Genomic DNA, 115343 nt, shown 5'->3' with positions numbered 1-115343 from the left:
ATAATTCCACTCGCTCAATAGCCTCTACAGGAATGCTATTTAAGTCAGTTCCACCATGATAAATATTGACATTATTGTTAATTGGTCTACCATTAATCAAAAATACAGACTGATTAACTGAGGCTCCCCGGTAATATGTACCTGTGTGAATATCTGCCCCATGCCCTACATCATTGATCGCAAAACCAGGCATTCTTTTCAAAATATCAGCTAAACTTGTAGCGCCCTGCTTTTGAATTTCTTCTTTATCAATTACGTAAGTTGGTGTAGATTGAGGTAGATTGTCTGGTTCTGCGATCGCTTCTATGGAAATGTCTGCATCATCTGTATAATCTGGCTCTGTTTCTGGGTCAATTTCCCTCGGTGCAGATTGTTGAGTTAATAAGTTGGCATTAATAGCGGGTAGCTCGATTTCACTCAAACTCGGAATATCTGAAATGACTTCGGTTAATTTATCAGTATTTCTCTGTTTAATTTCACTCTCAGCAGCAAAGCCAGGAAAGGCTATCAGTAAACTCGGTAAAGCAACTGTTAGCAACAAAAAATCCTTTTTCACGTTCTCTTTCACACCAAGTAAAAACAGTCACTACGTAGTATTGTTGCTGTAATAGTAAAATCGTGTCAAAAGACACGCTGTCATATTTCTACAATTCAGAGAGACTGTTGGTCAATTCACTATGGGTTAAACTCTAAAGTGTCTGCATTTGAAGAAGTCAGGAGGGAATGACCCTGGATGTTTGGAGCTACGTAAAAAGCTATAAGATAACGCAACAGTGAGGTTTTTGAACTCTTGCTTTTTAGCGTTGGCGCAGCCAGCACTTCTCTACAAGATGCTGCGCAAACGGCAGAGCTACTTTACCACCGTAGGCATCGCTTTACTGAAGCAAATCGCGTAGGTGTAGCAGACAGGGCGGTTTTTCTCTCGCCTCTTGCTCTCTGCCTCAATTATTCCTACTTAAGGAATAGAGATTTCTATTACTACTGATAGAACAAAGAATATTATTTACTAAGTTATACTTTAACGTTAGTGATTTTAAGGAATTATTAGTAACTTTAAATTTTAACTAAATTATTAATTATTCAAAAAAATCGAAGTTGATTATTTGCCGAAAAAGTAATTATTGAAAATTTACTTATGTATATAGCTTTATGGCCAGGGAATGTATATCCTTTAGGCGCAACTTGGGATGGTAAAGGGACAAACTTTGCTTTATTTTCAGAAAATGCAACAGGGGTAGAGCTTTGTTTATTTGATAACGATGACGAAGAAATCCGTTTGCCTTTGACAGAAAAAAACAATTTTGTTTGGCATGGTTACTTACCAGGAGTGGGCCCCGGTCAAAAATATGGATTTAGAGTGCATGGGATGTGGGCACCGGAAGTAGGTCATCGATTTAATCCAAACAAACTATTAATTGATCCCTACGCTAAGGCAATTGACGGTGAGTTTAGTAACGATCCATCTGTCTTTGGTTATTCTCTAGATGCTCCAGAAAAAGACTTAGTTTTTTCTGAACTAGATGATGCCAAAATAATGCCCAAGTGTGTTGTGGTCGATCAATCTTTTGATTGGGAAGGCGATAAACTGCTTGCTACACCCTGGCATACAACTGTTATTTATGAAACTCACGTAAAAGGTTTTACTAAACTACATCCAGCTATTCCAGAAGAGTTGCGTGGCACTTATGCCGGGTTGGCGCATCCTGCTGCAATTCAACACTTACAGCAACTAGGAATTACAGCAGTTGAGTTGATGCCAATACATCACTTTCTATCTCATCCAGGACATTTAGAAGAAAAAGGATTAACAAATTACTGGGGCTACGATTCCATCAACTATTTTGCCCCCTATTCTAGTTACAGTGCTAGTGGAACTGTGGGTCAACAAGTCACCGAATTCAAGCAAATGGTCAAGGCACTACATGTTGCCGGAATTGAAGTGATCTTAGATGTAGTCTACAACCACACTGGCGAAGGAAATCATTTCGGGCCAACGCTATCTTTGCGAGGTATTGATAATTCTGTATATTACCGTTTGGTAAAGGATGATCCTCGTTACTATATGGATTTTACAGGCTGCGGTAACTCTCTGAATGTGCGTCATGCTCAAGTTCTGAAGTTAATTATGGATAGCCTGCGCTATTGGGTAACAGAAATGCATGTAGATGGCTTCCGATTTGATTTGGCCTCGGCGCTGGCGCGGGAATTATATGAGGTAGATAACCTATCAGCTTTCTTTGATATTATTCATCAAGACCCAATCTTGGCAGATGTAAAGCTCATTGCTGAACCTTGGGACTTAGGAGAAGGCGGCTATCAAGTCGGGAATTTTCCACTGCGTTGGTCTGAGTGGAATGGAAGATATCGGGATACAGTACGAGATTTTTGGCGTGGTGCAGATGATAGTTTAGGACAGTTTGCTTACTGTTTTACCGGTAGCCCTGACTTGTATCAAACAAACGGGCGCAACCCAAATGCAAGTATTAATTTCATCACTGCTCATGATGGTTTTACGTTAAATGATTTAGTCAGCTACAACGAAAAGCATAATGAGGCAAACGGGGAAGACAATAGAGATGGAGAAAGCCATAATAGATCATGGAATTGTGGTGTAGAAGGCGAAACCGACGATGTAGAAGTACTGCGTTTGCGCGAACGACAACGACGAAACTTTTTAGCAACTCTAATGCTATCTCAAGGTGTCCCAATGCTATTAGAGGGAGATGAAATTGGCTGTAGCCAAAAGGGAAATAATAATGTCTACTGCCAAGACAATGAGATTTCCTGGCGGCATTGGGATTTGCAAAAAGCAAACGCGGATTTACTAGACTTTACCCGTGAACTAATTAATTTTCGCCATCAACATCCAGTATTCCGCCGACGTAAGTGGTTTCAAGGTCGCCCCATCCATGGTTTAGGCATTAATGATATTGCTTGGTTTAATTCTGATGGCAGTGAAATGACTGAAAAGCAGTGGCTAGTTAGTTATGCCAAAGTAATGGAGATTTTTTTGAATGGGCAAGGAATTTCCACTCCAGGAACTCGTGGTGAGCGGATTATTGATGAAAGTTTTCTGCTATTTTTTAACGCTCACTACGAGTTAATTGAGTTTGCTTTACCCAATGAATTTAAAGAAAAGGTATGGGAGATAGTAATTGACACTAATGAACCTCGCTTTTTAGATCGGGGGAAATTAGTTTCAGGCTCTCAAACTGTGCCAGTCACAGATCGCTCTCTGATGCTATTACGTCTTATGAGTTAAAAGTAATATCAGAAAAAGATGCTCAAATGTTTACCGCATCTCTGTAGGTGCGGTAAATTTTTAATATTGATCCTACATTTTCCGGGGAATAAGCCTCATATCAAAGTCATCTCTATTTTTTCCGTAAGCACAATCCCGGCTAAAGTACGCTCTATAATCGTTAGCATTGAGATAAATGGCAATAATTTATGATTCAAGCCTTACGCAAAGTAGTTACATTCGATGAATTTGTTGCTAAATATCCTGACAACACAGGAAAACATTATGAATTGCATGATGGAGTAATTGTAGAGATGCCGCAGCCTACTGGCGACCATGAAGAGATCATTGTATTTTTAGTCCAGCAATTTCTTCTAGAATATAGTCGCATCGGTCTACGCTACGGCATCCCGAAAACAGTATTAGTCAAACCGCCTGAAAGTGAATCGGCTTACTCGCCAGATGTACTGATATTAAATCTCCCTAATTTGGTAAATGAACCTGTGTGGAAAAAAGAATCTACTGTAAGCCAAGCGGAATCAATACCCTTAGTAGTTGAGGTAGTGAGTAGCAATTGGCGTGATGATTATTTAAAAAAAGCTGCTGACTATGAAGCTGTAGGCATTCCAGAATACTGGATTGTAGACTATGCGGCTTTAGGCGGTAGGCGGTTTATTGGCAACCCTAAACAACCAACTGTCTCGCTGTACACCTTAATTGAGGGAGAATACCAAGTTAGCCAGTTTCGAGGTAGCGATCGCATTATCTCACCTCTTTTCCCTGAATTAAACTTAACTCCCGAACAGATATTTCAAGCTGGTGGATACCCTGTATAGTCTTTGCAATATTACAAAAGAGCGATTTCCGTTACAGACGAAATTTGTTGTCGCAAACTCTTCAGCAAATCTAGAGTTTTTTCGTAAGCAACTCTCTTTCCTTGATTGTCAAAGTACTCAGATGCTTTTTGTAAATCAGACATTGCATCTAAATGATATCCTAAGCGATAGTGAGCTACTCCCCGATTAACGTAAGCCTGGGCATTACTGGGGTTAAGTCTAATAACTTGGAAAAAATCACGCACTGCACCAAAGTCATCTCCGTTTTGTCCGCAAGCACAAGCCCGGTTAAAGTAAGCTCTATAATCGTTAGCATTGAGACGAATTGCTAGATTAAAGTCGAGCATCGCAGCTTGGATATCTTGCAAGACAAAATGCGCCAAACCCCGGTTCAAAGTTATCAGGTGCAAAATTTATAGCTTGAGTACAATCTGTAACACCTTGATGGTAATCTTGTAATTGCAGATAAGCCAGACAGCGATCGCTATAAGCTACAGCAAAATCTTTTTCAAGTTCAATCGCCTGATTGAAATTCTCTATTCCTTCCTGGTAATTACCCCGCTGCATCTTAACTACACCCAATCCCAAGAAGTCACTCGCTGTAATTTTGGTAATTCAAATAGGTGAGGAAGATGGAGATAAAGTCCACAAACTCAGAGGTAAAGCAACAATTAAACTGAGAAATAATCGCCAGAAATTACTCATAGTACCAAATTAGGATAAGTAGTATTATTTGATGTTTTTGGAACAGTCTTTTTGTCAAGACTCTAAATCCAAAATTGGTATAAGCATTCTATTTGACAATTTCGGCAACCTTAAAATTAGCGGGAGAAAAAGTCCCGCTAATTGTTAATTATTGAAGTTATATTTTAGTTTACTTCCAGTCCTTATCTGCTTGTGAAAGCACATAAGCAGTTACATCTTCAATCTGGTTAGATTTTAAACGACTGCCAAAAGCAGGCATAGCATTTTTACCTTTTGTAACTTGGGCGATAATCGCCTCTGCTGAGTACATACCATACTTTTCTAAAGCGTCCTTTTTCAGGTTCTTCGGAGCTTGAACCAGATTTTTACCCCCTGCATGACAAGAGGCACAATTAGCACTAAATACTTTAGCTCCACTAACAGCATCTCCTGCCAAAGCTGGACTACTGAAGGCAAAGGTGAAGATTGCTATGCCTAACAGCATCACTGTAATAATTTTTTTCATTTCATGTTCTCTCTGCAATAACGGCTTATTCGCTGCAATATCCTCCATAATTGTCAGTTGAGCCGCTGCTATAGTCAAATGACAAGCTGTCAAACTTCGCTCTCAAGTTTGAGATTTTGAATATTCGAGGTTTTAAATTTAGGATTGTTAGCACAGAACGATGTCTGACGATAAACTGCTTTAAATCTACGCTCATAATGAAAATGTAAATTTATACAAAATTTAATATTTTGTATGCAATAAATAATGGGCGTTTAAGGATGAAATATTCAAGATGAAAATTGTCCTGCTTCATCCTTGATATTCATCCTTTGTTATTTAGTTAACAGCCCCTAAGCGAGTAAGCGCATCTTCTGTAACACGACAAATGCGCCAATCATCTAATATAGATGCTCCCATACTCCGGTAAAATTTTTGGGCTGATTCGTTCCAATCCAACACACTCCACTCTAACCGCCCACAATCACGTTCTACAGCTATCTGAGCTACTTTACTAAGGAGAGCCTTTCCAATACCTTGCCTGCGATATTCTGGTAAAACAAATAAGTCTTCCAGATAAATTCCTGGCTTAGTTAGAAATGTTGAATAATTATGAAAAAATAGGGCAAAACCAACAGCTTGACCCGCAGATTCTGCTAAAACCGCTTCTATATATCTCCGGGAACCAAATAAATGCTCCTTAAGTTCGAGAGCATTGCCGGTGACAGCGTGAGATAATTTTTCATATTCAGCCAGCCCCTGAATTAATTTAAACAGTACGCTGTAATCAGTTGGTTCAGCAAAACGCACAATCAAATTGCTACGCGAAGTCATTAGTATATAGTCTATAGTTCCTAGTCCATAGTCTATAGGCAACTGTGCAAGTTTTTTTGACTAATGACTAAAGAAAAGCCGAAAAAAGGTACAAAACGCCAGGTTTTTGCAATTTGCGATAGGTGAAGCTCAAGAAATATGCAGATACAAGCTCGCTTTCATTCGTTAGCAATGTGGATTTAATAAAGAGCAAGTTTTGTAGGGTGTATTATCGCCAAGAGTACGGCACCATTCCGAATTTTAGGTGCGTTATGACAAATGCCTGTAACACACCCTACAAGATTTAAAGTTTTGCACTTTATTTGAACCATGTTTGTGAATGGAGCTAATTAGGTCAGGTATTGCATCTCTATCTTCGTAAATGTAATTAAATCAACCAACCTTTTAAACGTTTAGCTATGTGGGGACGGCGCAATTTCCGCATGGCTTTGCTTTGAATTTGTCGCACTCGCTCACGAGAAAGATTGAACATGTTGCCAACTTCTTCTAAGGTACAAGGTTCGCTGGTTGTCAAACCATACCGCAGAGAAATCACATCTTTCTCCCTTGGAGTTAACACGTCACCCAAGACTTCCCATATCTCCTGACGCATCATGTTTTCATTCATTTTTGCTTCTGGAGACAAGTTATCTTCATCTTCTAGCAAATCCATCAATTCCGTGTCTTCTTCTTTACCGACGCGGTGGTTTAGAGAAAGTGCTTGACGCCGTAGTTGTTGTAGCTGGCGTAGTTGTTGCACACTAATTTCTAAAGCTTCTGCCATTTCACCTTCAGTAGGATTGCGGCAAAGTTTTTGCTTGAGTTCTCGTTGTGCTTTTTTCAGCTTGTTAAGCTTTTCAACAATATGAATAGGTAGCCGAATTGTCCGTGCATCGTTAGCTATAGCCCTGGTAATCGCTTGTCTAATCCACCAATAGGCGTAAGTAGAAAACTTATATCCTTTATCTGGATCAAACTTTTCTGTAGCGCGATTTAAACCCATTGCTCCTTCCTGAATTAAATCCAGGAAAGGCACTCCCCGGTTCAGGTATCGTTTAGCAATAGAAACTACCAATCTCAAGTTCGAGCGAATCATTTTGCGTTTCGCTACTCTACCTTGATACAAGCGACTTTCTAATTGCTTTTCCGTCATTTCTAGCTCGGAAGCCACTTCTACCTTGCTGGGTTCTTGTCCCAGTTTTAATTGTAAAGCTGCTTGTAATTCCCTAACTTCCTCTAGAAACCTAACTCGCCGCGCTAACTCTACCTCTTCATCAGCTTTTAGAAGCGGATAACGTGCCATCTCTTTAAAAAACGCGCCGACAGCATCATCATGCTCGGTTTTGTTGTATCCCGAAGGACGGGCCGCAGCCATATCATCCCCGTCGCGTTCATCTGATTCCAGATTTTCTACTACAATTGGAGTCTCTTCATCAGCCACTGCTTCTAAAATATCGAGTGATGGTTCTTCAATATCAGCAGTATTCTCCAGTATTTCCATTTTTCCCAATTCAACAATATTCATAGTTTCCTTTAGGGATTGTTGTTTTGTTTGGTACATAAATTAGTTACAGTTACTCGTTTGAGGCTTGGTAGTTTTCCCTAAGGGACGAATGCACCCGTTTATATAGCGAAATACAGGCTGATGCTAATTTTTCTTTAGAAATAAAAATCGGCATCTACCTAATCTACCTACCACCTATGGGTTACAGTTAGATACAACCTTTAACGAAACTGGCCTTCGCACCCAACAAAACTTTCTTCTGAGGCTCCCAACAGATTATATTCTTCATTTTTTTCTTAATTTCCAAATATGTCAAACCCCCTCAAACTTTCTCAACCTTAACAAACATATAAATCTCAGCTAACCATCCAATTTTCTTAAACTTTCATATATTTTTCTAAATATTTTTAATGTTTAGACCTTGGAAGTGACTGGATAAATTTAAAACCTTCACTGGATAAATTTAAAACCTAGTGTTGGGGTTATGCATTCCCGATTTCAACTTACCCACATGAGACAAATTACAATAATGGCAGCTTAATTTCGAGATGTTCTTATTTGTATAAAAGCATCTCATATGCCGAAAGGGTTGAATATCTATCGATAGGCGGAAAAAGGCTACTCCCTATTTAGTAGATAGAGCAACTGTTGCAGAAAGGGCCGACATGCTTTTATTTGTATAGTGGGTACCAAATATTTATTGCATGTATAGTTGATACGAATTTGTCTAGTAGATTACATAAGAGGAAACTTATCAAGTATTATGAAGGATAACAGTATTGAGAATCACCATTTAAGTCTAAGAAAATAAAAAATTAGACTTTAGTTAGCTAGGTTATTTTTGACAAGCTATCTGAGGGAAATATCTAACTATAAAGTCAGCAAGTATGTATATTAATGACGTAAATTTATCTCCTTTATTAGTGGCCCAAGCTAGTGCATCGTACCAGTCAAGTGCAACTCTTAATAGGTGGGTTGAAGTACTGGTAGACTGTCCAGGAAGTACAGGACTATTTACTTATCGATTGCCAGCCCAGTTAGAAATAAAACCAGGGGATATTTTGAGCGTGCCATTTGGGGCACAACAATTAGGAGCGATCGCCATTCGGTTACTGGCACAACCAAATGTCGATTTAGCACCAGAAAAAATCCGGGAAGTAGAAGATATAGTGAGCGTTGGATTTTTCCCAAGTGCTTATTGGGAATTACTCAATCGAGTCGCTGCATATTACTATACGCCTCTAATTCAAGTAATCCGGGTTGCTCTGCCACCAGGGTTGCTGGGGCGATCGCAGCGTCGTATCCGCATCATTAAAGGCAGGAGGGCAGAGGGAAATAATTATTTACTTGCATCTCCCAATTCTGCCGCTTTTCTGACTCCAACTGCGCGACAAGTTTGGGAACTTTTGCAAGCACAGCCGGCGGGGGACTATAGTTTTGTCTACCTCCAGCAAAAAGTCAAATCTGCTTATCGGGGAATTCGGGAGTTGTTGCGATTCGGTTTAGTAGAAAGCTACTTAGAACCGCCACGACTAACTCGACCAAAGCTGCAAAAAGCAGTCACGCTCACAGGTACAATCGACCACGACTTAACTACTCGCCAACGAGAAATTTTGGAAGTGCTGCGGCGGCATAATGGAGAGTTGTGGCAAAATGAATTACTGCAAATTTGCAATGCTAGTTCCTCTATTCTCAAAACGTTGGCACAAAAAGGTTACATCGTCATCGAAGAACGGGAAGTATTGCGAACCGAACAGGGGCCAGCATTAGCAGGTGATGGGGCTAAATCCTTAACTGTTGCCCAAGCTAGCGCCTTAGCGACAATCCAGACACTAGATGGCTTTGCTGAAGTTTTGTTGCATGGGGTGACAGGTTCGGGAAAAACAGAAGTATATTTGCAAGCGATCGCACCTCTCCTCAATCAAGGCAAATCCGCCCTTGTTTTAGTCCCCGAAATTGGACTTACACCCCAGCTAACCGATCGTTTTCGCGCCCGTTTTGGTAATAAAGTCAGCGTCTATCACAGCGCCCTCTCCGATGGTGAACGTTACGACACTTGGCGACAAATGCTCGCAGGAGAACCCCAAGTTGTCATTGGTACGCGCAGTGCTGTTTTCGCCCCTTTGCCCAACTTGGGTTTAATTATTTTAGATGAAGAACACGACAGCAGCTTTAAGCAAGACTCACCCATACCCACCTACCACGCCCGCACCGTCGCCCAGTGGCGAGCCGAATTAGAAAGTTGCCCCTTGGTGTTGGGTTCCGCTACCCCTTCCTTGGAGAGTTGGGTAAGTGTGAGGAGGGAAGATAGCGCAGTGGTAGCGAGTCCGCGAGCCTCGGCACAAGACAGGAGTTATTACTTAAGTTTGCCCGAACGCATCAACTCCCGCCCTTTACCGCCCGTAGAGATAGTGGATATGCGGCAAGAGTTGCAGCAGGGAAATCGTTCTATATTTAGTAGATCGCTGCAAGAAGCTTTGCAACAGTTGCAAGAAAGAAAACAACAGGGAATTTTATTTATCCATCGCCGGGGACACAGTACTTTTGTATCTTGCCGCAGTTGTGGATATGTATTGGAATGTCCACACTGTGACGTGTCGCTGGCGTATCACCACACCGAAGAAAAAGCGCCGGAATTATTGCGCTGCCATTATTGTAACTATGCGCGATCGCATCCCAAATTCTGCCCCGATTGCAGTTCCCCTTATCTGAAATTTTTCGGTAGCGGTACTCAACGAGTAACGCAGGAACTAGCGCGACAATTCCCAGAGTTGCGCTTGATTCGTTTTGATAGCGATACCACCCGCAACAAAGGCTCACACCGGACTCTACTTACCCAATTTGCCAACGGCGAAGCAGATTTATTAGTAGGTACGCAAATGCTTACCAAAGGTTTGGATTTACCGCAGGTGACACTTGTGGGCGTTGTCGCCGCCGATGGATTGCTCAATTTATCAGATTATCGCGCCAGTGAACGGGCATTTCAAACCTTGACTCAAGTTGCTGGACGTGCTGGTAGAGGCGATGATCCGGGGAGAGTGATTGTGCAGACTTATACTACAGAGCATCAGGTAATTGCAGCAGTGCGATCGCACGATTATCACTCTTTCTCCCAAGCGGAATTAGAACAACGCCAAGCCCTCAATTATCCCCCATATGGGCGGTTAATTTTGTTGCGCTTAAGTAGTCTCGATCCTATTCAAGTGCAAAATACCGCGCAAATAATCGCCACAGCCTTGAGTACAGAAGAAGAATTTGAGATATTAGGCCCAGCGCCAGCAAGTATTTTACGGGTAGCTAATCGTTATCGCTGGCAGATATTGATTAAATTTGCCCCCGATGCATTGCCACAATTGCCAGATTGGGAACAAGTGCGATCGCTTTGTCCCCAATCTGTTAGTTTGACAATAGATGTAGACCCATTAAATATTATGTGAATTTTGGTTGAGCAAAAATACTTGAAACTAATATTCAGAATTCATTCGTACAGAATAATTCTGAATTCTGACTCCTGTTTATAAATCAACTCAAAGTAATAAAATGACTAGCGTTTAAATTTGATGCCGCAATTCCAGTTAACAAACCAATACTTAGGTTACCAGAAATAACCTTAATTAAGGTATCATTGCCGCTCTGAGTAATAGACAAACCTGAGTAGCTTAAACCACTTGATAAAGCAATCAAATCTTCACTGATATTGAAGTCTTTGATTATATCTCTACCTTCATTTTTAGCAAGCACAAAGATATCACTACCTGCACCCCCTGTGAGATTATCAGTACCCAAACCGCCGTAAAGTTGATCGTTTCCTAGCCCACCAACAATCACATCATTACCAGCAAAACCAAAAATCAGATCGTCTGAGCTAGTTCCCTGCAACGGGTTATCATTATTGGCTGAACCAGTAATGATGCTATTAATTTGGTTGCCATTTTTAATGTTAACCACATCAATATCGTCAGCGTTGAGATTATATTTGGTATCAATACTAACTGCTTTGGCAGTAATGATTTGGTAAAGAATATTGTCATCTGCAACACCATCATCAACACCTGTCACCGTGATGATTTGAGGCGTATTCCAATTAGCTGCGGTAAATGTGACGCTAGAAACTGAAACAGTACCTTCACTAACCTTGGAACTGCTTAAACTTATGGTGACATCAGCAGTGGGTTGGGTATCAAGTTGAAGACTGAAGTTAGCGGTGCCACCAGCTTCGGTAGTTACGAGTCCAGTGATAGGAGAGATAGTAATACCCGGTGTGTCATCGTTAGTAATCGTACCAGTAGCTTGGTTATCAGCAATGGTGGCGTTGGTGGGATTGGTAAGATTGACAAAAAAGCTCTCACTGGATTCGGCAACAAAGTCGTCGAGAATTGGCACCGCGATTGTTTGAGAAATAATTCCAGGGTTGAAAGTTAGGGTTCCTGTGATTGGCGTGTAATCAACGTTGGCGATCGCAGTATTATTGGCAGTGTTGTAATCGACTGTAATCGGGTAAATGCTGGCATTAGAGAGTTTGACGGTAAAAACAAGATTGCCGCTATTTTCGGTGCCGCTATCATTTACGATGGAAATAGTGGGTGGGTTGTCATCGTTAACTATGGTAACTGTAGCTAGGTTGGTAATAGGATTTTGCTGGTTCGGGTGACTCAGCGTCAGATTAATGGTTTCATCAAGTTCAGTGACCTTTTCACCCAGAACGTTTAATGTAATAGTCTTTGTCGTTTCTCCAGCAGCAAAAATTAAAACTCCAGATACAGCACCTGTTACACCCGCAACCTTAATAGTGTTGTAATCACTGCTAAAAGTTGCTGTGCCATCCAAGGCATAATTTACGGTACTGGCAACAGCAGTATTACCACTGCGAGTCACAGTGAAAGTGACAGTTTGGCTACCACTATTACCTTCAGTCACAGTTGGGGTAGCAGTTGAAATGGCGTAATTGATATTAGCAGGAAGAGCAAAGTTAGTATCCCCTATGTGATTTAATGGTTGACTAGCAAAGTTTCCGGGTGAAGTGTTAGTAGCATTACCTAATAAAAAATTTGGAGATGTGCCAGCGATCAAACTTGCCACCCAATCCGAAGCTGTTGAACCTGTGGTATTCCCTGAACGCCCTACATATCCGGCAATAAATGAGGTGTCAACAATTGTGGCATTCGTTGGAACTGAACCGACAGAACCTTTTCTAAATACAATCGAGCCGTATGCTTTGTCTGTAGTTCCCCCATCTAAAGCCGAAACTGAATCCAGCACAGTCCAATTTGAGTAAGTAGCACCATCAGCAATACCATTGTTATCCGAGTCAATATCATTGGTTAGGTTTGGTGCAGTAGTAGTTTGAATCAGAAAGAAATTAACAGACCCATTTTCGATGTCAGTTGCATTCGCCTGACCAATGTGACCGAGTGAACTTGAGGCCCCGCTTCCCCATCCGGCTCCAGTTCCAGTATTAGTTACTACATTTGCATTGGGGTTAAATGCATAAGTATTGCCTTTTTGCAGAAGAACCAGCAACCCATTGCTACCAAACTGCTTACCAGACAAATCAAACATATCTTGAACATTGCCAGGGTTAGTAGCGGAATCACCCTCAACAGCAACTAAATAAGTTCCAGGTGCTAGAGTTGCACCCGGAGTACCACGCAGTTCGATATATTCTTTCGAGGTATCTGTACTGAGAGGATCAAACAGAATTTCGTTGATAAGTATCGGTTGAGGGGGAACAGGTTCATAAGTTTCATCCTCAGCAGATACCAGCGAAACGTTTTTAGATTCGCTGTTTGCCACTGCCAAGTCAGATTTACCATCCTTGTTGAAATCGCCTACGGTGAGAGAATAGGGTTTTGTCCCCACAACAAAGTTTGTGGCAATTTCAAACCCACCATTTCCATCTCCCAGCAGCATTGAAACCGTGTCTGAGCCTGCATTTGCCACTGCTAGGTCAGAGTTACCGTCATTATCGAAGTCAATCACTGTAACAGATACAGGATTTAACCCCACATCAAAGTTAGGAGCAATTCCAAAGCCGCCAGTGCCATTACCCAACAGTATTGAGACATTATTAGAGTCATAATTCGCCACTGCCAAGTCAGATTTTCCATCGTTGTTGAAGTCGCCTACAACAACAGAATGAGGATTTGTTCCGACATCAAATGAGATAGCTGAGTTAAAAGTGCCATCACCCTTTCCCAATAGTACTGAGACGTTATTGAAGTAAGAACTCGTCACCGCTAGATCGGATATTCCATTCCCGTCGAAGTCGCCCACTATGACGGAAGTGGGACGGCTAGGAACTCTAAAGTTTGTGGGAGTTGCAAAACCGCCAGTACCATTTCCCAACAGCACTGAAATATTTTGGGAAGCGTTGTTTACCGTTACTATGTCAGATTTTCCATCCTTGTTGAAGTCGCCCACTGCAATAGATATGGGTGCTGAGGCTGACTCCAAAGCAAAATTCACAGCAGTTTGAAAGCTGCCATCACCCTTGCCAAGCAGCACTGAAATGTTATTTGAGATACTATTTGCCGTTACCAAATCCAACTTTCCATCTTTGTTGAAGTCGGCTACAGCGACAGAAGAAGGACTTAAGCCATTGAACCCGACCGTACTAAAAGTGCTAGCAGGTTTAAAAGTGTTATCACCCTTTCCCAAAAGTACCGAAACGCTTTGAGAGGACTTGTTTGCCGTTACCAGATCGGTATTTCCATCTTTGTCAAAGTCGCCAACAACAATCGAATAGGGTCTTAATCCCACATCAAAAGTGTTAGGTATAACTGAAACACTAGCAGTCTCTGTAACGCTACTGTAAGCTGTTGTACCTCCACCAACGCCAGGAGCTACATTAGTAGTACCACTAATGTTGCCGTCTGAAGTATCCCAAGCGCGAAAAGTGAATTCTGATGTGCCTTTGTAGCCAGGGTTGGGGACAAAACGAATTTTTCCTGTATCTCTGAGCAATGTAGCAGAAGTATCGGATACAACGAAATTAATCCAGTTGCCACCGTCATTTATGGAGTATTGCCAAGTACCGTTGGTATTATCTACACCAATGACGGCAATTCCTTCTACTGCACCTGTGTCAGCATCGGTAATGGGGTTGCCACCTGCACCTGTAGCAAGGATGGCAGAAATTAGAGTGCCGGAGTTGTTGGCATTGTTCACGTCTTGGGCAATGGTGGCAAGTCTAGGATTACCCGTATTGTTGAGTGTTGGTGATGTATTGGTTGACATTTATAATTCCTCTGCAAAATTAGTTTAGCTTTTAGAACTTTTGTTTTCTCGTAGTTGCACCTTGATTATTGTTAGTAAATAAAATTTGGCAACTTGTAACTTTTGACTTGAATCTAAGACTTTAGGAACACAGCACTAAATAGGAAGTGAATACTTAAAGATACGCTTCAGTGTCTAAATTGAATGGTTAATTAGAACCTCTTTTTATTGAGGAAAAGCAGAAAAAATAAAATTATAATCAAGTACAAAATTATACTGTAACCATAAAAATCGCTACTGTATTATTACTGTAATAACTAAGTTTTGCTAAAAATTTAAATTTAAAGTTGATTTATCAAGTAAATTTGAAGTAGTTATATTAACGGAATTTAAACAAAACAAGAGAGGAAAAAGAGTATGATACTTAACTAGCGTTTACTGAAGCTTTAGAGGTCTTTATAACAGCTGTGTCTTATCAATTTCTCGATTGATTGAACTTAAATCATGACGTTTTGCTGCTTATAAAGCTAGTTTAGGTTACATTTGGCATTAATTTTGTCTAAGTCCCGCTAACTGCTTCGTGATAATTATTGTCCTTTCTTTGATAAAATTTTGTATTGACTAAATGGTATTAATTTATTAAGAGTAAAATGCTTGGCTGTCATCATTTCTGATTGTAGCCATCCCTCGACTATCAGCGATAGCCACATTCGTCGCACCATAGAGATTGACAAAAATGTCTCGTTCGCTTCAACTTTTTATCACCTCTGATGCCAAAGCTAATAGTTTTCAAGGTTTCGCCAGGATTGAAAATGATTGTTCTCAATCCAGAATTGTAATCAAAGTTAGAAACTTTGGCAGTACCATCACTAGTGTTGTAATAGACAATAACCTGCTGATAGCTTGGATTAGAGAAGGTAATTTGACCCCAGTTGCAAACTACCTTTACTACCGTGGGTGACAATGTGAACTTATTTAATCGATTTAGATTTACGTCTCGCTAGAAACTCGCTATTTTGCATTAAACCATCTTTATTAGAGTCAAGGATAACAACTTCACTGCCGAGTGTGATACCAGCTACCAAGCTTTGATAATTGAGAACTGCTGTATCTATAAAAACAATATTTGTGCTTGCTTATTGTAAGCTTACGGCAGAATGATTTTTGTTTTCAGGGTTATTATTTTCTAGCTGTTGTATCATAATCATTATTCTTTTATAAAACTCTGCATTGAATAAGATGCTTTTTAGTTCAAAGGGTTTACATTGATTGATAGCTTTGATTACACAGCACTAAATAGGAAGCGAATGGCTAGATATTCGCTTCCATCATCAAATTGGATAGGCAAGAAAACCTATTATTTATTGGGGTAAAACCGCAATATTTTTAATCGTTTATAACTAAATACAGGCTAGAAAAACTAAGCTATATTTTAGCGATCGCTTTTATTTATGAAAAGAAATTTATACCCTTCCAAGTAAAAACACCACTGTATTTACACTTAAATCAGTCGCCCGATGTGAATGAATCTAATGAATCAATAATTCTGGCGCTACCATTCCTTTTTGGATAGCTAAAACTGCGGCTTGAGTGCGATCGCGTACTTCTAGTTTCTGCAAAATCGCATGGACATGAACCCGCACTGTACCAGGGGCAATGTAGAGAATCTCAGCAATTTCTTGATTGCTTTTGCCCACTGCTACCAAGGCCAAAATTTCTTGCTCCCGCTTCGTTAGGGGATTTTCTAAGTTTTCCTTAGTTTTTGCTGGCTGCACTGCCGTAGAATTACCTTCAAAAGCGGCTCTAATTTCTGTTGTTGCCGTTTGATCCCACCAGGAAGCCCCCGCAGCAACCGATCGTACTGCCAATATCAGAGACTCAGCAGGAATACCTTTGAGGCAGTAACCTTGCGCCCCGGCGGCTATTAACCGCGAAATTATGGGTTTTTCAGAACGAGACGTTAAAACGAGAATTGGTAAATTTGGGTGCTTCTGCTTGATTTGGCGACAAGCTTCAATGCCGCCAATTCCCGGTAAACCTATATCCAGCAAGACCAAATCCAGCGGATAGCGATTTGCTAATTCTACAGCTTGTTCCCCGTCTTCTGCTTCTGCGACAATCTCCAAAGTAGTTTCTTGTTGCAACCGCATCCGCAGACCAAGCCGAAATAATTCATCATCTTCAACAAGTAAGATTTTTGTCATTTTTCATGGGGCATTGGTTATGGGTATTATCCTTGTCTCCCTTATCCTCCTTATCTCCCATGCTTCCCCTCTCATCTCCCCGGTGGTGGACAAGCTGGGAGTCGGAAACCAAACAGTGCGCCCCGTGGTGAGCGATTCTCTGCCCAAATTGTACCTCCATGAGCAGCAATAATTTGCCTGGTCAAATAAAGTCCAAGTCCAGATCCTGAGACGTGGCGATCGCTATGTCCTTGATAAAACCTCTCAAATAAGTGGGGTAACTCTTCTTCGGTAAAGCCGGAACCAGTATCGAGTATTTTTACTACTTGATCGCTAGAATAACCTTCAAGTACTACTTCTACCTTACCGCCACGAGGGCTATGGTTAATGCCATTACTTAGGAGATTAGTAAAAACTCGTCCAAGTTGCAAAGAATCGCCATTTACCCAAAGAAAGCTACGAAAATCTGATTCGCCGTAGTGCAGAGAAATATAAACCTGACGTGTTCTTGCTAGTTCAGTCAGGGTAGCTATAATCTCCTCTGCCACAGTTACCAAGTTAACTGGTGATATCTGTAGTTTCAGCCCTTCAGCATCATTGCGGTATACATCTAAAAGAGTTTGAACTAATTGCAGTGTACTCCGATGACTACGAGCCATTGTTTGTAAAACTTTTGCTTGCATTGGCGTGATTCCACCAAATTGCTCATTTTGAAAATATTTCAGCGTTTCAATTGCTCCTAATAAGGGAGTTTTCAAGTCATGAGTCAGGGTAGAAACAAAATCTTCACGCATGGTAGCTAGTTGTTCTTGGGAGCGTAATTGTGCTTGAGTATAAGCGATCGCTTCTTCATTGCGGTGGTTGCGGTCACTTAACCAACCCGTTACCATCAACGCCAACACTGCAATCAATCTATTTGCCAACGTTGGGGGATCAATTATTTCTCCTCCCGGAACAAACAAATTCAACAATGTTAATCCTGTAGCTACAAGAGTGATCCCCAACACTGCTCGCCGATTCAATCGAGAATCTGCTAAAAAAATCATTCCTGTGTAGAGGTAGCCAAATACGTACTCAGGTGGTGTCAAATATTCTAAGCTTATGACGAGAGCAAAGGCGATCGCTATTAGCCCATATGTCTTTCCATGCTTATTTATAGCTTCTTTCATAGTCAATAATCAACTTAACATTGTCATTTTTGATTTATTAAAAAATCGTTATCATACAATCTTTACAACTATTTAATTCAGCGATTATGATTTATCTGCAAACTATATCTGCAAATCTCAACTTGAGAACTAAACCGAAAATTATGATTGTCCAGATGCAATAAAGGGGACTGAGACCTGGGGATTGAGGATTAGAGACTGCGTAGTTGCCCATAAGGGGCGGGGTATTTACCACAATCTTCCCAATCCCTGATGCCTAATCCCTTTAATAAAATCCTCTTGAATATTTATATTCTTTGAAAGTAGCGAACTTCGAGAATGTATTGTATAAACAAGTAATACTAACTAGCGAGATAGAGAAATAAACGTAAAATTTAAAGATTCTTAACAGATACTTTAACAAGTATCTGAAAAATAGTAATAACTAAAAATAGTAAATCCAGATTAAAGAATTGTGGTGATATGAGATATCGCCAAATAGCTCTGAATCATATATACCAACAGTTATAATCTGTTATTTCTCAGAATTTGCTGGCTAGCACTTAAATTTAATTGATCGCGAAATATATGGGACAAGGTTTTTTGCAAATTGGCTTAACGCTATGTATTGTCATAGCAATTACTCCACTACTCGGTAGATATATAGCACGTGTCTTCTTGGGAGAAAGAACACTGCTTGATTTTTTAATGAACCCCATAGAGCGAAGTATGTACGTACTAGCGGGTGTTCGGAGGAAGGATGATATGACGGGTTCGCAGTATATCCGATCTGTACTGTACAGCAACCTCATCATGGGTATTTCAGTATATTTACTATTATATTTTCAGAGAGTCTTACCCTGGAATCCTAATGGCTTCGGTGCACCCAGTTGGGATGTATTACTGCACACAACCATTTCATTTGTGACAAATACCGACCAGCAACATTATGCTAGTGAGACAACCTTAAGCTATTTTAGTCAGGTAGCAGCTTTAGGCTTTTTGATGTTCACCTCCGCGGCCACCGGTTTAGCTGTGGGAATTGCCTTTATTCGCGGGTTGTCGGGTAGAAAGCTGGGAAACTTTTACGTCGATCTTGTCCGTGGAATTACGCGAATATTGCTGCCGATTTCTATTATTGGAGCGATCGCCTTGCTTGTAGCAGGTGTACCACAAACATTAGCTAACACTCTGGATGTGAGAACCTTAGAAGGCGGGATGCAATATCTTGCCAGAGGCCCAGTGGCATCCTTTGAAATGATCAAACTTTTGGGCGAGAACGGCGGTGGTTTCTTTAGCGTAAACTCAGCTCACCCCTTTGAAAATCCTAATGGCGCTTCTAATTTGATAGAAATGATCGCCATGATTTCTATACCAGCAGCCTTAATTTACACTTACGGTATATTTGTTAACAACATCAAACAAGCTTGGCTACTTTTTTGGATGGTGTTTGTGATTTTTGTAGTTCTGGTGGGAGTGACAGCCGTAGGAGAACTACAAGGTAATCCTCTGGTTAATAACGCCTTTGGATTAGAACAGCCCAATTTAGAGGGTAAAGAACTTCGATTTGGCTGGGCACAAACTGCATTTTGGGCAGTTATGACTACCGCTACTATGTCTGGTGCGGTGAATGGGATGCACGATTCTTTGATGCCGCAAGGAATATTTTCGACTCTCTTCAACTTATTTATCCAGGTTATCTGGGGCGGTCAAGGAACTGGAACAGCTTACTTATTTATTTACCTAATTCTCACAGTGTTTCTAACTGGACTAATGGCAGGACGCACCCCAGAGTTTTTAGGACGCAAAATTGAAAAGCGGGAAATCGTCCTCGCCAGCGTGGTGCTGCTGATTCACCCAATTCTAGTTTTGATTCCCAGTGCGATCGCCTTGGCTTATCCCATCTCCCTATCTGGAATTAGCAACTCTGGCTATCACGGTATTTCCCAAGTAGTTTATGAATACGCCTCAGCAGCAGCAAATAATGGCTCCGGCTTAGAGGGGTTGAGAGATAACACCCTGTGGTGGAACTTGAGTACAATAGTTAGCTTAATCGGAGGACGCTACATTCCGATAATTGCCATCCTGCTCTTAGCTGACGGGATGTCTCGCAAACAACCAGTCCCTGAAACCCCTGCTACGCTGAGAACTGATTCTCTAGTATTTATTGGGATCACTGCTGGAGTGACACTGGTTTTGGGAGTATTGACTTTCTTTCCCGTTCTAGCTTTAGGCCCCATAGCTGAGGGTTTGAAACTAGCATCTGGCAGTTAGAAAATTTATGAGTTATAAGTCTGGAATTAAGAGAATACCAAAAAATAAATAAATTATCTGGTTTCGTAGGGTGTATTAGCGATCGCGTAACGCACCGTCTGATGAAAATGCCTTATTAACCCACCTTACAGGTTGGATATTTTTTTATTGGAAGTTCCTAATAACTCCTAACTTCTAACTCCTAACTTCTAACTCCTAACTCCTAACTTTATTCATGAATCAAGTGGCAACTAACTTCAAAGCTAGACGGCCAAATTCTCGTCCTGGCGATCGCCGCCAAGCACGTAAAAAGGCCAGGACAAGTAATAAGTGGCTGTACTTAAGGGCAATAAGAGATGCTTTTGTCAAGCTCAACCCTAAGTATGCAATCAAAAATCCAGTAATGTTTGTGGTTTGGGTGGGGACAATCATCACCCTATTGCTAACAATTGATCCCAACCTATTTGGCCCAGCCCTTCAAAAGAACCCACAACTTTTCAACGGCTTGCTGTCGGGGATTTTATTCTTTACAGTTTGGTTTGCCAATTTTGCCGAAGCGGTAGCAGAAGGGCGAGGTAAAGCTCAAGCCGATGCCTTGCGATTAACGAAATCAGAGGCGATCGCTAAAAAACTTGCTGCTGACGGCACAATTAATGAAGTTTCATCCACCACCCTTAAACAGGGTGATACTATCTACGTCGTTGCTGGCGATATTATTCCTGCCGATGGCGAAGTAATCATGGGTATCGCCTCAGTAGATGAATCGGCAATTACTGGAGAATCGGCACCAGTATTAAAAGAATCAGGCTCCGACGTTTCTAGTTCTGTGACTGGTGGGACGCGGATTATCTCAGATGAATTAATTATCCGCATCACTACTGACCCAGGCAAAGGTTTTATTGACCGGATGATTGCCTTGCTGGAAGGGGCAGAACGTAGCAAAACACCCAGTGAAATTGCCCTGACAGTATTGCTGGCAGTTCTAAGCCTAGTGTTTTTGTTAGTTGTGGTAACCTTGCCCGCACTTGCCTACTATGTCAACAGTCCGGTCAGCGTGCCAATTTTAATTGCCCTATTAGTAGCATTAATTCCTACCACCATTGGCGGCTTACTAAGTACCATCGGCATTGCTGGTATGGATAGAGTTGCCCAATTTAATGTCATTGCCACCTCAGGACGAGCAGTCGAAGCCTGTGGTGATGTCAACACTTTAGTTCTCGACAAGACAGGTACAATTACCCTTGGCAACCGTTTGGCGGAAGAGTTTATTCCCATCAACGGTCATTCAATGTCAGAAATTGCTAATGTTGCGTGGGCGGCTAGTGTCTTTGACAATACACCAGAAGGTAAATCCATTGTCCGACTGGCAGAAAATTTAGGTGCACGGTTTGATTTTGACTCCAGTCAGGCAGAAGGAATTGATTTTTCTGCAAAAACATGCATGAGTGGTACTAACTTGCCTGGTGGGTATGAGGCCAGGAAGGGAGCAGTAGAAGCCATTAAAGGATTTGTCCGTTCCCGTAACGGACGCGATATGCCAGAATTGGATGCTGCCTACGAACGAGTTTCTCGCCTGGGAGGTACACCCCTAGCAGTCAGTCTAGATAACGAAATCTATGGGATTGTTTATCTCAAAGATATAGTTAAACCTGGCATCCGCGATCGCTTTGAGCAACTGCGACGAATGGGAGTGCGTACCATCATGCTAACTGGAGATAACCGGATTACAGCTTCTGTCATTGCCAAAGAAGCTGGGGTGGATGACTTCATTGCTGAAGCCACACCAGAAGACAAAATCAGCGTCATTAAAAAGGAACAAGCAGCAGGCAAACTAGTCGCCATGACGGGAGATGGAACTAACGATGCTCCAGCATTGGCCCAAGCTAACGTCGGCGTTGCGATGAATACAGGAACGCAAGCTGCAAAAGAAGCTGCCAACATGGTCGATTTAGACTCCGATCCTACAAAGCTGATCGATATTATTAGCATTGGCAAACAACTGCTAATTACTCGTGGGGCATTGATGACATTTTCAATTGCTAATGATATTGCTAAATACTTTGCAATTATCCCAGTGATATTTGTCGCTGCTAACCTGCAAAGCTTGAATATTATGAATTTGACTAGCCCTAATTCTGCTGTCTTATCAGCGCTGATTTATAATGCTTTGATTATTCCCGCTTTGATTCCCTTGGCATTGAAGGGTGTGCGGTTTAGACCGCTGACAGCTAATCAGTTACTCCAACGCAATATTTTAATTTTTGGCTTAGGTGGGCTAATTGCGCCGTTTATCGCTATTAAGTTGATAGATATGCTGATTACAGTTGTGGGCTTGGCTTAAGGACAGCAAAAATAGAGACACCGCCAAACGATCGCATCTTGATAAAAGTAAAATAATAAACATTTTTAGCTTTTTTAGCTTTACTTTTACCTGTTCATAAAGGGAACAAGAAAAATATGAATAAACAGGTTAATATTTGGGAAAAATTTCTGCCGATAAATTTGATGCAGTCGATATCCTTTGTTTGCCCACAATGGCGTAAACAACACCTAACACTCGCTATTTTTATCCTGCTGTGCTTGAATGTGATAATTACCCCAGTTGTTTATGCTGTTGCTGACAGCATCTTTGAATGATGTTCTACTTGGGTAAAATAATTAAAATTAAAACTTAAAAATTAAATTTGAATAGCAATTGGAAAACTTTTTATGACTATTATTCGAGAAACCATCAGAGCAATTTTCATAACTCTAATGCTTTGGTTGTTGACTGCAATCATTTATCCTCTGATAATCCTTGTAGTAGGTCAAGTATTTTTGCCCTATCAAGCTAATGGCAGCATTATGCTGAATCTAAATAATGAACCAATTGGTTCGGCTTTGATTGGTCAGGTGTTCACATCTGAGGGATATTTCCATCCTCGTCCCAGTACTGTTAGATATAGCCAAGGCAAAAAAGCCAAGCCAACTGGCATATCTGGAGCCAGCAATCTCGCTGCAAGCAATCCAGAACTACTGACGCGAATTCTAGAACAGGCAAATCAGTTGCGAGACGAAAATCTTCAACCAATCGCCGATATAATTTATACTTCAGCTTCAGGGTTAGACCCGCATATTTCCTTCAAAGCGGCACGGCAGCAATTGGCGCGAGTTGCTGGTGCGCGTGGAGTCAAAGAAGATGAGATCCTACGTTTAATTAATAAATATACTGATGGCAGATTTTTATGGATTTTTGGCGAGCCGGGAGTGAATGTTCTGCGATTGAATTATGCTCTTGACTTGCAAGATATTAATCGTCAGCAAAATCAATAAACTTGGCATTGGGCATTGCTAAAGAGCCGTTTTTCCATGAAATAGAATTGCTATACAGGTAAAAAGAATGAAATGTCAGATAATAGTAATGCTGGTTCAGTTGGCACTTCTTTAAACTCTGCAAGTTACTCACTTTATCCGGCACGACGGCGGGGGAAGCATAAGATATTTATTGGCATGGCTCCTGGGGTAGGCAAAACCTATCGGATGCTGGAAGAGGGACACGCGCTTAAACAGGAAGGAATTGATGTCGTCGTTGGGCTTTTGGAAACCCACGGACGCAAGGAGACAGCTGAAAAGGCAGAGGGACTGGAGATCATACCCCGCAAACAATATCATCGGGGTGAGTTGATGCTAGCGGATATGGATACAGATGCTATTTTAAAGCGATCGCCCCAATTAGTTTTAATCGATGAACTTGCCCATACTAATGTCCCTGGTTCCCCACGCGAAAAACGCTACGAAGATGTAGAAGTAGTTTTGGCAGCAGGTATTGATGTCTACTCCACAATGAATGTGCAACATTTGGAAAGTCTCAATGATCTAGTAGCCAGAATTACTGGGGTAGTAGTCCGTGAGCGAGTTCCTGACAGGGTTATGGATGAAGCAGATGAAATAGTGGTGGTAGATGTTACACCGGAAACCTTGCAAGAACGGTTATTAGAAGGCAAGATTTACGCACCGCAAAAAATCCAACAATCCCTCGATAATTTTTTCCAACGCCGTAACCTGATTGCTTTACGGGAATTGGCTTTGCGGGAAGTAGCAGACAACGTGGAAGAAAATGCGATTGCGCTTCGCGCACGCTTTGCGAACGCTACTACCCCCAACGGCCAATTTTGTAATATTCACGAGCGGGTTTTAGTGTGTGTATCCACTTATCCCAACTCAGTGCAACTTTTACGTCGGGGTGCGAGGCTAGCTAACTATATGAACGCCCCACTTTATACCTTGTTCGTTGCCGATCCAGAACGCTTCCTCACCAAAGAGGAAAGCTTACACATCCACACTTGTGAGAAACTCTGTAAGGAATTTGAAGGTACTTTTATTCGTGTTACCAACAGTAACATCGCCAATGCGATCGCTGAAGTCGCCGAGAAATATCGGATCACCCAAATTGTAATTGGAGAGAGTCAGCGATCACGCTGGCAAATGCTCCTCAAAGGATCTTTGACGCAAAAATTAGTGCGCTTGCTCAAAAATATTGATTTGCATATCATTGCCAGCGAAAAAATGGTTTCAGCTAAATAAGAGATCAAATTTCCATAAAAATCTCAGAAGTAAAGCTTCCATGCAGACCATAAGGGATATGATGCTTCAGATGTAGCCGCGCGTAGGCGCGAAGCGACTTGTCGTCAGACATCATTCCTTTAGAGAAATCATTGGCATCCAAAATTATCACATCTGACCGATGATGAGCAGCATCATAAATCAGAGCTAATACCCAACCATCATCTTCCTTTTTCGAACCTGGGCGCGGGACAAAAATCGGTTCACCGACAAAACCACGGGGTGCAGCACTCCAAAATTGTCTTTCTCCAGACTCTAAATCAATTTTCAGCAATGCTTGTAAGGGAGCATTACCAGTCTCTACATGAGCCGCACCTATATATAGATATCGATAAGGGCGTCCCACATTCGCCGGATGTATGCTGGGAAATTCACAACAGCGGCTATCAATTAATTCTCGCCGGACTGTCCCATCCTTTAGATTCAGACAAAATCGCCAGAGTTGCCCAGGTGAATTCGCCTCAAAATCAACTTGTCGAAAATCACTCTTGGGTTCTACTTCTGGTAAAGATTGATAGCAAATGGAGTCAATCAGAACTTTCTCTCCTACCTCAAAAGCATTGACGTGATGAAAGACGAAACCAGACTGAATTTCCAGAAATTTTATCTCTTCTTGCCCTTCTTTTGGGAAGCGGGGAATAATTAGAATTTGAGTTGGCTGATTTGGCTGAAATTTTATACATTCTCCCGCCGCACGGATTCCTAAGGCAAAAGGTATGGGATTGAAGGTGACAGGATTTTGAAAGAAGATGCAGTAATTGGGAGTAATGACAAAATCGTGAATAAAACAGAAACCTGGAACCTTATGAGCGTGCTGTCTGATAATTTCACCCGCTGGGTTTAGCTCAAAAATAGTAATTGTGGTAGATAATCCCGGCTTAATTGAGAAATTTACTAGGCAAGGTGCGCCCCCATCTTGTCCACAATTGTTTTCCACGCGGGGATGTGCAGCAAAAGCTTCACCTGCTGACAAGACACCGTTAAAATATTCATTTCCCAATGTTTCAAGAGTATAAGGATCGAGGCGATATGCTTCAGCCGCTTCCCACAGCGCAAGCAGTTTCCCACCCCAATAGATAACATTTGTATTGGCGATATTTTTCAGTTTGAAGTCAAAAATATTAGCTAGCCAACCGCCACGTTTTTGAGTACCAAAAGTACCGCGATAGAGGATTTTTTTCGCCTTTTGTTCTGCCAAATAGCCAGTTGTGCGGACAAAGCGGTTGCGAAAATGGGCACGACCATTGGTAAAGGTAATTCTGCTAATCATCCCATCTCCATCAAACGGGTGATGAAGAGGTTGCCCATTCACATCCAGCAAACCCGGGCCATTTCTAAACAGCGTACCTTGTAGCTCTCTGGGAATTTGTCCTTCTATATCATCAATCCAATAATCAAACTCTTGGGTGAGAGATTGATATCCTTTTTGCCAGTCTGCACGAGTGTAAGATTTTTCTGAAACTAGGCTTTCTTCAATTTTCAAATGCATATACTTTGTTTTTGTTATCTTGGACGAAAATATGTAGCCGCTAAAAATATTTTTGCAACTTTACTACCCTATTTACTACGCTGCCAAGGCAGCGCACTGCCTCGACTTAGCATAAGATTTATTACACTATTCCACTATTTCCGACTCTGGTTCTCTCAGTACCAACTCAGACATCAAATCTGGCAAAAATGCTTGTTCCCCATCTTTGGATGTATCAGTTTGTTCTTCAGCAGCAGGTAGCCAGTTGATAAATGGTAGGGGTAACAGCGTGCTGAGGTTAGTAATTACCACCAATAGCCAAAGTGACTCAAAGTTCGTTGCGGTGATACCTAGCCAATAGGTGATTAACGCCCCGAAAGCATGGGAAACTGTTGCTGCTGAATTAAACACCGACATTAACAAGGCAAATAATGTCGCTTCCACACCAGAGGGACAAAGCCTTGCAGCTAGAACCATCACTTGCATAAAAGCAATTTTCCCCATCACAGTGAGAATCAGGCTATCACCCAAACTAAACCAGTGGTCATCTATACCCAGTAGCCTGTTTGTGTGAGTCACTAACAACAGCATCGTCATCCCCAAAATTGACGAAAGGACGGTACTCCAAGCAAAAATCACGCGAAAAGGGATACTTTTGAGGAAACGTTGAAAAATCCAAACACCCGCTAAAGAAGCGAAACTTGTCACCAAGTGCACTCGCCCCAAAAATTCTGGTTCAAAGTGGAGTTCGTTGGTAGAGAAGTAGAAAAAGGCTGAGTCAGCATTTGGGGTAGCTTGCCAGATGAAGATAAACGCCGTTGGTAGCCAAATTCTTTTTTGGCTAATGGCTTGGCGTAGCTGCCCCAGTTGATGTTTGATTGGTAAAGAGTTGGACTGATTAATATCTTGAGCATCTTTGCTAACGGGGGACTCAGCAATTAACCAAGCTACCCCTGAGACGATGAGAGGAAATAAGGCAGTAATTCCAAAGACAGTACGGGTAGTAAAGTATTGCAGCAACAGACCGCTAAAGTATGCTGTTATTAAACCTCCGATCGCAGAAGCACTCCAACACAGCGATTGTAATGAACCGGCTTTTGCTTGCGATTCACCTCTAGCCCGTTCCACAACTAGCGAGTCAACTATCACATCACTCATGGCGACGGAGAGAGAACCAAGGGCGATCGCTAACGTAGCTGCCCAGCTAGTATGAACTATTGTGGCCAGACTTACCCAGGAAGCAGTTCCCAATATCCCAGATAAAATCAAGTAAGGACGCCGACGATAGCCAAATATAGGCAAGCCATCAGAGATAAAACCAAACACCGGCTTGATCATCCAAGGTAGGAAAACAATTCCCAATAGCGCCGATACCTCGACTGGACTCAGCAGTAGTTCATCTTTGAGGAAAAAGCTAACGGCTAGACGCGATAGCCCTAAAATTCCTTGGACAAAATAAACGGTGAGAATTGCAATTAACTCTGCATTGGGTTCATTACCCAAAAAGATTTTTTGTGTTAATGAATCTTTGACCTTGGACAAGCCAGATGATTGAAGCACCATTCGATAAATATTTTTTAAGTTTTATCTACTTTTCTATCATATCGATTCTGAGAAGGTGGGTTTTCTGTAAACTTTTTCCTTTTATTTCTTCTGTGAGTATTATTTAAGGCTTTTTTAACAACTTTTCTTTCTTCTAGCAAGACTGCCCTTAAGCTGCCTTGGATGTACTCTGACTTTGAAAGCTTGCTATGCGTTGTGTTGACTGTAGGAGAAGGGCGATCATAAATCGCAAAAAGATTAGGGAGAGCTTACCTAAGTAAGCTCTCCCTAATTTGTCTTTAATATTGAATTGTCATCGGAAGTTCTGAAATCCTTATACAGTCTGGGAGTATGTGTAGAGAAAATCAGGAAAATCTTACTGACCTAGGATTGATATATTTAATGAGTTTATCTAGACACTTTGCAACTTCTTGTTCTTGCGCTTGCGTAGAAACATACCACCTACAGCCAGCATACCTAAGGTAATACTAGGCTCAGGAACAGCTTTAGGGTCAAAACCTGTAAATCTGTCAGTTCCTAGATGGAAAGAATGGTTATCGCTTTCAAATCCACCACCACCAGCTTGGGTAATGACAATCTTGTTGAAAATATCATTGCTACTATCTGAGTAGAAGTGAAGGAAGCCATTTCCTTCACCACCATGCTGTGATGCATGAACTGGAGCAACTGGGTTCACATCCTCAGTTGTAAATGATTGGATCAGAGTATCGCCATTGTAGAATGAAAAAATGTTACTGGCACTGATAGCTCCCCAGTCAATACCAAAATAATTGAGGGAACTTTCAAGATTAATTGTGACTTTATCACCATTGAAAACTGCCAAATACTTACCATCATTGACCTCACCGTTTGCTCCGGCAGGTGCCCATACATCTGACCTTACACTGCTGTTTTGACCAGTTTCAAATGAGTACTTAGCGAAACCAGTGGTTGGTGCTTGACCATTATTGAAGTCAACAGTTGTCGTACCGGGAAGCTGAGTAAACTCAGAAAAAGCACCTTGGTTCGTTTCTCCATTGGGGCCTGCAATCCCTGTAGTCACCTGGAAGGAAATAGCCTGGGCAGAACCTGCATATATAAATGAGGAGATTGCAGATAAAGATAGAGCAGCGATGCAAGCAATTTTTTTAAGAGACATAATTTTGAGATTCTGTATTTTTATTTGTTGATAAATTCGTTGTGCGACTTGAATTCATTATGTAATGGCTTGCAGGAGAAACAACAGGATGAAATTACTGGATTTGTCTTTGCCGATAAATCCATATATTGGGTAAATATTTGGCTCTTTTCTCGATGCTAAATAAGTATTTTTACTTCTCGAAAAAGTGGATGGAGTATTTGTTCTTTATCTGAAGATAAAAAAGTTGCAAAGCTTGACCATATATCAAGAATTTGTATCTTTGGATATTGTCCTTACTAAGGATTAATAAAGTTAACAGATAACCCTGCCTGCCTGATAAATAGAAATAGATTCGTGGTGATTGTTATTGGTTTTGAGATTCTTCCCTTGCTCTACCTACATCATTTTTCTCCACTCAACTATGCCACCTGAGTTTTTTTGACATGGGTAGTAACATGAATTAAACTACCTCTTGCAATCAACAAAAGAATCTTTGTCAATGCATCCGACTGAAGAACCTGCCGTCCCTACTCGCGTTATCGGTTTAATTAGTGGCACATCCGTAGATGGCATAGACGCTGCGTTGGTAGAGATTTCCGGTACAGAATTGGATCTCAAAATTGAGTTGCTCACCGGGGCAACGTATCCCTATCCAGCCGGACTCAGAGAAAAAATATTGGCAATTGGTGCAGGCGTTGCCATATCAATGCCAGAATTGGCAGAAATAGATGATGCGATCGCTCAAGTCTTTGCCCAAGCAGCCCAAAATATTCAAATTGGTCATCAGCCAGCTACTATCATTGGCTCTCATGGTCAGACGGTTTATCATCGACCACCTGCGGATAGGGGAATAGGGAAAAAAACTACTCCTGACTCCCCACTTCCTAGTACAGACGCGATTAATCGCGTCTCTGCCCACTTCCCACTAGGTTACAGTCTGCAATTAGGGCGCGGTGAATTAATTGCCCATCTTACGGGCATTACAACTGTGAGCAACTTCCGCGTTGCTGATATCGCTATTGGTGGTCATGGTGCGCCTCTCGTGCCGAGAGTAGATGCCTATTTACTCAGTCACCCTCAAGAGGGCCGTTGTATTCAAAACATTGGTGGTATTGGTAATGTCGCTTATATTCCGCCTCGTTATGGCAACTGGCTCTCAAAAATTCGTGCTTGGGATACTGGCCCAGGAAATAGTCTATTGGATCTGGCGGTAGAGCATTTAAGCGCTGGTACTAAAACTTACGATGAAGATGGCAATTGGGCAGCGAGTGGTACTCCTTGTCATCCATTGGTAGAACAATGGCTTAACCAAAACTATTTTCATCTACCGCCACCCAAATCTACAGGTCGAGAGTTATTTGGTGTGACTTACATACATCAGTGTTTAAAAGATGCCCAAGCATACCAACTCAATGCTGCCGACATACTGGCAACTCTCACAGAACTTACAGCGGCTTCAATTGTTCATAGTTACCGCACTTTTTTGCCGGAAATGCCACAGCGGGTACTATTATGTGGCGGTGGTAGTCGCAATCTCTATTTGAAACAAAGATTACAGTTGTTGTTGGCATCAATACCAGTTTCGACTACAGATGAAGTCGGTTTGAGTGCAGATTTTAAAGAAGCGATCGCCTTTGCAGTTTTAGCCTACTGGCGACATTTGGGTATTCCTGGCAACCTACCTACTGCTACAGGAGCACCTCAAGAAGTGCTTTTGGGAGAAATTCACCAAGGTCAGGACTCAGTACTGAGTAGGGAGTGGGAGAGTAAGGGAAGAATTCCTAACTTCTAACTTCTAACTCCTAACTCAGCACTCACGACTCGGCACTGCTATAACTGTAGTCTTGGCGGCACTCGATCAAGACAGGGAATATAGAAGGTGGCTCATACTTTTTTATTGGAACCAGGACGCTGGGCAATGCAAGGAAATTGGCTAGAACGAAATGGTATGCCAATCAGCGTCAAGGGTATGACCTTGGTAGCTTGGAATCGAGATAACTGGTTCACTATGGCTACAAAGCTGATATTCCCAGGTAGCGATCGCTCAGAAATCTCTCTGCAATACAAGGGGCGGCTGCATGAAGGAGAGCGCCAGTATACTTTTTTACTGCAACATAATATTTTGGGGCAAGTTGAAGGTGAAGGCTGGATTGGTTTAGATACTATTGTGCAACGTTACTGGGTAATAGGCGATCGTCAGCGTCGTAGTGGCTTTGAAACCCTGCATCGGATTTCGGAAGATACATACTACCTCAGTAGTGGCATCTTGGCTGGTCATTTTTTAACTAACACAATGGAAGCTAGCCTAGAACGTCAGTCAACCTAAAGACAGCGCAGTCAACTGTGTTTCTGCCGATCAAACAACTCTGACAACGCACTGGTTTCCTGATGTCCAATGTCTTATGCCTGACCTTAATGAGTGATCATTTATTCTTACTTACCTACTGAGTTGTATACTAAAAAAGAAATTATCAAATTATTATCAGACTTTTAGTAACTTTTAGTATTTTTACCGAACCGTGTAGTCTGGAGTCCATTTTCATGAATCCTAAAGTATCTGTCATTATCCCTGCTTACAATACTGAAGCTTATATTGCGAAGGCAATAGAGTCAGCATTAGAACAAACGCTCACAGATATTGAAGTTATCATAGTCGATGATGGTTCAACTGATAAAACTGTAGAAGTAGCTAAAATTTTTACAGACCAACGTCTCAAAGTAATAGTTAATCAACAAAACCTTGGGGCTGCGGCTGCGCGTAATTGTGCTCTTAGAGCAGCACAAGGGGAATGGATTGCTGTACTTGATTCAGATGATTGGTATGCTCCCGAAAGATTGTCCAAGCTTGTGTCATTGGCAAATGAAATAAATGCAGACATGATTGCTGACGATCTTTATTTAATCAAGGATGGTGAAACATCTCCTTGGAGTACATTGATTCAAGAAAGTGAAGAACATATAGATAAAATTCTCCAAATAGATATCGTTTATTTTGTGGAAACTGATATCTATGGACAACCAGGGTTGCATCTTGGTTTAAGCAAGCCTCTATTCAAACGAGAATTTCTGGTTAAGCATGGCATCGAGTACGATGAAGCCATCAGGATGGGACAAGATTTTTGGCTTGATATGAAATGCTTAATCAAAGGAGCTCGCTTTTTCATTGAACCAAAACCCTATTATTTCTACCGTTCACGCCCTGGTTCTCTTGTATATCAAAGCCCATTACCACGTCTAGATCAATACTTGAGAGCTACTAATTCTTTCATGCAACAAGAGGATGTGCAAAAAAATCCAGCTTTAATGCGTGCCCTGTCTTATAATCTTGCAGTCTATAAAAAAAATCTAGCTTACTTTAAAGTTGTAGTCCCTATCAAACAAGGAAAATGGTTAACAGCATTAACAGAAATGACGAAAAACCCGTACTTTTTTTATGGTTTTACTTCTAGATTTAAGAATATTATCGAACGTCGAATTCAATACTATGTGATGGGTAATAAATCAGTTTTTGACATTTCTTATAACCTACAGAAAAAACGAAAAACTACCAATTAGTACTATCACAGTTTTATCAATAAATAATACATCCTTACGTAGTAAGAATCAGCCCGAAGCTTAAAAAGCTGTTCAAGCAATAAGTATCTGTCATGCTCCCTACTTACAAAACAAAGGTAGACAACAGTCTTACTGGGGACACGAGGAAACTACTAATCAAGCAAAACTTTAGTGGTGGGTCATTACCCACTAAGACTAAAAGTTATAAATACTAAGCTAAAGCATTATTTACGAAGTATGAGGGCTTGCACAGGGCAAACGCATCTAAATTACTCTTGATCACAAGGAAGGTTAAGAACCAACGAAAAAATCAGGATTTCGCCTTTGATTATTTTTTAAGCCCCAAAGCGATGCCTGCGGCAGGCGACGCCAACGCCTCAAATTTTCGCAACAAGCAAAAGTTAATGACATCATGTTTAAGTTTATTATCAATAGACTTTGTTTATTGACATGATGCGGCTGCCCTGAGGGCTTGCAGCTTATAGAATCATGTCCAGAACAGCTTTGTTTTGGCTCCTCAGGCTTTATTGATATTTAAAACTCCGCACTCATTACACAGTTCTTAGAACTCTGTTGTGAGTGTGATGCTACCTAATTAAGGTTTTTGGCAGATCCTAGAGTTATCTATTTAGTCAAAATTGGGCAAACTAAAATTACACCACAATGAAAGTAGCAAAATGGTACAAAGCGTCATTATAAATCTACCCGTTCTGCTTGTTTGATCTGACATGTTGCATCAGTTCTTTTCACCGTCTCGGTTGCAAACTGCCAGAGAATGGTTTCAATCTTCTAAAAGAGGACTGAAAAAAGCCAGTACAGCACTGCGTAAATATACCAACGATTGTAAATCGCCAAAAAGCCCAGCCTCTAAGCTTTTTAGCTTTTATCTTCTATTTGTGCCTTGCGGTACGAGCCTAGAAAGTCATTTCTGGGCGCAATAATTCAGATATCAGTTTGAATGCACCTTATCTCCCAAACATTTACAACCTGCTTTTGGATTCAAATTCTCTATGTCAGACCCCAATATTGGTCGCTTACTCAGCAAACGCTACCAACTCCAGGAGTTAATCGGTACTGGAGCAATGGGTCGAGTTTATCGTGCTAAAGATACTTTGTTGGGAGGTGTACCTGTTGCGGTTAAGTTTCTCGCTCTATCAATCCAAAATGAAAAGATGCGATTGCAAGACCGCTTTGAGCGAGAAGCAAAAACCTGTGCTTTACTAGGGCAAAAAAGCATCCACATTGTCCGAGTCATGGACTATGGCGTAGATGACAATAACACCCCGTTCTACGTCATGGAATACCTACAAGGACAAAGCCTGAACAATATTATTCGTAAGCAACGACTGCCTTTACCAAGATTCCTGAGTATGGCGCGTCAACTCAGCCTGGGGTTACAGTGTGCTCATGATGGCATCCCAGTTGAGGGTAATATTTGCCCAATTATCCATCGTGATGTCAAGCCAAGTAATATGCTGGTGATTCAAGACCCCAGTTTCGGAGAATTGGTCAAGGTTCTAGATTTTGGTATTGCTAAGTTATTACAGTCAGATGGCGACCATACAAAATTCTATTTGGGGACATTGGCTTATTCTTCTCCTGAACAGATGGAGGGTAAAGAATTAGACAACCGTGCTGATATTTATAGTTTGGGTGTCATGATGTTTGAGATGCTCACAGGCAAAATGCCACTGGTGGCACCAACTCACTCTTTTGGAGCATGGTATAAAACACATCACTATCAAAAACCACGTTCTTTTGCTGAGGTTGCGCCCGGATTAGAGCTACCAAAAGAAATCGAAAATTTGGTGATGAGTTGTCTAGCTAAAGTAGCACGCGATCGCCCCCAAAGTATCACTGAAATTCTCAGAGTTTTAGCATCTCTAGAAAAGCCTGAGCATTCACGCAAAACTAAGCAAGACAGCCATGCCCTAGTTCCTACTACTACAGCGAGTACTGAGCTTGAACAAAAGACAAAAGCCGATTTGCGGGCATCCTGGTCAAACGATGAAATCGCTCGTGCCATTTCCTGGCCCCAAAATAAACCAGTTGCCGATATTGTGTTTCCCCAGCCCATTAATAGTAATGGGGAGCTTTTCCCAGCTCTGTGGGTAATGCTACCGCAAGAGGAAATTCAAAAGCGCTTACTCTGTACCCGTTATAACCAATTTCTTTTTATCTCTATTCCCCATCCTATGCTGCTATGGATTACTGTCATCTACAACCGCAAACATGGCGCTAAATGGTTACCTTACTACCTTGATCTCAAAACCAGTCTTGGTCAAGAAATTGCCCGGTTACTACAGCACACAGGTTGCTACCGCCTTTTATTCTTTGCCCGAGAAACACCAAATTGCTGTACCCATATCTCACTTTCCAGCGTCGCTTCTGCCCAGCGCCAACGACTGCAAGAGTGGGTCGCAATGAGCAACACATTGATATCCTCTGCCGATCCGCAAATTAGTAAAAGCTTACTCAAAAGCGAGTACGAAAAGATTAAGCCTCAAATTCTCGCAAAACTGGAAAGTATTGATACAGATTCTCCATACGATCTTTCCAGCTAAGAATAATTTCTTAATATTACATGTTTTAGATGTAACTAAGGGGCGATCGCTTAAAGAATGTAAACTTTTATAAACAAAATATATATAAAGATGTAAGTTCTAGTTATATGTATAAAGAGTGAAAACACTAGCTGCCAAATCATGGCTATCTAAATTCTCTCCCAATCTTCCTATGTACATATTCTGGGAGATTGAAAATTTACGCAGGTTAATTCTCACACTAGACGAACGAAAAGCAAGTCTGGCTAAAGTAAACAGTAAATTTGTCCTACAGAATTCAAGTAAGTCTAGACTCTAGCAGATGTATCGTCAAAAATTTTAGTTGTTGGTTTTTTGAATTGAATTTTTGCCCAACCATTGTAAAATTGGTTATCGAAGTTGACGCCCCGACATCCCCAGCTCTTTTCCTCCTTGGAACCAAGCAAGAGAAGGAGGTCGCCCACTGCGACAGTAGAACGACTCTATGCCATAGTGGAACCGGAATCTAAGCCCCACTGGTGCTTAAGAAGCTCTTGATAAGTGGCCTCGCGCACGACCATTTGCTCATAGAGCTTTACCAAAAAGTCTTTAGCTTGATCATGGCTCATATTTTGCACTTGAGTAGCAAATGAGCAGATGCTGAATTGCTGTTCCAAGGATAGTTTCATTGGTTGGTTCATAATTAACTCCGAAAAAACAACGCGTAAAGGTGATATGGGTCACAGAAGTCCAAATGGGATAAGAATTGGACTTGTAACTGTCCAACATTTGTTCCTCCGTATTAAGAAAGATAACAAGTGTTTGACAGATTGCCCACATCCTAAGTGTGGACTTTTTCTGCTCTGACATCTTGCACCTAAGCCTACTGATATACCACCCAAGTCAGTTGAGCCATATTCAAGAAAATAGGCTGCCCTAGACCTCAGATAAGGTATAACTACCTCCCTGCCTCCTTCCTGATTTGCAGAACCTCCTTTGAGGAGAAGCTCAGGTGTTATCCTTAACTGTCGATAGTTTTTCCTAAACAGAAAAACTAAGATGTTTCATCCCCAAGTATGCAGGAAACTTTGGAGGGATAGGAATTTTGAGGAGGTTGGGGAATGAATGGTAATAAGCGTGAATTATAGTCGCTTTACCTTATTAAGTGCAAGATGTCAATTTACTAATTTATGCTAAATTCAGCCTCCTTAGGTCACTTTGGAGGCTAAAAATATTTGTATCAAATTGTAAAAAGGAAAAATGCTCACGCTGAACAAATTGCTGAGTATATCTACCGGATTTGACTAATCACCAATGAGCAATGAATTTTTAATCGAGTGAGACGATGACAACTGTGATGTTATCGTGTCCTCCGTGCTCCTTAGCAGCCTCAACTAGAGAGATGGCAGCTTTATCAAGCCAAGGAGTGTTTTGGAGGCAGCTAGCAATCTTCTGTTCGACAAGTTCTTCTGTGAGACCATCACTACATAACAGCAAACGATCGCCAGCTTTTACATCTAGTGGTTGCACATCAATTTGATGCAAATCTTCACGCCCCAAACAGCGCGATAATACATGACGAAAAGGATGTAATCGTGCTTCATCTAAGGTGATGTCACCGATTTTGATTGCTCGTGCTACCCAAGTGTGGTCTTCCGTTACCTGTTCTAATTGTGACGCTCGGAAGCGATATAGCCGCGAATCGCCAACATGAGCGCACCAGGGCGATTCTGGGGAGCGAAAAATTACCGCTACAACCGTTGTACCCATGTCAGCGCGTTCGGGATGATTTTGCTGATCGTGTAAAATCGCTTCATTCGCACCCCACAAAGCTTGCTCTAGCAATTCTTGGGAAGATTTTGAAGATTCCCAATTTGCCAGCAAATACGCCTGAATTTCTCCAGTGGCAATGCGACTTGCTTCCTCACCTCCCGCATGACCACCCATACCATCGGCAACAACGAAAAACCGCCCCTCTGGGTCGATATAGTAAGCATCCTGATTATTAGAACGAATAAGTCCCGGATCGCTAAAACCCGTGAAATTAAGTTTCATAAATTATTTCTGCAACAATTAATACATACGATCGTAACGGTCAAGGCGTAAAAGTAGTCTGATCAGGATCACTGAAAGCACTGCTGCAATTAAACCAGGCACTAGTGCCCACCATACAGACTTACTAACCACTAAGATCGTAGCTGAAAGTGTGAAACCACTGATTAACAGAGCATAACTTATTGAGAGCTGAATACTGCTCTGCCGCCGCAACAGGCGTTCAGTTTCGATAGACCGAACACGCAGGCGCATGTCTCCCCGTTCTAGCTTTTCTAGGGTATCCTCTAACCTACGTGGTAGACCAAACGCGGTACTACTTACCTGAGCTGCTTGACGACTTAATTCGTTAATAAAGCTATTCCCCTCAGAACCATTCATATCGGTCATAAGCTGCATTGCATATGGTTTGGCAACTTCCATAAAGTTAAACTCTGGATCTAAACCTTTGCCTACCCCCTCTAGGGTAGAAAAAGCTCGCATCACAAAAGTGAAGGTTGCTGGAAATCTAAATGGCTGATTATAAGCTATTTCATAAAGGTCGTCACTGATTGCTGCCACGGATTGGTTTTCAAAAGGCTTATCCATGAAATGATCCAGCATGTACTGGACGGAGCGCCGCACTGGGCCCATATCATCCGTTGGGGCGATCGCGCCTAAATCGATCAGAGACTGCACAACGCGATCGCCATCTTTTTGAGCAATGCCAAACAGTGTTTGCATCAGTCCTTCGCGGACGTTGGACTTAATCCGCCCCATCATACCGAAATCGTAGAATATCAAAGCACCACTTGCACTAATGGCAATATTGCCTGGGTGAGGATCGGCGTGGAAAAAGCCACTATTGAGCAACTGTAGTAAGTAAGCTTGAGCGCCTTGACGAGCGATCGCTTTTCGATCCAAACCTGCTGCTTCTAAAGCTTCGTATTGGCTAATTTTAATTCCAGGGAGATATTCTAAAGTCAGTACTCGGGACGTGGCGTAACGCCAGTATATTCTTGGGACGTTCACCCAATCGTAGCCGCGAAAGTTCCGGCGAAAAGTATCAGCGTTACGACCTTCATTGAGATAATCAATTTCTTCCCAGAGAATGCGACAACACTCTTCATAAATACCCAACCAATCTCGCCCCCTTCCCCATTTAGGATGGTTTTGAAAATAGCGGGTAATTCCCTTGAGAATCTGTAAATCTATTTCAAATAATTTTTTTAGTCCAGGACGTTGCACCTTGACAACAACCGATTCCCCAGTATGCAGCACAGCTTTGTGTACTTGCCCCAAGCTAGCAGCAGCTAAGGGAATAGGTTCAAAATTATGGAATAGCTCAGGAATTTTCTTGCCTAGTTCTTTCTCAATGGTCGCTTCTACTTGCTCATAGCTAAATGCCGGTACTTTGTCTTGTAACTTGGCTAATTCTTCTACATATTCAATAGGAAATATATCAGCACGGGTAGAAAACAGTTGCCCAACTTTGATAAAGGTTGGCCCTAAATCCAGCAGGGTATTACGAATCCAGACCGCTTGGGTTTTGCGTCTTGCAGCTTGCTTTGCCTCAGTCACGCCACCCGGATAACTCCAAGATTTGTTGTATAGCCAAAGTTTGAACAATAAGGTCAAGACAAAAGACCAAATGTCCACAAAACGCCGTCTGCTAGAGTAGTTTTCCCGATTCCAACGGTATGCCTTATCTGAATAACCTTGTTCCATATGCTGTGTGTACCGTTGGTTTGCAACCGAATCACTTGGAAGAAAAGACACTCTGATTCCTAAACTGTTTTTGATAAAGTGCCATTTGTTTTTTGTCCTTTGTCATTTGTGGATAATTTTTGGTCTAATAACTCATGACCAATGACCAATGACTAATGACTAAATTTATGCAGAAGTTCTGCGGTAATGTTGCAATTCTGTTCGTAACAGCGCAATTTCTGCTCGCAATTCATCAATATCTGCTTGCAAGTCGCCTGAATCAGAACTAGCTTTTCCACTACTTGTAGTAGCTTGACCAGCATTAGCTGCTTCTGCTGCCCGATTTGCCCGCTCTACGACTTCTTCTGTAAACTGGCGCAACTGCTCTCTAGCTTCTGCATCAAATTTGCCCAGATCACTCAAAGCATCGGTCAAAGCGACCTCTAAACGCTCATTAACTACTTCAGCTACTGCTCTGCCTACGAAAAAGGCTTGCACAAGGGGGTTACTCATAAATTTTTGTTACGTTGATCCGCAAGAGAATTATAACTTGCCTGTATGCTTTACGGCTTCTGCTGAGGAGTTAGAGATTTACGTGACGCAATGTGCGACTTCAGCCCTAACGAATAGAATTAGCTGAGTTTACGGGCACACAAACGAGGGCTACACCGACCTGGGATCAAATATTATCGTGACATTATAGTAAATCTCGATAATATTGCTCTGGTCTACTGGGTAAATAGGTGGTCATTTGCAAGGCTTGCTCTTTCAATTTGAAACTTTGAGTAATATTAATCCGGCTGAGGAAATCTAAATCGTGGGAAATTACCCAAAGCGCTCCTTGATAGTCATTGATACCTATTACCATTTGTTCAACAGTTTCAATATCCAGGTTATTAGTTGGCTCATCGAGAATCAGCAGATCGATTTCTGAGATACTGATCATAGCGATCGCTAACCTTGCCAATTCACCTCCACTCAGTACAGAGGCGTTTTCGTGAACGTCATCATATTTAAAGAGAAAATGTCCCAGTTGTTGACGTAAAAGCTGATAACTGAGATTAGGATTAACAGCTTGCATATTTTCCAAAAGTGTGTATCGGCGATTTACCAATTCGTAGGTTTGATCAAGATATACAGCTTTTATTGTTGGTGCTAGCAAAACCTCACCTGAGTCCAAAACTGCTGTTTGGTTTTCCATTCCCAGAATAGCCTTTACCAGGCTCGATTTACCAGAACCGTTTGCGCCGATAATGGCTATGCGATCGCCAGATGATACATGCAGTTGAATATTTTGAATCAATAGCCGTTCTGATATCCTAAGATTTGCACCCTGGATATTAATTAGATTTCTGCGCTTTTGATTTTTTTCTTCTAGCTGAATACTCGTTACTTTGTTAGTTTTGGCCTTCGTCTCTGCAACCTTTTGATTCGCCTTTGCTACTGCTGCTTCATGTTTCTTTTTCGCAGTTCCGGTAGAAACCTCAGCTTTAGTTTTAATCAGCCCTGCTGCCATTCTATCAATACTGCCATTAAGAAACTTGGCGCGACCGTTACGGCTAGATTGGGCTGCGCGTTGCTGTTCTTGCATAGCTGTGGCTTGGGTACGTTTGAGTTCCTTTGTGGCGGCTTCGTGCGATCGCAATGCTGCTTCTAACTCGATTTCTTTCTGTTCTCGATACTGAGAAAAATTGCCTCCATATACCTTTATTCCAACAGGGGTAAGTTCCCAGGTAACTTGTGTTACTTGGTCTAAGAAAAAAGGTTTGTGCGAGACAATCACAAACGCGCCAGTGAAATTTTGGAGAAACTGCCTTAAACTTTCTAACGCTTGCAAATCCATGTGGTTAGTTGGCTCATCCAGTAACAGCAAATTTGGTTCTTGAGCTAAACCGATCGCTAGAAATAGTTTTGTGAGTTCTCCTCCACTCAAGTTAGTAACTGGTAGAGACAAATCAAGATTTGTATCAAATTGTGTTTGCAATATTTCCTCGATTTTCCACCATTCATCAGAAGTGGAAATCAAAAAATTAAGTACTGTATCTGTTGTTATTTCTTGCCTAATAGTGCTGATTTGTGGCAAATAATAGACAACACCATTACTCCAAACAGAACCAATACTGGGGCTAATTTGACCTGCAATTATCTTGAGTAGGGTTGATTTTCCTACACCGTTGCGACCGACTAAAGCAATGCGATCGCCTGCTTCGATACTCACCTGGATTTTTTGAAACAAAGTTCTATCTAAGCTGAGTTCGTAGGCTAAATTATCAGCTAATAATATTGATTTTTTCTGCATTTTTCTCAAACCTCAATTCGCAAACTTACACCCGCGTGTTCACAACAATTACGGGTAGATTAGACACAAAAAACTTAGCCGCAGACACTTGCCAAGCGGTTCAATGTAGATACGAGTGATGACAATATTTTTAGTACATGACTATGTGAAGTAACCCTGTCAAACTAGTTGCGTTTATTCTTCGTTGACATTTGTTGCTTTGGCGCAACAGGTGTTTGGTACTACTTCATTTGTGCTATCTCGTTGGAGTTGTGATGAGGTTTGATATTGACTACAGTCTAGCATGAAGGAATTTCGGAAGGGTAGCGTTCGCGTAGCGTACCGTAGGTAATCGCTTTTTTCTTCTCTGTGCCCTCTGTGCCTCTGTGGTTAATAAAAATTTTTCACCACAGAGGCACAGAGAACACAAAGGCAAGAGTTACAGGAGGAATCTTGATACAGATATCCTGCACCTATAACTAAGCGATCGCTAACTACAACACTGCTAAAATAAATCCATAGCTACTTGATGCCGTATCCATTCTATGACCATAGCTCAAGAATTAGATTCTCAAGAAGGCATCTGTCAAGATGTTATATTTCCCCCTGGTGATTTATATAGTGATGAGCCTCCCTTGGAAAGCGAACTGCATCTACGGCAAATAATCCTATTTTTGCAATGTCTGGAATGGCTGTGGCGAGACAGAAATGATTTTTATGCGGCGGGAAACTTGACTGTTTACTACAGTCCGCACCAACGAAAATCAGAATTCTTTCGGGGACCAGACTTTTTTGTAGTGTTGGGAACTGAACGCAAAAACCGAAAAAGTTGGGTAGTCTGGGAAGAAGATGGCAAATATCCCAATGTAATTGTAGAAATTCTGTCTGACTCAACAGCTAATACTGATAAAGGTTTAAAAAAAGAAATTTATCAAGATACTTTCCGTACACCCGATTATTTTTGGTTCGACCCTTACACACAAGAATTTGCGGGATTTCATTTAGTAGATGGAGAATATCAACCTTTACAAGCAAGTGAACAAGGATATTTGTGGAGTCATCAGCTAGGGTTATACTTGGGAGTTTATGAAGGTTTATTGCGGTTTTTTACACGAGATGGTCAACTAGTACCAACACCTGAAGAAACGGCAGAACAGGCAGAACAAAAGGTAGAACAAGCAGAACAAAAGGCAGAACGTTTGGCGGCAAAACTGCGCGAGTTGAATATCGATCCAGATATAATTTAGATTACTGCGATCGCTTCACTAATTCATTTAGGATAGTGTTGTGCTAAAAACTCTTCAGCTTCAGTCCTATCTTTAATCACTCCATCTAAGGTAGCAGCAACTACATCATCTAATATTTGCCGATACTGCGGCCCTGGTTTGTAACCCAGTTTCTTTAAATCATTGCCATTTAATAGTGGCTGCACATTAGTCCAAAAAGTTAAATATTTCCAAATTTGATGTCTAATCTCTCGCGGACTTTGCAAAGCAATTAAAATCAGCATTGGTAAGTCGTACTGTCGCAACAACTGCACTACTTGACTGGGGCTTTGACACTTAGGCAAAGATTCCATCACCTCAGTTTGGGCAGAAGCAAAGTTTTGCAAGCGTTTAATGCTATCCTCTTGCAGTTGCAGATTTTTTGCTACTTTCGCTCGATATTGTGGTGCTAGATGGGCGATTAACGCTTCTAAACGCATTTCCCAATCGATGAGAGTTTGTTCAGCATCAAATCGCCGCAAGCAGCGTTCTAGCAAACGTAGTTTTCGCAGGAGTTCTGCGTCTAGCTTGAGGGTAGGATGGATACATTGCAATGCCCCTAAATTATCGAGTAACTGCAAAGCCGATTTCCAGTAAGGGGCTTCTAGAATGTGTTTTAATTCTGTTTTTAGTCGAGTTTGCAGGGCTGGAGTTTTGCTATTCTCTTGAGCAGTGCGATCGTAAACGCCACTGTTGATGGCATAGCGGATAAACTCTTCAGTTTGCGGTTCAATTTGAAATCCAAAGCGCACGGCAAAGCGCACGCCACGATAAATCCGGGTGGGATCTTCGATAAAGCTGTTGGGGTGTAAAACCCGAATTTGCTTGGCTTGTAAATCTAGTAATCCGCCAAAAAAATCGAGTAATTCACCAGCACGGGGAGTAGTGAGGCGCAAGGCGAGGGCGTTGATGGTAAAATCTCGCCGATACAAGTCTTGACGAATAGAACTAGCCTCAACTTCTGGATTCGCCGCCGGGTAGGGATAAAATTCTGTTCTAGCGGTGGCAATATCTACCCATAAAGAATCTAATTCTGGGTCTTTATGCCACAACAAAGCAGCAGTTTGAAAAGCTCCGTGGATTTCTAAGCGGGCAACAGGATAAAGTTGCTGGAGTGCCTTTGCTAGTTCTACACCAGCACCAACATCTGCTGATTTGTGAAAGCCATCAACCACAAGGTCAATATCTTTAATCATCAAAGTGCCCGATGCTGCTTTAGCTAATAGCAAATCCCGCACTGCACCCCCGACAAGATAAAGATGCCAACCCCGCTTTTCTGCCTCTTGCGATGCTATGGTGAGCAATTGCCACAGTTGCGGAGCAAGGCGATTTTGCAACTCAGTGCTGAGAGGAATTTTGAATTTTGTTAGCGCAGCATAAGCCTTTGGCATGGCTTCTCTACGAGAGGCTGCGCCAACGCTTAGAGGGAGTCCGTGAGCGTCATTTTGAATTTTGAATTTTTGCTCTCTTCCTCCGTCTTCATCCCTTTCCTGATGTAATTCCCGCAAGACATCAGTGCGAGTGACCAGACCAACTAACTGCTCATTCTCCAATACTGGTAAGCGTCCGATATCGTATGTCACCATCAGCGCTTCAATTTGTGGCAGTGTCGTATCTGGCGCAATCGTTTTGAGATTCGTGGTCATATAGCCTTTGACTGGCGCATGACTAAATCCGTGGTGCAAGGCTATATCAATATCCCGCCGCGAAATAATACCTACTAATTGCCCTTGAGCATCGACTACAGATAAACCAGAGTGTCCATAGCGCAACAAAATGCGCTGGGCTTCACTAATAGTAGTTTCAGGCAGAATTGTGCGAACAGGAGATGACATCAAGTCCCTAGCGGTAAGGGGATGGGGAATTTGTGCTTTTACCCCGTCAAGTAGTTGTTTTAATATTGCCTGTGAATCAACTCCCCTTAAGTTGAGCGATGCGGCTTGTGAATGACCTCCGCCACCTAGAAGTTGGAATAATAGGTTAAGATTCGTTTTGGGAATTTGCGATCGCCCAATTACAGTTAACCGTGAATCTTCTTCACCTAAAGGATACTCATTAGCCAACAGTAGGGCATCAATTTCGGTTAACTCCACAAGTTCCGAAGCCAGACTCGATAGCCCCGGTACAAAACCATCTGTTTTCAGAGTTACCCAAGCAACCGTATATCCATGTAGACAGAGATATTCTAAATTTTCCAGTGCCTCAGTTAATAGCTGCTGCAATTGCGGAGATAATCCGGGGTCACGGTATGTGGAAATTACTGTTAAACTAGCACCTTGTTGCATCAACCAAGCTAAAGCTAGGGCATCCCGTGGTGTGGACTGGTCAAAAGTCAAAGAGCCAGTGTCAACGTGGATACCCAAAGCCATGACAGTTGCTTCGGCAGGAGTCAAGGAAATTTCCTGCTGTTGCAATTGCTCCACGATTAAAGTTGTCGTGGCTCCTACGGAAGAAATATATGATTCCGTGGCAGGAATATCTGATTCTTGTCCTAAGTGATGGTCATAAACTATAATCTCTCTTACATAGGGTAAATCTAACCACTCAGCAGCTTTACCCAAGCGATCGCGCCGTTGCGTATCCACCACAGTCAGAGAACGAATTTTTTCTGGATTCACCGAACGGCGTTCAATCAGCGGATATTCATCCCGATGCAATGCTAAAAAATCCCGTACAGGAGGGTGAGAACCGCCAGTCAGCACAATCTTACTTCCCGGTAGTAGGCGCGTTAACCCTACCGCTGCTCCTAGTGCGTCAAAATCTGCTGTTGTGTGGCAAAGAATTAAATCCATAGTTACGAGTCATTAGCCATTGGTACTTAGACAAAGGACAAATGACTAAAATGTTGCAATTTCTGCTAGCTTAAAAATAATAAGAAAGTGTCAGTGTCGCCCTTTAGGATATTCTATCCTTAGTATTTCGCTGTATTGGGAGAAGCAAAAATGACCATAATATTCCAATTTGCCTTGATAGGTCTAGTCCTATTGTCTTTTGTCCTGGTTGTTGGCGTCCCCGTTGCTTACGCCACTCCCCAAAATTGGGTTGAATCTAAAAAACTGCTCTGGGTTGGTTCCGCCGCTTGGATTGCTTTGGTGTTTTTAGTTGGTTTGTTAAACTTTTTTGTCGTGTAAGCGACGGCTTCGCTCTGGCGCAGGCACATAATATAAGAACTAGAGGGGCAGAAAAGCCAAGGTCAAAAACCAAAGGAAAAAAGGAGAAATTTTTTCCGATTTTCTTTTTTCTGACCGTGCTTTCCTGCTCCTCTACATTTTAATAAGAAATGTATATTGGCCAGAAGTATAGTTGATTAAGAGGCAGTCATGGCAGTTTTCGAGGGAACTTTTACCCAAACGGAGCCTTTACGGTTTGCAGTAGTGATTGGTCGATTCAATGACCTAGTTACCGGAAAGCTGCTAGAGGGATGTCAAGATTGCTTGAAACGCCACGGTGTAGATCCTAACCCCCAAGGTGATCAGGTGGACTATGTTTGGGTTCCGGGAAGTTTTGAGGTACCTTTAGTAGCTCGCCAACTAGCACTTTCCCATCGTTATGATGCTGTAATTTGTCTAGGTGCAGTCATTCGAGGACAAACACCCCATTTTGATTATGTATCCGCTGAAGTTTCTAAAGGCATTGCTGCCGCTAGCTTTCAAACAGGAGTACCAGTAATTTTTGGTATTTTGACAGTAGACACTATGCAGCAAGCCTTAGAACGGGCAGGCATAAAAGGTAATCATGGCTGGGATTATGCCCTGAATGCCCTAGAAATGGCAAGCCTGATGCGGCAACTGCGTTCTAACCTTGCAGAGCCATATTCTCGTAATAGCCAGTCTTTGCCAGCCTCTTTTCAAAGTGCCAGCATAGGTAATTTAACTGCGGAGTCAGAAGAACTAGGCTAGAGCGTCATTAGTCATTTGTCCTTTGTTATTCACTAATGACCAATGACTAATGACTAATGACCAATAACTAAATTAAGGGGTTGACAATCAGGGATGAATCTGCAATATTGATATATGGCAATTGATTGCGGGTATAGCTCAGTGGTAGAGCGTCACCTTGCCAAGGTGAATGTCGCGCGTTCGAATCGCGTTACCCGCTTCCGACTAAAACCTCTTGGACTTGATCACTCCAAGGGGTTTAGTATTTTTAGGGTGCGTTGAAGTGTTCGACGATTCACACTACACTCTTGTGAATCGCTCCCTATGTGGACAGATTGAGCAAACAAATCGTCTACTGTCTCAATTTGAATATCGCCCACTCAAATCACGTTACCCACATGCTAAGAAATATAAAACCCAGCTTTAGACTGGTGTAGATATACATTAGCTTGGCTACAATCTGTATAGGTGTAATCAATTCGTTTTGTGTAGGGTGTATTACACTGGACTAAAAGTGGCTAGTTAAATAGTAGTGTAGTCAGGTGCAAAGCGTCTTGTAGCAGTGAAGTTAGCCACAATCTATTTGGAGAAAGAGTCACACACTCTGGATATTTTGGTAATTCCCGCTCTTGAAACGCTTGTGAAATGCAAGGAATAGAGATTAGACGTAATCCCGATCTAACCTTGACCACCGAAGAAGCGGAGGGGCGCTTTGCTCTTAGCTGGGGGAGCAAGCCCTGTCCCAGAGCCGTGGAGCGAGGCGGAACATGGGTATGAAGCCCCGCCATAAAGGGCGCTCTTGCTGGGGCGGAGTAGTCGCTTCCGTCTCAGTTTTCCCCCTTGCCCACTGCCCCCTGCTCCCCTGCCTCTTTTGACTGGATAGTAATATACAGTGACCCAAAGGAAAATTAGCGGGTTTGTTAGTGTCTGTTGTTTATGAGCGTAGCCTTCCCAAACGATTTGTTTTAGGAGTGGTCGCCCCGTAGGCTTAAAATTGTACCAGGTGTGTCAGCACAATAAATGCCCAAAAACGCAACCACATTACCTTTAAGGCGACAAATGAAGAGAAGGAAATTCTTAAATAAGATTGCCAGCTACGAGCAAAGATTACAAACAGATAACCTCGTACTGATATGCCAATTAGGATATTTAGAGTCGGTTGTATCTAGTGTTTGCAATCATGGCGATGTTTGCATCGCTTGTCCATCTTTATAAAGAGATAAGCCTTATCAGGCATTTACTAAGGGATCATATTCTCGTTGTTCGTGTAAAACACGCTCAAGTTATTAGAACGCTTGTGCAATCTCAAAAACCCGAAAAAATAGACTTTAATACCGAATACCCCTGTCCCTGTCGTCGCCGGGGTCAGTTAATTCCGATTACGCTGACAGAAGCATTTGGTTGCGATCGCTGTCAGCAAATCTTTGTAGTAGAAGATAATGGTCATGTCCTAGAACAGCTTTCTACCACCTATCCCTACAAGCGGGCTTGGCGTTGGATGGGAAATAGTTGGCATGTTGTCCATCCCCGCTTGGGAGAAAGCTATCTGCCTATAGCACTTGGCATTATTTTCGTGCTAGTGATTATATGGCTGCCATTAGCGCTGCGATTGGCAAATGGTTCCAGCATTATTGCTTGGGCAATGGTGGCGGTGCTATTGGCTATTCTGCCAGCGCTAATGGTCTGGCTTACCTACAGACGTTAACTCAATGACTGTTGAAGTTTTGGATGACCACCCCGAACCGATTACTAGTGCCCAACGAGCCTATCATGCTTCCCTAAAATTGGGGATCACAAAGGGAGCAGACCGAAGTCGTGCAGTACTGGCAATGGCACAAGCCCTTGAGCGCTCATTTGACGACATTCTAGAAGCCAATACCTTGGATTTAGAAGCCAGTCGAGAAATGGCAGTGCCAGAGTTGATATTGGACTGGCTGAAGCTGACTCCCACAAGGCTAGAGATGACCGTGGACATTTTACAACGGTTAGGGGAATTATCAGATCCGCTGCGGCGCGTCAGAACCGCTGATTATCAACTGGAAGATTCCCAAAGTTATACCCAGTTAATGCCTTTGGGAGTGATTGGATTTATTTATGAGGCGTTCCCGGATTTAGGGGCGATCGCAGCGGGTTTTTGTATCAAAACTGGCAATAGTATTATTCTCAAAGGCAGTACTGAAGCTAGTCATTCTAACGCGGTCATCGCTGAGATCCTGCAAAGTGCGATCGCAGAAGTTGGTCTAGCTCCAGGCTGTCTAGAACTGATCACAGCAGAACATGGTGCTTCGATTCGGGATTTAGTCACCCAAGACCAGTATGTGAATCTAGTGATTCCCTACGGACGTTCTAGCTTAGTACAGCAGGTAGTACGACATTCAACTTGCCCAGTATTAAAGTCAGCAATGGGTAACTGTTATCTCTACTGGTCGCTCAATAGCAGCCTAGAAATGGTGCGCTGGATGATTTTTAATAGCCATCAGAGCGAACCAGACCAAGTTAATGCCATTGAAAAAGTACTCATTCACCGCCAAGCATTGCCATCATCTTTAGCAGTTCTGTGGAACAGCTTGATGGAAAAAGGCTTTGAAATTAAAGGGGATGCAGAACTAGTAGAAGCCTTTCCCCAGTTGCAGCTGGTGAAGGAAGGCGAATGGGGAAACCCTTATTTAACTAGGACAGTGGCTTTTAAACTGGTGGATAGCTTAGAGGGTGCGATCGCCTGGATTAATGAACACAGCAGTGGTCATGCTGACTCTATCGTTACTGAATCCTATCAGGAAAGTCGGCAGTTTGCCTTAGGAGTTAACAGTGCTTCTACCTACATCAACACTTCCCCGCGTTTTTCCCGCAACCCCTCGCGGGGAGATTCAGTATTTCTTGGCATGTCTAACCAAAAAGGTCATCGTCGGGGATTTATCAGCCTGGAAACTTTGACCACCGTCAAGCACATTGTTCAGGGGAATGGCAGATTTTAAATAATTCGTAATTCGTAATGACGCTCCTACGTCGCTACCGCTGCGCTAACGTAATTCGTAATTAAAAAAGGGTTTGCCAAAAGTGCCTGTAGTGGCAGTTCTGTGGAGTCTAAATATCCCACCAAATTCTTCCCATGCCCCAATCCGACAACTGATACTATTTCACTTTAATAATGATACAAATACGCTGGTCAGGGCATGGCAATGCCATGCCCCTACGAGAAATCTATATGTATCAGGATTTTTGTGAATTGGTATGAGACTTGAATGCCTCTGTGAAAACCCTAGCTTCGTTTGTAGTCCAAAACGGACAACCAGGGGCGCATCTAAGTTAAGCGAATTTCATCATCAGTAATCAAACAAACCCCCACAGATTCTATCTCAGGGGTTTCAATATAGTATTAAATATGATTTTTACTATTAGAACATCTGAATTCGGATGTTGTTATCCTACATTTTTCTGCTGTTGGAATATGGCAATCCTATCTGAGTTCCCAAAACTGCAAAAGACTTTAAAAAAGGCGGATAATAGAGAAAATTTAGAATTAGTCGTAGACTATTCAAGCCTGAGCGATCGCCTGTCAAGGCTTACAGTGAATAAATTTTTCTGAAGAGTTATTTTGGCATTTCTTTGCAATACTTAACTAATTTATAATTAAAAAAAATTAACATAGATTAAAAATAATAACTAACATCATAATTTATTAAGTTCTTCAGGCTAAGTTGAGAGTATGCTTAATAATTGAAGTCTAGTTGAGAGTTTAAGTAACTAGGTGCAAATAAATCTAAACATTTGTTTACTTATTCATTTGTTTGAGTGTTAAATACTAAAAAACAAAGTTTGTTTGTGCCAACTTACTAACTAGATTGTCGAGCAAGGCGGTAAAAATTTTACCAGAGCCAAGTACTAACAGCGAAAACAAAAGTAAACTTAACAAAAATTACGTAATATGATAAGAAGAATTTTGCTGGCTGTATCGGGATTGGGACACGCAGAAGAAATGCTCAAAACCCTGAGAGAAATCCCTTCAATTGAATCTGCAAAAGTTACAATTTTGCATGTTGTTCAGGCACAGAGTACTGCTGCTACCATGACAACTAAATGGGAAAATGGTGGTAAAATTCTGGCGAATGCCATCCAAACTTTGAACTTAGACCCTAGCCAGGTTTCTTCAATTTTGCGCGAAGGCGACCCCAAAGATGTAGTTTGCCAAGTAGCTGATGAAATCGACGCTGACTTGATTATTATGGGTTCACGCGGACTTAAGCGGCTGCAATCGATTTTATCGAACTCAGTCAGCCAGTATGTTTTTCAGCTATCTTCTCGCCCCATGTTGCTGGTAAAAGATGACATTTATGTAAAAAGAATTAAGCGCATTATGGTGGCAATAGACAACTCTGATTCTGCAAAAAACTGCTTGAAATTGGCACTGTTTTTACTGCGAGATATTCAGGGAAGCCAGTTAATTTTGGCAAATGTTACTACAGACTTAGGCGGGAAAAAATCGGAAATAACTGAAGTTAGTTCAGACAAAAATCCAGTTTTAGCAGCCGCAGTTGCAGAAGCTGAAAAACAGGGCATCCAATCTCGTTCTTATATTAGCAGTGGCAAACCTGGTGAAGAAATTTGTCGGTTGGCAGAGGAGTTGAATGTAGACTTATTATTGCTCGGTTCTCCTGATCGCCGTCCATCGATCGCTAAGAGTTTTGTCGATATAGACAGACTCATCGGATCTTCCTTGTCTGATTATGTTCGAGTCAATGCCACTTGTCCGGTACTATTGGCGCGGACGATCGCTTAAAGGCAAAATAGAGTTAGTGGTAGATAAATAAAAACCCCTACACTACTGGTGCAGGGGTTTTTTATTTGATACACAAACTTTTAACTATCTTTTCCACCTTCGCGGCTAGCAGTTTGGATGTACAGAATTAGTAAAAACACAGTGGGGACTAGTACGAACAAAATGCTCGCTACGAACCCCAGGTCATTAACTTGCATGGCAAGAAAGCCTCTCTTAAATTTCCAGTCAACAACATTAGGATAGCATCATCAATGACAGAGTTAGCCCAAATTTTTTACTTTCTCACATGCTAACCACGGTTGATCCCACAAAAGTTAAGGCTTCGTAACCACACTGACTGAGCCATTCACTAAAGTTTGACAGGCAAGGCGGTAATTTTCTGGCTTTTTTTTGAATTTTCGGTTTTCTACGTCTGTGCGGGGGGAGAGATTTTCTATTCCTTCGACTATTTCCACAACGCAAGTACCACACTGACCATTACCACCGCAATTGGTCATCTTGCCAATGAATGTATATATATCAATGCCATTTTGCATCCCTTTGAGCCGGAGATTTGCACCATCTGCCGCCACTACTTCTTTATTCTCTTTAACGAATTTGATATTACCCATAACTAATTCCTCCTTGACTCTAAGCTTGGCTTTCAAGGCTTCATATTGACATGGCTTGATTCACATCTTATTTATTATATTAAAACATTACAAAATATTAATAAATATTAATTTTATAAAATATATCACCACAAAAAAATAGAACAGGTATAGTACCTGTCCTATAAATTGAAAAATAGATTAACTTACCTAAATCCCACGGCTGCTTGCCAAACGAAAGCAAGCAACAAGAAGAATACGGGGATGACTGGGAGAACGTCCACCAAAGGATCAAAGATTTGGTAAGCTTCAGGCAGTTTTGCTAATAAAAGTCCTGCTTCCATGTTTGTTTAAATCCAACTATCCAACACAGCTTTCATAATTGAGAGATATCTTAACATGGTTTGGGTCTTGATCATTTGTCAATAGTCATTTGTAATTTCACCCTCATCTGGTGCTGATTCAGATGAGTTGAGCCAGTGACCAAATTCTGTAACAAAACGATCGCTCAATATTGCTTCTCTAATTTTTTGCGTAAAGCGAATTAGTTCGGTAATGTTGTGAATGCTCAACAAAGTATAAGCTAAAATTTCTTGCGATCGCACTAAATGAGATATGTAAGCCCGGCTAAAATTTTGACAAGTGTAGCAAGGACAAGTTTCATCTAATGGCGTAAAATCTTCACGAAACTTAGCATTTTTTAAATTCCAGCGTCCGCCCTGGACTATTGCCGTCCCATGTCTTGCCCAGCGGGTGGGAATTACGCAATCAAATAAATCTACACCAGATGCGATCGCGATCGCCATCTCCCGATAAGTACCGACACCCATCAAATAACGCGGCTTTTCAGGCGGTAGAAGCGGTGCTGTCACTTTCACAATCTCAGCCATCAATTCTGGCGGTTCTCCTACACTCACACCACCAATGGCATATCCGGGCAAATCCAACTTAGCCAAAGCTTCCGCCGCACGGCAACGCAAATCCAAATATACGCCCCCTTGCACAATTCCAAACAAAGCCTGCTCACTGCGTTGATGAGCGGTTATACAGCGTTCTAACCAGCGATAAGTGCGCTCAGTTGCAGTTTCAACCTCTTGGCGAGTAGCTGGGTAGGGCGGACACTCATCAAAGGCCATAATCACATCCGCCCCTAAAGTATTTTGAATCTCAATGGAGCGCTCTGGGGTCAAGTTAATAATTTGTCCATCATGGGGTGAGCGGAAAGTTACACCTTCTTCAGTAATTTTTCGCATCTCGCTTAAGCTGAAGACCTGAAACCCACCTGAATCTGTGAGCATTGGACCGTTCCAACCCATAAATTTATGTAACCCACCACCTCCAGCCACGATCGCTTCTCCAGGTTGTAGGTGAAGATGATAAGTATTCGATAAGATCATTTGTGCCCCAGTATCTCGTAGCTGAGATGGGGTGATAGTTTTGACATTTGCCAGCGTTCCCACTGGCATAAATCTGGGAGTTTCTACAACACCGTGAGGAGTAAAAAACACTCCTGCTCTAGCTTTGGTTTGGCTACAGCAAGCAAGACATTCAAAGGAAAAATTCGCACTCATACCATTTTAGATTTTTGAAGATGCGCCTATAGGACTTACCCAAAACTATACGATTGTAGGGGCAATTCATGTAGCCGAAGGCTTCCCGTACCACTTTGTGGAAACAAGCTATGCGTACTGTCTCCGTTAGAAGAAGGATATTGCTCCTACATGAATAAAGCGCATTCTCATTGAAAGAGGCAGGAGGCAAGATAGCGCAGCGGTAGCGAGTCCGCGTTCGCGTAGCGTCTCGCAGAGAGCGTCGGCAGGGGGCAGGAGGGGATTCAACTCCTACTGATTTGAAGCCACTGAACGAGAGTTCAGTGCTTTTGTTTTAAGCCCTTGCTCTAAGGGCGTTGGCGCAGCCTGCCGCGATGCCTGCGGCAGAAAACAGAGAGCAGTTTTCTTCTCTCTTCAACTGCCCTCTATTTTCTGCCTTCCTTGATAAAAATGGTATGACAGTTGCTATTTTAGAAAGAATCAGAACAGTCATCGTCGATTTCTGCATCCCATCTGGCTGAGAGAACTTGCTCCATCATCGCTTCTATAGCGCTGACATTGAAGTTTCGCTCTCGTCGCTCTTGTATGGGAGTTGAGCGGGGAATCAACCGCAGACACACTCCTTCTTGCATCAAATCAAAATAGGTTTCTTGTTGCGACGACTGTTTTAGTTCCAAGTAATCAAAACTACAAACATTCAGATATAGCGCGTGGTTAGCCACTAAGGTAGACCTTTGCGGATTGGCGAAAACCTCCATCACATCCCCTTCACCCTCGCTCAGTATCTTATCTTCTTGGGTGTAGATGTAGTGGACTCGACCTAAATCTGTCAGCAATCGCCGGATGTCGAGCTTATTCACAATGATGCCCGTGTTAATAATGCACGGAGCTGGTATCCTGGTGTCGGGTAGATGGTGACTCATAGGAAAATAGCGATTGAGCTAAGGAGAGCAACAACATAGCTAAACTGTCATAATTGAATAGCTTGTTTACTCCCTACATTTAAAAAAATATCAATTTTGTGGGGCAATCGTCTAACTAATCTGGAGTAAGTTTTTACTTAACGAATACAAAACACCAATTTTGATTCCTGATGGAATTTTAATTTCCTGAATCATTCGTTTTTGTATAAAAAGTATTGTGATTATTGGTTTACCACTTAGAACAGCATAACAAAATTTTCAAGGAGAATCTCTAATAGAAGTAAATCTTATCTAAAGTTTTAAAGTCTGTTCATATTGGTTGTAACAAATCCAAGTCTATTATCCAGCAATTAACCAAATATTAATGTAACTAAGATGACGAAACAGCAACAGTGGTGGAAAAAGCTGCTGTTAAAGCTGGCAGCAAGTATTATATTTTACACGATTATTCCTATGCCGTATTTGAACGGATTGGAATTTGGGGGAGTGGCACGTCTTGCTTGGCTTATAGGATTGATAATTGGGGGAATTTTGGGGTTACTGGATACGGGGATGGATTTTATTGGTATGCCAGTGTTAACTCGTAGTGCTTTAGTAGTTAGTGTTTGGATTGCCATAACTGGAGGACTGCACTTAGATGGGGCAATGGATACTGCCGATGGTTTAGCAGTGGGCGACCCGGATCGGCGGCTGGAGGTGATGGCAGATAGCGCTACAGGTGCTTTTGGGGGAATGGCAGCGATCGCCTTGGTACTACTAAAAATAACTGCTTTGACAGATATGCCAGAAAACCGTTGGTTATTGCTGATGGCAGCTTGTGGCTGGGGACGTTGGGGACAGCAGCTAGCGATCGCCCGATATCCTTATCTGAAACCAACTGGCAAAGGTGCATTTCACAAACAAGCCATTCGTTCTTACAAAGATTTGTTACCGGGATTGTTGTTGTTGTTGGGTTTGAGTGGTTTACTTGTGCTAATAGATAAACAGCAGCTATTTCTCGCACTGGCAATGATAGTTGCTGGAAGTGCGATCGCTACTTTAACTGGTGCATGGTTCAACCACAAACTAGGTGGACACACAGGAGATACCTACGGCGCAGTCGTTGAGTGGACAGAAGCCTTATTTCTCTGTGTACTGACTGCCTTGTAAAAAATGAGGAAGATGAGGGAGCAAGAAAAGAATAACTCCTGACTAATGACTACTTCATTTAATAGGTTGCAGCTTTGTCACCTTAAGTTTAAAAGCCCCAACCCCAGTTTCCCCAAAAGACCGGACACGAATAACATAATTCCCTGTCTCTACGATGCGGGTAAATAGTAGGGAATTGCTACTACCATCTGGGCCATCATCATTTTCTGCCAGAGTCGATCCATTAGGTGCTAATAGAGTGATAATACTGTCAAAGTTTTCAGATGACAGGTCAACTGCTAAATTATCGCCCTTCTCTAACCTCACAGTATAATCACGAGCAAACCCACCCTGACCTGTGGGAATGTCTTTATCTGAAAGGCTATCGGAAAGTTCAGTACTGTTAGATAAAGGAATTGGACTATACAATTTATTTTGAGCAAAAGCTGCACTTGTGCTTATGCCTATTGCCAGCAATGTGGCAGGAATGATGATGAGTTGTTTTAAACCTGCCGCAAAAACTTTATTCATACATTTCAAGCAATTGTTTCTACAGAAATAGGGTAATCCGGTCAATTTATGCACTTATCTGCTAAAGCTTGCCATTAATTCTTGATTTATCCGTCTTTGACCGCAGTGGCTACTGCTACTAATCCTAAGACCACAATTCCATACTGACGAAGTGTTTGCACAGCAGACCTGGCAGTAGCACCAGTAGTATAAATATCATCCACTAACAGCACTGGGACATTTGGAGGACGACGGCGAAATTCTTGCCCAACAGCAAAAGCTTTAGCCAAGTTTTGTTCTCGTTTAGATACCGATAAACCAAATTGCGCTTCAGTTTCTCGCACTCTTGCTAAACCATTTAGTTTCAATTTTAATCCAGTTATTTCGCAGAAGCTTTGTCCTATCAGTGCGGCTTGATTGTATTTACGTTGTTTTTGCTTGCTAGGGTGAAGTGGGATGGGAACTACCACAGGCTGGCTATCTCGCCTCGGTGAATTTAACAACCATGCTTCTCCTAACCATTGACCTAAGGGACGAGCTATTTGGGGTTGATTTTCGTATTTCATCGCTGCGATCGCTCGTTTGACCGGGCCACCATACTCCCCCCAGCCAAATACTGGTATTGGCTCTTGCCATAGAGAAATCGGGTCTTTTCGTTGACATTTTTGCAGTTGTCGGGTGCAGTTCTGACAGAATTCTTGCGAGGTTGCACGTTGGCACAGAGGGCAATGGGATTGGAGAAAAAGATTGAGTAAGCCTGTGAGATTTTTAATCCAAGTGTGCATTTAGAATTGTCCTTTATCATTAGTCATTAGTCATTAGCCTTTGACCAATGACTTAACATACACGCGATCGCATCTTGTTGTTTCTACTCCCGTTGCTGGAGTGTAGCCGTTGCTTTCATACAGCTTGACTGCTTCCACCAAAACGCTGGCGGTTTCAATCCAAATTTGCCCAAATCCACGCTCTGCGATCGCGGCTTCTAGCTGTTGTAACAAATATTTCCCTAATCCCAAACCCCTAATGCTGGGCAAAAGATACATTTTACGGATTTCTACGGCTTTTTCACCACGATGTATGGGGTAGTATGCCCCAGTACCTACTAACTGGCTTTGGTGTTCAATTACCCAAAACTCTCCCCCAGTAGCTAAATAAAATTCCTCTACTCGCAGCACATCTCGGTCAGCGCCCTTTGGTTCCCAACCCAAACCGTATTCTGATAATACATAACTGATGACTTCGGCGGCTCTTGTGCGATCGCTTTTCACCCAATCACGAATTAAAAAATCTTGATAATAGTTTTTCATACCATTTGCTGGTCAAGTTTACACAGAAAATTTTCCTGGTTCTATATCCCAATTTACCCAGCAAATAGCTTTTGTGGCAGAGTCTATTTCAGGCGGTACTCTCAAGATGTCAATGAAGCGATAAGGGGAGGAGAATTGTCTTCCCCTCCCCTTCTCTGCTTACCAAAGATAATTTAGCGATATAGTAGCGATGCCTGCGGCGGGCTACTATATCGCTGACATTGATATTACAAAAGGATTTGGGCCTTGGACTTGTGTACCAGATGTAGGGCTAAGTTTGTGATTGCGAACTAAAATAACTAAGTTTGTAGTTCAGATATTGGATAGTTGTTGGCGGCTAACTTTTAACTAACAATTCCTAGATTATTGTAGATTTCGATGAGATTTCCATCAGGATCGCGGAAATGAGCTGTGCGAATTCCCCAGTCTGCGCGATCTTGTGGTTCAGTCACAACGATCGCATTCTGATCTTTTACTTGCTCATAGACTTCATCCACGTTATCGACTGCGAAAATCAAGACAATTTTATCTCGATTGACAACATATGAAGGCTGTTCGATTCTTGGGACTACTTCAGCCATTAATTCTTTTTTGAACAAACCCAGCTTGAGATAACCGGTATTAAACTCAGCATATCCGCTATCTTCATCGCCCCAATCGACATCAAATTTCAGCAGATCCCGGTAGAACAGAAAAGAATCTTTATAGTTGGATACAAGCAGTCTCAGGTGTGTTAACTGAAGCTTCATATCTGTTGGGTTAGTCTACTAACTGTGAATTCTAGGTTCTGGGTGCAAAGTCGCCAGTAACTCACTTTCGACAATTGCTAATTCATCAAGCCGTTGCATGACAATTTCTCTGTCGAAGTAAGTAGCAGCTAATACCCAATATATACCGTAGTGACGCGCTTCGGATGCCATTAGCCCACGATAAAATTTTGCTAATTCTGGCTCTGGACAGTGAGCAGCTAATAGTCCTAGGCGTTCGTGAGAGCGAGCTTCTATTAAACCAGTGACTAGTAAGGAATCCAGAAATCGCTCAGGTTCTTTAGGGCGTACTTGAGCTTTTAAACCCGCGCCGTAGGGAGGTGGTGGTAAGGGAGCCAGGGGAATATTCCGGCGTTCTAACCATTGGTTAACTAGCTCAAAGTGTTCTAGTTCTTCGCGGGCGATCGCAGTTAGTTCCCGAACCATTTTAGTATTGGAGGGGTAGCGAAACATCATGTTCAAAGCTACGCCTGCTGCTTTGCGTTCACAGTGGGAGTGGTCGAGTAAGATGATGTCTAAGTTAGCGATCGCTTGTTCAACCCAAGCAGAGCTGGTGGGCTGTTTCAGGACATTAATAGTTGGTAATTGAGTAAACACAGAGTCAATCAATTTTGGATTTTGGATTTTTCCATAGTTTAAACTAGTAGTCCACCAAAGAAACTTTGCGGGGTTTATCGTCAGAAAATCAAGTTCTTCTCTCCCCTACTCTCCCTGCCCCCTGCCCCCTCCCTCTTTCATTCCTGCTGCCGACGTTCCTCAATTTCTTGACTCGAAATCATACTATTGACTCTTTCTACATCTGCCATCATCAAAACTGCTCCTTGCATTTCAATGCCAAGCAGGGGAGTGATTGCTAGGTAACATTTTATTTGCCTACCCCGACGATTGGTAGCATCGAGGATCATCTCTTGAAATTGTTTTTTCCCGGATATGGACTCGCGGATAGGCGATCGCAACTGCTCGACAGGTAGCCCAATGTCTAGGCTGAAGATAGACTTTCCTAGTACTTCATCAGTCCGCAAGCCCCATAAATCCTCTACCATATAATTCCAAATTGAGATGTTAAAGCTGCTGTCAATTACCACTATTCCCGTTTGGAGACTTCTCAAAATAGAGATGAGGAAAATGTTTGTGCGATTGAGTTCTGTAGTGCGCTGCGAAAGTTCGTTATTAATTGTCTGTAATTCTTCATTAGTAGATTGAAGTTCTTCATTCATCGTCTCCAATTCTTCATTGGTGGATTGGAGTTCTTCGTTGGTGGTTTCTAACTCTTCATTGGTGGATTGGAGTTCTTCGTTGGTGGTTTCTAATTCTTCATTGGTAGATTGAAGTTCTTCGTTGGTGGTTTCTAATTCTTGTTGGGAGCGTTGCAGCGCCTCTTGGAGTTTAATGTAACGGCTGACATCATGAAAAGCGATGCTAACGCCTAAGAAACTGGTGTCGGTATCTTGCAAAGGCGTAATCAGCACATCCAGATATTGGGTGTCTGTGTTCGACAAATAGCGCTCTACATTTGTCAGAGTGATCGGGCGGCGTTCGGCATAAGCCCGTTCAATTAGCGATCGCAGTTCTATTGGTCGATAGGAAAGCTCTAGATCCTGGAAAGGACGAGTTAAATCTCTGGGTGAAAGGCCAAATAAATTCCGCGCCTGCTCGTTCACCAGTACTAGAGTGCCATTGTTATCAATAACCACTTGGGCGATTATTGCTGTGTCGAAACTCAAATCTCGCAACCGCAGGTGTCGAGACAAACGGCTGCTAGATTCGTCTTCTACTGAATTTGCCATAACTAAGAGGCGATCGCGGATATTCACTGACGATACCTTAGTAAATATCCGGTTTTTTAAGTCTATTGGGGTAAAAAGATTAGAATGCATCAACAGCATCTCTGCTTTCCCCAAAAACAGATAGCCATTATCATTGAGTGCAAAATGAAATCTGGCCAAAATTCGCCCTTGAGTCTCAGAATTAAAATACATTAATGTATTGCGGCTGACCAGTAAATCTAAGCGCGAAATTGGCGCATCCTGAAGTAGATCGTGGCGTCCAAAAATTACTGAGCGGCGCAAGTCTTGGCGGAAGACGTAGCGGTTACCGAGAGTTTCAAAGTATTTTTGCCGCAGTTCATCAGGTACCTCCTGGACATCTTTTGATGAATACGTAGCTTGGCGAGCCTGGTTGAGAGCCTCTTCATCTACATCTGTAGCGTAGATTTTCACTCGTTGGCGAAATTCATCTGCTCCCAATATTTCAGCCATTAACATTGCCAAGGTATAAGCTTCTTCACCAGAGGCACAGCCAGCGCTCCAAATGCGGATTTGGTCAGAAGTTTTTTTATTCTTAATTAGGTTAGGTAGTATTTGCTCGGCTAAGTATTCCCAAGCTGATGAATCTCGAAAAAAAGCGGTGACGTTAATTAGAATGGTGTTAAAAAGATAATTGAATTCTTCTGGATAAACTTCTAAGTAGTCTAGATAATCTCCAAAGTTTTCTATGGACAATGACTGCATTCGCTTGCGTACCCGACGCATCAAAGTCGAGCGCTTATAGCCTGTAAAATCAAATCCCCGGCTTTGTCTAAGATAAACTAGTAGATTTTCAAATTCGGGGTCTTTTTCTGCGGAAGTCATACCAATTTTGGATTTTAGATTTTGGTTTATAAATCTTTACCAAAAAGCTGTTACCTAAACTTCCAATAATACTACCTATGCCAATTTGGTGTCACAGGGCAAGTTAAATGGAATCAGGATTAAGGAAAGAAGGCTGATTGATATTTTGGTACTTGCTAATGATAATATCAATCAAAGGCACTTTCCCGGTTTATTAATTCTAATATTTTTTAATATTTTCAATTACCTCCGTCGCCCGGCCGGAAATAAATTTCCTATGTCAATCCTCTTCTTTTTTTAGTTTTCGTTAGAATAATTTACTTATTAGCCTCAGAATTAATTCTGAGGTGGTTGTTGGGACTGGTGCAATATCTCAGTTGATTCAATACCCATGACTAAAGTCACCAAGGCGCTGGAGATATCATCCAGGGGGAGAATAAAATCTACATTACCAGTTTGAATTGCGGCGGAGGGCATCCCGGAAAATTCGGCGGTTTTTACGTCTTGGGCAATAACAGTACCGCCCATTTTTTTAATTCCCTCTACTCCCATCGCACCATCGCTACCTGTTCCAGTTAGCACAACAGCGATCGCTCTATTTTTGTAACTGGCTGCAACCGATTCAAATAATAGGTCAGCCGAAGGACGTAAAAAATGGACTAATTCCGACTGTGATAAGGAAAGCGTGCCGTCACCGTTAACCAACAAGTGACGATTGGGTGGAGCAATGTAAGCCGTTCCTGGGGTAAGACAATCTCCTTCCTTTGCCTGTTTGACAGTAAGAGGCGTGCGCCGACTGAGAATTTCTGCCATGAGTGAGCGATGTTCGGGAGCGAGGTGTTGCACAACAGCGATCGCGGCTGGGAATTTTGCGGGTAGAGTCGATAGCACTTTAACTAGAGCAGTCAACCCACCGGCTGAAGCTGCGATCGCCACTATATCAAAGGCCGCATTAGTAAAGTGAGGTGGATGATTGTTGGTATCTTCTGCCATCTGAATCATGATTTTTCGGCTGTCAGTACCAACCAAAATTATTATATACAGAGAGGATTAGTATATTTACAAAATATGCATCTTTGTTTAAATAAATTATACAGTATATTTTAATTAATTTCCTTTTTTTTGCCTTTATCTGTTAAGTTCATTGGTTAATCTTCCGCTTCTAGAATGCGTTTCGCCTGCAAAAGTCGCAGCCTATGTTCTTCACTAACTGTGGGGTATTGCAGATTTAATTCTTGTAATTTTGTGCAGATAATATTAGCGACTACTAGGCGTGTAAACCATTTGCGATCGGCAGGAATAATATACCACGGGGCCCATTTTGTACTAGTGTAATTGAAAACTTCTTCATAAGCATTCATATAATCATCCCAAAAAGCTCGTTCTCGGACATCGCTATCTGAAAACTTCCAATGTTTTTCAGGAGATTCAATCCGTTCTAAAAAACGTTTTTTCTGCTCTGATTTAGAGACATTCAGAAAGAACTTCAGGATGATCACACCATTGTCTACTAAATATTTTTCAAAGTTATTAATTTCTTGAAAGCGTTGTTTCCATATCTGATTTCCCTCAGGGAAGTGAGGGAGTTGTTGCTTTTTCAGAATCTCTGGATGGACACGAGCCACAAGCACTTCTTCATAGTATGAGCGGTTGAATATCCCAATTCGACCTCTTTCTGGCAGAGCCTTAGTTGTTCGCCACAGGTAGTCATGGTCTAGTTCTTCCGCACTGGGGGCTTTGAAACTAAACACCTGAAATCCTTGGGGGTTCACACCAGATGTCACGTGTTTAATTGTGCTATCTTTACCAGCAGCATCCATTGCTTGAAAAATAATCAGCAAAGCATAGGTGTTTTGAGCGTAGAGAATATTTTGATAATTAGCTAGTCGTTCAATATCTGCCTGTAGTTTGATTGCAGCATCAGCTTTTTGATGAAAATCAGTCTTATAAGCTGGGTCATAGTTTTTTTTCAGAGAAATCTTTGAACCTGGTGGAACAATGAAAGCATCATAATTCATGTATAAAACTTCCTAACGGCTGCTTATACCCAAGCATATTGTGAAGTACTAATTTTTTAAAGTTACGATTTCTTAATTAAAGAATTTTAATTTAAAATCGATAAATTTTAACTCAGCACTTGCCACCTTTCATTTTCGCCGCTTTGGCATAGGACGCATCGCTTCACGTCCCAACATAAACATTCCCGTAACACCCAAACTAACAAACCAAACATATTGATACCAGTATTGCCGAATCTGCTCACCCGTCCTGAGTTCTGGATGCATCGTGTTTAAGTACAGTAACAGCACTAATATCATGAGCGCCCCAAAACCAACAAGGCTTAAGCCAACAAGAATTCGTGCAGGTCGCAGTTCAAAATCACTAATAGCATCTAGGTCAATTTCTGCCAGTTCCTTAAAGGAGTCATCCGCTAAAGATGAGGTCGCTTGGAATCTACTGCTCAGTTTTGGTGGCAAAATCGGCAATAGTGTTGCTACGGTTGGGCGGCGTAGTAAAGCCTCAGTATCTCGCAGCAATTCCAATGGCTTACGGGTAGTAGTTGGTTGAGCAAACTCTATGTTGTCTGTGGGAGTTGGGGCATTAGCTTTGCTTTCAAAATCCATAGTACGCTTTGGAAGAACCAGGATATATATAGCCTAGCGAATCAGGAGACAAATACGCCAAAATAATTAGTAATACTCGCTAAAGCCGGGAAGCAAGCTATGTAATTCGTAGTTAGTAATTAATATTTTAGAGTGACTCAATTTAGTTCTGATAAAACACATTTTTTGTTCAGAAAAAGCGAATTTTTGTGTGGGGAAACTACGAATTATTCGTCCATCTCTTTTAATGTAGCTAATGCCGAAGGAGATAAGCGGCTCAGATAGCTGAATATCCAGTATTTAAAGATAGTGTTTAAAATCACAGGAAATGTCGCAATAAATAAAAATATGGCGTTTCTACTGGCTGCCACTCCTAAATGTTCTGCCAATCCTTCAAGAATAATCTCCCAGCCATCTGGTGAGTGAAACCCTACGAATATATCTGTAAATAGAATAATTAAAAAAGCCTTAGCACTATCACTAAGTCCATAAACAATATTATCTATAAAAGACTTGACAAGGACAATTTCTCTTTTACTCAGAGCGACAAAAATACTGAAACAAATTAGTGATATTAAGTCAGCATAAATATTGCTAATAGCACTATTATTTTTTATGTTTAATTCCTCAGATATCTCAATAGCTTTGTCTTTTATTTTTTGTTTTATTCCCTCTGAAGAAATTGGTGGTGCTTGATTTAGTAAATATTCAAACCTCAAATTTTGTTGAAAATTATATAATTTATGGAGAGCTTCTTTTTCCATATCGGAATTGATAAAAATTTGAGTTGTATTATTTACTCTATTTTTTTCTAATATAGGAATTACTAAAAATTCTTTAGATAAGTACTGAGTTAAAATCGGTAGGATAATTAAGGTTAGAAAAAATTTTAGGGCAATTTTTGTCCTATTTCTAGAAAAACGGTGATTTCTAACAAATTCTTCTTCTGCCTGTGGTGTTAATTCTGCTTTAATCCTATTAACTGTTTTACCAATAGACCTCGGAAAAACTTCAGCTTTTTGAGATGGAGGTGTGGGTTTGATATCATTGATAATACTGCTTTGCTTAAGTTTTAGAGTTTGAAGATTTGATTTTAATGCACTTTGGTTAATTAGTTCATCTTTGATAGCGTACTTTTCTACAACTTCATCAATAATTTTCAAATTTTCTAACAATACAGAATTAGAAATATTTAAAGTTCTCCGGCTAAGGCGAAATTCTACAAGTCTTACTTTGATAATAGTTAAATTTTTATTGAGGTATCCTTGCCAATAAGACATTACATTTTCAGTATAATTTACTGATTTTGTAGATATCTTTTCACCATTAAAATGTTCTATCTCAATGTTTTTAATTCTTTGGGCTGCTTGTTGAGCTTCTAAGAGTGCCCTTTCTGGTGTATCTAAAAACCAATGGTTAAGTGATCGCAAATATTCTTTGATATTTTGGCGAAGTAAATTTGCTGTTTCAGCTAATGAATTTTTCATGATATATATGGCTATTTATAGCATATGCATTATAGTTATATAAGCATGAAAAATGGGTAATATCTAGTTTAAATTATTATTAACTGGTACTCAACATATATTAGATAAATATATTATTTAGACTGTACACCTATTAGAGGATTAGCTACAGGTAAAGGGCTATTTTCTCTGATTTTAAATCGATCGGTAGTAGTTCATAGCTAGAATACTGTACCATCACTATCTATTTGGATAGGGGATGTACCAGCTATTCTGAGTTCAGCGGCAATTTTACGCCCTGCTGTCCAAGTTCCCCCTTGCAGAATTTTTACTAGTGGTAGTTCTTCGGGACTCATACCCAACTTTTCGCGCACTGTGGCGGCAATTTTATCCAAGAGAATCACAGTCAAAGCACGCCATTCAACTATAACTTCTGATGCTACTGAGTGGGGCGATCGCAAAACATCTGGATGTTTCGGATTAATCAGTCCCAAATCAATACACAATCCCCCATTCCGATATTCTGGCAATCCAGTCAGGGCATCTAAACCAGTAATTACTAAACCGAGTTCCTGTAGTGGTTCTAATAAAGAGTATGTCAGCCACTGAGACAATTTGTGAAATGGCACTAAACCATCATCTGCAACCGCTGGATGTTGCCAAACATCTCCCAAATTCTCCCCAGCAACTTCTAATCTGCTAGGCCAAATTTCACTCAGTCCTTCCAAAACGGCGCTGAAAACAGTTGCAGCTGCTAACTGTCCGTTTTGAGATTTGCCCAACAAATAATTTATCAAATTCCCTGGACGAGGCTTGTCATCGCCAAACAAATAAGGTGAAGAGACTAAAACTTGACCTAATTTTTGTAATAATCTCAAACGTCCAGAAATTCCCACCAAAGGATTTTCTGTATTTACCTGAAACCCAGTTGTGAGTTCTGTTTCTGTGAATGCTTGCAATTTTTGAGCATCTACCTGAGGCAAATTATTACTCGAAAAAGTCCCTTGACAAAACATTTGGAAACTGGCTACAGCCAACCCTTCCGATCGCACCAAATTTAAACCAGTTTCCTGCTCATTATAATGCCAATTATTCCCCGCACCCGCATCTAACAAGACACTGACGATTGCCAAATCAAACTTAGCAGCAGCTTTTTCTAGAGGCGTTAGTCCCGCTAACTGGCTATCTAACTGGGCTAAACGCGGTACACCCCCAACCTCAAAATGTCGCCAACGACTGTGAAACGGAATTTCGAGATCCGGGTACTCGCAGCGCATGACTTCAATCACATAATCTGCTACCTTTGTCAACTGCGTCAAATCGCAAGTAAAATAACGCGATTTACCCTCAGTTACCAGTGCAAATAATTGCCCACAACGTTCCCGAATCGCCGCCGGCGAACGAAGATATGCGATTAATTCTTTTTTGTCATTTGTCATTAATTATTCTCCCCCTGCCTCCCCCTGCCTCCCCTGCTCCCCCTGCCTCTCCATTCCCTACTCCACTAACCCTCGTCCCTTCACCTCAGCCAAACCATTTGCATCTAACACATCCCCTGTAGTGTAATATCCAGCAGCTTTCTTAGCCTCCATTTCTACCCGTGCATCTGGGGGAATCAAATCCTCTGGGATGGGTATTCTTTCCACAATCTCAATTCCCGACTGAATTATGGCGTTGTACTTCATATTACTCATCGATACCATCCGATCAATACGGGTAATGCCCAACCAATGCAACACATCCGGCATCAATTCTTGAAACCGCATATCTTCCACTCCGGCGACACATTCTGTACGAGTAAAGTAGGCATCAGCGCGATCGCCTCCTTCTTGACGCTTCCGAGCATTGTAAACTAAGAACTTCGTCACTTCTCCTAAAGCGCGACCTTCTTTGCGACAATAGACAATTATACCGACACCGCCTTCCTGTGCCGTTTGGACGCACACTTCAATTCCATGTACCAAATATGGGCGACAGGTGCAGATATCTGAGCCAAACACATCAGAACCATTGCATTCATCATGAACCCGCACAGCTACAGGTTTGTTGGGATCTGCGATCGCAGCCAAATCACCGATAATATATACTGTCACACCCCCAATTGGCGGCAAAAACACCTCCAAATCTGATCGCGTCACCAATTCTGGAAACATCCCCCCAGTTTGTTCAAATAAAGCGCGGCGCAACTGTGCTTCTGCAATACCAAAACGCTTGGCAATCCCTGGTAAATACCAAACAGGTTCAACTGCGGCTTTGGTGACAACCAAATCACCGCCTGGTTTCATAATCTTGCCATCTACCTGCAAACGACCTTTGTCTACTGCATCTTGCAGTTCTGGCATATTGATGTGAGCTTGAGTGATGGCGATCGTTGGACGAATATCATATCCCTGTTGGCAATAGAATGCGAACATCTCAGATGCGATACCTCCAAAGGGATCGAGGGATACTATTTTATTAGGGTCAGCCCAACTAGGGTGAGGCCCAATATGCTCTACTGGGGATGTATTCGTCAGATCCGCCCGATGATCCGACTGCAAAGCACCGCTAGCCACTGCTAGAGCACGATAAATTGCATAACTGCCAGAGTGAGTGCCAATCACGTTGCGATGTGCCTGCTTAGTTAGCGTAGCAATAATCGGCCCGCGTTCCATAGGATTGGCTGCTCCCCATTTAATGGGGATTGGTTTAGGGCCAAAGCTACTAGGATGGGAAGTAAGAACAATATGCCTGGAAACGTCGTTTTGCTTTGGCATAGTCATTATTTTTTAGGGATGTTTTTATCAGCTATTACTCACTAGGGATCTGTCAACTACCTCTAGTCCGTTTTTATTTTTATGGCTCTCAATGACTAGCGTGGTATTAGTCATATTACTGAATACAATAAATAACACAGAAAATTCACAAATAGCAATTAATCAGTGCAAATTTAAAGATGACTTTAAAAATGAATTAATAGATATATTTTGTGAGAAAGTTAATACAAAGGTATATTCACTGATCTCAAATTCATGGATTCTTTATCTATCAATTCCTTACTTGAAGAGTTGAAAAACCCCGATGCCACAGTCCGGGATAAGGCAACCAGAAAAATCTGGCGGATTTGGTTTCAGCAAAAGGGAATCTATGGGCTGGAAATAATTGATCGCAGTCAAAAGCTACTGGATGCAGGTGAAATTGCTGAAGCCGAAACAGCATTGACTGCACTAATCAAAGACCAGCCGGATTTTGCCGAAGCTTGGAATCGCCGGGCTTTCCTCTATTACAGTATTGGTGATTATCAAAAATCTCTGGCAGATTGTCAGATGGTTGTGCAGATAAATCCGATACATTTTGGGGCGCTTCACGGTATGGGTTTGTGTTATGCGGCACTAGGAGAGTATGGTGAAGCTATCAGAGCTTTTAAACGTGCTCTAGAAATTCAGCCCTATTCGCTAGTGAATCAAAAGTTGATTCTAGAATGTACATTTAGATTCAGCTACAACGGCAGATAGGAGAGAGCATTATATTGTTTTATGAATCCGTCATTACCCTCATCAACAGCAATTCATCGCCTTAGTCGCCGCAATTTTATTCAATACGGTTCTATCTGGATTGGTAGTAGCTTAATTGCTGCTTGTTCTAACAGCAACCAACCGTCAACTAGCAATTCTCAGTTGGATAAAGTTAGCTTTGGTACAAACTGGATAGCACAAGCAGAACACGGCGGATTTTACCAAGCGATCGCCACTGGTATCTACAAAGACTACGGTTTAGATGTCATTATCAAAATGGGTGGCCCGCAGGTTCCTAGTGGTACTCAATTGTTGATGGGGGATGCGGTAGATTTCTTTATGGGTTATGGCATGGATGCCGTGAACGCCATAGCACAAGGTATTCCTAAAATCACAGTCGCAGCAATTTTCCAGAAAGACCCTTGGTGTCTTATTACACATCCCAACCCAGCAATTAAAACCCTTGCCGACCTCAAAGGCAAACCAATTTATGTCTCCGCTTCTGCTAACATTACCTATTGGCCTTTACTGGAAGCAAAGTACGGTTTTACCGACGATCAAAAGCGCCCTTACAACTTTAATCCTGCTCCTTTTTTAACTGACAAAAACTCAGCCCAGCAAGGTTATATTACGTCTGAACCCTTTGCGATTGAAAAGCAGGGCGGTTTTAAGCCAGTGGTATTTTTATTAGCAGATTATGGCTATCAACCGTATGCAACCACTATTGAAACCAAAAAAGAACTAGTAGAAAAAAATCCTGAATTAGTGCAACGATTTGTTGATGCCTCAATTAAAGGTTGGTATAGCTACCTGGAAAATCCCCAACCAGGTAATGAGTTAATTAAAAAAGATAATCCAGAAATGACGGATGAGCAACTTGTCTATAGTATTCAAAAGCTAAAAGAATATGGAATTATCCTTTCTGATGCCTCAGAAAAACAAGGCATTGGGGCGATGACCGACACAAAGTGGAAATCACTTTTTGACAGCATGGTTGATACTAAGATTTCTAAATCTAATGTTAATTACAAAGACGCATACACCTTGCAATTTGTGAATAAAGGGGTAGGCTATTACAAGACGTAAGCGATCGCTTGCTATTCTCCAGATTTTTGAATGACTAACCGTCCCATTGTCACACTCAATCAGATTAGCAAGGTCTACAATGGCACTGTTGCCCTGCAAGACCTGAATTTAGAAATTCTAGAGTCGCAATTTGTTAGTTTAGTTGGTCCCTCCGGGTGCGGTAAAAGTACAGTCCTGCGCCTGATTGCCGGATTAGGACGCATCAGTTCTGGTAGTATTGACTGGGGTATAACTCAGCAAGCAAGAAAGCTGGCTTTTGTTTTCCAAGATGCCGCGTTAATGCCTTGGACAAATGTCAGGGAGAATGTGCGCCTACCGCTGAAGTTGGCGAAAATGCCCAAAAAAGACAGCCAAGCATTGGTACAGCAGACATTAGAACTAGTAGGATTAGAAGGCTTTCAGGATAACTATCCCCGCCAGTTATCAGGTGGGATGAAGATGCGGGTATCGATTGCTAGGGCATTAGTTACTCAGCCAAATATCCTATTGATGGATGAACCATTTGGGGCATTAGATGAAATTACTCGTAGCAAACTCAATGGTGATTTACTCGATTTGTGGCTTCAAGAACGCTGGACGGTGGTTTTTGTTACTCACAATATTTACGAAGCAGTGTATTTATCAAATCGGGTGCTAGTCATGGGGATAAGTCCCGGAAGGATTGTAGCTGATGTAGAAATTGATGTTCCCTACCCCCGTAACGATGACTTTCGCACATCATTGCTGTATAACCAATATTGCCGTGAAATTTCTCAGCATCTAGCTAAAGCTATGAGCTTTGCGCCAATTTAAAATTTTTAAGTTATATGCTATTCATCCGTCGTACCCAATCACAAAAGACATCGAGCAAGTTTCTTTCTGCTGACGTTTTGGCACCGATGGGAGTTGGCATTATAGCATTATTTTTATGGGATATATTTGTGCGGATAACACATCTACCTCCTTATATCCTTCCTGGCCCTTTATTAGTATTTAAAACCTTAATTACTGACTGGAACGAGCTTTTTGCATCACTATTAATTACACTGCAAATCACAGTCGTTGCTTTTATTGCAGCGGCTATTTCTGGTTTACTCATGGCGATTTTGTTCACCCAAAGTAAATGGATTGAACGCAGTTTATTTCCCTATGCAGTCATTTTACAAACAACTCCGATAGTTGCGATCGCACCCTTAATCATTCTCTGGTTAAAAAATAACACTTTCGCCGCCTTAGTAGTTTGTGCCTGGATTGTCGCCTTTTTCCCCATCGTATCCAACACTACATTAGGACTCAACAGCGTTGACCGAAACTTGCTCAACCTATTTCAACTTTACAAAGCTTCTCGCTGGCAAACTCTGCTGTATCTGCGCTTACCTAGCGCCATGCCCTATTTCTTAGGCGGTTTAAAAATTAGCGGTGGTTTAGCATTAATTGGCGCAGTCGTAGCTGAATTTGTCGCCGGGACTGGTGGGGCAAAATCTGGCATTGCTTACCGAATTTTAATCTCCAGCTACAATTTACAAATTCCTCGGATGTTTGCAGCATTATTCCTCACAACCGGGTTGGGTGTATTAATTTTTGTCAGCTTGAGCGCCCTATCTGACTTTATATTAAGTAAGTGGCATGAAAGTGCTGTGAAACATGAGAATTAAGATTTTAAAACGCAGAGGAACGCAAAGGTTTACGCAGAGGAACGCAGAAATTCTCTGCGAACCTATGCGCTTCCCTCAGCGTCCCTCTGCGTTAAAAAAAGGATATAAGCTATGACAACATTGGATGCCCTAATTAATTCTCTAGAAGGCATAGAAACCATCACCGACTCCGCCCAAGTGGCAAAATTATCCCAGGATTATCACACCTTTAGCCCGGTACTTGTGCCGAAACTAGAAGGAAAAGTCGGGGATATTGTAGTGCGTCCCGCCAATGAAGCTGAGGTTTTAAAAGTTGCCGCCGCCTGTGCGAAACACCGTGTACCCGTGACTGTGCGGGGTGCGGGAACTGGAAATTATGGGCAATGTGTACCGTTGCATGGTGGCGTAATTTTAGATATGACGCGGATGCAAGAGATTCTTTGGGTGAAACCGGGGGTAGCGCGGGTAGAAGCTGGGGTGAAGTTGGCGGCGTTGGATAAAAAAGCCAGAGAAATCGGCTGGGAAATCCGTATGGCACCCTCCACCTACCGCACAGCGACAATTGGCGGATTTATTGCTGGGGGGAGTGGGGGCATTGGCTCAATACAATATGGGTTATTAGGCGATCGCGGTAATATCCTAGCATTGCGGGTGGTAACTGTAGAAGATGAACCCCGTGTGATTGAGTTACGCGGCGACGATGTGCAAAAGGTGAATCATGCTTGGGGAATTAACGGCATCATCACCGAAGTGGAAATCCCCTTGGGGCCAGCTTATCCTTGGGCAGAAGTCATTGTCACCTTTGACGAGTTTATGACAGCAGCAAAGTTTAGTCAGGCTCTTGGCAATGCTGATGGCATGATTAAGAAGTTGATTTCTGTCTTTGCATCCCAAATTCCCCAATACTTTCACGCCCTACAACAGTACATTCCTGAAGGGACTCATCCAGTATTTTTGATAATTGCTGAATCGAGTTTGGAATTCTTACCGGGTTTGGTGCAGCAATATGGCGGCAAAATTACTTATGAAAAACCAGCACAGGAAGCGGGGAAAGGGATACATTTAGCAGAATTTTGCTGGAACCACACTACTTTACACGCCCGGAGTGTAGATACTGCAATTACCTACTTACAAAGTATGTTTCCTCGCGAGCGCAGTTTGCAAGTAGTAGAGCATATGTATCATCACTTTGGCGATGAAGTAATGATGCATTTGGAATTTTTTCGAGTGAACGGTGCCGTAGTTCCTGGTGCTTTGCAACTTGTGCGCTACACCACAGAAGAACGCCTCAACGAGATTATCCGCTATCACGAAGAACAGGATGTGAGTATTGCCAATCCCCACACATATATTATTGAAGACGGCGGCAGAAAAGTTATTGATCCTGAGCAGTTAAAATTTAAAGAAATAGTTGATCCCTATGGGTTGATGAATCCCGGTAAAAGCAAGATTCTTCAATTCAAAATTCAAAATTAGCAAAATACAGAAACACATAAGCTGATGCGCGTCTAAAGTATATAAACATTCTTGATGGCCGTTAACTGTTGACTGTTGACGGTTAACAGTCATCAGGTAAATGTACAAATTAAATGTGTAACAGCTTATTAGAACTTTTTGTGTATATTTGTGTAACCTCGCTTGAAAAAGCTAGTTGTTAGGCGTTTATAATTTGTGGTTTGATTTTAAGAGCCGTGGGGATAACCCAAAATCCAACATCCCAAAATCGCCCATGATTGAAATTGACGGTTCCTACGGAGAGGGAGGCGGACAAGTTCTTCGCACTTCCTTAAGTCTAGCGGCCATCACTGGCGAACCCATACGAATTGCAGGCATTCGCGCTGGACGCAAAAAACCAGGATTAGCAGCACAACATTTAACCGCAGTTCGGGCTGCGGCGAGAATTTGTAATGCCCAACTACAGGGTGATGCTTTGGGTTCAACGCTGCTGGAATTCATCCCAGGTAGTGCTGTGCAAGCTGGAACTTATACCTTTGATGTTAGTAAAGCACAAGTTGGTGGTTCTGCGGGTGCGATCGCTCTAGTTTTACAGACAATTCTCTTACCTTTGGCACTAGCATCGGGCAATTCCCAAGTAACGCTAAAGGGTGGAACTCATGTAAACTTTAGCCCGACAGTGACGTACATTGAGCAAGTTTATTTACCAATATTGCAACGCATGGGTGTAGAAGCCCAAGTCAAGTTAGGGGCTTGGGGGTGGTTTCCCCAAGGTGGAGGAGAGGTACAGTTGCAGGTGAGTGGCGGTGGTAAACTCAACGGGATCAACTTGCTAGAACGGGGAGAGTTACAACAGGTACGGGGACTAGCAGTGGTGACAGACTTACCTTCCCATATTCCGCAACGGATGGCGAATCGTGCCGAGAATTTGTTACGAGAAGCCCATTTGAAAGTTCATGTACAGACTTTGCGAGAAAGAGGTGTGGCACCTGGGGCGGGTATTTTTTTAACTGCTGAGTATCAGAACAGCTTGACTGGTTTTGGTGGGTTTGGGCGATTACGGTTGTCGGCGGAAACAGTTGCAGAAATTGCTTGTCAGCAGCTGCTTGAGTTTCATCACACTGGCGCACCAGTGGATGAACATTTAGCAGATCAGTTATTATTGCCAGCTGCTTTAGCGTCACAAGAAAGTCATTACCGGGTGGCTGAGGTAAGTAGACATTTAACGACGAATGCGGCGGTAATTGAACAATTTGGCTTGGCGCAAATTACGGTAGATGAAGATGAGAAAATAGTATCGGTAAAGAGTTTGAATGCTTGAAATAAGTGATATTACTTTAGTATTACTTTATGATAGACTACTTAATAGCACTACTCTAGAAATCTAAATCAATAATGTTATGCCTTTTGTTTTTAACTAAAAACAGCATTTTTTAGCGCACAAATTTAATAAATATTAAAAACTACGTTTAAAAAATTTGAGTCATAAACAAACTTATGCCTGTGCAACCTCATCAACCTATTGAAGTGTTTTATTCTTATTCTCATAAAGATGAAAAACTTCGCAACGAACTAGAAAATCACCTCACTCTTTTAAAGCGGCAAGGAGTTATTACAGGATGGCATGATCGCAAAATTGGAGCAGGAAAAGAATGGCAGAATGAGATAGACACTCACTTAGATTCATCTCATATAATTTTGCTGCTCATAAGTGCAAATTTTATCGCTTCAGATTATTGCTGGGACGTTGAAGTAAAACGGGCAATGGAACGGCATGAAGCTCAAGAAGCCCGAGTTATCCCTGTAATTCTCGACTTTGTTGATTGGGAGAGCGCACCGTTTGGCAGACTTCAAGCTCTGCCTGAAGGCGGCAGAGCTGTGAAAAAATGGGGAAATCGTAATGCTGCATTTCTAAGTGTTGCTCAAGGTATCCGAATAGTAGCGAAAGAATTGGCAGTAAGTTGATAGATATTCACTGTTGAAAATTCATAATTAGGACTGAGTAAATTATCAAAAATTTAAATAAAAAATGCTATGAAAAGAAAGTAATTATTTTTTCATATTGATGGGTGCTAAGGTCAATGCCTGCTACTAAGGTTGTTAAAGTTTTTTATTGCTGCTCTGACTCTGCTCAAGATGAAGAAATGCGGCAAAAACTAGAGAATCACCTCAGTGGTCTAAAGTGGAAGGGCTTAAGTACTAGCTGGCATAGGAAAATGATCAGCCCAGGAAAAGATTGGAAAAGTGAGATTGATACAAATTTAAAAACGGCCGATATAATTTTAGTGCTAATTAGTTCAGATTTTATTGCTTCAAATTACCACTGGAATGTTTTGGCTAAACAAGCTATGGAACAGCATAGGGCTAAAACATCTCGTGTTATTACTATTCTTCTTAGTCCAGTCGATAATCATTGGAAGGACGAATTCCCTAATGTCAAAGTTTTACCTAAGGGTGGAAGACCTATAACTGAATGGAGACCCTATAATAAAGCTTTTGCAAATATTGCTACAGGTATTCGAGAAGTAGCCGAGGAATTTACTGATTCTACCTTCCTTATTAAAAAAATTCTGCGTTGGATTAGTCCAATTGTGATACTTATTGCAAAAGCTGCTGGAAACACTTTTATATATGTGGCAAGAGCAACCTTTTTATATTTGTTTAGACCATCAAGGTATCGCCGCCGGAATAGAGTCAGCAACATCGCTGTGAGACTTGTTGTTTTACTTGTATTAGGTAGTATATTTCTACGCTTCATTTCTCAACCACCTGATATACTAGAGATCCCTTCATCAGCATCTAAACCAACTTCAAATTCAAGAAAAACAGTAAATCCTACTGGCTGGATATGGATAGGTATGGTTAATAATACTTCAGGTGGTTTACCTGTCGGGAAAAAACTAGTTTTTAAACCATCAAATCTTAAACAATTACCTAGTATTGAGCCTCCTGTTATTCCATCACCAGGAACAATCGTAACTGTTAAACATGAAGTTAATCTAATGAAGGAAAAATCTTTATCTGGAAAAACAATCGTTAAACTTAAAAAAGGAGAAAAGCTAGTTATCTTGAAAGTAGAGCGTTTTTCAAAGGTTGCAAAAAATTCGCCTTACATTAAATTGAAAGCGCAAGTTCGCAAATGTAACTCAATTTGTAATAAATAGTACTAAGATAGGCATAATATATTACGGCACTCACTAACACTTTACCCACCTCCCCGATAACAAAATCACACGTGGGTATACAGTTGCATAGGAAATTGCCTCATTTCTATGAGTTGAAATGAGGCAAAGGAGCTTTTATAAACGGAGACAGAAAACTTTTGATGTTTTATCTAGGAGGATTTGCAATCAATCCCGTAAAGCCATATTTGTTGTAAGAATAAGCAACTGATAAATTGACAAGGTGACTGCAAGTGGGTTTGAGACTGAGTTCAGTTGTTCCTGATACTTACTATTTAATTAAATATCGAACATAGCCTTTTAATTTACCTCTGCTAAAGGCATATATTTAGGTTAAGTCAGTTTGCGATCGCAAATACAAAAAATTAGGCATTGAGCAGAGAGATGTTTGTCGTTGGCTGTGCCAATTAAGTGTAGGAATCTTGTACCTATAGGAATCATATTTGATTTCTGAAAAAATCTAAGTATTTGTAGGGTGTGTTAGGCGTAAGCCGTAACGCACCAAAGCCTTAAGAATGGTGCGTTACCCTGTCGCTAACGCACCCTAGGTATCTTTTCAAAAATCAAATACTAGTCCTATAGCAAATCATACTCTTGAATAAGTGCCATAACTTTGCTAATGAGTCTTTTATACTCGCGGATGAGTCTTTTATACTCGCGGACGAGTCTTTTATACTCGTGAATGAGCCTTTTATACTCGTGGACGAGTCTTTTATACTCGCGGACGAGTCTTTAATACTCGCGAACGAGTCTTTTATACTCGCGGACGAGTCTTTTATACTCGTGAATGAGTCTTTTATACTCGTGGACGAGTTATTAACAGACGATCGCACCCATTAAAATTTTCGGCAACTACATCTAAACTAAAGTTTTCAGGCGATGGCGCAAAGCACCCCCTAGAAACGATCGGCATCTCATATAAAAAAGAGACTAGACTATATTGTATTTGCAGTTTATTTCTCGTTCTTAGGTTTGAGTATAGAAACGCCAGCAACGAGTGTAAGTAGGAGATATTCATTTATGCCAAGATGGACTGCACAGGAGAAAGAAGCGTATCGAACCGAGGTGATGCAACGCATTACCGCCGCCATGCCCTCAGTAATGCAGGAATATGCCTCCATTAATTGGGAAGAGGAACTCAAAGGCTACCATACCGAACATGAATATTACCCTGACTACATCCACGCTCCCATTCATGGCTTAACCGATTCCTACACCAACCCTCAATCTTGTTTAGCCTGGGATGCTGCTATGGATGCCATTATTCCCCTCAGCCACAAAGTTAGTTGCCAGCAGTTGCGCGAGAAAATGGCTGAACTCATTCCTGAAGACACTCAAATTGAGACGGTATTAGAGCTTGGTGCAGGTACGGCTGAGGGAGCGCTGGCCTTGGCACGGCGGTTTCCACAGGCGAATTTTCGCGTTACTGATGTTTCGCCTTACATGCTGGTGATTAGTCAGCACAAGTTTAACAAGGCTGGATTTAGTGAGCGGGCTTCGTTTGAGCAGGTGGACGCTCGTCACACTGGCTACCCTGACAACTCTTTTGATATTGTCACATCATCACTACTCTTCCACGAGACACCTAAAGAGTGGACGCCTAAGATTCTTAAAGAGATGTACCGGATCACCAAACCCGGAGGTTGGGTACTATACGCTGACACCTATCGTGGTGAATACGCCCTGAGCGCTTCTTTTCAAGAACCGTGGTTGGATGACTTTATCCATTTCAACTTCGAGTACGAGTTTGCCAAAGCAGGTTTTACAGAACTCAATTACATTCGCTATGCCGTGGGTTTGTGGTATATGGTTGGCCGTAAGCTAGAAACGTGAGGACAAAACAATGACAACAGAAGTTAGCATCACGGCATAGCGACGGCAGCTTATTACTCACCGGGCGACTAGAAGTCGCAACTATACAGACAAAACCCACGGAGGTGGACTACTCTGCGGGAAGCCGCAAAGCGTCTATGTTTGTGTAGTAGCGTTCGCCCTTGGCGTGCCGGAGGCATCATTCTATTCGCCTAATACTTTTCAAACTTTTTACAACTATAGGGGTTCTCGTTTACGTGAAGTACACCCGTAGGGGCACGGCACTGCCGTGCCCCTACACTTGGCGATATAATTTTGTGCCGCATCTAAGCGGGAACCGCTTTATAGAAGCATAAATAATCAAAGGTTTGTAGTGAGAAAATTAGTTTTTAGATTACGGCTAAAACACTTGCCATAAAACAATTATAAGATTTTTTGTATTACTTAATATAGTTTTATTTATTCTCGCTGACTTACTTAGTTGCTCTAAAATCGGTTGTAATTAAACCCGTAAATCTGCATTTATTGCAACAATAATCAAATGACAAATTTATAAGGCGACTGCAAATAACGTTTAGATAAAATTCAGTTGTTCCTGATACTTGCTATTTACTGAATATAAAAAGACAGCATTGAAGTAGCTGTTAAAAAACATGGTAATAAATTTATTAGTGACAACTATGGAATTGGAACAAAACCATGATTGATGAACAAGAAATAGAAAAATTGTGGCAAGCTTTCAAGGTATTAGACGTAGACGGCAACGGAGCGATCTCAACTGAGGAACTAGGGGAGGTAATGCGATCGCTTGGGCAAAATCCCACGGAAGCAGGGCTGCGTGACTTGATCAAGGAGATTGACGTTGACTTGTCAGGCACTATCGACTTTGAAGAATTTAAAACGCTGATGATAGCGAAAGTAGGCGATCGCCAAAGCCGCCTCAAGTTAGCCTTCAGCGCCTTTGATGAAGACGGTAGCGGTGAAATTACTGCCGCCGAGTTGCGGACTGTTATGACTCAGTTTGGGCTGACAGACGCTGAATTGAATGAGATGTTGCGGGAAGTAGATCATGATGGCGATGGCTCAATTGACTTTGAGGAATTCTGTCAGCTAGTACCGGAAGAGTCAGAGAGCAAAACTGGCTATCAAGACTCACCGATTTCCCTTAACAGTTCACTCAAGACAGTTGCTACTTCCAATGAGGCCGCAGCAGCCAGCACCCAGCCGACGCAAGAAGCAACGACTCCAGAGTTGGCACAGCTAAGAGAAGAGTTAGTACAACACCCAAACTCACCAAATCAGAAAACAAGCGGAACCTCCCGCTTACAAATGCAGATTGGTTTGTTTCGTTTGATTCAAGGAGCAGCTTACCGCAGTTTCCGTGAGAGTTTCTCCGCCAACCACGAAACTCACTTGCGGGTGAAAAACTTGCCATACAGAATTACTGATTTTGTGGAGTTTGTTAAGCAAGCGATCGCACTATACAAAGCATTAGGTATAGTCTCTGAAGATTGCTATCCCGTCTTAGATGCAGTGGTTGAATCAATTGCCGATGAATATTCCCGATTGCAGGAGCGGATCAAAAACTGGCAAACAGTGGCAAAGACACCAGAAATGTTGGCAGAGCAGCAAGCAATTTTAGAGGCGCGGAGTAAATTTGCCAATGTCAAAGAAAAGTTTGCTGCTGGAGTCGAGTTTGCAATTACCATCAAAAAGAAAAGTCTCAGCTTGGGCGACATCGTGGAAGGTGTGCTAGCCATTAACGAACTCAATCGTTTGAGGGGAATAGAACTAGATGAAGAAATGGCTCCACCACCAACTAAATCTGAAGGAAATCCAAAAGACTATTTGAACAAATGGAACCGCGTCATCCTCTCGCAAGCAACCGAGGAAATAGATGGTGCAATCATGCCTGTAGCATACTGGTATGAAGACTTCATGCCGAAATTGTTGGCGGCCTTTAGTGTTTCTACAACAGCAGATATCCAAAGCAACACCGTACCCGACGAGGCGGCTTTGGATGAGTGGTATCAGTGTACAAAAAACTCAGGAGAATTTAACCGCTACGGGGCGGATGTTGCAGAAAATTTTCTCCATTGCACTCCCAAACAGAAATTGATCCTCAAACAAGCATGGCGGTTAACGCATCACTACCTAAATGGAGTGCAGAAACGGCGCGAACGCCTAGAATTTGGGCGAGAATCAGGGGCGCTATCGCAGTATGTAGCATTCATTGATGTCTATTTAGATCGGACTGAGGTGAAGGATTCCCAGATGCGAGTCAGCTTCCCCTACTACATCGGCCCAGCAGTGTGGCGTTTCTTCCATACTACGGCCGAGATTGTGTGTACCAAAACCGACGTACAGCAAAAAGCCGCAGTGGCAATCTTCAAAGACTTCTTCCAACTGTTTGCCACGATGTACCCCTGTCCCTATTGCCGCCATCACCTGAATATGTACGTTGTGCAAAATAAGGAAGTGGATATGTATCCTGTGGAGTACCTGGTACTTGGGCGTGATCCCAACCTGACTGACTTTGAGGTGTCACTAGAGGCGAAGTTATCCACCGTAGTCGATGGTTCCTCCCTGCGCTTATTCTTTTGGAAGCTACATAATACCGTTTCTTCTTCCATTGCGCGATCGGAGGAGTGGTATCAAAAGGATGAGAAAGCATTCTACACCACCCGCTTTTGGCCCAGCCTTGACTCAGAGTTAGCCAGAGCCAATGCCCTCAAATACACCAGCATAGAAACTGCTCGCATCTACAACATCTACGGAATTCTCAAGCCATTGGCGCGGCTGACAGGGTTAAAAACGGAATTACCAAAGCTGCTAGAGAAGGGCGATCAGAATAACCTCAAGGAAGCATGTATTGTTGCACAAAACCACATTAAGGATTTAGAGGAGGCTGTCATTAGTGGAAAATTTCTGCAAGAGACATACTACTTTGAGCCTAGCCTTGTAGATAAACCTCCACTCTTCACCCCTGAAGAAGAAGAGTTTGCTCGAACTGGTATGTTTACAGAAACGATTTAAAATAATTCGTAATTCGTAATTCGTAATTGAATTCTTAACTACGAATTACGAATTAGTTAACTTCCCTTTTTTTCTTGTCGTTCTTTGAGTTTCAGCATGATTTCTGCGTGCATCTCGCGGGTAATTGGGTAAAAATACGTTAAAACTAAGCCACAAAGCAAACAAACGGTAGGTATCGGCCCAACAGCAATGCGAATAGCAAACAGTGCCGATTCCGGTTGGATGGGTAGTGGACTTCCGGCTACAGTTTCTTTGAAACCAGATACTTGCAAAGCATTTCCCACTAAAAACAGTCCGAAAGCTAAACCAAATTTTTGTAGCAAAACCATGAAGCCATAAAAAATGCCTTCTCTGCGTTGTCCAGTTTGCAGTTCATCTAATTCAATCACATCTGGAATCATCGACCAGGGAATTAGATAAGCTGTGGATACACCAATACCTGCCATGACAGCCATAAAATACATCAAAACTATTTGACCAGGTTGTAAGAAAAATAGTCCGGCTGCTGCTATTATCCATAAACTCATTCCCAGAAAATAAACAATTTTTTTCCCGATTTTTTTACTCAGCGCCCCCCAAACAAATAGCATCAGCAGGGCAGTTCCTTGGACTGCAATCATCACTGTGGGTACATCTGATTCTTTAAGACCCATACAATTGACTACAAAATAGGGAATAATGCTGGCTGTCACCTGCACACCTAGCCAAGAAAAAAGATATATACCAATAACAAATAAAAAAGGTCGATTACTAAAGACAATTTTTAGCTGTTCAAAGAAGGGGAGAGATGCGGGTTCCTCGGTTTGGATGCGTTTAGCCTCAAAAGCCAAGATGCGATCGCGGACTCCAAAAACGCACCAATATAATCCTAAAATCGAAATTACAGTACAAACTGTTGCTAAGACGAGAAATTGTTGTTGGCGATCGCTAATTTGAGAAAAAACAATTTGCGTTAAAATCAACGATAAAATGCTGCCACCAATGGAAAATGTAAAACGATAGCTGTTAAGGCTAGTGCGTTCGTCGTAATCTTGAGTTAATTCTGGAGTCATTGCCGTATAAGGCAAATTCACAACCGTGTAGAACGCCTGAGATATCACCCCAATCGCTACGTAATACCAGAATAGCGGCCAAATATTCTCACTCTGATTTGCACTAAATTGCGGTACAATCCACTGCAAGAAAAAGAAAATTCCAAAGGGGATTGCTCCATAAAACATCCAAGGAAGACGACGACCCCAACGACGAGATTTCGTTTTATCAGTCAGGAACCCGACAACTGGATCATTAACTCCATCCCAGATTTTGCCAATCATTAAAATACTGCCAGCTAAACCCGCAGGGATACCAGCGACATTCGTGAAGAAAACCAGCAGAAAAAAGACGGAGATATTTGCAGTAATTGCTGGCCCTAAATCTCCTGCACCGTAAGCCAGCTTTGTTTTCAAGTCAAGTTTTTCACTGAGAGGATCTCGTTGGGCATCGCCATCAGCGACAGAATATTTCATAATAACTTACGCTCATATTAAAATAAAAAGTTTGCGTCACCGATAGCGGTAGCGAGTACTCGAGCGTCCGCAGGAGCGTCACAGCCCGTCCGTCGTAGACATCGCCTTCAATACTAGCCATCTACCACTCCCCTGAGACTTATGCCAGACCTTTATGTTTCTTGGTCAGATTATCACCAAAAAATTGAACAACTGGCTATTCAGATTTATGAATCCGGTTGGGAATTCAACCAGATTATCTGTATTGCTAGAGGAGGACTACGAATTGGAGATATTCTCTCCCGTATATACCAGCAACCACTGGCAATTTTAGCAACCTCATCTTACAGTGGCCCTGGTAAGCAAGAAAGAAGTAATTTAATTTTCTCTCGCCACTTGACGATGACCGCCGAAAAGTTAGGTTCGCGCATTCTCCTAGTGGATGACTTAGTAGATTCTGGGGTAACACTCCAACAGACTATACCTTGGCTCAAGCAAAATACTGATTTCCCCATTGAGGAAATTCGCACCGCCGTTCTTTGGTATAAAGCCTGTTCAGTTATAGCACCCAATTATTATGTTGATTATTTAGCTGAAAACCCCTGGATTCATCAACCTTTTGAACACTACGAGCAGATGAACCTAGCAGAACTTGCGGCTAAAGTCAGTTCGTGTTGATAATTAAGAATTCAAAAAGGTTATGAAGTGAGCTTTTTTGGCTCACCAGATTCTAGATATTCTTGATAGACTTCATGCATCTTCTCAAGTTGAGGACATGAGATACCCAGGTTCTAGGCTTCACCAGTTAAAAGGCGATCGCAAAAATGAATGGTCGGTAAAAGTATCTGGAAATTGGCGTGTAACCTTTCAATTTGAAGATGGTAATGCTTACGTTGTTGATTACGAAGATTATCACTAGGAATTTGATTATGATAACTAAAAGAAAGCCGAGACATCCTGGTGCTTTGATTAAGCGTCAATATTTAGAACCTTTAAAGATGACCAATACTCAGCTAGCTGAGATTTTAGATGTCTCGCGTAAAACAGTTTCAGAAATTGTAAATGAGCAAGCTGGTGTTTCTCCCACTATGGCGCTTCGTTTAGCAATAGCTTTTCAAACGACTCCAGAACTTTGGTTAAATCTTCAGCAAAACTACGATCTTTGGAATGCTGCACAAGAATCTGAAAGTTTGAAAAAAATATCTCCTATCAATTTACAGCCTTTTTAATTAGCAGTCTAATAGAATGTGTAAAGCCCAGAGCGATGTCTCTGGGCTTCTAATTAGTTAAATTTTTGATATCTCCCCAAACTTAGGACTCCACCACCCTTTTTGGGTACTGAAATAAGCTACATCTTTATGTTTGGTATCCTTACGAGATTGTGGGTCAGAACATCGCAACATTGTCTTACTCTGCCCCTCTTTGATGTAACTGTACTCCTCTAAAGGTTTCTTACATACCGGGCAGGGATATGCCGTCATCTTCACGGGAGGCTTTTGTTGATTTTCAGTTTGGACTGTTTTAGTTTGTGGTGGCTGCCAAGTTTTGTTAAAGTCGCTCCAAAATAGCACGACATTTTCACAGCCTTTTGTACATTTGAGGAAATATTTCTTTTTAACCTTAATACTCGGAATTTTTGCGAGAAAATTTTTGCATTCAGGGCATCGAGTCTTGGAAGTTTCATATTTGCGATCGCTTATCACATTAGCTTTTACTATTGAGGAACTTGGAACTATAGTTTTAGCTTTGGAAAGCGCTGGTATAAAGTAATTCTGATTCCAACTAGTTAAATAATGCTGCCAAGAGTTTTTTCCTTCAGAAATTGCATCAAGAGCATCTTCCATTTTCGCTGTGAATTCAGCCTCAAGTAAATCCGGCAGTGCTTTGAGCAAAAACGCATCAACTTCTAACCCTAACGCTGTAGGCTGAAGATGGTCTTTTTTCAACTCGACATAATTGCGTTTTTTTAAGGTAGCAACAGTAGGAGCATAAGTACTTGGGCGACCAATACCTTTACGTTCCATCAATTGCACCAATTTGGGTTCACTATAACGGGGTGGTGGCTGCGTTTGCTTTTTCTCATGTCCAGCATTCTCTAGTTTTAATGCTTGTCCCTGTTGTAATGAAGGTAAAACACTATCCTTGCTGAGATTATTCCAGTACCGAGCATAACCGTAAAATTCAATCACTTGTCCTCTGGCTGACCACAGTAGGGAACCAGACTGAGTAATCACCAAAGTTTTACGCAATTGGGCAGCACGACACTGAGAGGCAATTGACCTTTTCCAGATCATCACATACAAATTAAACTCATCATCTGGAAGTTCTAAACGCAACTGAACTGAGGGACGAAATACATCTGTTGGACGAATCGCTTCATGTGCTTCTTGAGCCGATTTGCTACTGCGATGCTTGGCAACTTGCTGCGGTACATTCGGCGGGTCGTTTTGCTCTAACCATTTACGGGCGCTGGCACAAAATTCTGGACTCAGCATTACTGAGTCTGTTCGCATATATGTTATCAACCCTGCTTCATAAAGCTTTTGGGCAACAACCATAGTTTTGTCGGGAGCAAACCTCAGCTTTGAACCGGCTGCTTGCTGAAGGCTGGAAGTTGTAAATGGTGGAGGTGGCTGGCGGTTAACGATTTTTCCTTCAAAATGAATCACCCGATGAGGATGTCGCTGTGCTTCTTCAACTAAACGTGTAGCCTCTGCTTCGGAAAGAACACGCTTAGACTCTGGTGTTTCTGGACTATTACCCACTTTCGCGTCATCGTGAGTTTCAGTTTCTTGGTCTGCTGCATCTTTTGCAGAATCAACCGTACCTTTGTAAAAAGCCCGAAATCCTTCCGCATAATCTACCCAGACACTCCAGTAATCTTGGGGGACAAAAGCCAGAATTTCGTTTTCTCGCTGACAAATCAGGTGCAACGTGGCGCTTTGGACTCTGCCAACACTCTTAGCGCCGTTATTCAATGCCCAAACTAAAGGGCTACCCTTGTAACCTACCAGCTTATCTAGGCAATCTCGGCACAACCCAGCACCGATTAAGTTTTGGTCTAGCTTTCTGGGATTAGCGATCGCACTCTGCACCGCCGATGCTGTAATCTCAGTATAAATTACTCGTTTCGGTTCCCTTAAACCCAGCGTTTCTTTGAGATGCCAAGCGATTGTCTCGCCTTCCCGGTCTGGGTCAGTTGCTAAAACAACTTCATCAACCTGCCTTACCGCAGACTTGAGCTTCTGGATGGTTTCCTTCGCTCGTTGGTCACGCGGGACGTAATTGCACCGCACATTACTGCCGTCCATGACGAAGCCCAAGGAATCGTCCCCTTCATTGCTGAGTTCTCGGATATGACCACAACTGGCTAGAACTTTCCAATCCGAACCCAGAATTTGACTGAGTTTTTTGACTTTTCCCGGAGATTCCACCACAAGCAGGCGTTTGATCATAGCAACTCCGTTTTCGATGCTCTATGTTGAATAATTTGTAACAACAAGCAATTCCATCGTATATTTTAGTATATATGTATCATCTACAGAACTCATATTTGATTTTTGAAAAAATTCAGTATAACTCAAAGAGGCTTCTTGACTGTTGCCTTCTTACGCAAATAATTCCAGAAATCAAATCGGATTGTTATAGTGCTTTTATTACTTTTAAATTGAAGCGTAAAAAACCCGGCTTCTCTATGAGAACCGGGTTTTTAAGTAATTGTTAATTTATTTCTGGGCAGTACAACAGGGCAATAAAGGCTTGTTTACAACTTCTTTAATGTCTACTGAATTTAACAAATCTTCCCAATATTTCTGAACTTCGGGATCATTAGGACGCTGGCTGCGTAAATTAGCTAAAGTTCTCAAAGCATCTTCCCAAAATCCGGCTGTTGCAAATAAAACTGCACGATCTAAGTCTGTGTTTGGTTGGTTTAGCTGAAGAGATAGGTTTTCATCTTGCGATCGCACAATTGTACCTTGTACATACGAGTCTTTATCGCGGTTACTCGGATCACAAATCATCGCAAAAATCCAATTATACTCTTTACCGATTTGTAGAGATGGCTGATTAACAGGTAAATTTACACTAACAATACCATTCTGCCCAACAGGTTTGAAAGTTCCCTTATACAATGGGTCAACGCTATCATCATCCTGCAAAACAAATTCTAGTGCTTGCACTGTTGTCGAGGTTTGAGGAATGTAGAAATAGAATGTGGGACGCTCTGCTGTGGTTCGTTGAGCTTCTTTATCTGTTGGTGTCAGGGGAATAATATATTGTCCAGTTTGAAAGCAACTTCCTCGTGTTCCTGCTGACCTTACCCTACCAGGTCTACCTGGAACAAAGGCGATACGATTTCTAGCGTTACCCCGTTTAATATAACCTGTTACATTTCTAATTGCAGCAGTAGCATACCTATCTCCAGGACGTAGCCGTTCTGCTTGCTGAAAATATCCTAAAGCTTTTCTGTAGTTTCTTCGTTTGGTTTCATTATAGCCATTTACCATATATTGGGTGTAAGCAGATTTGGCTTGTGCCAGTTGGTAAACTGACTCTGTTGCCAAAACTTGAGTAGTCCTTACAGACTCGAAGGGGAGAAATGCTAAAGCAGCAAGCAGATAGCTTGCCCAAAATCTATATTTCATGATGTTTATGTCCACTTGTAGTACATTGTTTGGGTATATATAATACAATACCCTAAGCTTTACAGTGGCAAGACTTTGTGTGTGCTAGTTTTTGCGAAGGCTGAGGTCGCCTTCTGAATTTTTTCCAACAAAATTCCCGACTTCTTAAAAAAGTCGGGAATCTGAGCCTTTGAATTTTCACTAGTCTAAAGTCGATAGACTGTTGGCTTTTATCTATTCCCTAATGAGGTACAGCCAATTGTTCATCGGCTACCTGAACATGATCAGCAACAATTTGGCGGAATAAATCGCCTTCAATTGTCTCCTGTTCGGCTAGCAAATCTACTAAACGTTCCAAAACTATGCGGTTTTCTTCCAATAGTTCTTTGGCTTTGATGTAGGAATTGTTAACAATTTCCCGCACTTGCGAATCAATTTTGGCGGCAATTTCCTCAGAATAGTCTGATTTATTCATCCAGTCGCGTCCTAAAAATACTTCTGCACTCTGATTTTCTAGTGACAATGGGCCTAATTCTGACATCCCGAAGCGTGTTACCATCTGCCGTGCCATCCCTGTCACCTGTTGCAAGTCATTGCTTGCACCTGTGGTCACTTCTGGCTTCCCAAAAACGATTTCCTCGGCGGCGCGACCACCCAAGGTAGCAGTAATCCTGGATTTGAGTTGGGAACGGGAAATTAACCCCTGTTCTTCGTTGGGAGTAAACCAAGTTAATCCTAGTGCTTGTCCTCGTGGAATTAATGTAACTTTCTGCACCGGGTCATGGTTTTTGAGCAATGTACCTACTAAAGCGTGCCCAACTTCATGATAGGCAATCAAGCGTTTGCTCTTGCTGTCTACTAAGGCGGTACCTTCCATACCTGCAACAACTCGATCTACAGCAGCATCAATTTCTAAAAGGGTGACAGCTTCTTTGCGTCTCCTCGCAGTGAGAATAGCGGCTTCGTTGAGTAAGTTAGCTAAGTCTGCGCCAGTAAATCCAGGAGTGCGGCGAGCGATCGCTTCTAATGATACGCTAGGATCAATTTTCTTATTCCGAGCGTGGACTTTCAAAATTTCCAGTCGCCCTTTCAGATCCGGTGCATCCACCATCACTTGTCTGTCAAAGCGTCCCGGTCTGAGCAGTGCTGCATCTAAGACATCTGGACGGTTAGTGGCAGCAATAATAATGATGCCTGTGTTACCTTCAAAACCGTCCATTTCGGTGAGGAGTTGGTTGAGGGTTTGTTCGCGCTCATCGTTACCGCCACCGATCCCAGCACCCCGTTGTCTACCTACTGCGTCAATTTCATCGATAAATATTAAGCAAGGAGCATTATCTTTGGCTTTCTTGAAGAGGTCGCGCACGCGAGATGCACCCACACCAACAAACATTTCCACAAATTCCGAGCCGGAAATACTGAAGAATGGTACACCTGCTTCACCTGCGATCGCTTTTGCAAGTAAAGTTTTACCAGTACCAGGAGGGCCAATTAACAGCACGCCTTTGGGAATCCGTGCGCCTACAGCAGTAAATCTTTCTGGCTGTTTCAGAAAAGTAACAACTTCTTCGAGTTCTTCTTTTGCTTCTTCAACCCCGGCGACATCTTCAAATTTCACTCCAGTTTTTGCTTCCATTTGGAAGCGAGCTTTGGATTTGCCGAAATTCATCGCTTGGCTAGAAGCATTAGTAGAGCGCCGCAGGAATAATAGCATTAAAGCCACCAATGGCAAAATCCACATGAGATTGATCAACAGCCCAACAGCAGCTCGACTGTTAGCAGAGGAAACCTCGCCAAAATCAACATTCTTATCTTTGAGAATGTTAATTAACTCTGTGTTTTGTGCTAGAAGTCTCACCTGTTGCGGTGGTGTATTCTCCTTTTGCCCCTTGAGATAAACTCTTGCTAGCTGTTCGGTTTCGTCAAGCTCTACTTTTTGGATTTCTCCCGCCTTTGCTTTCTTGATCAAGTCACCATAATTTAGAGCAGTGCTCTCTGCTTTTTGTGCCAAGACGGGAGAAGCCGAGAACATTCCTGGCAACATAATCAAGCTAGCTGCGATTGCACCAACCCAAGCAACACGCTTTGATGACTGCCTTTTTATCAATGCTTTTTTTCCCAAATTTGTCATAATAATTACCTTTTGTCTGGTGGCACAAGTTGAGCTATGGTTTTATGCCTATTCTTCTAGCAAAAATTGTAATAACTGGAAATTACACTTTTCTTATCTAGTCTAACTTCCACACAAAAGCATTCCCAAGTTTCTTCCGGCTATCACATCAAGTTGAGCAAACTGGATAATTATTCTGGCTCCTGACTGTAGATATTAATTTGACACATTCTGACACAAATCGCTAAGATAAGCATAATCATAACGATTCCGCTTTTCAAAAAAATCTGGTGATAGTAGCTAGTTAATAGTTTGTTGCTTAATTATGGTGAGAATTGTTGGCATTGGTGGTAGTTTAAGACCCAACTCCTATACCCAGCTTGCTTTACTTTTAGCAGTGCAAAGGGTAGAAGCCCTCGGTGCAGAGGTGGAAATTCTTGATTTAAGGCAGTTGCATTTACCGTTTTGTACTGGCGCAAAGGAGTATCCAGAGTATCCAGATGTTCAGCGGTTGCAAGATACAGTCAGTCGCGCCGATGGGTTAATTTTAGCGACACCTGAGTATCATGGTGGTGTTAGTGGTGTCCTGAAAAATGCCCTGGATTTGATGAGTTTTGAGCAACTGTCTGATAAAGTGACAGGACTAATTAGTGTTTTGGGTGGTCAGTCTAATAGTAATGCTTTAAATGACCTACGGCTAATTGTCCGTTGGGTACATGGTTGGGTGATTCCAGAACAAATTGCGATCGGACAAGCTTGGGGTGCTTTCAGTCCTGAAGGCAAACTAGTAGATGAGAAGCTCTCTCAAAGATTTGATCAATTTGCTCAAAGTTTAGTTGATAACACTCGCAAGCTGCGGGGCGTAAATTAGTTGTAGGGTGGGCATAGCTATGCCCACCCCTACAAGAACTAAAACTAATCAGTGATGATTAGAATCCTCGTGCGTTCACGCCGAGGATTACATTAATTAATGATGATGGTGGTGGTGATGATGATCCCCAGCAAGTTGGGGATTAACTGCCAAAGTTTGCTCTGACAACAGCTCTGCAATATGAGCATCAGCCCATTGGGCAGCCATTGCCATAAATTCTGGATGATCGTTGACGCAAGCCATTTGCACGTAGTTCGTACCAGGATGCTGTTTTTCCAAAGCATGGATGATATGGTGTACATCCAATAAAGTTTCGTGGTTTTCTGTGGCAAAGCCAATTGGCATAAAAATTACCACTTTTGCACCTAATTGAATCAGGTTATTTGCAGCCTGTTCTGCATTTGGCTGTGTCCAATCAATTAAGGGCGTGTCATGGTTGAGCCAACCCACCGAGATTAAGGGATAGCGGTTAATCAACTTATCTCGTACCAAATCGTACATTGCTTCACTTTCGGCAATTCCAGAAGTGAAGCCTTTAGCTTTATGGGGACAGCCGTGGTTCATTAGGACAATGCCGATTTGAGAAGGTAGATAAGCTGCTGCTAATTCAGCAATTTTCTCCTCAACCAGATGAGCCATTAAATCGATGTAAGCTGGTTCGTTGAAGAAAGAAGGAATGTAACGCTGTGCTTTAACCCAGTGTTCTTCACCATCAGTCAACTCAACGAGAGCATTGTTAACTTGCTCGATCGCAATCCCACTGGTAAAGATAGAATCAACAACCAGCAGTGGGTAAATCAGCAGCTTATCGAAGCCTTGGTTTTTGATTTCTGCTAGAACTTGATTAGGAAGAAAAGGGGCGCAGAAGTTGAAAGCCTTGAAAACTTGGACACTCTCACCCCATTTTTCTTGTAATTGCTTTTCGATACCAGCCCGTTGCTGTTCAAAGATGGCATTGTGTGGGGAGATAAAATCGTGATGTGTGTGTCCCCACTCATGGCGGTCAAATAGCGCCAAAAGCTTTGCTAGGGGGGGATAAATCCAGGTTGGCACCGGTGCGAATTTTGCTGTCAGTAGATTTAAAGCCTGTTCGTTATAGTTGGCGAAATCTTCGTAGCTTTCGACTTCGCCGTAGCCCATAAGCAGTACGGCTACACGGTCTTTACCTGATAGATGCTCGTGGGTGTGTTGTACTTTTTCCGGCGTGGCAACCACAATGAGTTCCTCAATATAACCAGAGTGCAGAGAAATATAAAGTTAGGGAATAGCTTACACATTTTCCCTACTCTACTAGTAACTTATTATCCCATCCAGGGGGATAGGATAGGTGAGAAAATCAAAATAATACATCAAAAGACATACTACGAGTATTACTGCATACTGAGCAATTCTCATCTAGTGATGCCGATTCCCATTGTGGCCTTGGGTGTGAAAAATTGAAAATTAACGTAGAAGTTGTTTAATCAAAGGACTTAAAGTCTGGAACACTCAAGTTTGTCGGGCTTGACGATATCAGGTATTGTTTGAATTTTGACATATATATAAGACTTACACACAGGTAACGGAAAACGAACCACAGAGGACGCAGAGGTCACGGAGAAATGAGAGTTTTAGAGGGTTTTTACATAAGCCCTAATATGTTTTAAATGTTCAACAAGCTGAAAAACTCAGTTTTATCTCAAGTCCAATTCCCATTGCCTGATTTATGTCAGGGTTAACAATTAATAAATCCCTATAGTAATTTTAAGTTATTAATAATTGTGAAAGCTGCTAACCCAATAGACAAATGAGTATAATTATTTGCCCTGGAATCCATGAACCAGAATTAACTGAAAGCTTTAGATTCGGATTGTTAGATTTAGTTTCTAATTGCACAATCGGTCATAAAACAGCAAATATACTGGTATTTCCGAGTCAGGATTTATTGGTTCTATCAGCATTTCATATCTTGCAGTTTTTGCGCGATCGCTTGGGCGATCAGCTAAAATCGCCAATTATATTCATTAGCTTTAGTGCTGGCGTAGTCGGGGCAATAGGGGCAGCGCATTTGTGGCAACTCTTAGGTGGTCGTGTCAAAGCATTTATTGCTATAGATGGATGGGGAGTGCCACTACAGGGTAATTTTCCTATTCATCGGATGAGTCATGATTATTTCACCCATTGGAGTTCGTGTTTGCTAGGTAGTGGGCAAAATAACTTTTATGCAGATCCCGCAGTTGATCATTTGTCCATGTGGCAATGTCTAACGACAAGCCGCTCTGCGTCTACGCCCCAAACTGTACAGGGTTGGTGGGTAGATTCATCGATTGGAATTTCTCCACCCAAGGGTCATCTGACAGCAGCTGAATTTTTGCATATGCTGTTAAAGCACTATGAAGCAAATTAGTCCGGACAACAGAATTAGGAGTTAGGAGTTAGAAAGTTAGGGGTGGAGAAGGGAACAGGTTACAGGTGATAGTCAATAAAAACTATCTCCTATCCCCTATCCACTATCCCATATCTCCTATCCCCTGCCCCATCTACCCTAGTCACTATCCCAAAGTATAATGTTTCCAACAGAACCGGCTGCTGTTAATAACGGGTTTGGCGCACTGCTAAAAAACCGTGGTTTTATGCTCCTGTGGATTGGGCAACTGGTGTCCCAGTTAGCAGATAAGATCTTCTTCGTTTTGATGATTGCTCTGCTGGAGAACTACTCTCCACCTGCTGGGTTGGCACAAAACTCAATGTACTCAACTTTGATGCTGGCCTTTACAATACCAGCGATTTTGTTTGGTTCTGCTGGTGGTATCTTTGTTGACCGCTTGCCAAAAAAGCTGATTATGGTCGGCTCAGATGTCGTGCGTGGGCTGTTAACCCTGTGTCTTCCCTTTTTGCCAAGGGAATTCCTAATTCTGTTAATTTTAACTTTTGCTATTTCTTCAGTGACGCAGTTTTTTGCACCCGCAGAGCAAGCTGCTATTCCCCTGTTGGTAAAGCGAGAAAATTTGTTGGCAGCCAATGCACTCTTTAGTAGCACGATGATGGGAGCTTTAATTGTTGGCTTTGCAATCGGAGAGCCGATTTTGAGTTTGTCGAAAAACTTGATGGGAGCAGAATACGGCCAAGAGCTTGTGGTTGGGGGATTATATATATTATCGGCTGTGATCATGCAGCCGATTAAGTTTAAAGAAGACAACCCCCACGGGGAAGGCTGGGCATCAAATCACCCTTGGGCCGAATTCACCGCCAGCCTGCGCTATCTCAAGAAAAACCGTTTGATATTGAATGCCATGCTGCAAGTGACAACCTTATATTGTGTGTTTGCAGCCTTAACGGTGCTGACAATTCAATTAGCCGAGGAGTTTGGTCTTAAAGAAAAACAGTTTGGCTTTTTCTTAGCAGCAGCCGGAGTGGGTATGGTATTTGGTGCGGCGATTTTAGGTCACTGGGGTGATAAATTGCATCACAAGCCCTTACCTTTAATTGGATTTTTGATGATGGCACTGGTTTTAGGAGTCTTCACTTTTACGCACAATTTATTAGTGGCACTAGGACTCTGTGCATTTTTGGGTGTAGGTGCTTCCCTTATTGGCGTACCCATGCAGACTTTAATTCAACAGCAAACACCACCTACCATGCATGGTAAAGTATTTGGCTTTCAAAATCATGCTGTTAACATTGCTCTGGCGTTACCCCTGGCAATTACTGGGCCATTAACTGATGCTCTCGGCTTGCGAACTGTGCTTGTAGGAATGAGTATTGTTGTCGTAGTTGTCGGTGTTTGGGCTTGGCAAAATACCCGCCGAGTCTTGCAAGACGTAATTTAATTAATGTAGGCTAATAGTCTAGGTTTATATTTAATATAAAAATTAATAAGATTTTGATTGAAGTTTTCAATTAAAATGAAATCTTAACTACAGAATTCAGCATTAACTTTAGCTATAGTCTGAGGTTTGACCGTGCGATCGCTTTCCCAAATCAGTCTCCCACAAACCGAGAATCACAAACAGTCTCGTACTTCTAGCTCGCCAGTCGTGCCCAAACGTGCATCTGGCGGTTTTGCTCTGCTTGACAGCCTTCATCGCCATGGCGTTGATTATATTTTTGGTTATCCTGGTGGGGCAATTCTACCAATTTACGACGACCTGTATAAGGTGGAAGCAACTGGTGCTATGAAGCACATTCTCGTGAGACACGAACAAGGCGCAGCCCACGCCGCCGATGGTTACGCCCGTGCCACAGGGAAAGTAGGAGTATGCTTTGGGACTTCTGGCCCAGGAGCAACTAACTTGGTAACGGGGATCGCCACCGCCTACATGGATTCAATCCCGATGATTGTGGTTACGGGACAGGTAGCACGGCCGTCGATTGGTACAGATGCTTTTCAAGAAACCGATATTTACGGGATTACGCTACCGATCGTCAAGCACTCCTATGTAGTGCGTGACCCCAAAGATATGGCGCGAATTGTCGCCGAAGCCTTCCACATCGCTAGTACTGGGCGTCCGGGGCCAGTTTTGATTGATGTCCCCAAAGATGTAGCTTTAGAAGAATTTGACTATGTGCCTGTAAAACCAGGTTCAGTAAAATTGCGTGGTTATCGTCCCACGGTGAAGGGAAATCCCCGGCAAATTCATGCCGCGATCCAGTTGATTACTGAAAGTCGCCGTCCTCTACTGTATGTCGGTGGTGGTGCGATCGCAGCTGGTGCTCATGAAGAAATCAAACAGCTAGCTGAATTATTCAATATCCCTGTCACCACAACCTTAATGGGGATCGGTGCCTTTGACGAACATCATCCCCTAGCTTTGGGAATGTTGGGGATGCACGGCACAGCTTACGCTAACTTCGCCGTTAGTGATTGTGACTTGCTGATTTGCGTTGGCGCTAGATTTGACGATCGCGTTACAGGCAAGTTAGACGAATTCGCCTCCCGCGCCAAAGTAATTCACATCGACATCGATCCGGCAGAAGTCGGCAAAAACCGCGTACCCGAAGTGCCCATCGTTGGCGATGTGCGGAATGTGTTAGTAGACTTGTTGCGTCGCTGCAAAGAAACAGGCGTTAAGGCTACACCTAATCAAAACCAAGAGTGGTTGAATTTAGTCAACCGTTGGCGCGATGAGTATCCTTTAATAGTGCCGCAGCATCCCGACAGCATTTCACCCCAAGAAGTTATTGTAGAAGTCAGTCGCCAAGCACCCCAAGCTTTCTACACCACAGATGTGGGACAACATCAAATGTGGGCGGCGCAATTCCTCAAGAATGGACCAAGACGCTGGATTTCTAGTGCTGGTTTGGGAACGATGGGTTTTGGCTTACCTGCGGCAATGGGCGCGAAAGTGGCGTTTCCTGATGAGGAAGTCATCTGTATTAGCGGTGATGCTAGTTTCCAAATGTGTTTGCAGGAACTGGGGACACTTGCACAGTATGGAATAAATGTCAAGACACTAATTATCAATAACGGCTGGCAAGGAATGGTGCGCCAATGGCAGCAAGCCTTCTATGGTGAGCGTTACTCCTGCTCAAACATGGAAGTAGGGATGCCAGATGTGGAGTTATTGGCAAAAGCTTATGGCATTAAAGGCATGGTAATTAGCGATCGCAGTCAATTAAAAGATGCGATCGCTGAGATGCTAGCACACAAAGGCCCGGTGATTGTGAATGTCCACGTCACCAGAGACGAAAACTGCTATCCAATGGTAGCCCCTGGTAAAAGCAACGCTCAAATGGTCGGTTTGCAGAAGCAACCGCCAAAAGCGGCAGCAGAGCCATTGTATTGTAGCAACTGCAATGCAAAAAATGCTCCTACCCATAACTTCTGTGCTGAGTGTGGGACGAAGCTGTAACGCTTTTTGATAATTTAGACCTTTAGATTTTGGTGTCGTTTGAAACTCTAAATGCAAGATTTGGTTGGCGATTTGCAGGAACGTCACCGAATCAGCGCCTTTTAGGGAATGAAACAGCCCTGCCTTGGAAAGGGGGGAAAAAAGAAATCTAGTTCCCTCCCCAATACATACGGGGAGGGTTAGGGTGGGGTAAAATCCTGGTTAATCAGCTATTTCAGACTTGTGTGTACACCGTATCCTTTTAGGCTACGCAGCGTACACAAGTAATAAAAACCTCGATCGCTCAAGACAACTTAACCGTTTTTATACGCAGATGAATATATTCTCTGCGTATTTTTTATGAAAAAAAGATTCATCCCAATGTATATTTCTGCATTCTTTTGGGAATCATAAATTGAGGAAGCATGATAAACCGCAAAATATGGCTTCCTGAAATATCACGTAACTTTTAAAGGATAATTATGTCTAAACGCAAGTTGCCCAAAGGACGTAGTGTTAGTTCAGTTGCTCTAGAACCAGAAGTTGCGATCGCACTCCTTGGACTATTTTCCGCAGCTGCTGACGGTGAAGGTATTTCTTCAGTAGAAGAATACGCTTTAAGTGAATTTCTCGGTCAGGTTAGCTTATTTGAAGATTATTCTGAAGAAGACTTTGAAGAATTAACCGAAAAAGTCGTCAGCTTGATTGAAGAAGAAGAACCAGAAGATTTAATTGCCCAGTCCATCGAATCCTTACCCAATAGAGGTTATCGTGAAGCTGCATACATCACAGCTATCTTAGTTGTGGGGATTGACGAAGAAGTACCCGAAGCTGAACAAGATTATATCTCTGAACTTCAAGAAGCCTTAAAAATTTCAGACGAACGCGCACAAGAACTTATAGACGCAGTGTTCGGAGAGGAAGAAGAGGAAGAAGAGGAGTAATCTTTTTTGAATTGCAACCTCAGTCATCTACCATCATTAATTTGGGGTTGCTAATTTAGAGGATGAAATAATTTTGTTTGAGTTAAGTTGTTCAGATTCCCGACTTCATGAAGAAGTTGGGAATTTTGCACATTATTAAAATTAATCCGATAGAGCAATACAGTTCAGAATGAGCAACAAAACCCTTATTGTAGAGACGCGATTTATCGCGTCTTCTGAACCGTATTGTCCGATAGACCACTAATTAGAAATTGGTACATTTTTAAATGCGGCTGTATCTGGCACAAAAATGTCCAAGTTATTAACACCATCGGGAACTCTTAGCCAGATATAAGCATCTGCGGAGGCTTGTGGGCGTACTTGAAACAAAGAAACGCTTCCTGTTGAGCGATTAAGAGCAACTCCTTTGTAGGTTACGCTAGTCTCAGGATTGCGGGCTGTTGTACTAGCAACCGATATAATATCGCCACCAACAACTCCGTCTGTGGCAAGGCGACGAATTCGCATTTGCAGATTTACCACATCACGGTTTCCAGTTTCTGGATCTTTAATTCGTTTTGCTGAAAGTACCTCAACTTCTGCCTTTTTGCCAAAAGCAGGCTGCACAAATTGACCAGGGCTAATTGCTGAAGTTGTAGCAGTAGCTGGGGATGGTGAGATCGTTGCTTGTGGAGAAGTTGTAGCTGTAGGACTTGGCACTTGAGTGGGAATGGTGTTGCTGACTGTATTACTAGCATTCAGTGTCTGCCGCAACGTGAAAACTTCATAAGCTACATAGCCGCTACATCCTAAAGCCAAAGTAGAGAGTAATACAGCTACACCAGATAAAAATGTACTCACACCATTGCCTCGATTTCGTATTTCTGTATATGCAGGTTGACTTAGGTTTCTATTTCGTAGTCCCATAAATTATGTTTGTGCGTAGGCGCAGCCCGTCGTAGACATCGCCCACGTATGAAACATGTGAACATCTTCCCTATACTAGTTAAGTAACTTTACTGAGCAATTACTTCTCTCTCCGGAAAGAAGTTGTTGGCCAAGTCAAAATATCTATCTTTGGGATAAGGAAAATTGGTGAGACTTAAGACTTTAAATCAACCACTGGGTGTTTTGTTAATATTTTTGACTAGCCAGATAGGATTTAGTTCTATTGCGAAAGCACAAACCCCAGTTGCACCAACAATTACCACAAAATCAATTTGCTCTACCCAACTGGGAACAGCTATAGATGCTGTAATCAATCGCCCCTTATTCAGTCGGGTGCGCTGGGGAATTTTGGTACAACCCCTGTCAACCGGGCAAACTCTTTACAGTCGAGATGCTCAAAAATATTTTACTCCCGCGTCTAACCTCAAATTGCTGACAACAGCAGCAGCATTGCAGCAATTGGGTGCTAATTTTCGGATTCGCACCTCTGTTTATCAGAATGGCAATGGTGTTTTACGTGTTGTCGGTAGGGGAGATCCTAGTTTAAGTGATGCTGAACTGCAAAAATTGGCACAGCAGCTCAAACAGAAAGGTATTACTCAAATTCAGCGATTGATAGCTGATGATAGTTATATTCAAGGTGATATTGTTAACCCCACCTGGCAATGGGAAGATGTGCAGTCAGACTATGGCGCACCAGTCAACAGCTTTATTCTGAATCAAAATCTTTTTAGCTTAAAACTTGTACCGCAGGCTGTAGGTAAATCTTTACAAGTCGTATGGACTGATGCTGGCGAAGCGAGACAGTGGCGGATAATGAATCAGTCAGTAACCGTTGCCCAAAATCAACCAAGCTACATCAATGTTACCCGCGAATTATCAGGAAAAGTATTACGAATTCAAGGACAACTGACAACAAATTCTGAACCGACTTTAATAGATTTGCCTGTAGTTGACCCTAATTATTACTTCTTACGGCGCTTCCGTACTGCTTTGGCAACAGAAAAAATTTCCTTGGGACAAACATTAATAGTAAATGGTGGTGTTAATCAAGAGGAAATAGCATTTGTAGAGTCGCCACCTTTAGCTGAATTATTAGCAGAGACAAATCTAAATAGTAATAATCTTTATTCTGAAGCACTGTTGAGAGCATTATCTGTAGAAAAACCCAAAGTAAAAAATCAGACTAGTGCTGATGTAGGTTTGGAAGTTGTCAAAGCGAGTTTAACTCTATTGGGAGTTGATCCAGCAAATTATATTTTAGTGGATGGTTCGGGTTTATCGCGTCGTAACTTAGTGACACCAGAAGCTTTTGTACAAACTTTGCGAGGAATAGCAAGAACACCAACAGCATATCTGTATCGCGCATCTTTACCCGTGGCGGGTAAAAGTGGAACCTTGAAGGGTCGTTTTCAAAACACATCTGCTGAGGGCATTGTGCAAGCCAAAACAGGTACGTTAACGGGTGTAGTTTCTCTATCTGGATATATGAATGCGCCTAAGTATGAGCCTTTAGTTTTTAGTATTATTGTGAATCAATCAGAACAACCTGCAACAGTTGTGCGGCAGGCAATTGATGAAATTGTTGTATTGTTAACGCAGTTGCAGCGTTGTTAATATTATTGCCATCAAATTAAACAACAGGTTGGCTAATTCGGAGTCCCATGATCACTAAGTCCCGTTCAACGCTATCAATTTCGGCGACTTCAGGTAAATGTCCCCAATGTTGAAAACCAAATGTTTCAAAAAGCTTTAGACTGGGTTGATTGTGAGCAAAGATGAAGCAAACTAGAGTCTTTAAACCCAAACTAGGACTTTCACTAATTGCTTGTGCTAATAGTTGTCGTCCCAAACCACACCGATGAAAGCTAGGGGCTATGTAAATACTAATTTCGGCAGTCTTACTATAGGCGGGCCGCCCATAAAAGGATTGGAAACTAAGCCATCCAGCAATTACTCCCTCTACTTCGATTACCCAAAGTGGCCGTTGTGAAGGCGATCGCGCCTTAAACCAAGGAAGGCGACTTTCCACAGATACTGGCTCTAAATCAGCAGTTGCCATGCGGCTAGGAATTGCAGCATTATAAATTGCCACAATTGCAGGCAAGTCAGTTTCAGTCGCATGGCGAATAGTCATTGCTACCGTCTCGGAGAAAATCTTGGGAAAATATTCAAAAATAATACAGCGTTACGGAAGCTGTAATCCTATCTCACCAGAATAGTTTTAGCTCCCCTTCGCACCGCTTGGATAGGATTTGCAGTTCCTCCGGTTCCTCCATCTACAGCTAAAATCTGATAACTTAACGTTGACTGCTAATGTTACATCTAGTATCGTTGAGCGGGGAAAAACCAACGTGAAAGCACAGGTATTTAGAGGCGTTAATCAACTGTCTTACGAAGATATCCCAGTTCCGACTCTGGAACCAGATGAAGTGCTGGTACAGGTGCGGGTTGTAGGGTTGTGTCAGTCAGATATAAAAAAAATTCGTTATCCACTGTATGAACCGCCGCGCATTTTTGGACATGAAACTGCCGGTACGATCGCAGCATTAGGCAATGATGTCAGAGGTTGGCAAGTTGGACAACGGGTAGCAGTGATGCACCACATCCCCTGTATGCGTTGCGCCTACTGCCTAAATGATAATTTCTCCATGTGTGATGTTTACAAAAACATCTCCACAACCGCAGGTTTTAACGCCAGTGGCGGCGGTTTTGCTGATTATGTCAAAGTTCCCGGACATATTGTCCAAAACGGTGGACTAATTCCCATCCCTGATAATATTAGTTTTGAAGAAGCGAGTTTTGTAGAACCGACTAACTGCTGCTTGAAAGCTGTGAAAAAAGCTCAAATTGCTCCAGGACAAACTGTATTAGTTACTGGTGCTGGGCCAATTGGGTTAATGTTTATCATGTTGGTGAAGTATTTTGGAGCAAAAGCGATCGCTACCGATTTACTACCATCTAGAATTGAAAAAGCCTTGAGTGTTGGTGCAGAAGCGGCTTTTGATGCTCGTGATCCCGATTTACCAGCAAAAATTCATGCCCTAACTGGTGGACTGGGTGTTGATGTTACCCTGCTAGCTGTTCCTAGTGAGAAAGCCTTCTTTCAAGCACTTGACTGTACCCGCAAAGGTGGAAAAATATTGTTTTTCGCCGAATTCCCTGATGAAGTAGAAATTCCCATCAACCCTAATATCCTCTACCGTCGGGAAATTGACTTAATCGGCAGTTATAGCTCATCTTATCGGCTTCAGAATCTATCAGCTGATATTGTCTTTAATCAGCGAATTGACGTGCAAGCATTGATTAGCGATCGCTATCCATTAAAAGATTTATCAGCAGCTGTCGAAGTTGCGATCGCACCCACACCAGATACTTACAAAATCCTAATTTATCCGTAAAATAACGTAGATATAGGGACGCAGGGAAATTATTCTTTGCGTCCTCGTCTCTTTTTCCCTTATCTCCCCATTAGCCCAAACAAAATGCTTATTACTCTAGTTGCAGTCGCCTTACTAGCTTTTTATGTCGCCTGGAATCTCGGAGCAAACGATGTTGCTAACGCGATGGGAACCTCTGTAGGTTCTAAAGCTGTTACCCTCAAACAAGCGATAATAATTGCTGGGGTATTAGAGTTTACGGGTGCTGTATTGTTTGGACATGAGGTAACGGAAACTCTCGCAACGAAAATTACCAATCCCGCTTTATTCGCAGCTACACCCCAAGTATTAGTTGCTGGGATGGTAACTGTATTAATTTCATGTGGTGTGTGGTTGCAAATTGCCACATCACGCGGTTTACCAGTATCCTCATCTCATGCGGTTGTTGGTGCGATCGCTGGATTTAGTTGGGTAGCTTTGGGAGTAGGTGCAATTGATTGGTCATCAATTGGCTTAATTACTATTGGCTGGGTTTTAACGCCGTTAATTAGTGGTGCGATCGCTGCTTTATTCTACAGTCAAATCAAGCACTGGATTTTGGATCAACCCAATCAAATAGTGCAGTTACAAGAATGGATTCCCTGGTTGAGTACTGCGCTGCTAGGTGTATTCGGCGTGATTGTATTACCATCGCTAACTCAACCGCTAACCAATTTTGTAATTGAGCAAGTTGGTTTTAACATCCCTGCTTACGACATCCCACTGTTAACGGGTGCAGTAGCAGCAGTTGGACTCACAATCATTAGTTGGCGACAGTTAGGCGAGATTGGTAGAGCAAAATTGGAGGAAAAATCTCTACCCCAGACTCAGGAATTACCATCAATCCAAAATCCAGTTGAGCGTTTATTCGCCAGATTCCAACTACTGAGTGCTTGCTTTGTAGCCTTTGCTCATGGTTCTAATGATGTGGGAAATGCGATCGCTCCTTTAGCTGCGATCGTCTACATCAATCGCACTGGTAGCGTACCTACAGATGGTATCACTATCCCCATTTGGATTTTAATCCTTGGTGGTGCTGGTATTGTTGGTGGATTAGCTGTCTGGGGTAAAAAAGTCATCGCCACTATTGGCGAAAACATTATTGCCCTGCAACCTAGTAGTGGATTTTGTGCCGAACTTGCTACTGCTACCACCATTCTCATCGCCTCCCGGCTAGGTTTACCGGTCTCCACCTCCCACGCTCTTGTCGGCGGTGTAGTTGGTATTGGACTAGTGCAAAATCTCAAGTCGATTAAGTTCAAAACACTACAAGGAATTGCTGCCGCATGGCTAATTACAATCCCCGTAAGTGCTGTTCTTAGCGCTGCCATCTTTAGCATCGCCCGGATCTTATTTCTCTAAGAATTATTAATATTTTCCTAACTTTTTCCTCTACTTCATCTACTCAAAGTAGAACATAGACTGCAACAACGCCAAAAAAGCGCGTTTTTGCAGAATTGCTGCTCATTCATTAGAATGTTGTGCAGGGGATAGCGTAACTTTGAATTTCCACAGAAAGATACTTTAATCTCCATTTAGAGATATAAACTGTCACACAAGTTACATTCCACACAAATTTACAGCTAGTTTCACAAGTCAGAAAATTTTGTGGCGATGTCTGGGCACAAGTCGCTTTGTACCTACGCACATGCATCTGCAAGTCTTTGATAATTACTATTGGCAGCAAAACAATAATTATTTATCTGGAGTGAGATTTTTTGAAAAATAAAAATCTCATTGACAAATAGTTGATCTAAATTAAACTGACCAAATACTTGTCAATGCTGGAGAGAACACGGTGTAGTAACCAGTGGGACAAATTTGATGCTTTGCCAAGTTGTGTTCAGTATGACAGAATTACGTTGAAATGCGGAAGTGCTGTTAAAATTTTCAATTTATCTGACAAAATACAGGAAATTCGTATGAGCGCCAATAAAGTGTACGGGAAGCAGCTTTATCGTCAAAGTGTTAGAGGTTAGAAGCTAATGGGGCGATTCGAGAAGCAACCAGAAAACCCGAGAGTCAGAGGCGAGCTATCCAGAGCAGCAGAAAATGCTCTTTGGGCTGTAGTTGAAGACTTAGAAAATCTTCAGCAGAATGTCCTCAGAGCGTTACAAGAAGACGTAAAGCGGCTTCAGTCAGAAAAAAATCGGTTATCTGATGACATTCAAAGCTTGCTAGAGGAAAAAGAGCATTTACAACAAGTGCGCCAAATTACCGAGCAGCAAGTGTTAATTCGTCAACTGGCAGAAGTTCTGGCAAAGCATATATCTTCACAACTTCAATCCTCTCTGGCAACTTTAGCTAATCAAACTATAGAGGGTAAATCTTACGAACAAGCTGCGCTAAAGTCCGCTGAAGTGAGCAGCAATGTAGTAGGTGAAATTAATGAAAAAGTCGAACACATGTTTGACAGCTTGGATGACACCGTTACTGTAACCTTTAACTCGCTGCAACAAGAGCTGAAGAACTATCAAAGTAATCTTTCCCAACAGTTGTCACGGATGTATAGCCAGCAGCAGCAAGGGGAAACGATTTTGGCGGAGTTTGTTAATCGCCTGCATGGAGAACTAGAAAAAACTATAGAAGAAACTTCACGCAAGCCAGCAACAGCAGGTACACCTACTGTTTTGCAATTTACCGAGCCAGAAACAAACAGTTCTTTTGAGACATCCTCGCCACAGCTTGGCGAAGTAGTAAAAAATTCTCCTGAGCCAATTTCCCCGATCCCTAATAAATTTTCACCAAGGGAAACGACATCAGAGCCACCCGTTGTTAGAGAAAACGCCGCGAACCCAATTTCTATTTCCAGTAAGGACTTGTCCGAAAGGGAAACGACATCAGAGCCGCCCGTTGTTAGAGAAAACACCGCGAACCCAATTTCTATTTCCAGTAAGGACTTGTCCGAAAGGGAAAAGACATCAGAGCCGCCCATTGTTAGAGAAAATGCCGCGAACCCAATTTCTATTTCCAGTAAGGACTTGTCCGAAAGGGAAAAGACATCAGAGCCGCCCATTGTTAGAGAAAACGCCGCGAACCCAATTTCTATTTCTAGCAAGGACTTGTCCCAAAGGGAAACGACATCAGAGCCACTGTCTGCTGTAGTTCCGCCACCAAAGGACAATGCCACCGAACCAATTTCTGTCCTCAATAAGGACTTGCCGAAAAACGAAACGACATCAGAGCCTCCTACTGTATCTGTACCACAGCCAGAAGTAACACAACCTTTACGAAGGAGAAACGCTGCTGAACCAATTTCTGTTATCCGCAGGAACGTGCCGCAGAGCAAAGCTAAATCCTCACCGATTACTGCGCTACAGCCGCAGTCGGGAGAAAAACCTCCACAATCGCGATCGCGTGATTCCTCCGGTTTATCGCAGATCCAAATTGGTTTATTGTTGATTGTCTTATCGGCAGTGGTCTCGTCGCTTTACAACGTAGCTATCAAGGTGATTTTCCACGAAGGTTCTCAGATTTTTGGAGTATTGGAGGTAGAGCGCTTGCTGCCACCAACTTTGGGCAATACTCTATTAATTTTGACGCTCAGGTTTATGGTAGTTGTACCACTGATGGTACTGTTGTCTCCTATATTGCATCCAACCCTGTGGCAAGACTTGGAAAACTTGGCTAACTCAGTTCGAGGAAATCCCACATCTGCTAATGCAGCAACTAAGCGGATTTTAATGTTGTCAGTTGTTAGTGGGTGCTTTTTGTTTTTGTCTCAGGTGCTCATATATATTGCGATCGCTCAAGTCACGACAGGAATGGCGATCGCACTATTCTTTGTCTATCCGATGGTTAGTGGTCTATTATCGTGGTTTCTGTTTCGCGATCGCCCTGGCATATTCCGCATCGGTGCGATCGCCGCGATTTGCTGCGGTGAATTGTTGGTTTTAGGGGGTTCTCCCAACACAGGTATGGGTAATACTTCAATGGGAAGCATTGCCGCCATTCTTTCGGGTGTGGCTTTTGCTGCCTACATAATTCTGACGCGGGTCTGTGCTAGCAAAATGCATCCTGTAACTTTTACTTTAATTAACTTCGCTACCATGCTGCTGTTGAGCTTTATCTGCTTGATGTTACCTTTACCCAGTAGCTGGAACTTGCTAATTGACCCCTCAAAGATGCTAGAACTGGTTTTAAGTGCGTTTATTTTGGGTGTGCTGACTCTTGCTGGCTATTTGCTGAACAATGTTGGTATTGGTAAACTAGGTGCCTCGCGATCGGCGATTATCGGTGGTAGTATCCCAGTTTTAACTGTGATTTTCGCTGGGGTAATCATTCAAGAAAATTTGGATATTGTGCAAATTCTGGGAGTGTTGTTAGTAAGCTTTGGTGCGGCTGCTTTCAGCTTTGAAACAATGCGAAATCAGGTTAAACCCTCTAGTCCCACGAATTAAATGACGAGTTCAATCAGTTTAGGTGTGATGGGAGCTAAAGTAGCTCTAATTACTCTCAGCATCAATCCTGACGCGAATACGCCTAGTTGTAACTTCTCTAATTCATCTGTGACAAACAAGATCCCCGGCTTCTTCGAGAAGTCGGGGATCTAAGTTTTCACGAATTGGTACTGCTGTATGGGTGGAGATAAGCTGTTAAGCATTTAATTTGCACATTGAGATCGCAGGGGGCAGGGAGCAGGGGAGAGGGTTTGCAGCTTTTATTACCATAAAAATGGTGCAATTTAAATGACGATTAGCTTAACACTGAATAGATGAGTAAGCAGTAATCAGAATAACTTGACTTGTAATATATTTTTGGGGATTTAGCCTGATACAGGTAGGGAAAACACGTATATATAAGCAGTATGAGTAGTACTGACTCAAGCAATTGAGCACGAGTACTTGCTCAGAGTGGATATGGGCAAGGAGTTAAGACCATTGCCGCATATTTTGAAACTAGGAGATGGAGAAGTAGGAGAAATGTTTAGAGTAACTAGTTTTTTAAGCGTGGAAGACTATTGTAGCTACATGAATAATGGAGCGATCGCCTCTGAAACAGGTAGTAGCTTTATTCTACTAAAACCTCTGTATGTAACGAGGAATTTTCAATTCCTCGTTACACGCTCTTGAGTTTGGTGAGATAGTATCTTTAATCTATTCCAGTCTGTACTAGTCAATTTGGTCTGCGATCGCTCAGACACCTAGAAAAAGAAGCTTGTATCATACGTTGTTCCGGTTTCTCATCCTTTTATAGCAACAAACTATTTATGTAATTCAAGTTACTCAAATATATAAAACAGTGAGGTAAAAACATACTTAAAAATAGTCAATAGATTAGTTGAATCATGAAAATTTAAAATTCTTTCATGAAAAAAATATAATTTTATTGGAAAAAAATCTCTAAATAATCATTTTATTAAAACCAATATGTTTTATTATATGTATGGCTATTAACCAATTTTTCGGCTATTAGTATGCTCAACAAAGCCTCATGGTTACACGATTCAGTCTGAAATAATCGCAGGTTTCTGTGTCAACTCATCAACAGAAAAGGACAAATCAGACTTGGATTTAGGAGTCAATATAAAAATATCATCAAATCTTGATTTAAGAGGAATGTAAATTATTTAAATATGCATCATTCTTACAGTTAAAAATACATAAAATTGTTTCAAATTAAAAAAATAATGATATGATAAGGAACGATATTTGAAAAAACAACAGGGATTTTGAAATTGGAATTAATTGCTCTACTTGATGTCTACTATCCTCCCTCAAGCCAACAGCTTATACTGCCGAGACATCACTGGAGGTTGTGAACGAGATGATAGTTCACAACGAGCCGTGTGGCTCAACCTCTGAATGTGGCTACACCTGGTAAGCGATTTCTTGTTAGACTACTCCCAATGAACTCTAGCCACCTGTGTACTACAAATAATTCACCAAAGCTGAATAAAAACCATATTTTTCGAGTAACAGATATCCCAGATGAACTGCGCAAACTAGTTTTTACTCCGAGTCGGCATAGTGCCACAATTAGGTGTAAACAGCTTGACGTTGTTGCTCTTGAAAGATCAGAAAAACCCCAGAGAACTTAAAGGCTTTGTAGATTACTTGGAACACAGTTGACTTTTGGGAACTAAACCGCCGTCAAGCTGAACTTGGTGATGTATGTAATTTTCCGGTTAGATGCAGGGACAGTTATAGTAATAACGACTGAATCTGCTTTTTTACCAGAAAATATGCGAAAATGGTAGTTTGGACTACCACGGTTCTCATAGTTATCGCATACTAATATAGTCTGAAGTGAAGACATCGCCTTCAGCCAGGTGTATACTACCTATTTTCACTCGATTAACAACTGTGTAAACGTGCTATTCAATTGTCTGTAATATGAGTAACGACATAGATCTGATCAAACGTCTTGACCCCAGTGCGATGGATCAGATCATGCTTTATCTGGCTTTCAGTGCCATGCGGACGAGTGGGCACAGGCATGGGGCATTTTTAGATGCAGCCGCAACGGCAGCAAAGTGTGCAATTTACATGACCTATCTGGAGCAGGGGCAAAACCTGCGAATGACAGGGCATTTGCATCACCTGGAGCCAAAACGGGTAAAAATTATTGTAGAAGAAGTCAGACAGGCGCTAACAGAAGGCAAACTGTTAAAAATGTTGGGTTCTCAAGAACCTCGCTATTTGATTCAATTGCCTTATGTCTGGCTAGAAAAATATCCTTGGCAACCGGGGCGATCGCGCGTTCCTGGTAGCAGTCTGACAAGTGAAGAAAAAAGACAAATTGAGCAGAAACTGCCAAGTAATCTACCTGATGCTCAGTTAGTTAGCTCTTTTGAGTTTCTGGATCTGATTGAGTTTTTGCACAGGCGATCGCAAGAAGACTTGCCACCCGAACACCAAATGCCTTTGAGTGAAGCCTTGGGTGAGCATATCAAGCGCCGTCTGCTCTACTCAGGAACGGTAACACGCATTGATTCTCCTTGGGGAATGCCCTTCTACGCTCTTACCCGTCCTTTTTATGCCCCAGCAGACGATCAAGAACGTACTTACATCATGGTAGAAGATACCGCTCGGTATTTCCGCATGATGAAAAATTGGGCAGAACGGCGGCGAAATGCTATGCGGTTGCTGGAAGAACTTGATATCCTCCCAGAAAAAATGGAGCAGGCTATGGAAGAATTGGATGAAGTTATCCGGGCCTGGGCAGATAAATATCACCAAGACGGTGGTATTGCAGTGGTTTTACAAACAGCTTTTGGCGAAAGAGAAGACTAGTAGCGCTACGCAAAATTCAAAAAGCTTACTTTATAAGCTTTTTACTGATTTTGTCCCTTACTTAGAAGTAGGGGTATGGTTAATTTATTTACATTGTAACACTGTACTACTAGTACAAAAGTCACAAGCAGTTTTGTGACTTTTGTATTGTAAGTATTTAGCTTGAACCGACAGAAGCCCCACGTCTGACCAGATAGGGCAGCGTGGGATGAATGACGGGTGAGTTGACGACAATCTTCCGACCAATGCCGACAGGCAAGGGAGGAAGATATGGAGGAAACGAACAAATATTAATCTTCAGGCTGTTGTTGGTTCTCAATGTACTTTTTCCGCATTGAAACAGTAACACCCCCACAACTAGCAATAAAATAAGAACCGTTCCAAAAGACATCTTGACTATAAAAAACTTTTAAATGTTCGGAAAATTCTTGTCTCAATTTTCTGGAGGAAATTGATTTTAAGTTATTTACTAACTTACTGAGTTCTAAATCAGGATGATATTGAAAAAGAAGATGTACGTGATTATCTTCACCGTTGGACTCAACAAGTTTACAATCCCACTTTATTAATAACTCCTCAAAAACAGTATGTAGACGCTCTCGCATTGCTGTGTTAAAGGCTTTGTGCCTATATGTCGTTAAAACAAGATGTGCTTTCAGGTCACTCACAGACCTCCCTTTGGAAACAAAGTCATTTTTCATTGGCTGTATGTAGACTTAACTCAAAATCAGTGTAAATTGAAAACATAACACTGATTTAGAAAGGTGGTAATAAACAGTTGAGGACAGCATACCAGTACAGATTACGCCCGACAAAACAACAGGCAACAGAAATAGACAGATGGCTATCTATGCTGTGCGCTCAGTATAATTATTTGTTGGCTGATAGGTTTAATTGGTATGAACAGAATCGTTGACCTGTTAACGCTTGTCCTCTTGTTTGCCACCTACCAGAATTAAGAGACAATCCAGACTATTACTCTCAAAAGAAAACGTTACCCGAATTGAAAAAGACTCATCCCCATTACGGTGATCTTTACTCACAGGTTTTACAGGATATAGTTAAGCGAGTGAAGGTAACATTTGACCGTTTTCTTAAGGGTGATAGTAATGGTAAGCGAAGCGGTAGACCAAGGTTTAAATCCAGAGTTCGGTATAGGACGTTTACTTATCCTCAGATAAAAGAAGACTGTTTGCAAGGTAATCTGATTAATCTCCCTAAACTGGGATTAATAAAGGTTGTATTGCATCGTCAGATACCTACTGAGTTTAAAATAAAAACTGCTTCTGTTACCAAAAAAGCTGATGGATATTACTTAACTCTCAGCCTGGAAGATTCTACAGTTCCAGAAATCAAACCAGATATTAAGAAAGAATCAATAACTGGTATCGATATGGGATTGAAAGACTTTTTGACAACTGCGAGTGGCTCCACAGTTACTATTCCTCAACACTATCGCAAAGCTCAAAAACGATTAAGAGTTACCCAAAAGCGTGTTTCACGACGAAATCCGGGAAGTAACCGCAGGCACAAAGCAGTTAAGCAACTGGGTAAACAGCATAAAAAAGTTGCTGATAAACGCAAAGACTTTCATTTTAAAACTGCTAATAATTTATTGAAAAAATATGATGTAATTGCACACGAAGACCTAAACATTAAGGGACTTTCAAAATCTAAACTTGCAAAATCTGTACATGATGCTGGATGGGGTAGCTTCTTATCAATATTGACAAATAAAGCCGAAAATGCTGGTTTGTTGGTAATACCAGTTAAAGCATCTGGGACAAGTCAGGAATGTTCTAATTGTGGGGTGAAAGTACCCAAAAAGTTGCATGAACGATGGCATGAATGCAGTTGCGGTTGTTCTTTGGATCGCGACCATAATGCAGCCATCGTAATTAAAAATAGGTCGGTGGGGCATCCCGACTTGAAAGCTCAGTTAATGTCCTATGCAGTAGCAGGAGTCACTGAGAAGCCCACACCTACAGCTTGCTAAGGTGTGGGAGTATGTCACTTTGCATAATTTGCAAGCAGAGGGAAATTATAGCGGGTTTTATATAAATAAATATTGTTGCGTTGCTCCAATCATAGTAGGGTGGGCATTACAATACCCACCCTACTAATTAACCTGTATTTTCAGTCAATTAGCACTGTAATTTAATTAGTGCCGGGTTGCGTTGGAACGAGTGGTTGTGTTGGAACTGGGGTAGACTCGAAACTTGGACTTGAACCCGCAGGTATTATAGTTGGCGGTGTAGACGAAGATGAAGCACCGATAACACTATCATCAGCACTGATACAAGTATCTAGTGCTTGAGTAGCGGGAAAGTCGATTTGACTACGCAAGCCAACCACACACTGCCCAAAGCGCACAGGTAACAAACTACGTCCACAGTAATCTAAAACTGCCGGATTAGCTTCTTCCTTAGTACTTAAGCTAACGCCAACTACACAGGTAGCTAACTCTTCAGGACGCCGAGCTTTCCCACAAGAAGAAAGCGCATCTGTAGCAGCAATTTGGGTTTCCTTGTCAATTTTAACCACGCAAGCAGCTAAATCCCTGGGACGCAGTGCTGCTGCACAACCTTCTGATGCCGCTTCTGCTGTTACACCCACCCCCAGAAGGCGACCCGCACAGACACTATAATCATTGTTAACAGCGATCGCTGTATTGGGTAAGATCGTTGTCAACCATCCAGCTATAGCCAAAACTGGTATTGTTAAATTCCTGGAGGTGGAACTGCTTTGTCTGTTCTTCCCTCTGTTAACCACTTTTTTGCTCATTGACATTGCCATTCTCCAAACACCCAAAGTTATGCTAACTTAAATATTTAAAAAATCCTCTGTAATTAAAGAATTTCAGCGGTAGCAAGGTATAGACATAATTAATTATGTTGGAAATTGTGTTAATATAACTGTTTGAAAGATAAGTAGGCAACGTAAAAAGTATTTCAAAGTTAAGAATACTACGTAAACCAATCTGATGATTGAGTAGCCTACGAAACTAAATAAACACAAAAAAGTTATTGGCAGAAGTACGGCGTGACAGGTCGGAATGCAGGCTTGGCAGCTAGTGTGTCGGCTCTACCGACTTAAAGCAACTGGCGCAAAAGTTGATGCCTCTACTTTGGTAGGATACTTCATACCAAGGCAAGCAGCCTCAAAAACCAAGAATCCTCTGATTTTTAATCAAGGGAATGTCAAAATTGAATGTTTGGGTAAAGTTTAAACAGGATTAGATTAAGGAAACTCATGTCCCGATACAGAGGGCCACGCCTCAGAATTGTACGCCGCTTGGGCGATTTACCAGGATTGACTCGTAAAAGCGCCAGACGCGCTTATCCGCCTGGTCAGCATGGTCAGAACCGTAAGAAGCGCTCTGAGTATGCTATCCGTTTAGAGGAAAAGCAAAAGCTCCGCTTCAACTACGGTTTGACAGAAAAACAATTGCTGCGTTATGTGCGCAAAGCCAGACGTGTTACGGGTTCTACCGGACAAGTGCTGCTGCAATTGCTAGAAATGCGCTTAGATAATACCGTTTTCCGGTTGGGTATAGCCCCGACTATCCCAGCTGCTCGTCAACTGGTAAATCATGGTCACGTAACTGTTAACGGTCGTGTGGTTAATATTGCCAGCTACCAATGCCGTCCTGGTGAAGTAATTGCAGTCAGGGATCGGGCACAATCACGGAAGTTGGTGGAAGCTAACTTGCAATATCCCGGTTTGGCCAACCTCCCCAGTCATTTGGAGTTTGACAAAAATAAGTTGGTTGGTAAAGTCAACAGCGTTATTGAGCGGGAATGGGTGGCATTACAAGTTAATGAACTACTTGTGGTGGAATACTACTCACGACAAGCGTAAGCAGTTAGGAGTTATGAGTTATGAGTTATGAGTTTAAAGACGATAATTCCTAACTCCTCACTTTTAACTCCTAACTATTTTCATCCACCAATTTGCGACATGGTGCGGGTGTATGTACCTAAAATGCCAGAATCGCGCCCTTTAAAGTTAATTTCTGGCTTAATTGCCAGTAAATGTCTCACCTGATCTTGTAATTGAGCGGTACTAGTACCAGAACGCAAAGCAGTTTTTAAATCTATTTGACCAGTTTCATTTAATAAACAGGGACGCAGCCAACCATCAGCACTAAGGCGCATCCGGTTACAACGATCGCAAAAACATTCCGACATTTGACTAATAAATCCCAGTGTACCCTTCGCACCGGGAATTTTAAAGACATCAGCAGGGCCAAAACCACGAACTTGTGATTCTGTCAACCCCCAGCGATCGCGGATTTGTTGCCGTAAATCGGCTGAAGATATCCAACCGCGATCGCCAAACAAATTTACATTACCAATAGGCATAAATTCAATAAATCTAACGTGCCACTCTTTCTCAATTGTCAGGGCGGCTAAATCTAGAACTTCGTGGTCATTGACCCCAGGAATCACCACCACATTCAGCTTCAGGGGGTCGAATCCGACTTGATGGGCAGCTTGAATCCCATGCCAAACTTGTTGCCAACGAGAACGCCCCTTATTACTAATAATTTGATCAAAAGTGTCGGGATCAAGAGAGTCCAGACTAATATTAATTCGTCGTAGACCAGCATTGTAGAGGTTTTGTGCCATCGGAGCCAGCAAAAACCCGTTGGTGGTCATTGAGAGGTCTTGAGTTTGGGGAAAAGAAGCGATCGCCCTTACCAAATCTACCACCCGCGGCCGCAACAAGGGTTCACCCCCAGTCAAACGAAACCGATTAAAGCCTACTGGAATAAATACCTCTTCAATTAAGGTGAGTAGCTCCTCATCACTCAACAGCTGTTGCTTGAGAATATAGTCCAGTTCTACTCCCTCTGGCATACAGTATTGACAACGAAAATTGCAGCGATCGATTAAGCTAATCCTGAGGTAGTCTACCTGGTTCATCGTTTTATTTTTATTCTCTTTGATTAATTAAGTACCTCGCTGAGGTGGTTTACCCCTTGCCCCTATTTTGTGGTAATCCAAGATACTGCACCACCTCTTAAGTTAGAGCTTACAGATTGTGGCATAATAAGCCGATCGCGTCCACTAGTTAGTCATCAATCGTGCAAGATACCGACTCCATCAACGACCTTGCTGCTGCGTTACTACAGCCAGCAGATATCAGCTTTGAACTGCCCGATCCAGAAGATGAACAGATTCTAGAGTCAGATTTTCAACAGCAGCTAGAAATAGCTTGGCAGGTATGCGATCGCTTTGATTTGCAAACTGAAATCTGGCGGGGGCGAATTTTACGTGCTATCCGCGACAGAGAGAAAGTGGGTGGTGACGGACGCGGTACTGGTTTTCTGCGATGGCTAAAAGAGCGGGAAATCAGCAAAAGTCAAGCTTATGCCTGGATTCAACTGGCGAATAGTGCCGATACTCTCATCGAAGACGGTAAACTTGACCCAGGTTCTGTCAACAACTTCAGCAAACGGGCATTTGTTGAAACCTCCAAAGCATCGCCAGAAGTGCAACAGATGGTGAGTGAAGCGGCCCAAAAAGGCGATCGCATCACCAGGCGGGAAGTGCGTCAACTCAGCGATGAATGGACAGCCATGTCCTCAGATTTATTACCTGAAGCAGTTAAGGAAAAAGCAGCAGATAACACCCTTCCTCCACGCTATATCGCCCCACTGGTGAAGGAAATGGAAAAACTGCCAGAATCGCACCAAAAGTTTATCCAAAAGGAAATTGCTGCTAACCCTGATGTGGATACCCTCAAACAAGTTACTACAGAAGCGCGTAACTTGGCCAAATATCTCAAAGGGGCAGCTCAAGTCCAGGCGCTGACGCAGGAAAATATTGATATTGAAACAGCCTTAGAAGAAGCGCAGAGAGTCGGCTGTTTGAGCATTGCTGCTGACTTGGTAAATCAAGCATCCCAGATTGAACAAACGATCGCTAAACTTTATATGACTTGGAAACGAATCGGCAATTTGGCAGATAGATTATATGTAGATACTGGCGCAAGTACACCCAACTTGCGATCGCTCCTCACTTGCTTGGAACCTCTGGGTGGTGAAATCATGGAATTGCAACTTAGTGGTGCGACTGAACACACTGTACGTCTGCAAATTCAGGAGACGAGTTAGAGAATAGGCATCGCGCATGGCCGCGAAGTTACGAGAATTAAACATTGATCCAGAAACAGTTTAACTTATAGTCAAAAGGGCGGTTAGAAACCGCGTCTACACAGACAAAACCCACCTCCGTGGGTTTCAAACCCTCAACTTTTCCTTAGTCCGCCGAGGCGGACTTCTCTGCGAGACGCTACGCGTAGCTTGCTTCTCCGAAGGAGTACGTTTGTGTAACCGCGAATTCCATTCGCCTTGGCTCTAAGTTGACTGTTCATCTTCTAATTAGCAGCGCAAGATGTAGCGGTGAGTGAGGAGTTATGGGGCGAGGCAGTGGGTACTTGAGCAACCAGAACCACATTCCCATTGGCATCCATTACCCATCCTTGGGCTTCTACAATTTGAGTAGGTTCATTGACAGAATTAGCTTTCTGTGATTTTTCTTCTGTGTTTCCCTGCGCTTGAACAACCATTCTTTTCTGAATACCGCCAGCACGATTCTGACTCTCTGGCTTGAGTGTGATCCAATCTGCCAGCACCGCATCATCAGCTATCAATGGCTGCGTGGGATCGGCTACTAATCCTCCACGTCCAGTAGCAATAAATGAACTTTTTCCTATTTTTCCACCAGAATCACAACTTGCGGCAATTTGCTGCGAAGCATCAACCAGATTTACGGGTAGTTCCACTAATCCTTTACTGGGGTCAGCATCTGGTGAGTTGATTTGTACAGTGCCACTTAATGAAGGGTTTTGCTGAGAAAATGCGGTGATGTCACTTGTTCGCAGGTTATTCGGGTTGATTTCCTTTGGATCGCGTCTTTCCACATCTGCACGGGTGCGTGGCACAAAACCAAAGATGTTCTTAGTTGTGATTGTGATTTTACCACCAGAGCCAGAGAAGGCGTTGGCGGTGATATCGTTATTGCCGAAGGGAGTAGCAACGAGGAAGCCATTAGGTGCTTTGATGGTGATATTACCGCCAGTTTTATCACCTCCTGCATTAGTAGTTATTTGGCTGTTGCGGCGCATCAGTAATAAGTCTTGCACCTGTAGCGAAATATTCCCACCAAGACCTGACTGACTATTAGATGTGAGACTTCCTTGGTCGAGCAGGATAGAGCGAGCGGTTATATTTAGCTCGCCTGCTTTTCCAGAGCTACGTACATCCTCTGCGTAGATGAAATCGTCTACAAGTTGACTGCTCACAGTTACTGTAGCTCCGTCGCGGATAATTAATTGTTTTGTATCGATTGTCACTTGACCAGCATCTCCGGAAGTGTTAGTCAAAGCAAACAAGCCAGTAGACAAACCTCTTGAGCCTCCAATTAGTTCTACGGAATTGGAGGCTTTCACAGTCAAATTTCCTCCTGCTCCTTTACCTGCTATAAATTGGAAATTGTCGTCTAAGCTAATCAGCATTTAAATTGCAATATAACCATTATTTCCTTTGTTTTTTATATTTCGATGCCACTTAATGACTAACTCACCCTGATTCAATAGCTTATCAAGTATTGACTTCAACTCATCTACT

At 42.1% G+C, this 115343-nt stretch carries 95 protein-coding genes, 1 tRNA gene and 1 pseudogene (1 of these 97 running past the window's edge); 49 read left to right on the top strand and 48 right to left on the bottom strand.

All coding sequences use genetic code 11. The annotated features are described in order from the left end of the window. Positions 1-556: the beginning of a TonB-dependent receptor plug domain-containing protein gene (locus H6G92_RS11935; RefSeq protein ID WP_190893901.1), read on the bottom strand. 1526 nt of this gene lie to the left of the window's left edge; only the first 556 of its 2082 coding nucleotides appear in the window; the start codon lies at positions 554-556; its stop codon lies beyond the left edge, outside the window. A 579-nt stretch (positions 557-1135) separates the two neighbouring features. Between H6G92_RS11935 and glgX the strand changes: the two genes are divergently transcribed. Further along, the gene (glgX, locus tag H6G92_RS11930) at positions 1136-3262 is read left to right on the top strand and encodes a glycogen debranching protein GlgX (RefSeq protein ID WP_190893900.1); all 2127 of its coding nucleotides are present in this window, start codon (positions 1136-1138) and stop codon (positions 3260-3262) included. A 188-nt stretch (positions 3263-3450) separates the two neighbouring features. Then, positions 3451-4077 (top strand): Uma2 family endonuclease, encoded by a 627-nt coding sequence (locus H6G92_RS11925; RefSeq protein WP_190893899.1) that lies wholly within the window; start codon positions 3451-3453, stop codon positions 4075-4077. An 11-nt stretch (positions 4078-4088) separates the two neighbouring features. Here the strand turns inward: H6G92_RS11925 and H6G92_RS39355 are convergent, their stop codons facing one another. The 5 genes from H6G92_RS39355 to H6G92_RS11905 form a co-directional block, all read right to left on the bottom strand. Continuing rightward, entirely contained in the window at positions 4089-4424 is a 336-nt protein-coding gene (locus H6G92_RS39355) for a tetratricopeptide repeat protein (RefSeq protein ID WP_242059099.1), read from the bottom strand. Further along, entirely contained in the window at positions 4411-4644 is a 234-nt protein-coding gene (locus H6G92_RS39350) for a tetratricopeptide repeat protein (RefSeq protein WP_242059098.1), read from the bottom strand. The genes H6G92_RS39355 and H6G92_RS39350 overlap by 14 nt, the downstream gene beginning before the upstream one ends. 307 nt (positions 4645-4951) lie before the next feature. After that, a complete protein-coding gene (gene petJ, locus H6G92_RS11915) occupies positions 4952-5287 on the bottom strand; it encodes a cytochrome c6 PetJ (protein WP_190893944.1) in 336 nt (111 codons plus the stop codon). Between the two features lie 318 nt (positions 5288-5605). Continuing rightward, positions 5606-6100 (bottom strand): GNAT family N-acetyltransferase, encoded by a 495-nt coding sequence (locus H6G92_RS11910; RefSeq protein ID WP_190893898.1) that lies wholly within the window; start codon positions 6098-6100, stop codon positions 5606-5608. Between the two features lie 367 nt (positions 6101-6467). After that, positions 6468-7640 (bottom strand): RpoD/SigA family RNA polymerase sigma factor, encoded by a 1173-nt coding sequence (locus H6G92_RS11905; protein ID WP_190893897.1) that lies wholly within the window; start codon positions 7638-7640, stop codon positions 6468-6470. Positions 7641-8470: 830 nt separating this feature from the next. Between H6G92_RS11905 and priA the strand changes: the two genes are divergently transcribed. Beyond that, positions 8471-11020: a primosomal protein N' gene (gene priA, locus H6G92_RS11900; RefSeq protein ID WP_190893896.1), complete on the top strand. Its 2550-nt coding sequence runs from the start codon at positions 8471-8473 to the stop codon at positions 11018-11020. Positions 11021-11105: 85 nt separating this feature from the next. Here priA and H6G92_RS11895 read toward each other — a convergent pair whose 3' ends face one another. The 5 genes from H6G92_RS11895 to H6G92_RS11875 all read right to left on the bottom strand — a co-directional run bounded on the left by H6G92_RS11895 (position 11106) and on the right by H6G92_RS11875 (position 18150). Beyond that, complete coding sequence (locus tag H6G92_RS11895; protein WP_190893895.1) at positions 11106-14819, bottom strand: beta strand repeat-containing protein; 3714 nt, start codon at positions 14817-14819, stop codon at positions 11106-11108. Between the two features lie 673 nt (positions 14820-15492). Then, entirely contained in the window at positions 15493-15762 is a 270-nt protein-coding gene (locus tag H6G92_RS41100) for a Calx-beta domain-containing protein (protein ID WP_190893894.1), read from the bottom strand. A gap of 7 nt (positions 15763-15769) precedes the next feature. Then, on the bottom strand, positions 15770-15913 hold the full coding sequence (locus H6G92_RS41095) for a DUF4347 domain-containing protein (RefSeq protein ID WP_390625429.1): 144 nt from the start codon (positions 15911-15913) through the stop codon (positions 15770-15772). A 414-nt stretch (positions 15914-16327) separates the two neighbouring features. Next, complete coding sequence (locus H6G92_RS11880) at positions 16328-17002, bottom strand: response regulator transcription factor (protein WP_190893892.1); 675 nt, start codon at positions 17000-17002, stop codon at positions 16328-16330. A 71-nt stretch (positions 17003-17073) separates the two neighbouring features. Beyond that, entirely contained in the window at positions 17074-18150 is a 1077-nt protein-coding gene (locus tag H6G92_RS11875) for a sensor histidine kinase (RefSeq protein ID WP_190893891.1), read from the bottom strand. 567 nt (positions 18151-18717) lie between these two features. Here H6G92_RS11875 and kdpA point away from each other — a divergent pair. The 5 genes from kdpA (at position 18718) to H6G92_RS11850 (ending at position 24945) form a co-directional block, all read left to right on the top strand. After that, a complete protein-coding gene (gene kdpA, locus H6G92_RS11870) occupies positions 18718-20403 on the top strand; it encodes a potassium-transporting ATPase subunit KdpA (protein ID WP_190893890.1) in 1686 nt (561 codons plus the stop codon). Between the two features lie 214 nt (positions 20404-20617). Continuing rightward, positions 20618-22723 (top strand): potassium-transporting ATPase subunit KdpB, encoded by a 2106-nt coding sequence (kdpB, locus tag H6G92_RS11865; protein WP_190893889.1) that lies wholly within the window; start codon positions 20618-20620, stop codon positions 22721-22723. A 116-nt stretch (positions 22724-22839) separates the two neighbouring features. Further along, positions 22840-23019 (top strand): hypothetical protein, encoded by a 180-nt coding sequence (locus H6G92_RS11860; RefSeq protein ID WP_190893888.1) that lies wholly within the window; start codon positions 22840-22842, stop codon positions 23017-23019. 72 nt (positions 23020-23091) lie between these two features. Continuing rightward, positions 23092-23694, top strand: a complete 603-nt coding sequence (kdpC, locus tag H6G92_RS11855; RefSeq protein ID WP_190893887.1) for a K(+)-transporting ATPase subunit C — start codon at positions 23092-23094, stop codon at positions 23692-23694. Positions 23695-23766: 72 nt separating this feature from the next. Beyond that, the gene (locus H6G92_RS11850) at positions 23767-24945 is read left to right on the top strand and encodes a universal stress protein (protein ID WP_190893886.1); all 1179 of its coding nucleotides are present in this window, start codon (positions 23767-23769) and stop codon (positions 24943-24945) included. 4 nt (positions 24946-24949) lie between these two features. On the opposite strand, the gene H6G92_RS11845 is transcribed toward H6G92_RS11850, so the two are convergent. From H6G92_RS11845 to H6G92_RS11835, 3 genes are all read right to left on the bottom strand, one after another. Next, a complete protein-coding gene (locus tag H6G92_RS11845) occupies positions 24950-26473 on the bottom strand; it encodes a carotenoid oxygenase family protein (RefSeq protein WP_190893885.1) in 1524 nt (507 codons plus the stop codon). 126 nt (positions 26474-26599) lie between these two features. Beyond that, entirely contained in the window at positions 26600-28015 is a 1416-nt protein-coding gene (locus H6G92_RS11840; RefSeq protein WP_190893884.1) for a folate/biopterin family MFS transporter, read from the bottom strand. Between the two features lie 391 nt (positions 28016-28406). Beyond that, positions 28407-29153 carry an Npun_F0296 family exosortase-dependent surface protein gene (locus H6G92_RS11835; RefSeq protein WP_190893883.1) on the bottom strand — a complete coding sequence of 249 codons (747 nt, stop codon included), beginning with the start codon at positions 29151-29153 and terminating at the stop codon, positions 28407-28409. A 481-nt stretch (positions 29154-29634) separates the two neighbouring features. Here H6G92_RS11835 and H6G92_RS11830 point away from each other — a divergent pair, with 481 nt between their 5' ends. From H6G92_RS11830 to H6G92_RS11815, 4 genes are all read left to right on the top strand, one after another. Continuing rightward, complete coding sequence (locus H6G92_RS11830) at positions 29635-30927, top strand: anhydro-N-acetylmuramic acid kinase (protein ID WP_190893882.1); 1293 nt, start codon at positions 29635-29637, stop codon at positions 30925-30927. Positions 30928-31014: 87 nt separating this feature from the next. Then, positions 31015-31461: a hypothetical protein gene (locus H6G92_RS11825; protein WP_190893881.1), complete on the top strand. Its 447-nt coding sequence runs from the start codon at positions 31015-31017 to the stop codon at positions 31459-31461. Between the two features lie 215 nt (positions 31462-31676). Then, the gene (locus tag H6G92_RS11820; protein WP_190893880.1) at positions 31677-32690 is read left to right on the top strand and encodes a glycosyltransferase family 2 protein; all 1014 of its coding nucleotides are present in this window, start codon (positions 31677-31679) and stop codon (positions 32688-32690) included. Between the two features lie 1010 nt (positions 32691-33700). Continuing rightward, positions 33701-35254, top strand: a complete 1554-nt coding sequence (locus tag H6G92_RS11815; protein ID WP_190893879.1) for a serine/threonine-protein kinase — start codon at positions 33701-33703, stop codon at positions 35252-35254. A gap of 461 nt (positions 35255-35715) precedes the next feature. On the opposite strand, the gene H6G92_RS11810 is transcribed toward H6G92_RS11815, so the two are convergent. The 5 genes from H6G92_RS11810 to abc-f all read right to left on the bottom strand — a co-directional run bounded on the left by H6G92_RS11810 (position 35716) and on the right by abc-f (position 41249). Then, a complete protein-coding gene (locus tag H6G92_RS11810) occupies positions 35716-35913 on the bottom strand; it encodes an NblA/ycf18 family protein (RefSeq protein WP_041565841.1) in 198 nt (65 codons plus the stop codon). Positions 35914-36541: 628 nt separating this feature from the next. Next, on the bottom strand, positions 36542-37267 hold the full coding sequence (locus tag H6G92_RS11805; protein ID WP_190893878.1) for a Stp1/IreP family PP2C-type Ser/Thr phosphatase: 726 nt from the start codon (positions 37265-37267) through the stop codon (positions 36542-36544). A gap of 18 nt (positions 37268-37285) precedes the next feature. Next, entirely contained in the window at positions 37286-38971 is a 1686-nt protein-coding gene (locus H6G92_RS11800) for an ABC1 kinase family protein (protein WP_190893943.1), read from the bottom strand. A 165-nt stretch (positions 38972-39136) separates the two neighbouring features. After that, positions 39137-39463: a DUF6825 family protein gene (locus tag H6G92_RS11795; RefSeq protein WP_190893877.1), complete on the bottom strand. Its 327-nt coding sequence runs from the start codon at positions 39461-39463 to the stop codon at positions 39137-39139. Between the two features lie 184 nt (positions 39464-39647). Next, positions 39648-41249 carry a ribosomal protection-like ABC-F family protein gene (gene abc-f, locus H6G92_RS11790; RefSeq protein ID WP_190893876.1) on the bottom strand — a complete coding sequence of 534 codons (1602 nt, stop codon included), beginning with the start codon at positions 41247-41249 and terminating at the stop codon, positions 39648-39650. A gap of 524 nt (positions 41250-41773) precedes the next feature. On the opposite strand from abc-f, the gene H6G92_RS11785 reads away from it, so the two are divergent. Beyond that, a complete protein-coding gene (locus tag H6G92_RS11785) occupies positions 41774-42475 on the top strand; it encodes a Uma2 family endonuclease (protein ID WP_190893875.1) in 702 nt (233 codons plus the stop codon). A gap of 23 nt (positions 42476-42498) precedes the next feature. Here the strand turns inward: H6G92_RS11785 and H6G92_RS11780 are convergent, their stop codons facing one another. After that, positions 42499-45285 carry a CBS domain-containing protein gene (locus tag H6G92_RS11780; protein ID WP_190893874.1) on the bottom strand — a complete coding sequence of 929 codons (2787 nt, stop codon included), beginning with the start codon at positions 45283-45285 and terminating at the stop codon, positions 42499-42501. Between the two features lie 150 nt (positions 45286-45435). Between H6G92_RS11780 and psbZ the strand changes: the two genes are divergently transcribed. The 6 genes from psbZ to H6G92_RS11750 all read left to right on the top strand — a co-directional run bounded on the left by psbZ (position 45436) and on the right by H6G92_RS11750 (position 51148). Further along, the gene (psbZ, locus tag H6G92_RS11775) at positions 45436-45624 is read left to right on the top strand and encodes a photosystem II reaction center protein PsbZ (RefSeq protein ID WP_185585168.1); all 189 of its coding nucleotides are present in this window, start codon (positions 45436-45438) and stop codon (positions 45622-45624) included. A gap of 189 nt (positions 45625-45813) precedes the next feature. Next, complete coding sequence (gene ribH / locus H6G92_RS11770) at positions 45814-46392, top strand: 6,7-dimethyl-8-ribityllumazine synthase (protein ID WP_190893873.1); 579 nt, start codon at positions 45814-45816, stop codon at positions 46390-46392. Positions 46393-46519: 127 nt separating this feature from the next. Continuing rightward, a tRNA-Gly gene (locus H6G92_RS11765) sits at positions 46520-46591 on the top strand. A 1077-nt stretch (positions 46592-47668) separates the two neighbouring features. Further along, the gene (locus tag H6G92_RS11760) at positions 47669-48076 is read left to right on the top strand and encodes a hypothetical protein (protein WP_094348002.1); all 408 of its coding nucleotides are present in this window, start codon (positions 47669-47671) and stop codon (positions 48074-48076) included. Between the two features lie 4 nt (positions 48077-48080). Beyond that, positions 48081-49346: a glutamate-5-semialdehyde dehydrogenase gene (locus tag H6G92_RS11755; protein WP_190893872.1), complete on the top strand. Its 1266-nt coding sequence runs from the start codon at positions 48081-48083 to the stop codon at positions 49344-49346. A gap of 950 nt (positions 49347-50296) precedes the next feature. Continuing rightward, on the top strand, positions 50297-51148 hold the full coding sequence (locus tag H6G92_RS11750; protein WP_190893871.1) for a universal stress protein: 852 nt from the start codon (positions 50297-50299) through the stop codon (positions 51146-51148). 80 nt (positions 51149-51228) lie between these two features. On the opposite strand, the gene psbM is transcribed toward H6G92_RS11750, so the two are convergent. From psbM to H6G92_RS11725, 5 genes are all read right to left on the bottom strand, one after another. After that, positions 51229-51345: a photosystem II reaction center protein PsbM gene (gene psbM, locus H6G92_RS11745; RefSeq protein ID WP_138497365.1), complete on the bottom strand. Its 117-nt coding sequence runs from the start codon at positions 51343-51345 to the stop codon at positions 51229-51231. 117 nt (positions 51346-51462) lie between these two features. Further along, complete coding sequence (locus H6G92_RS11740) at positions 51463-51759, bottom strand: 2Fe-2S iron-sulfur cluster-binding protein (RefSeq protein WP_190893870.1); 297 nt, start codon at positions 51757-51759, stop codon at positions 51463-51465. Positions 51760-51944: 185 nt separating this feature from the next. Then, positions 51945-52082: a photosystem II reaction center protein K gene (locus tag H6G92_RS11735; RefSeq protein WP_190893869.1), complete on the bottom strand. Its 138-nt coding sequence runs from the start codon at positions 52080-52082 to the stop codon at positions 51945-51947. A gap of 78 nt (positions 52083-52160) precedes the next feature. Further along, positions 52161-53309, bottom strand: coding sequence for a tRNA guanosine(34) transglycosylase Tgt (gene tgt / locus H6G92_RS11730; protein ID WP_190893868.1), 1149 nt, complete (start codon positions 53307-53309; stop codon positions 52161-52163). A gap of 449 nt (positions 53310-53758) precedes the next feature. Next, complete coding sequence (locus H6G92_RS11725; protein WP_190893867.1) at positions 53759-54211, bottom strand: hypothetical protein; 453 nt, start codon at positions 54209-54211, stop codon at positions 53759-53761. Positions 54212-54586: 375 nt separating this feature from the next. Between H6G92_RS11725 and cobS the strand changes: the two genes are divergently transcribed. Continuing rightward, positions 54587-55360 carry an adenosylcobinamide-GDP ribazoletransferase gene (cobS, locus tag H6G92_RS11720; protein WP_190893866.1) on the top strand — a complete coding sequence of 258 codons (774 nt, stop codon included), beginning with the start codon at positions 54587-54589 and terminating at the stop codon, positions 55358-55360. A gap of 54 nt (positions 55361-55414) precedes the next feature. Here cobS and H6G92_RS11715 read toward each other — a convergent pair whose 3' ends face one another. The 12 genes from H6G92_RS11715 to H6G92_RS11660 all read right to left on the bottom strand — a co-directional run bounded on the left by H6G92_RS11715 (position 55415) and on the right by H6G92_RS11660 (position 67357). Then, a complete protein-coding gene (locus tag H6G92_RS11715; protein WP_190893865.1) occupies positions 55415-55870 on the bottom strand; it encodes a PPC domain-containing protein in 456 nt (151 codons plus the stop codon). Positions 55871-55956: 86 nt separating this feature from the next. Continuing rightward, positions 55957-56634 (bottom strand): ComF family protein, encoded by a 678-nt coding sequence (locus tag H6G92_RS11710; RefSeq protein ID WP_190893864.1) that lies wholly within the window; start codon positions 56632-56634, stop codon positions 55957-55959. 33 nt (positions 56635-56667) lie between these two features. Continuing rightward, positions 56668-57156 carry a GNAT family N-acetyltransferase gene (locus H6G92_RS11705; RefSeq protein WP_190893863.1) on the bottom strand — a complete coding sequence of 163 codons (489 nt, stop codon included), beginning with the start codon at positions 57154-57156 and terminating at the stop codon, positions 56668-56670. A 344-nt stretch (positions 57157-57500) separates the two neighbouring features. Continuing rightward, positions 57501-57905, bottom strand: a complete 405-nt coding sequence (locus H6G92_RS11700; RefSeq protein ID WP_190893862.1) for a VOC family protein — start codon at positions 57903-57905, stop codon at positions 57501-57503. Between the two features lie 18 nt (positions 57906-57923). Next, the gene (miaE, locus tag H6G92_RS11695) at positions 57924-58520 is read right to left on the bottom strand and encodes a tRNA-(ms[2]io[6]A)-hydroxylase (protein WP_190893861.1); all 597 of its coding nucleotides are present in this window, start codon (positions 58518-58520) and stop codon (positions 57924-57926) included. A gap of 137 nt (positions 58521-58657) precedes the next feature. Next, positions 58658-60553, bottom strand: coding sequence for a CheR family methyltransferase (locus H6G92_RS11690; RefSeq protein WP_190893860.1), 1896 nt, complete (start codon positions 60551-60553; stop codon positions 58658-58660). A gap of 315 nt (positions 60554-60868) precedes the next feature. Continuing rightward, positions 60869-61534 carry a chemotaxis protein CheB gene (locus H6G92_RS11685; RefSeq protein WP_190893942.1) on the bottom strand — a complete coding sequence of 222 codons (666 nt, stop codon included), beginning with the start codon at positions 61532-61534 and terminating at the stop codon, positions 60869-60871. A gap of 146 nt (positions 61535-61680) precedes the next feature. Continuing rightward, positions 61681-62550 carry a polyphosphate kinase 2 family protein gene (locus H6G92_RS11680; protein ID WP_190893859.1) on the bottom strand — a complete coding sequence of 290 codons (870 nt, stop codon included), beginning with the start codon at positions 62548-62550 and terminating at the stop codon, positions 61681-61683. Positions 62551-62679: 129 nt separating this feature from the next. Beyond that, on the bottom strand, positions 62680-63156 hold the full coding sequence (locus tag H6G92_RS11675) for a hypothetical protein (RefSeq protein WP_190893858.1): 477 nt from the start codon (positions 63154-63156) through the stop codon (positions 62680-62682). Positions 63157-63362: 206 nt separating this feature from the next. Beyond that, a complete protein-coding gene (locus tag H6G92_RS11670; protein ID WP_190893857.1) occupies positions 63363-64622 on the bottom strand; it encodes a proton extrusion protein PcxA in 1260 nt (419 codons plus the stop codon). A gap of 200 nt (positions 64623-64822) precedes the next feature. After that, positions 64823-66040, bottom strand: a complete 1218-nt coding sequence (locus H6G92_RS11665) for a URC4/urg3 family protein (RefSeq protein ID WP_190893856.1) — start codon at positions 66038-66040, stop codon at positions 64823-64825. A 57-nt stretch (positions 66041-66097) separates the two neighbouring features. Next, positions 66098-67357, bottom strand: a complete 1260-nt coding sequence (locus tag H6G92_RS11660; RefSeq protein ID WP_190893855.1) for a GTP cyclohydrolase II — start codon at positions 67355-67357, stop codon at positions 66098-66100. A gap of 255 nt (positions 67358-67612) precedes the next feature. Between H6G92_RS11660 and H6G92_RS11655 the strand changes: the two genes are divergently transcribed. From H6G92_RS11655 to H6G92_RS11610, 10 genes are all read left to right on the top strand, one after another. Next, the gene (locus H6G92_RS11655) at positions 67613-68095 is read left to right on the top strand and encodes a tetratricopeptide repeat protein (RefSeq protein ID WP_114084950.1); all 483 of its coding nucleotides are present in this window, start codon (positions 67613-67615) and stop codon (positions 68093-68095) included. A 21-nt stretch (positions 68096-68116) separates the two neighbouring features. After that, positions 68117-69181, top strand: coding sequence for an ABC transporter substrate-binding protein (locus tag H6G92_RS11650; protein ID WP_190893854.1), 1065 nt, complete (start codon positions 68117-68119; stop codon positions 69179-69181). Positions 69182-69211: 30 nt separating this feature from the next. After that, entirely contained in the window at positions 69212-69973 is a 762-nt protein-coding gene (locus tag H6G92_RS11645; RefSeq protein WP_190893853.1) for an ABC transporter ATP-binding protein, read from the top strand. A 14-nt stretch (positions 69974-69987) separates the two neighbouring features. Next, positions 69988-70815 (top strand): ABC transporter permease, encoded by an 828-nt coding sequence (locus H6G92_RS11640; RefSeq protein ID WP_190893852.1) that lies wholly within the window; start codon positions 69988-69990, stop codon positions 70813-70815. 111 nt (positions 70816-70926) lie between these two features. Then, a complete protein-coding gene (locus H6G92_RS11635) occupies positions 70927-72270 on the top strand; it encodes an FAD-binding oxidoreductase (protein ID WP_190893851.1) in 1344 nt (447 codons plus the stop codon). A 253-nt stretch (positions 72271-72523) separates the two neighbouring features. After that, positions 72524-73570 (top strand): RNA 3'-terminal phosphate cyclase, encoded by a 1047-nt coding sequence (gene rtcA / locus H6G92_RS11630; protein ID WP_190893850.1) that lies wholly within the window; start codon positions 72524-72526, stop codon positions 73568-73570. A 176-nt stretch (positions 73571-73746) separates the two neighbouring features. Next, positions 73747-74214 (top strand): toll/interleukin-1 receptor domain-containing protein, encoded by a 468-nt coding sequence (locus H6G92_RS11625; protein WP_190893849.1) that lies wholly within the window; start codon positions 73747-73749, stop codon positions 74212-74214. Positions 74215-74330: 116 nt separating this feature from the next. Then, positions 74331-75413 carry a toll/interleukin-1 receptor domain-containing protein gene (locus H6G92_RS11620; RefSeq protein WP_190893848.1) on the top strand — a complete coding sequence of 361 codons (1083 nt, stop codon included), beginning with the start codon at positions 74331-74333 and terminating at the stop codon, positions 75411-75413. Between the two features lie 1038 nt (positions 75414-76451). After that, complete coding sequence (locus H6G92_RS11615) at positions 76452-77264, top strand: class I SAM-dependent methyltransferase (protein WP_190893847.1); 813 nt, start codon at positions 76452-76454, stop codon at positions 77262-77264. Between the two features lie 678 nt (positions 77265-77942). After that, a complete protein-coding gene (locus H6G92_RS11610; protein ID WP_190893846.1) occupies positions 77943-80279 on the top strand; it encodes an EF-hand domain-containing protein in 2337 nt (778 codons plus the stop codon). Positions 80280-80335: 56 nt separating this feature from the next. Here the strand turns inward: H6G92_RS11610 and H6G92_RS11605 are convergent, their stop codons facing one another. Beyond that, a complete protein-coding gene (locus tag H6G92_RS11605; RefSeq protein WP_190893845.1) occupies positions 80336-81787 on the bottom strand; it encodes an MFS transporter in 1452 nt (483 codons plus the stop codon). A gap of 141 nt (positions 81788-81928) precedes the next feature. On the opposite strand from H6G92_RS11605, the gene H6G92_RS11600 reads away from it, so the two are divergent. Genes H6G92_RS11600 through H6G92_RS11590 form a run of 3 tightly spaced genes read left to right on the top strand, consistent with a single transcriptional unit; the run spans position 81929 to position 82995 of the window. Beyond that, positions 81929-82444 (top strand): phosphoribosyltransferase, encoded by a 516-nt coding sequence (locus tag H6G92_RS11600; RefSeq protein WP_190893844.1) that lies wholly within the window; start codon positions 81929-81931, stop codon positions 82442-82444. 37 nt (positions 82445-82481) lie between these two features. Beyond that, on the top strand, positions 82482-82685 hold the full coding sequence (locus tag H6G92_RS11595) for a type II toxin-antitoxin system RelE/ParE family toxin (protein ID WP_242059096.1): 204 nt from the start codon (positions 82482-82484) through the stop codon (positions 82683-82685). Positions 82686-82695: 10 nt separating this feature from the next. Continuing rightward, entirely contained in the window at positions 82696-82995 is a 300-nt protein-coding gene (locus H6G92_RS11590; protein WP_190893843.1) for a HigA family addiction module antitoxin, read from the top strand. Positions 82996-83052: 57 nt separating this feature from the next. On the opposite strand, the gene topA is transcribed toward H6G92_RS11590, so the two are convergent. The 3 genes from topA to ftsH form a co-directional block, all read right to left on the bottom strand. Continuing rightward, complete coding sequence (gene topA, locus H6G92_RS11585) at positions 83053-85221, bottom strand: type I DNA topoisomerase (RefSeq protein WP_190893842.1); 2169 nt, start codon at positions 85219-85221, stop codon at positions 83053-83055. A 270-nt stretch (positions 85222-85491) separates the two neighbouring features. Further along, on the bottom strand, positions 85492-86412 hold the full coding sequence (locus H6G92_RS11580) for a DUF928 domain-containing protein (RefSeq protein WP_199344783.1): 921 nt from the start codon (positions 86410-86412) through the stop codon (positions 85492-85494). Between the two features lie 220 nt (positions 86413-86632). Beyond that, a complete protein-coding gene (gene ftsH / locus H6G92_RS11575; protein WP_190893841.1) occupies positions 86633-88522 on the bottom strand; it encodes an ATP-dependent zinc metalloprotease FtsH in 1890 nt (629 codons plus the stop codon). A gap of 304 nt (positions 88523-88826) precedes the next feature. Here ftsH and H6G92_RS11570 point away from each other — a divergent pair, with 304 nt between their 5' ends. Then, positions 88827-89372: an NADPH-dependent FMN reductase gene (locus tag H6G92_RS11570; protein ID WP_190893840.1), complete on the top strand. Its 546-nt coding sequence runs from the start codon at positions 88827-88829 to the stop codon at positions 89370-89372. A 96-nt stretch (positions 89373-89468) separates the two neighbouring features. Here the strand turns inward: H6G92_RS11570 and H6G92_RS11565 are convergent, their stop codons facing one another. Continuing rightward, positions 89469-90587 (bottom strand): ferrochelatase, encoded by a 1119-nt coding sequence (locus H6G92_RS11565; RefSeq protein WP_190893839.1) that lies wholly within the window; start codon positions 90585-90587, stop codon positions 89469-89471. A 571-nt stretch (positions 90588-91158) separates the two neighbouring features. Between H6G92_RS11565 and H6G92_RS11560 the strand changes: the two genes are divergently transcribed. The 4 genes from H6G92_RS11560 to H6G92_RS11545 all read left to right on the top strand — a co-directional run bounded on the left by H6G92_RS11560 (position 91159) and on the right by H6G92_RS11545 (position 96126). Beyond that, complete coding sequence (locus H6G92_RS11560; RefSeq protein WP_190893838.1) at positions 91159-91758, top strand: hypothetical protein; 600 nt, start codon at positions 91159-91161, stop codon at positions 91756-91758. A gap of 160 nt (positions 91759-91918) precedes the next feature. Beyond that, positions 91919-93181, top strand: coding sequence for an MFS transporter (locus tag H6G92_RS11555; protein ID WP_190893837.1), 1263 nt, complete (start codon positions 91919-91921; stop codon positions 93179-93181). 132 nt (positions 93182-93313) lie between these two features. Continuing rightward, the gene (ilvB, locus tag H6G92_RS11550; protein ID WP_190893836.1) at positions 93314-95203 is read left to right on the top strand and encodes a biosynthetic-type acetolactate synthase large subunit; all 1890 of its coding nucleotides are present in this window, start codon (positions 93314-93316) and stop codon (positions 95201-95203) included. 461 nt (positions 95204-95664) lie between these two features. Then, positions 95665-96126, top strand: a complete 462-nt coding sequence (locus H6G92_RS11545) for a tellurite resistance TerB family protein (RefSeq protein WP_190893835.1) — start codon at positions 95665-95667, stop codon at positions 96124-96126. 240 nt (positions 96127-96366) lie between these two features. Here the strand turns inward: H6G92_RS11545 and H6G92_RS11540 are convergent, their stop codons facing one another. Continuing rightward, on the bottom strand, positions 96367-96966 hold the full coding sequence (locus H6G92_RS11540) for a hypothetical protein (protein WP_190893834.1): 600 nt from the start codon (positions 96964-96966) through the stop codon (positions 96367-96369). A gap of 234 nt (positions 96967-97200) precedes the next feature. Between H6G92_RS11540 and dacB the strand changes: the two genes are divergently transcribed. Continuing rightward, the gene (dacB, locus tag H6G92_RS11535) at positions 97201-98670 is read left to right on the top strand and encodes a D-alanyl-D-alanine carboxypeptidase/D-alanyl-D-alanine endopeptidase (RefSeq protein WP_313889957.1); all 1470 of its coding nucleotides are present in this window, start codon (positions 97201-97203) and stop codon (positions 98668-98670) included. Between the two features lie 16 nt (positions 98671-98686). On the opposite strand, the gene H6G92_RS11530 is transcribed toward dacB, so the two are convergent. Further along, a complete protein-coding gene (locus tag H6G92_RS11530; RefSeq protein ID WP_190893833.1) occupies positions 98687-99190 on the bottom strand; it encodes a GNAT family N-acetyltransferase in 504 nt (167 codons plus the stop codon). 217 nt (positions 99191-99407) lie between these two features. Here H6G92_RS11530 and H6G92_RS11525 point away from each other — a divergent pair, with 217 nt between their 5' ends. From H6G92_RS11525 to hetR, 6 genes are all read left to right on the top strand, one after another. Continuing rightward, on the top strand, positions 99408-100454 hold the full coding sequence (locus tag H6G92_RS11525; protein WP_190893938.1) for a zinc-dependent dehydrogenase: 1047 nt from the start codon (positions 99408-99410) through the stop codon (positions 100452-100454). Between the two features lie 84 nt (positions 100455-100538). Continuing rightward, a complete protein-coding gene (locus H6G92_RS11520) occupies positions 100539-101834 on the top strand; it encodes an inorganic phosphate transporter (RefSeq protein ID WP_190893832.1) in 1296 nt (431 codons plus the stop codon). Positions 101835-102457: 623 nt separating this feature from the next. After that, a complete protein-coding gene (locus tag H6G92_RS11515; RefSeq protein WP_190893831.1) occupies positions 102458-104872 on the top strand; it encodes an EamA family transporter in 2415 nt (804 codons plus the stop codon). Further along, positions 104873-105025, top strand: a complete 153-nt coding sequence (locus H6G92_RS11510) for a hypothetical protein (protein ID WP_190893830.1) — start codon at positions 104873-104875, stop codon at positions 105023-105025. 327 nt (positions 105026-105352) lie between these two features. Continuing rightward, entirely contained in the window at positions 105353-105544 is a 192-nt protein-coding gene (locus H6G92_RS11505; protein ID WP_190893829.1) for a hypothetical protein, read from the top strand. Positions 105545-106807: 1263 nt separating this feature from the next. Continuing rightward, positions 106808-107707, top strand: a complete 900-nt coding sequence (hetR, locus tag H6G92_RS11500; RefSeq protein WP_069071266.1) for a heterocyst differentiation master regulator HetR — start codon at positions 106808-106810, stop codon at positions 107705-107707. Between the two features lie 290 nt (positions 107708-107997). On the opposite strand, the gene tnpA is transcribed toward hetR, so the two are convergent. Then, on the bottom strand, positions 107998-108408 hold the full coding sequence (gene tnpA / locus H6G92_RS11495; protein WP_190893828.1) for an IS200/IS605 family transposase: 411 nt from the start codon (positions 108406-108408) through the stop codon (positions 107998-108000). Between the two features lie 77 nt (positions 108409-108485). Between tnpA and H6G92_RS11490 the strand changes: the two are divergent. Further along, positions 108486-109703: pseudogene (locus H6G92_RS11490) on the top strand (RNA-guided endonuclease InsQ/TnpB family protein). A gap of 161 nt (positions 109704-109864) precedes the next feature. On the opposite strand, the gene H6G92_RS11485 reads toward H6G92_RS11490, so the two are convergent. Beyond that, on the bottom strand, positions 109865-110503 hold the full coding sequence (locus tag H6G92_RS11485) for a hypothetical protein (protein ID WP_190893827.1): 639 nt from the start codon (positions 110501-110503) through the stop codon (positions 109865-109867). 259 nt (positions 110504-110762) lie between these two features. Here H6G92_RS11485 and H6G92_RS11480 point away from each other — a divergent pair, with 259 nt between their 5' ends. Both H6G92_RS11480 and rpsD read left to right on the top strand, forming a co-directional pair. Next, on the top strand, positions 110763-110936 hold the full coding sequence (locus tag H6G92_RS11480) for a hypothetical protein (RefSeq protein ID WP_190893826.1): 174 nt from the start codon (positions 110763-110765) through the stop codon (positions 110934-110936). A 23-nt stretch (positions 110937-110959) separates the two neighbouring features. Then, positions 110960-111568, top strand: a complete 609-nt coding sequence (rpsD, locus tag H6G92_RS11475; RefSeq protein WP_012408407.1) for a 30S ribosomal protein S4 — start codon at positions 110960-110962, stop codon at positions 111566-111568. An 80-nt stretch (positions 111569-111648) separates the two neighbouring features. Here rpsD and moaA read toward each other — a convergent pair whose 3' ends face one another. Continuing rightward, positions 111649-112635, bottom strand: coding sequence for a GTP 3',8-cyclase MoaA (gene moaA, locus H6G92_RS11470; protein ID WP_190893825.1), 987 nt, complete (start codon positions 112633-112635; stop codon positions 111649-111651). A gap of 161 nt (positions 112636-112796) precedes the next feature. Here moaA and H6G92_RS11465 point away from each other — a divergent pair, with 161 nt between their 5' ends. Further along, positions 112797-113828 carry a hypothetical protein gene (locus H6G92_RS11465; protein ID WP_190893824.1) on the top strand — a complete coding sequence of 344 codons (1032 nt, stop codon included), beginning with the start codon at positions 112797-112799 and terminating at the stop codon, positions 113826-113828. A gap of 263 nt (positions 113829-114091) precedes the next feature. Here the strand turns inward: H6G92_RS11465 and H6G92_RS11460 are convergent, their stop codons facing one another. After that, a complete protein-coding gene (locus H6G92_RS11460) occupies positions 114092-115231 on the bottom strand; it encodes an S-layer family protein (protein ID WP_190893823.1) in 1140 nt (379 codons plus the stop codon). Positions 115232-115343: the final 112 nt, after the last annotated feature.

Origin of the sequence: Nostoc foliaceum FACHB-393 (assembly GCF_014698505.1) — a bacterium.
In the GTDB taxonomy this organism is placed as follows: Bacteria; Cyanobacteriota; Cyanobacteriia; order Cyanobacteriales; family Nostocaceae; genus Nostoc; species Nostoc foliaceum_A.
This window is presented reverse-complemented; position numbering and strand designations above follow the sequence as displayed.

Coding starts and splice junctions, on each gene's coding strand:
- glgX (WP_190893900.1), top strand. CDS start 1,136: ATGTATATAGCTTTATGGCCAGGGAATGTATATCCTTTAGGCGCAACT.
- H6G92_RS11925 (WP_190893899.1), top strand. CDS start 3,451: ATGATTCAAGCCTTACGCAAAGTAGTTACATTCGATGAATTTGTTGCT.
- H6G92_RS39355 (WP_242059099.1), bottom strand. CDS start 4,424: ATGCTCGACTTTAATCTAGCAATTCGTCTCAATGCTAACGATTATAGA.
- H6G92_RS39350 (WP_242059098.1), bottom strand. CDS start 4,644: ATGCAGCGGGGTAATTACCAGGAAGGAATAGAGAATTTCAATCAGGCG.
- petJ (WP_190893944.1), bottom strand. CDS start 5,287: ATGAAAAAAATTATTACAGTGATGCTGTTAGGCATAGCAATCTTCACC.
- H6G92_RS11910 (WP_190893898.1), bottom strand. CDS start 6,100: ATGACTTCGCGTAGCAATTTGATTGTGCGTTTTGCTGAACCAACTGAT.
- H6G92_RS11905 (WP_190893897.1), bottom strand. CDS start 7,640: ATGTACCAAACAAAACAACAATCCCTAAAGGAAACTATGAATATTGTT.
- priA (WP_190893896.1), top strand. CDS start 8,471: ATGTATATTAATGACGTAAATTTATCTCCTTTATTAGTGGCCCAAGCT.
- H6G92_RS11895 (WP_190893895.1), bottom strand. CDS start 14,819: ATGTCAACCAATACATCACCAACACTCAACAATACGGGTAATCCTAGA.
- H6G92_RS11880 (WP_190893892.1), bottom strand. CDS start 17,002: ATGACAAAAATCTTACTTGTTGAAGATGATGAATTATTTCGGCTTGGT.
- H6G92_RS11875 (WP_190893891.1), bottom strand. CDS start 18,150: ATGAAAGAAGCTATAAATAAGCATGGAAAGACATATGGGCTAATAGCG.
- kdpA (WP_190893890.1), top strand. CDS start 18,718: ATGGGACAAGGTTTTTTGCAAATTGGCTTAACGCTATGTATTGTCATA.
- kdpB (WP_190893889.1), top strand. CDS start 20,618: ATGAATCAAGTGGCAACTAACTTCAAAGCTAGACGGCCAAATTCTCGT.
- H6G92_RS11860 (WP_190893888.1), top strand. CDS start 22,840: ATGAATAAACAGGTTAATATTTGGGAAAAATTTCTGCCGATAAATTTG.
- kdpC (WP_190893887.1), top strand. CDS start 23,092: ATGACTATTATTCGAGAAACCATCAGAGCAATTTTCATAACTCTAATG.
- H6G92_RS11850 (WP_190893886.1), top strand. CDS start 23,767: ATGTCAGATAATAGTAATGCTGGTTCAGTTGGCACTTCTTTAAACTCT.
- H6G92_RS11845 (WP_190893885.1), bottom strand. CDS start 26,473: ATGCATTTGAAAATTGAAGAAAGCCTAGTTTCAGAAAAATCTTACACT.
- H6G92_RS11840 (WP_190893884.1), bottom strand. CDS start 28,015: ATGGTGCTTCAATCATCTGGCTTGTCCAAGGTCAAAGATTCATTAACA.
- H6G92_RS11835 (WP_190893883.1), bottom strand. CDS start 29,153: ATGTCTCTTAAAAAAATTGCTTGCATCGCTGCTCTATCTTTATCTGCA.
- H6G92_RS11830 (WP_190893882.1), top strand. CDS start 29,635: ATGCATCCGACTGAAGAACCTGCCGTCCCTACTCGCGTTATCGGTTTA.
- H6G92_RS11820 (WP_190893880.1), top strand. CDS start 31,677: ATGAATCCTAAAGTATCTGTCATTATCCCTGCTTACAATACTGAAGCT.
- H6G92_RS11815 (WP_190893879.1), top strand. CDS start 33,701: ATGTCAGACCCCAATATTGGTCGCTTACTCAGCAAACGCTACCAACTC.
- H6G92_RS11810 (WP_041565841.1), bottom strand. CDS start 35,913: ATGAACCAACCAATGAAACTATCCTTGGAACAGCAATTCAGCATCTGC.
- H6G92_RS11805 (WP_190893878.1), bottom strand. CDS start 37,267: ATGAAACTTAATTTCACGGGTTTTAGCGATCCGGGACTTATTCGTTCT.
- H6G92_RS11800 (WP_190893943.1), bottom strand. CDS start 38,971: ATGGAACAAGGTTATTCAGATAAGGCATACCGTTGGAATCGGGAAAAC.
- H6G92_RS11795 (WP_190893877.1), bottom strand. CDS start 39,463: ATGAGTAACCCCCTTGTGCAAGCCTTTTTCGTAGGCAGAGCAGTAGCT.
- abc-f (WP_190893876.1), bottom strand. CDS start 41,249: ATGCAGAAAAAATCAATATTATTAGCTGATAATTTAGCCTACGAACTC.
- H6G92_RS11785 (WP_190893875.1), top strand. CDS start 41,774: ATGACCATAGCTCAAGAATTAGATTCTCAAGAAGGCATCTGTCAAGAT.
- H6G92_RS11780 (WP_190893874.1), bottom strand. CDS start 45,285: ATGGATTTAATTCTTTGCCACACAACAGCAGATTTTGACGCACTAGGA.
- psbZ (WP_185585168.1), top strand. CDS start 45,436: ATGACCATAATATTCCAATTTGCCTTGATAGGTCTAGTCCTATTGTCT.
- ribH (WP_190893873.1), top strand. CDS start 45,814: ATGGCAGTTTTCGAGGGAACTTTTACCCAAACGGAGCCTTTACGGTTT.
- H6G92_RS11755 (WP_190893872.1), top strand. CDS start 48,081: ATGACTGTTGAAGTTTTGGATGACCACCCCGAACCGATTACTAGTGCC.
- H6G92_RS11750 (WP_190893871.1), top strand. CDS start 50,297: ATGATAAGAAGAATTTTGCTGGCTGTATCGGGATTGGGACACGCAGAA.
- psbM (WP_138497365.1), bottom strand. CDS start 51,345: ATGCAAGTTAATGACCTGGGGTTCGTAGCGAGCATTTTGTTCGTACTA.
- H6G92_RS11740 (WP_190893870.1), bottom strand. CDS start 51,759: ATGGGTAATATCAAATTCGTTAAAGAGAATAAAGAAGTAGTGGCGGCA.
- H6G92_RS11735 (WP_190893869.1), bottom strand. CDS start 52,082: ATGGAAGCAGGACTTTTATTAGCAAAACTGCCTGAAGCTTACCAAATC.
- tgt (WP_190893868.1), bottom strand. CDS start 53,309: ATGAGTGCGAATTTTTCCTTTGAATGTCTTGCTTGCTGTAGCCAAACC.
- H6G92_RS11725 (WP_190893867.1), bottom strand. CDS start 54,211: ATGAGTCACCATCTACCCGACACCAGGATACCAGCTCCGTGCATTATT.
- cobS (WP_190893866.1), top strand. CDS start 54,587: ATGACGAAACAGCAACAGTGGTGGAAAAAGCTGCTGTTAAAGCTGGCA.
- H6G92_RS11715 (WP_190893865.1), bottom strand. CDS start 55,870: ATGAATAAAGTTTTTGCGGCAGGTTTAAAACAACTCATCATCATTCCT.
- H6G92_RS11710 (WP_190893864.1), bottom strand. CDS start 56,634: ATGCACACTTGGATTAAAAATCTCACAGGCTTACTCAATCTTTTTCTC.
- H6G92_RS11705 (WP_190893863.1), bottom strand. CDS start 57,156: ATGAAAAACTATTATCAAGATTTTTTAATTCGTGATTGGGTGAAAAGC.
- H6G92_RS11700 (WP_190893862.1), bottom strand. CDS start 57,905: ATGAAGCTTCAGTTAACACACCTGAGACTGCTTGTATCCAACTATAAA.
- H6G92_RS11690 (WP_190893860.1), bottom strand. CDS start 60,553: ATGACTTCCGCAGAAAAAGACCCCGAATTTGAAAATCTACTAGTTTAT.
- H6G92_RS11685 (WP_190893942.1), bottom strand. CDS start 61,534: ATGATTCAGATGGCAGAAGATACCAACAATCATCCACCTCACTTTACT.
- H6G92_RS11680 (WP_190893859.1), bottom strand. CDS start 62,550: ATGAATTATGATGCTTTCATTGTTCCACCAGGTTCAAAGATTTCTCTG.
- H6G92_RS11675 (WP_190893858.1), bottom strand. CDS start 63,156: ATGGATTTTGAAAGCAAAGCTAATGCCCCAACTCCCACAGACAACATA.
- H6G92_RS11670 (WP_190893857.1), bottom strand. CDS start 64,622: ATGAAAAATTCATTAGCTGAAACAGCAAATTTACTTCGCCAAAATATC.
- H6G92_RS11665 (WP_190893856.1), bottom strand. CDS start 66,040: ATGACAAATGACAAAAAAGAATTAATCGCATATCTTCGTTCGCCGGCG.
- H6G92_RS11660 (WP_190893855.1), bottom strand. CDS start 67,357: ATGCCAAAGCAAAACGACGTTTCCAGGCATATTGTTCTTACTTCCCAT.
- H6G92_RS11655 (WP_114084950.1), top strand. CDS start 67,613: ATGGATTCTTTATCTATCAATTCCTTACTTGAAGAGTTGAAAAACCCC.
- H6G92_RS11650 (WP_190893854.1), top strand. CDS start 68,117: ATGAATCCGTCATTACCCTCATCAACAGCAATTCATCGCCTTAGTCGC.
- H6G92_RS11645 (WP_190893853.1), top strand. CDS start 69,212: ATGACTAACCGTCCCATTGTCACACTCAATCAGATTAGCAAGGTCTAC.
- H6G92_RS11640 (WP_190893852.1), top strand. CDS start 69,988: ATGCTATTCATCCGTCGTACCCAATCACAAAAGACATCGAGCAAGTTT.
- H6G92_RS11635 (WP_190893851.1), top strand. CDS start 70,927: ATGACAACATTGGATGCCCTAATTAATTCTCTAGAAGGCATAGAAACC.
- rtcA (WP_190893850.1), top strand. CDS start 72,524: ATGATTGAAATTGACGGTTCCTACGGAGAGGGAGGCGGACAAGTTCTT.
- H6G92_RS11625 (WP_190893849.1), top strand. CDS start 73,747: ATGCCTGTGCAACCTCATCAACCTATTGAAGTGTTTTATTCTTATTCT.
- H6G92_RS11620 (WP_190893848.1), top strand. CDS start 74,331: ATGCCTGCTACTAAGGTTGTTAAAGTTTTTTATTGCTGCTCTGACTCT.
- H6G92_RS11615 (WP_190893847.1), top strand. CDS start 76,452: ATGCCAAGATGGACTGCACAGGAGAAAGAAGCGTATCGAACCGAGGTG.
- H6G92_RS11610 (WP_190893846.1), top strand. CDS start 77,943: ATGATTGATGAACAAGAAATAGAAAAATTGTGGCAAGCTTTCAAGGTA.
- H6G92_RS11605 (WP_190893845.1), bottom strand. CDS start 81,787: ATGAAATATTCTGTCGCTGATGGCGATGCCCAACGAGATCCTCTCAGT.
- H6G92_RS11600 (WP_190893844.1), top strand. CDS start 81,929: ATGCCAGACCTTTATGTTTCTTGGTCAGATTATCACCAAAAAATTGAA.
- H6G92_RS11590 (WP_190893843.1), top strand. CDS start 82,696: ATGATAACTAAAAGAAAGCCGAGACATCCTGGTGCTTTGATTAAGCGT.
- topA (WP_190893842.1), bottom strand. CDS start 85,221: ATGATCAAACGCCTGCTTGTGGTGGAATCTCCGGGAAAAGTCAAAAAA.
- H6G92_RS11580 (WP_199344783.1), bottom strand. CDS start 86,412: ATGAAATATAGATTTTGGGCAAGCTATCTGCTTGCTGCTTTAGCATTT.
- ftsH (WP_190893841.1), bottom strand. CDS start 88,522: ATGACAAATTTGGGAAAAAAAGCATTGATAAAAAGGCAGTCATCAAAG.
- H6G92_RS11570 (WP_190893840.1), top strand. CDS start 88,827: ATGGTGAGAATTGTTGGCATTGGTGGTAGTTTAAGACCCAACTCCTAT.
- H6G92_RS11560 (WP_190893838.1), top strand. CDS start 91,159: ATGAGTATAATTATTTGCCCTGGAATCCATGAACCAGAATTAACTGAA.
- H6G92_RS11555 (WP_190893837.1), top strand. CDS start 91,919: ATGTTTCCAACAGAACCGGCTGCTGTTAATAACGGGTTTGGCGCACTG.
- H6G92_RS11545 (WP_190893835.1), top strand. CDS start 95,665: ATGTCTAAACGCAAGTTGCCCAAAGGACGTAGTGTTAGTTCAGTTGCT.
- H6G92_RS11530 (WP_190893833.1), bottom strand. CDS start 99,190: ATGACTATTCGCCATGCGACTGAAACTGACTTGCCTGCAATTGTGGCA.
- H6G92_RS11520 (WP_190893832.1), top strand. CDS start 100,539: ATGCTTATTACTCTAGTTGCAGTCGCCTTACTAGCTTTTTATGTCGCC.
- H6G92_RS11515 (WP_190893831.1), top strand. CDS start 102,458: ATGGGGCGATTCGAGAAGCAACCAGAAAACCCGAGAGTCAGAGGCGAG.
- H6G92_RS11510 (WP_190893830.1), top strand. CDS start 104,873: ATGACGAGTTCAATCAGTTTAGGTGTGATGGGAGCTAAAGTAGCTCTA.
- hetR (WP_069071266.1), top strand. CDS start 106,808: ATGAGTAACGACATAGATCTGATCAAACGTCTTGACCCCAGTGCGATG.
- tnpA (WP_190893828.1), bottom strand. CDS start 108,408: ATGAAAAATGACTTTGTTTCCAAAGGGAGGTCTGTGAGTGACCTGAAA.
- H6G92_RS11485 (WP_190893827.1), bottom strand. CDS start 110,503: ATGGCAATGTCAATGAGCAAAAAAGTGGTTAACAGAGGGAAGAACAGA.
- H6G92_RS11480 (WP_190893826.1), top strand. CDS start 110,763: ATGCAGGCTTGGCAGCTAGTGTGTCGGCTCTACCGACTTAAAGCAACT.
- rpsD (WP_012408407.1), top strand. CDS start 110,960: ATGTCCCGATACAGAGGGCCACGCCTCAGAATTGTACGCCGCTTGGGC.
- moaA (WP_190893825.1), bottom strand. CDS start 112,635: ATGAACCAGGTAGACTACCTCAGGATTAGCTTAATCGATCGCTGCAAT.
- H6G92_RS11460 (WP_190893823.1), bottom strand. CDS start 115,231: ATGCTGATTAGCTTAGACGACAATTTCCAATTTATAGCAGGTAAAGGA.